Genomic DNA, 115,343 nt, shown 5'->3' with positions numbered 1-115,343 from the left:
GGGAGGTCGAACGCCAGCTGGCCGTCCGCCGTCGTAAAGGTCTTCAGGGAACCCCTCGTGGTGGTGGCCGGTGCGGGACTTGCTGTTTCGGTCGGTGACGACGTCGCTGAGGGGGTCGGGGAGGCGGACGCGGCCGTGGTGGTGGGCGACGCCGCCGGCGGTCCTGCCTGCGGGCCGCAGCCGGCCACCGCCGCACCAACGAGGATCACCGCGGGAACCAGCCCGGCGGACCTTCTCATCACACCCTCCCGGGGCTTGGAAAACTGGTCCTTCCATTGTGGAACCGGGGCTGGATTCGGGATCCGGGAGCGGACTGATTGCCGCCCAACCGTTGCGGGGCATAACAAAAGGACCCGGCGCCCCACGCACGACGGCGGGTCGGCACCTTCCGGGGCCGGCCCGCCGTTACGCGGGTCCCTGCTACAGCGTGGCGGTGTCGATCACGAAGCGGTAGCGGACGTCCGAGGCAAGGACACGTTCGTATGCGTCATTGATCTTCCCTGCCGGGATGACCTCGATGTCCGCGCCGATGCCGTGCTCGGCGCAGAAGTTGAGCATCTCCTGGGTTTCGGGGATGCCTCCGATCATCGATCCGGCGAAGGACCGGCGGCCGCCGATCAGCGCGAAGGCGTTGACAGGGAGCGGTTCCGCGGGGGCACCCACGTTGACCAGGGCGCCGTCGAGCGTCAGCAGCTGCAGGTAGGCGCTGATGTCGATGGAGGCGCTGACGGTGTTGATGATCAGGTCGAAGCTACCGGCCAGCTGCTCGAACGTGCCGGGTCGCTGGTGGCGAAGTAGCTGGTTGCGCCCAGGCGCAGGCCGTCCTCCTGCTTCTTGAGCGACTGGGACAGGACGGTGACCTCGGCGCCCATGGCGGCGGCGAGCTTGACGGCCATGTGGCCCAGTCCGCCAAGGCCCACCACGGCCACCTTCTTGCCGGGGCCGGCGCCCCAGCGGTGCAGCGGCGAGTAGGTGGTGATTCCTGCGCACAGCAGCGGGGCTGCGACGTCCAGCTCCAAGCCGTCCGGAATGCTCACCACGAAGTGCTCGGTGACCACAACGTGGTGGAGTAGCCGCCCTGGGTGATGGTGCCGTCGCGGTCCTCCGCGCCGTAGGTGCCCACCATGCCCTTGAGGCAGTACTGCTCGTCGCCGTTCAGGCAGTTGGCGCATTCACGGCACGAGTTAACCATGCAGCCGACGCCCACGCGGTCGCCCACCTTGTGCTTGGTCACGGCGGAGCCCACTTCGGTGACGACGCCGGCAATCTCGTGGCCGGGGACCAGCGGGTACTGCTGCGGGCCCCAGTCGCCGCGGACGGTGTGGATGTCCGAGTGGCAGATGCCGGCGAACTTGATCTCGATCAGGACATCGTGCGGGCCAACGGCGCGGCGTTCGATGGTGGTGGGGATGAGGTCCTCGGAGGAGGACGGTGAGGCATAGGCCTTGACGGTAGTCATGGGTCTCCTGTGATGTCTTTGGGGGTTATCGAAATGCTACAGGGCTACATGGACATCAAACCGGCAGTTGGGATCCGTAAGGAGGGCCCTGCTGTAACTGGTTCTGGCAGACCCACCCTTGGCTTTCCGGATCCGTCGTAACGTGTCCCCTATGGATAACCGAGCCGAAGTCCGGCAGTTCCTTTCCACCCGCCGTGGACGCATCACGCCCGAGCAGGCGGGACTCGAGCCCTACGGGGGCCGCCGGCGCGTGCCCGGGCTGCGGCGTGAGGAAGTGGCCCGGCTGGCCGGGGTCAGCGTGGACTACTACACCCGGCTGGAGCGCGGGAACCTTTCGGGTGTGTCCGACAGTGTGCTGGATGCGATTGCGCGGGCCCTGGAACTGGACCGGGCAGAGCACGACCACCTCTACGATCTTGCCCGGGCGGCCAACACCTCGGGCCGGAAACGCGTTGCGGCTCCCGTCCCGTCCGGGGTGCGGCCGGAGCTGCAGTACCTCCTGGACGCCATCACCGAAGCGCCCGCCTTCATAGGCAACGACCGGCTGGACATCGTGGCGGCCAACACGCTGGGCTACGCGCTCTACTCCGATATGTACCGCAGCACCGCGAGGCCGGGAAACCATTCCCGCTTCATCTTCCTGGATTCGCGGTCCCGCGATTTCTACGTCGATTGGGACCGGGCAGCCAACACCAACGTTGCCATCCTGCGCCGCGAGGCGGGCCGGAACCCGCACGACAAGGGCATCGCCGAACTGGTTGGCGAGCTGTCCATGCGCAGCGAGGAATTCCGGACGCTGTGGGCTGCGCACAATGTCCGCCGCCATTACGCCGGGACCAAATTCTTCCGGCATCCGGCGGTGGGACTGCTGGAACTGAATTACCAGGTGTTGGGACTGGAGGAGGACCCGGGCACTCCCTCACCGTTTATCCGGCCACCCCCGGCAGCCCCTCCGACGAGGCGCTCAAGCTCCTCGCTTCCTGGGCCGCCACCGAGAAGATCGTGGAACTGGCGCAGGCCGGCGCGCGGAGCTGACGGAGCTCCGGCTCACCCCTCCGCCAGGTCGACGGCGAGGATCCGGTCATCCCCGGGTTGCGGGCGGCCGCGGCCGTCGGTGTTGTTGGTCAGGAACCACAGCCGGCCGTCCGGCGCCACTGTCACGTCCCGGATCCTGCCGAACTCGCGGCTGAAATGCTCCGCGGAGGTGCCGGGATCCGAGACGGGACAGACCGCAGGACCTGGCCGCGCAGGTTGGCCACGAACAAGGTACCGCCCGCATGGGCCATGCCGCTGGGGCTCGCCGCGCCGGGCCGCCACTGCTGGACCGGGTCCACGAAGCCATCCCGGCCCGCGATCCCTTCAACGGTGGGCCAGCCGTAGTTGGCGCCGGGGGTGATGATGTTCAGTTCATCCCAGGTGTTCTGGCCGAACTCGGTGGCGAACATGGTTCCGTCCTCCGCCCAGGCCATGCCCTGCGGGTTCCGGTGGCCGTAGCTGTAGACCAGCGAACCGGGGAAGGGGTTGTCTGCGGGAGCGTCGCCGTCGGGGGTCATCCGCAGGATCTTGCCGGCCAGTGAGCCGCGGTCCTGGGCGCTGTCGCGCCGGCTCGCGTCACCTGCCGTCACGTAGAGCATGCCGTCGGGGCCAAAAGCGATCCGGCCGCCGTCGTGGATGTTTGCCGACGGGATGCGGTCAAGGAGCGTGTCCGGGCGCCCCAGCGAGAGGGACCCGGGTTCACCGCTGACGGGGAAGCGCTGGACCCGGTTGCCGTCCTCCGCCGTCGAATAGACGTAAAGGTCGCCCTGGCTGCCCACGGCGAGGCCCAGCAAGCCGGACTCGCCGCGGGCCGCCACCCCCTCCACGGTTCCGATGGACCGGGAGGAGCCGTCAGGAGCGAGTTCAAGGATCTGCCCGCTGTTGCGTTCGCTCACCAGCGGCGTCCCATCCCGGAAGACCACCGACCAGGGAGCGTCAAGGTCCGCCGCCACCTGCTGCGGCGCGCCGGCGATGGTGGCAGCTGCGGCGGGAGCCCCGGGCGCGGGTGTGGTGGGAGCCGGGGCGGACGGCGGCGCGGCGGATGTCGCGGGGGCAGCGGATGTGGTGGCCGGCGCGGGAGCAGGGGCGGCAGTGCAGCCGGCCACTAGAAGGCTTGCCCCGAAAACGGCCACAGCAGCCAGGACCCGGTGACGCATGCGCTTCTCCCCTCGACCCATGTCCCTACCCTTTCCAGCCACATTAACCCGCGTTGCGGATCATGGCGCCGCGTTGCCTGTTTTGACCCCGGAATGGCGCAATAAGTAGTGCCGTTTCCTCCCGTTGAGCTTCCGTTTCACGGTGCTGGCCAAGGCCGCAGCGGCCGTGTTTAGGTGTTTCAACACCCCGGCGCGTCGGGCACAATCGTCCGACGCCGGCACTCCCCTGCATCCCTTTTCCGCGCCTTCCCGCGCCGTCCTTCCTGGCCGGCGTCCGGCGTCGTACCCGCCACCTCTTCCCACACTCGAAGGAGTACCCGCATGGCTTCCCAGACCCCGTCCCCGCAGCGCCAGCTGCACCTCAACGCCTTCCTCATGAGCACCGGACACCACGAGGCCTCGTGGCGGCTGCCGGAAAGCGACCCCCACGCCGGCAGCCGCGTGGAGCATTACCAGCAGCTGGCCCGCACCGCCGAACGGGGCAAGCTGGACTCCATCTTCTTCGCCGACTCCCCCGTCCTGTTCGGCGAAGTGGGACGCCGTCCGGCCGGCAAGCTGGAACCCACCGTCCTGCTGACCGCCATCGCCGGCGCCACCAAGCGGATCGGGCTCATCGCCACCGCCTCCACCACCTACAACGAGCCGTTCAACCTGGCCCGCCGGTTCGCCTCCGTGGACTGGGTCAGCGGTGGCCGGGCCGGCTGGAACGTGGTGACCACGGCCGGGCCCGACGCCGCCCGGAACTTCGGCGTCGACGACCAGCCCGCCCACGCCGTACGGTACGAGCGGGCGGCCGAGTTCATCGAGGTGGCCCGGAAACTCTGGGACAGCTGGCAGGACGACGCCATCCTCGCGGATAAGGCCGACGGCGTCTGGGGCGACGCCGAAAAGATCCGCACCATTGACCATGAGGGCAGGCACTTCAGGGTCCGCGGTCCGCTCAACGTCCCCCGCTCCCCGCAGGGGCACCCGCTGATCGTCCAGGCTGGCTCGTCCGAGAACGGCAAGGAGCTGGCCGCCCGGTACGCGGATGCCGTGTTCACCGCGCACCAGACCCTGGCCGACGCGCAGGAGTTTTACCGCGACCTGAAAGCCCGCACCGCCGCCGCCGGCCGCAACCCGGAGAGCATCAAGATCCTGCCCGGCATCGTGCCCGTGATCGGCGCGACGGAAAAGCAAGCCCTGGAACTCGAACGCGAACTGGACCGGCTGATCAAGCCCGAGTACGCCCGGATCCAGCTGGCCAAGACCCTCCGCGTCAATCCCGAAGACCTCCCGCTGGACCGCCAGCTGCCCGCCGACCTGCCCAGCGAGGATGAGATCGAGGGCGCCAAGAGCCGCTACACCCTGATCGTGCAGCTGGCCCGCCGCGAGCAGCTCACCGTGCGGCAGCTGATCGGCCGGCTGGGCGGCGGCCGCGGGCACCGGACCTTCACCGGCACCCCGGTGCAGGTGGCGGACGCCATCCAGGAATGGTTCGACGGCGGGGCGGCCGACGGCTTCAACATCATGCCGCCGGTGCTGCCCTCCGGGCTGGACGCCTTCGTGGACCGGGTGGTGCCCATCCTGCAGGAACGCGGACTGTTCCGCACCGACTACACCGGCCGTACCCTTCGGGACCACTACGGCCTGGCACGGCCCGGGAACCAGTACGCGGACGCCGGGGCGGCACAGCTGGCCTCGATCGGCGCGGCGTTCTGACATGCGCCGCCGGCGGGGAGCACTAGGCCCGGTACTCCTCGTCGGTCACGTGCTCCAGCCAGGTGACCACCTGCCCGTTACCGTCAGCTTCGTGCATGGCAACATGCGCCATGAACCGGTCCGGAGCAGCCCCGTGCCAATGCTCCTCGCCAGGCTCGATGTACACGACGTCGCCGGGCCGGATCTCCTGGACCTCCCCGCCGCGCCGTGCCACCAGTCCGATGCCGTCCGTGACGTACAGGGTCTGCCCCTTGGGGTGGTGGTGCCGGCGGTCCGTGCGCCGGGGGCGAACCGGACGTGGGCACAGCCGATGGCTGACTGCTCATCCGGGTTGCGGATGCTGTCGATGTGCACTGATCCGGTGAACCACTCCTCCGGCCCGGCTGCCGTCTGGCCGCCGCTTGGGGTGTACTTCATGTCGTCCTCCTAAGGTTTCGGCTTAAAGGGAAGTCTTTCCAAATGGTCATGCTGCCTGCCTGGCGGCACGTGCGGCCTGGAATGCCAGGACGGCCGCGGCCAACAGGACGCCCGCGCTCACCAGGAACGTACCGCGGTGGCCGGTGGAGTCGAACAGCACTCCACCCAGTGTCGACCCGATGGCTATCGACGTCTGGACAACGGCGACCATGAGGCCGCCGCCCGCCTCAGCATTGTTTGGCATGGCCTTCGCCAGCCAGCTCCACCAACCCACGGGCGCGGCCGTGGACATCAGGCCCCACAGGCCCAGGAGGACCACGACGGCGGCGAGCCAGCCGCCGGCGGGAACGAGCGCCGCGGCCAGGACCGCCATGAGCACCGGAAGAATGACCAGCGTCCGGTACAGGCCTTTCCCGAGGAAGCGGCCGATCAGCATGGTGCCCGCAAAGCCGGCGACACCGATCACCAGCAGGACCAGGGAGACTGTGGCCACGTCCGCCCGCGTCACGGTTTCCAGGAACGGGCGGATGTAGGTGAAGAGGATGAACTGTCCCATGAAGAACGACCCGCAGGCGGCCATTCCCCAGGCGACGGGCCGGCTTTTCAGTCCTGAGAAGACTCCGAACGGGTTCTTCGCCGCGGACGCGCCTGCCGTGATTTTCATCGAAGGGAGGCTGAACCACTGCCACACCAGGGCGAGCACGGCCACCGGCACCAGGCACAAGAACGCGCCCCGCCAGCCCACAATGGAGCCGAGGTAGCTGCCCAGCGGCGCGGCGACAACCGTTGCCAGCGCGTTGCCGCCATTGAAGATCGCCAGTGCCTGGGGCACCTTGTGCGCGGGGACCAGGCGCATGGCGGTGGCTGCCGAGATGGACCAGAACCCGCCGATGACCACGCCGATCAGCGCGCGGCCGATCATAAAGGGCAGGTACCCCGGCGCCAGGGCAACCACCGCTCCCGAGACAGCCATAACCGCGGTCAGGCCCAGCAGGAGGGTCTTGCGGTCCATGGTTCCGGCCAGGCTGGACACCGACAGGCTGGCCAGGACGGCGAAGAGGCCGGAGATTGCTATGCCCTGCCCCACCATGCCCTCGGAGACCTGGAGGTCGGATGCCATGGGTGTGAGGAGGCTGACCGGCATGAATTCGGAGGCGATCAGGGCGAAGACGCACAGCGACATTGCGAAGACGCCTCCCCAGTGCGCCCGGTGGTGTTCGCGGACGTCCGGTGCCGGGGCCTTCTTGCTGCTGGTGACGGCGGTAGTGGAGTCCATAGCCTTCATCAAACCCCGGGGCCAAAGTTCCAGCGAGGGCCCTGCTGGAACGGGTTATGGCAGTACCCCTTACTGCCGCACCGCGGACGACGCCGGGACTTCCCGCCGTCGTCCGTTTTCGCCTTCCGGCGGCTGGGGTTTGTAGACCCACGCCACCAGCACCACGGAGATGATCATCAGCAGGAACCACGCCACGAGCTTTTCCAGCCCCACGGGATGCCAGCCGGCCACCTGGCTCGGGTACAGCCAGGCGCCGGACCAGGTGGCGATGTTTTCGGCAATCCAGATGAACAGCGCCACCAGCAGGAATGCGGCCACCAGCGGCATGCGGAACTGCCTGCGGAACACCCGGAAGTGCATCACGCACCGCCCGTAGATGATGACGACGGCGGCCAGCAGCACCCAGCGCAGGTCCCAGATGTAGTGATGCGTGAAGAAATTCGCGTAGATGGCCGCGCCCAGGAGCGCCGTGATCCAGCGCCGCGGGTAGGCAGCGAAACGGAGGTCGAAAAGCCGGTAGACCCGCACCATGTAGGAACCCACTGCTGCGTACATGAAGCCGCTGAACAGGGGCACCGCGCCGATGCGCAGGAAGCCCTCGGCCTCGTAGGACCAGGAGCCGGCGTCGGTCTTGAACAGCTCCATCACGGTGCCCACGATGTGGAACAGGATGATCACCCGCAGTTCGCGGAGCGTCTCCAGCTTGAACAGCACCATGAGGACCTGGATGGCGACGGCGGCGATGGTCAGGAAATCGTTCCGGGCCAGGGCAGCGGTGTCCGGGTACCAGAGCCGCGCGGCCATCAGGACGGCGAGGAGCGTGGCACCGAAGATGCACGCCCAGCCCTGTTTGAGGCCGAACACCACGAACTCGGTGACTTTTGCTTTGTAGCCGCCGGCCGGGGCGGTGGCCAGGAAGCGGCGGGCCCGTTCATCGATCCGCTGCTCAACTGAAGTGGAACTACGCACTGGCTCCCTGACGCTGTATGGGCTGGCGGTTCTTGCGAAGGTCTTTATCGAGTTCGGCCAGGCAGTAGTCCTTGAACCAGTGCCGGATCCGCCGCGGAAGCCGGGGGTACACCACGGCCAGGACCGCCATGGTGCGGTCGAAGCGGCGCTGCCGGCGGTGGTTCCACGGCAGGCCGAAGTCCTCCCGCAGCTGCGGCGGCAGGAGCCCGGCGGTGAGGAACCTTGCGGGCGGGATGATGGCGCGGTACCAGAGTGCGGTGTGCTTGGGGTAAAGCAGGCCTCGGCCCACCCGCACGCCGCCCGCTTCCGCGCGCAGCGTGGAGATGCGTCCGTCCCAGTAGCGGCGGAAGGCGGCACGGTCTGCCGGCCACAGCTCCCGGGGCAGCTGCAGGGCCGTCCCGATCCGTGCGTAGTCCTGGTACATGGCGTCGGCTGACTCGTCGTCGAGCGGGCCGTAGATCTTTTCGATGATGGTCACCGCGGTGTCATAGAGCGTGGCAACCACCCAGAGCTGGAGTTCCGGATCGTAGGCGTTGTAGCCCGGCGAAGCCTCGGTGCCGGCTTTCCGCACGGGAACGTGGGCGCGGTTCACCCTGCGCCGGACCTCTTTCACCTGCTCGTCCGTGCCATAGACGATGGCGTAGACGTAGGTCAGGGTGCCTTTGAGCCTGTTGACCGGGCGGCCGACAAAGGAGCTGTGCTCGTCCACGCCGCGCCCGACGGCTGGGTCTGCGAGCTGCAGCAGCAGAGCCCGTCCCGCTCCCACGAGCAGGATGGTTTCTGCACCGTAGTCGGCCATTCCTCGCACCATTTCAACAGGCTACCGGAGGGCGCATGAACCGACGACGCCGGGCGGCCGGCATGTGGAAACCCGCCGCGGTGATGGGGGCTGCTGACTCTGCGGTGCCGGTTGCAGCCCGGACATCTTCCGGAACCCACTGGCCGCGGTTTTCCACATAGGCGCTGGTCGTGGCGGGAATTGTCAGACCGTGCTGGAAGACTTTGTTTATGGAAGTGGTTGGGGCGGCGGCAGAGCCAGGGGACGGAACGGTTGCGGGGCTTTATGGTGTCCCGACTGTTTCGGACGTGCTTGCCCTGCTCGCCCGCGTGCCTGTTGCCTCCGCTGGTGCGGGGATGATTGACCAGTTGCGGCAGCTGGAGGATGTGAAGTCCCTGGCCGGTGCCCGGCAGGCCGACATCACTGTCGCCTTTGATGGGTTCCAGCGGCGGGTCCAGGCCGCGGCCGGCGTCCCGGCCGACGAGCAGGGCGCCGGCGTGGCTGCCCAAATTGCCCTGGCGCGGCGGGAATCCCCCGCCAAGGGCGGACGGCTTTTTGGCCTGGCGAAGGGGGTGTCAGATTGTTTGTGTAGGAGAGCTGTAGTCGCTGGATGATTGGAGAATCATTGTGGCTATGACGAAACCCCGTGAAGAGCTCGCGGAGGATCTGGCCCGTCGTGCCGCCGAGGCCGGCAGCATGGACGCGTTGAAGGCTTCTGGTGCGTTCGATGAGCTGATGGCGCAGATCGATTCAGGCCAGCTGGAGCTCGATGGCAAGGATGGCTTCATCCAACAGCTGATCAAGGTTTCTCTGGAACGCGGATTGCAGGCCGAGCTCTCCGGGCATCTGGGCTATGACAAGGGCGATCCGGTCGGCCGCTTCCTGCCCAACTCCCGTAACGGGTCATACCCGAAGACGCTTGGGACTTCCGCCGGGGATGTGGATCTGGCCGTCCCGAGGGACCGCGACGGGTCGTTCACCCCGCGACTGGTCCCGAAAGGCGCCCGCCGCACCGGAGGCCTGGATGACATGATCATCAGCCTTTACGCCGGCGGAATGACGGTGCGGGATATTGCCCATCACCTGGAATCGACGCTTGGGACCGAGCTTTCACACGAGACGATCTCCAAGATCACCGACGCGGTTCTGGATGAGGTCATGGAATGGCAGAAGCGGCCTCTGGAGCCGCTGTATCCGATCCTGTATCTGGACGCGATCGTCATCAAGGTCCGGGACGGCCACCAGGTGCAGAACCGTGCCGCGCACATCGCCGTGGGCGTGGACATGGAGGGCATCAAGCACGTCCTGGGCATCTGGGTCGAGGCGACCGAGGGTGCGAAGTTCTGGGCGGGGGTCTGCGCCGAACTGGCCAACCGCGGAGTGAAGGACGTGCTGATTGTCTGCTGTGACGGTCTCACCGGTTTCCCCGAGGCCATAGCCGTAACGTGGCCGGCCGCGACCGTCCAGACCTGCGTCGTGCACCTGATCCGGGCCTCGAGCGCTTCATCGGCTATCAGGACCGCAGGAAGGTCGCGTCCGCGCTGCGGCCGGTTTACACCGCACCGACGGCCGAGGCCGCGCAGGACGCCCTGGACGCGTTCGAGGCCTCGGACCTTGGCAGGAAATATCCTGCGACTGTCCGGACCTGGCGCAACGGCTGGGAGAAATTCATCCCTTTTCTGGCCTTTCCGCCGCCGGTGCGGCGCATCATCTACACCACGAACGCGATCGAGTCGCTGAACTACCAGCTGCGCAAGATCATCAAGAACCGAGGGCATTTTCCCAACGATCAGGCGGCCGTGAAGCTGCTCTGGCTGGCCATTTGCAACATCGAAGACAAACGCGCCAGCGACCGCGCCAAGCTCGAAGGCAAGGCCCGGGAGAACCGTTCCAAGACGGTCAACAAACTCATCGAAGGAACCGCCACGCAAGGATGGAGCGAGGCCCTTGGCGTCCTCGTCCTGAACTACCCCGACAGACTCGGACCCTACCTCAACCGATAAGACTCAACCTCACTTACACAAACAACTTGACAGGCTCCTGGCGAAAGCGCTGACGGGGATGCCGCGGACGTTCGCCGCGTTCCGGTCAGGGCAGCTGAACGAGTGGCGCACCACCCTGGTCGTGAAAGAGACAGCCTGCCTGACCGTGGAGGACCGCATGGCGGTGGACGAGGAACTCGCCGCGGACACCGGCGCCCTGGACGGGGCCGGGACCGCGCCATCATCAACGCCGTCCGCGCGGCAGCGTACCGGCGTGACCCCCGGTCCGTCGCGCGACGGGCGGCGCATGCCGTGACGGAGCGGACGGTGTCGTTGCGGCCGGCGCCGGATGCGATGACGTACCTGACCGCGCTGCTGCCCGTCGCCCAGGGAGTGGCCGCCTACGCCGCGCTGGTCCGGGAGGCCGATGGCGCCCGGGCGGGAGGGGACGAACGGACCAGGGGCAGGTCATGGCCGACACCCTGGTCGAACGCGTCACCGGCACCCGGGCCGGGATCACCGGCATCGACCTCCAGGTCGTGATGACCGACCGGGCCCTGTTCCAGGGCGACAGCGAACCGGCCAGGATCCCCGGCTACGGCATCATCCCCGCCGAAACCGCCCGCACCCTCCTCTTCAACACCGAACGCATCGGTACCGAAGTCCAAGACAGGCAGGACCTGGCCCTCTGGATCCGCCGGCTCTACACCACACCCGAAACGGGCGAGCTGGTCGCGATGGACTCCCGGGCGCGGCTCTTCCCCGCCGGGCTCAAACGGTTCCTCCAGGTCCGGGACGACACCTGCCGGACGCCGTACTGCGACGCGCCAATCCGCCACCACGACCACATTCTCGGCTGGGCCCACGGAGGCACCACTACCGCAGGCAACGGCCAAGGGCTTTGCGAAGCCTGCAACCACACCAAGGAAACCCCCGGCTGGTCGGCAAAACCACTCAGGCTTCCCGGCCTCGGGCACACCGTACAGACCCGCACCCCCACCGGCCACACCTACCACTCAACCGCACCCCCGCTGCCCGGGGCGCTACGGCGGACTGCGGCTGCAACGTCCAGGCGGCAACGAAAACAGACGCCCGCGGCCCAACCAGGCCCGGCCCTGGCCTGACCTTCGGGCCGCAGGCCATACCTCTGTGATCCGTTGCCTGGTGGCCGTCCTCTAGTAAGGTCGGGCACGGGACGAACGCCAGCCAACACAACGAGCGAGCAAAAGAGGCAACTGTATGAGTGGAGTAGTAGTTGTAGGCGTGGACGCCAGCGCGTCGGCGCGGAAAGCGGCGGAAGTGGCGCTGGACCTGGCTGAATCGCTGGGTGCATCGCTCCACGTCGTGACCGGGTTTGAATCCGAGAATGCCGAGACCTTCGGTGCGGGGTCGGACCGGGTGACCGTCTACAGCGGAGACAGCGCCCAGCACGTCGCCGAGTCGCTGGCCGCGTCCAGGCCGAACGTCCAGGTCACCCACTTCGCGGCGCGCGGCAAGCCTGCCGACTCGCTGATCAAGGAAGCCATCCGGCTGGACGCCAGGTTGATCGTGGTGGGCAACCGGAGGATGCGCGGCATCGGCCGGCTCCTGGGCAGCGTGGCCAACAGCGTGGCGCACAACGCCCCGTGCGACGTCTATATCGCCAACACCTACGACGACTAGGCACGGTGCCCCGCATTTGGGGCCAGAGCCTTAGCTACACGTAAAAGGCGGACGGCCGCGGAAATCTTCCGCCGCCGTCCGCCTTTGCTTTGGGGAAATCCGTCAGCCCCTAGCTTGCGGCTTCCGCTTCCACCACCCTGATCATGCGGATTTCCTCAGCTACGGCATGGGAGGGCCAATGATCGGCGGCCAGTTCCCTGGCCCGGCTGCGATCGGCGTCCGGGAACAGCCTGTCCAGGAGCCCGGTCACTGATGCCAGTGCAGTCAGGGCGTTGGTGCGGGCATCGGCCCCGCCGCCGTGCAGGGCCTCGCTGATGTTTTTGAGCAAAGCCGCCTCCGGGGCGTGGTCCTTCTCCGGGTACCGGGTGGTGCGGAACAGGCCAAGGTGCTTTTCGCCCACGTGGTCCACGATGCCGCGCACGGCCATACCCTCATAGATCCGGTGCACCTCGGCACGGCTCTCCAGGATGGACACCCAGCGCTTGGGCGTGTGCGGCCGTGCCTTGTGGCGGATGAGTTCCAACTGCTCCCGGTAGTCGGAGTCCACGTCCACGCCGGTGGTCCAGACGTGCTTGCCCCGCAGTTCGATGGCGCCGAGCAGTTCGAGCTCGGCCAGGATCGCCCCGGCCACGCCGGCCTGGAGGACGGGCTGCGGCACCTCGGGCTCACCGTCGGTGTCGTTGGTAGCCAAGAGAAGGAACGCCTGGGGAAGGCTCAGGTCCCAGGCCTTTGGAGTTTGAGCATCCATACGTCCATGGTCCCGCTGCCGGACGCTTCCCACAACGAAGTTTTACAACGCCGAAACCAATACCACTAGCCGCAATAAGAATTGCAGAGTACATTTAATGCAATTCAGCTTGCAGAGTGATCTGCGTTACAAGAAACAGGTTCTGTCCTTGAACTCGAATGCCGCAGCAGTGGAAGCCGCCGAAGCCGACGCAGGAACTTCCGGTTCCGGCGACAGCTCCCAGGCCTGGCTTGGCGACGCGCTTCCGGACGTTCCGCTGACCAAATCCCAAAGCCGGGTGGTGGAGGTGATCGCCCGCAATCCCCAGCTCTCCTCGTACGCTGACATCGCCGAGATCGCGAAGCGCGCGGACGTCAACAGCTCCACCGTGGTCCGGGCCGCCCAGCACCTGGGCTACCGCGGCTGGCCGGACTTGCAGCGGGAGCTGCGTTCCCGGTACCTGGTGATGATCTCCACCGAGGACACGCTCACCGAACACGGCGAGCACCGCAGCCCGCTCCATGATGCCCTGAACCACGACATCGAAAACCTCCGCCTGACGCTCGACTCCAATACCGCGGGCGACGCCGAGGCCGCCATTGCGGCGATGGCCGCCGCCCGGTCCATCACCGTCGTCGGAATTGGCTCGTTTGCCGGCCCCGCCAGCGTGATGGCCCACCTCGGCGCCACCATGGGCTACCCCATCTCCCTCGAAAACCGCGGCGGCGTGCACCTGGCGTCCAGCACCAACACGCTGGGCAAGGGCGACGTGCTGGTGGTCATCAACATGTGGCGCTCCGTCAAGCAGATCATCCTGGCCGCCGAAGCCGCCAAGCAGGCCGGTGCCACGGTCATCGCCATCAGCGACATGCGCCGCGGCCGGCTGGCGGCGGCGGCGGACCACCTCCTGGTGGTCGCTTCCGAAGGGATCTCCTTCTTCCAGTCCGTCACCGCCGCGAACTCCCTGGTCTACGGCCTGCTCGCCGGGATGGAGGCGGCGCATCCGGAGCGGAGCCGCGCAGCCATCCGGCGCACCCAGCAGCTGTGGAAAGACCTTGACATCTACCTCGACTGACACCGCTACCAAGACTTCCAGGAGTACCTTCATGAACCACTCGAACACCCGGCGGATCGCCGTCATCGGCCTCGGCGCCATGGGCGGAGCGATGGCCTCGACCCTGCACAAGGCAGGCTGGGAGGTCACCGGGTTCGATCCCTTCGACGCCGCCCGCGCCGCAGCGGAAGCAGCCGGCATCGCCACCACCGCCAACCTCGGTGACGTGGCCGGAACCCCCTACGCGGTGCTCTCCCTCCCCGCTGCCAGCATGGTGGAAACCACCGTTCCGCAGCTCCTGGCGGCACCCGGAACCATGGCCATCGTGGACACCACCACCTCCGAACCCGGCACCAGCAAGAAGATGGCAGAACTCGCCGAGGCACAGGGGGCGGCCTTCGTTGACGCCCCCGTGTCGGGCGGCCGGGACGGCGCGGCCACCGGATCCCTGAGCGCCTTCGTCGGGGCCACCGACGCTGCGCTCACCGCCGCGGAACCGGTCCTGCTCGCCCTCACCGGCGGCAAGTACAGCCACATCGGCGGCCCTGGCAGCGGCAACGTGGTCAAACTCCTTAACAACGTCCTGGCGGCGGCCAACCTGGTCTCCGTGGGTGAGGCCCTGGGCGTGGCCAAGGCCTACGGCATCGATCCGGTCAAAGCCGCGGCCAGCATCAGCGAAGCCTCCGGCGGCAGCAAGGTCTCCGCCGCCATGTACCCCAACTGGGTCCTCACCGGCACCCATGATTCCGGCTTCTCGATGGGCCTGATGGCCCGGGACGCGGCCCTCGCGGTGGACGTCGCCGCGCAGATCGGCGAAACACCGTCGCTGCTGGCCGCCGTCGCCAACCAATGGCAGGAAGCCCTGGCCATCCTCGGCCCGCGCGCCGACTTCACCGAAATCGCCCGCACCGTTGCCCCTGCCGTCACGCCCGCGGGGGCCCCGGACACCACCCCCCGCCGCCTGACCTAGGCGCACACCACCTAAGGAACCCCCATCTTGACCATCACCACAGCACCCACGTCGTCCTCGGCAGCCACCGCCAAGGCGGTCCTGGACGCCGCGTTCCCCGCCGGCCTCGGTTCATTCGTCGACGGCCGGGTCCTGGCTGGCAGCGGCGACAACATCACCCTCACCGCCGCAGCTACCGGCGAAGCCTTCGCCACCTTCGCGGATGCCGGCGCCGAGGGCGCCGAAGCCATCCTGGAAAGCGCGACGGCGGGCGCCGCCACCTGGGGCGCGATGAGCGGCTTCGAGCGGGCGGCCATCCTGCGCAATGTCAGCCGCGCCGTCGAGGACCACGCGGAGGAACTGGCCATCCTGGAATCGGCCACCACCGGCAAACCCATCCGCGACGCCCGCGTGGAAGCAGCGAAGGTCGCCGAAATGTTCGGCTACTACTCGGGCTGGGCGGACAAGCTCACCGGCCAGACCATCCCCGTCCCCGGCAACTGGCACACCTACACGGAGCGGGTGCCGTGGGGCGTCGTCGTTGCCATCACACCGTGGAACGCCCCGATGTTCACGGCCGGGTGGAACTCCGCCGCGCCGCTGGCCGCCGGCAACGCGGTCATCATCAAGCCCAGCGAATTCACCCCTGCCTCCTCTGTCCGGCTCGCCCAGATCGCGCACGGCGCCGGTCTGCCCGCCGGTGTATTCAACGTTGCGGCCGGGCTTGGCCATACGGTGGGCGCAACCCTGACCACGGACCGGCGTGTGGGCAAGGTCAGCTTCATCGGCTCCGTTCCCACAGGACGCCGCGTGGCGGTCGCCGCCGCACAGGCAGGGATCCCCGCACTGCTGGAACTCGGCGGCAAGAGCGCCAACATCGTCTTCGCAGACGCGGACCTGGACCGGGCGGCCGACGGTGCCATCTCGGCCATCTTCTCCGGGGCGGGGCAGTCCTGCGTGGCGGGGTCGCGCCTGCTGGTGGAGCGGAGCGTGCACGCCCAGTTCGTCGACATGGTGGCCGCCAAGGCAGCCCGGCTGCGCGTGGGCGACCCGCTCCACGCCGACACCGAGGTGGGACCCATCATCACCGCCCAGCAGTTCGCCACCGTCACCTCGCTCATCCAGGCAGGAATGACGGACGGCGGCCGCCGGGTCACCGGGGCGACGCTGCCGAAGGAGCTGGCCGGGTCCGGTCTGGCCGGCGGGCACTGGGTGATGCCCACGCTGCTGGACGGCGTGACGCCCGCGAACCGGCTCGAAACCACTGAGGTGTTCGGTCCCGTGGTGGGGGCGGACGCCTTCGACACCGAAGCCGAGGCGATCGCCCGGGCCAACAACACCAATTTCGGCCTTGCCGGCGCGGTATGGACCTCAGACGTTTCCCGCGCCCACCACGTGGCCCGCGAGGTAAAGGCCGGCACGTTCTGGATCAACTCGTACAAGACCATCCACGTGGCGGTCCCGTTCGGCGGCTTCGGCGATTCCGGCCACGGCCGCTCCTCCGGGCCCGGCGTGCTGGATGAATACACCCAGACCAAGGCCATCTGGGTGCCCACCCGCGCGGCAGGTTCCCCGTTCCCGTCGCTGTCCTACTAGAGCCCCCGAACAGAACAGGCAGGCGCTTTTATGGAACTGACTGACACAACCCCCGCACTGGGCGCCCTGCGGACCGCCCTGGCGGACGGCGTCGAACGCTGGAAACCGCGGGTGCAGGCGGTGGCGAGGGAAATCCACGCGCTGAAGGAAATCTCGTTCGAGGAGGTCCGCTCCTCCGCTGCCATCGCCTCCCTCCTGGAAGAGGGCGGCTTCGAGGTGGAACGCGGCACCGGCGGGCTGCCCACGGCCTTCACGGCGAGCGCCGGGACCGGCGGCCTCATCGTGGCGCTGTGCGTGGAGTACGACGCACTGCCGAACATCGGGCATGCCTGCGGGCACAACCTGATTGCCGGCGCGTCGGTGGGCGCAGCCCTTGCGCTGCGGCCGTTCGTGGATGAACTCGGCATCACGCTGAAGGCCATCGGCACGCCCGCCGAGGAACACGGCGGCGGCAAAGCGCTGATGCTGGAACGCGGGGTGTTCGACGGCGTCGGGCTGGCTTTGATGGTCCACCCCGTCCAGGACGGGGTCACCTACAACCCGGCCGGCACCAGCGCGCAGGCGGTTGGCCGGTACAAGGCGACGTTCACCGGCAAGGCTGCCCATGCCGCGGCGGCCCCGCACCTGGGTGTGAACGCCGCGGATGCCGCCGTGCTGAGCCAGGTGGCCATCGGCCTGCTCCGCCAGCAGATCCCCGGTGACCACCGGATTGCCTGCTACGTTGCCGAAGCCGGGCACGTCACCAACATCATCCCCGAACGGGCCGTGGTGGAGTTTGAGTGCCGGGCTTTCACCCTGCCGGAGTTCCGGGCCCTGCTGGAGCGCGTCCGCCGCTGCTTCGAGGGCGCCGCGCTGGCCACCGGCACCACGCTGGTCTTCGAGGATACCGAGCCGCTCTACGAGCCGCTGCTGCAGGACGACGACTTGGCGGCGCACTGGACCGGCGCAATGGCCTCGTTTGGCAAAGACACCTCGCCGTCGGCTGGACTGGGCGGCGGATCCACGGACATGGGCAACATCTCCCAGGTCATCCCCTCCTTGCACCCCTGGCTGAGCATTCCCGGTGCGGACGTGCCCATCCATTCGCATGCGTTTGCCGCGCTTGCAGACACCCCCGAGGCATACGGCGTGATGTTCGAGGCAGCCACCGCGCTGGCCTGGACGGTCGCCGGAGCCGCCTCAACCCCCACCCAACGTGAACGCTTCACCCAAGCGGCGTACCGCCGTCGTTCTTTCACCCAGGAAGGCACATCATGAGCACCACCAAAGCGGCCAGGATTGACAAGGCCGGTACCAAGCTGACGGTCCCGATTGCCGCCCTGGCGTTCGTGATCGCCCTCGCCGTCCAGTTCATCGGCCAGGCAAAGATCGACGTGGGCATCGGCGCCATCATCATTTTCCCATGGTGTGGGGCCTCATCCTGGGTCTGCTGGTCTCGGTGCAGAAGTTCAAGCCGCTGGGCCTTGACCTGCAGCGCGTCGCGGCTGCCCTGGTGGGCGTCGCCGTGCTGCTGCTGGTGGCGCGGCTCGCGTTCAATATCGGTCCGAGCCTGCCCACCCTGCTGAAGGCGGGCCCTGCCCTGCTGCTCCAGGAGGTGGGCCACCTGCTGGGCACCATCGCGCTGGCCCTTCCCCTGGCCGTGCTGCTGCGGATGGGCAAGGCGACGGTTGGCGCCACCTTCTCGCTGGACCGTGAGCCGTCCTTCGCCATGGTGTCGGAGAAGTACGGGCCGGACTCCGACCAGTATCGCGGCGTGCTGGCGATGTACGTGTTCGGCACGCTCTTCGGGGCCGTGTTCATCACGCTGCTGACGTCCCTCGTGGCCAACTGGAAGATCTTCGATCCGCTGGCCCTGGCAATGGGCGCCGGCGTGGGCTCCGGTTCCATGATGGCGGCGTCCGCGGCGAGCATCGTGGCCGCCTACCCGGCGGACCAGGAGGCCATCCTGGGCATGGCCGCGGTGTCCAACCTGATCACCACCGTGCTGGGCGTGTACGTGGGCATCTACATCGCCCTGCCGCTGGCCGACAAGTTCTACAAGGCGCTGACCCGCAAGCAGGAAGCACGCCAGGCTGCTGCCGTGACCGCCGGCGCACCGGCGGAACGCACCGCCGCGGACCTGGACCGCGAGGCCGCGCAGGCGGAGGAGAACCGGCGCTTCCGCGAGCGCGTCGCCGAATCCTCCGCCGCGATCCGGCTGCCGCTGTGGCTGTCCCTGTCCGTGCTGGCGGTCCTCGGAATCGGCACAGCTTCGGTGGCTGCCAAGGGCTTCAGCCTGGATATCGTGGCCGGATACGCCGTCATGCTGGCCTGGTGCTGCTCAGCATCGCGCTGGCCAAGGCCACCCGGAAAATCTCGGCCATCGTGTTCATCACCACCATCGGCGCGTACATCTCCAGCCCGTGGTTCTTCGCGGCCGGGCCGCTTAACGCCGCGGTCAAGACCGTTGATTTCCTGTCCATCGCCACGGTGATGCTGACGCTCGCGGGCCTGTCCCTCGGCAAGGACATCCCGCTGCTGAAGAACATCGGCTGGAAGATCATCCCCGTGGGCCTGGTGGCCATCACGGCATCGTTCCTGCTCTCCACGGTGATCGCCGAGTTTGCGCTGGGGCTCTGGCAGTAGGGCACAGCGCGCAGTAGGGCATGGCGCGCCGCTTCGGCGGCGGCAAAGCATGCGGACGGCGGCGGGAAATCCCGCCACCGTCCGCATCGGTTTAAAGGGCGGGGGTGCGGGCCACCTGGACCACCGGTATGACTCCTCGCGGAGCCATGCGCCCAACACGGCCAGCGCACTAGCCCAGGTTGTTCCCTGCCGTTTCGTGCCCGCCCTTAAAGTGCCAGGAGGGCGTACTCAGGTTGAGGCATCCCGTTCGATGTCCTCGGCCAGCTCGTCCACGTCCTCGGGACGCATGTCGATGCCTTCCTCCTCCAGACGCTCCTCCAGCACGTGGCTGACGTCGTCCTGGACGTGGCCCAGGCGGATTTCGTCGCGAATCTCCTCCGCGATGGTTTCCGGGGTTTCGGCATGCGTGCTTTCAGGCTGGTCGTTCACTGAGGATCCCCTTCCGGCCGGTCCTGGTGCCGATGGTCCTTATGGCGCGCCTCTTCGAGGTGCTGTTCCAGCTTCTCCTCCGCCTCCCGGCGGCGCTGGCCCACAGTGCGTACCTGGTCCGTGGTGGGCGCCGTGTGCGCATGCAGGTGCGGTCCGGCGTCGTTCGGGCTGTCAATCCGTTTCTCTTGCATAGGGACATCGTCCCACCGGGCAGGGGCGGCGGGAAGGTGCAGGAAGGCGGACGACGCCGGGACATACCCGCCGTCGTCCGCCCACCTTCCTGCGGTCCTACTTGAGTACGCCCTCCCGCACTGTCGCGGGTTCCAGCCGGGCGCCGGCGCCCGGGTAGGTGGGCACCTCGATCCGGCCGTGTGTGTGGATCGCGTCAATGGTTGCCTTCGTGTGAAGCGCAATGTCCTCCATGGTGGTCACCCACATGCCCTCCATGCCCTTGACCCGCTCGATCAGCTGCTCCAGCGCAACGGCCTTGGACGGCCGGCCGGAGATGAACGGGTGGTTGGTCAGGACGAAGCAGCTGCCCTGGGAATGGTGCGCCTCGGCCTCAAGCGTCCACATCTCCAGCACCTTGGCCGGGCTTTCAATCACGCCGCTGCCGGTCACCCCGGGGTAGAAGGCGTACTGCTCCCAGTCGTCCAGGGCCCAGTCCACCGGGATCTCCACGATGTCCCGGGGATCATCCGCGGCGACGGCCATGCGGTAGGGGGCATCGCCGTCGAGCAGGCTCGAATCGTAAAGGAAGCCGCGGTCCGCCAGCAGCCCCGGTGAGTGCCAGTTCAGTTCCCACCACGGCGCCCGATATCCCACCGGACGGATTCCCGCCACCTTGGCGAGCGCCTCCAGGCCCCGGTCAAGGTACCTGGCCTCGGTAGCGGCGTCGATCCCCTGCATCGGCTCGTGCAGGTATCCGTGGTGCGCCACCTCGTGCCCGCCGTCCACGATCGCGCGGACCACATCCGGGTAGGACTCGGCGGTGAAGCCGGGGATGAAGAACGTGGCCCGGATGTCCTGCCGCTCCAGGATCTGCAGGAGCCGCGGCACCGCCACCTTGGGCCCGTAGGACTGGTGGGTCATCAGCGACATCCGCCGGGTGCTGGTGGGGTCGTGGGCGATGGTGCAGGACTCGGCATCGACGTCGAAGGTGAAGGATGCGGCAGCCTTGAAACCTTCAGGCCAGGTGACGGGATGCAGGAGGTCCGCGATGGCGGGCTGGTTCACGATGGATCCTTTCGGCGGGCGCGGCAGCCGCGCCCGCCCGGAAGTAGCGGAGGAAGTTAGGGGACGGGAAGGACGGCGGTGGTGCCGCTGCCCTCGGACTTGGAAGCGGCCGGGCTCTTGAGGCCGATGTAGCGGACGTGTGCCCGGGGGCCGAGGACCGCGTAGACGGCGGCGCTGGTCAGGCCGCCTGCCAGCCAGGACAGGTCCCAGCCGCCCAGGGCAACGGCGATGGGGCCCTGCATGACGGGGATGAGCCCGTACATGAACAGCCAGGTGGCGAAGATGCCGGCCAGGAGGGAGGTGACGCCCGCCCAGTTGACGCCGGGGAGCCGGTGGGTGCCCACGCCGTCGAACAGCCGCTCGGGATCGCCCGGCCAGCGCTTGTCCAGCCAGAAGTAGTGCACCAGCATGACCCCGCCCCAGGCGGCCACCCAGGCCACCAGGCCGATCAGCCAGGCGTCCAGGACCGCTGCGAAGTCCTCCTGGAAGATGAAGAAGATGACGGCGATGAGCGAGAAGACGCCGACGAACAGGTTCAGCTTGCGCCGGCTGATGGAGATGTCCAGCGCCTGCGTGGCCACGGAGAACGTGTAGATGTTCAGGATGTTCGTGGCAATGGGGCCGTGGAGCACCATCAGCAGCACCGGCAGTGCCAAAACGCCGAAGTTCTGCACAATGAGCTTGCCGGGGTCAACCTCGCCGCTGTTCGTTGCCAGGCTGGCGCCCAGGATGCCGAGCCAGACCACCGGGATGAACTGCCCAGGACCGAGGCCAGGTAGACCTTCTTCTTGGGTACTTCGGTGCTGACGAAGCGGGAGTAGTCGGCGGCGTAGGTGAACCAGGTGATGCCCCAGCCGATGCCGATGGCCGTCATCACGGCGCTCATGGCTGCGATGCGCTCGGAGCCCTCGAGGATGGCACCGGCGGGTCCGGCGTAGCCCCAGTTGATCTCCATGCCGAACCAGGCAACGGCGGACATGACGGCCAGGATGATGATGGTGGGCGGCACGGTCCACTTTTCGAACGCGGCGATGGCCTTGTAGCCGAACCAGGCGATGGCCACCTGGGCCGCCATGATGCCGGTGGCAACCGCGATCTTCCAGGCGTAGTTCTGTGCCTCCGGGTCCACCCATCCGAGCGTTCCGAAGAGGGCCATCACCAGGTCCAGGATGATCCAGGTGTTGACGGCGCACCATCCGATGACCAGCAGGGCCTGGATGGCGGCGGGGAGGTAGTTCCCCCTCCGGCCGAAGGCTGCGCGGGCCAGGACCATGCCGGTGGCGCCGGTCTTCTGGCCGAGGAGGACGAAGCAGCCGAACAGGAGCATGCCGATCAGGTTGCCGAGCACCAGGACCGTCACGGTGTCCGCGAAGCCGAGTCCCAGGTGGATTCCGAGGGCGCCGAGCACCCAGTTGATGGGTGCCAGGTTGGCGCCCGCCCAGATCCAGAACTGGCCGGAGACCTTGTGGGTGCGGGCGGACTCGGGGATGGGCTGGAGCCAGGCTTCGTGGTCTTCGGCGGAGTGGCTTTGCGTGCTCTGGGTTTCTGCGGCAGCAGTGCGCCTTTGCGCTGCTGAAGAAAGCTTGTCTTGCATGGGAGCCTCCATGAGGTGATTGAGTACTTCAAGGCTATGTGGCCCCCATCACAAGCAACAAGATACGATGTGTCTAACAGATGCTTCTAGTACCGTACGGAATGTCATGTCAGTCTCCCTTGGCGATATCCTCGCCCACCCTGTCCTTGCCGCCGCCGACCCGGTGGTGCACGCCGCCGGCCTTTCGGAGGACCTGCCCGTCCGCTGGGTCCACTCCAGCGAGGTGCTGGACATCGCTCCCCTGCTGCGCGGCGGCGAACTGCTCCTGTGCGGCGGCATCACGCTGGCGTCCGCAACGCCGGAGAAGCAGGCCGCCTACGTGCGCGACCTGGCCCAGCGCGGCATCGCCGCGCTGGCGGTGGAGACCGGCGGCGTCCTGCCGGAGATCCCGCCGGCCATGCTGGAGGCGGCGCAGGAGCACGGCCTGGCCGTGGTGGAGCTGCGGAAAGTGGTGCCGTTCGTCGGCGTCATGCAGGCCATCAACTCCATCCTGGTGAGCGAGTCCGCGGGCCACCTGCAGCAGGCCGACGCCGCCACCCGCGCCATGGCTGCCGAACTGGCCCATGGTGCGTCGCTGGACCAGATCCTGGGCGTGCTGGCGGGCATCATCGGTTCGTCCGTCAGCCTCGTCTCGCCGTGGGGCGTCGCGCTGGGCAGCGCCGTCCCCGCCGGCTGGCAGAAACAGGACGACGACGGCGGCGGCAGCCCGGGCGGGCAGGACCCCGTGACGGACACGGCCGCAAGGACGAAGATCAACGTGGACATCCCCGTGCGCGGCGTGCTGATGGGCCGGCTCGAGATCGAGATCCCGGCCGGTGTGGATGCCGGGCTGGCCCGGGTGGCCGGTGACCGCGCCGTGGACATCCTGGGCCTGGCACTGCTGCAGCACACCCCTCCCGGGCTCCACGCCCAGGCCGGGGCGGAACTCATGCGGGCCGTCCTGACCGCAGCGCCGGCCTGGCGGCTGGAGCAGCTGGCTCCGGGGGCCGGGTTCCCGCCGGATTCCCCTGCCGTGGTGGCCGCCATCCACGCGGCGGCGCCGCAGAAGCTCCGCCGCGCCATCGAATCGTTCCTGAGCTCCAGCCGGATTCCCAGTGCCGCCTACCAGGATGACGCGGAGCTGGTGGTGATGATGGCCCTGCCCGGAACCGATACCGCGGGCGAACGGCGGAAGCTCCTGGAGTCCCTGCAGGGGCTGGACGGCGACCACGATGCCACGATTGCCGTGGGCCCGCCGGCGGCCGGGGTGGCCGAAGCTGCCTGGTCGCTGGCAGAAGCCCGCCGCGCCCTGGATGTCCGCCAGATCCGGCGCCGGAACGCCTCAGCACGCAGGCGCCACCCGTCCCACGGCCTGGTGGTGCTGGATGCCGAGGACACCGCCGTGGAGAGCCTCGCGTTGAAGGGGATCAACGCATCCGCGCGGGACGCGTTCGTGAACCGGCAGCTGCGCGCCATCCTGGACCATGATGCACAGCGCCAGTCGCAGCTGCTGGAGACCCTGCAGGTGTGGCTGGACTCCGGCTGCAACACTGCGCAGTCCGCACGCGAGCTGCACCTGGAACGGCAGTCGATGCACCACCGGCTGCAGCGGATCTTCGAGCTGTGCGGCGGCGATCCGCGCGGCACGGGCAGGCTGGCGGCACTCCACCTGGCGGTGCGGATGGCCGGCCTGCCCTAGTCAAACCCTCCCTTAGCGAACCAGAACACCCGAGATTTCACCGAGTCCAAGTCCACCCTCAGCTTGACCGACATCGACTCCGTGTCCTGCCAGGCCTACGTAATCCCCTGTGCCGCCCTTCAGGCTGATGGGTCCGGAGCTCGTGGACGAGTCTTCGCCGGTGAAGGTAATAATGACGTGCTTCAGGGCATCGAACGAGCCGCTTCCGTCGTCGCAGATGTATTCCGTCCTGATCAGAAGCACAAGCCTGCCCGAGTTACCCTTATCGGCGGCAAAAGTTTTTACCTCGTCTTCAAAGGTTCCCGACGGGCACAGGCTTCCCGTCGCGATGAACGAAAACTCCTCCGCCTCGAAGTCAATCGTCTCCGTTATTGTGAAGGGTTCCGGAACATCGGCCCCCGCGGGTCCGGCGCCGAGGGCGAGAGCCCCGATGGTTAGTACTGGAACGGCCAAATTCTTGAGGGCGGCCATTGCTCCACGACCTTTCAGACCTTGGGCGGGCCCTTGCGCGGCTCACGATCCAACTGCCGGAGCCCGTCGTGTGATTGCTTAATGGAAGAAATCCATGTGATGCATCTGCCCGGATGTCGGGACAGAAGCCGGGTCCCATATAGGGGAACAGTCGCGTCAAACGTCAGGGCCTGGGCCCTTGGGCACAGTATCCGCCTGCACAGGTGCACTGTCCAGAGAGCACGGGTGGCTCCTCAGCTGGCGGGAACTGCGCGCCCGCCCAGGCGGCTGGTCACCTGCGCAGCGGCCGCAACGCATGACTCGGCCAGGCCCTCCAGCCGCTCGCGGGAGACGCGGAAGCGCGGCGCGGGGATCAGGACGACAGCCACCACGTCGCCGCGGTGGTCGAAGACGGGAGCGGCAACGCCCACCTCGTCCATGGAGGATTCGCCGTAGTTTTCGGCCCATCCGCGGCCGGCGACTTCCTGGAGCCGGGCCTCGTAGGCGGCCAGGCCGGCGTCGTCCATTCCGGGGAAGGTGATGGTGCCGCTGCGGAGCAGTTCGCGGACGCGTTCGGCGGGCAGGGTGGAGAGGAAGACCTGCACGGAGGCGCTCATCGCGTCCCGGTAGCGTGCGCCCAGGGGCGTGGTGTGCTTGATCTGGTGGTGGCTGGCGATTTGTTCCACGCAGATGGCTTCGTCGCCGTTCCAGAGCATGAGCGCGCTGGTTTCGCCGGTCTGCTCGGTGAGCCGGCGGAGGACCGGGTAGGCCACGCGGCGTTCCTCCATCTCCGCCAGCAGCGGCCCGGCCACCGCGATCAGCCCAAGGCCCAGGCGGAAGCGCCGGGTTTCCGGGTCGCGTTCCACCAGGTTTTCCTGTTCAAGGGTGGCCAGGATCCGGGAGACAGAACTCTTGTGCATGCCCACGCGGTTGGCGATTTCGGTGACGCCCAGCAGCGGCTCGTCCGCGGTGAAGGTGCGCAGCACGGCGATGGCATTGACGACGACGGACGCGCCTTTGGTGTCCGCACTACCGTTGGTGCCGTTGACGTCGGTTTCTTTGGCTGCTGCTGGAGTCATGGTAGGCATCATCTTTCCTTATCTTCGCCGGGACGCCGAAAGCGGCGCCGCGATGACCGCGGCGCCGCCTGGGTGCTGGGCGCCTATGCGCCGATGATGTTGTGCTCGGGGCCGAACGGGAACTTGGTGATGTTCTCCACGCTGTCCTCGCCCACCACCAGGATGTCGTGCTCGCGGTAGCCGCCGGCGCCGGGCTGGCCGTCCAGGACCGTGATCATCGGTTCCATGGAAACCACCATGCCGGGCTCCAGGACAGTATCGATATCCTCGCGGAGCTCGAGTCCTGCTTCGCGGCCGTAGTAGTGGCTGAGGACGCCGAAGGAGTGGCCGTAGCCGAAGGTGCGGTTGGCCAGCAGGCCGTGGCTGATGTAGATCTCGTTCAGTTCGGCGGCGATGTCCTTGCACACGGCGCCGGGCTTGATGAGTTCCAGGCCGCGCTTGTGGACCTCGACGTTGATGTTCCACAGCTCCAGTGAGCGCTCGTCCGGCTGGCCGAGGAAGAGCGTGCGCTCCAGGGCCGTGTAGTAGCCGGAGGTCATCGGGAAGCAGTTCAGGGAGAGGATGTCGCCCTGCTGCAGCTTCCGGGTGGTGGCCCAGTTGTGGGCACCGTCGGTGTTGATGCCGGACTGGAACCAGACCCAGGTGTCGCGGACTTCCCGGTCCGGGAAGGTCCTGGCGATCTCGTGCACCATGGCCTCGGTGCCGATGAGGGCCACCTCGTACTCGGTGACGCCCTCGCGGATCGCGGCGCGGATGGCCTCGCCGCCGAGGTCGCCGATGCGGGCGCCGTGCTTGATGACCTCGATCTCCTCGGCGGACTTGAACATGCGCTGGCGCATGGCGTCCTGGGAGACGTCCAGGAGTTCGGCGCCCGGGAAGGCGGCGGCGATCTTCTCGCGGGTCAGGCCCGGCAGGAAGTCGTCCTCGACGCCGAGCCGGTTTGCCTTGACGCCGCGCTGGCGCAGCGCCTCCTGCAGGCCGAAGTAGAAGTTGTCGCGGCGCCAGTCGGTGTACACGATGTTCTCGCCGTACGAGGTGCGCCACGGCATGCCGGCGTCGATGTTGGCCGTGACCGTCACCGAGTCGTTGGCGGTGACCACCAGGGCGTAGTTGCGGCCGAACGTGGTGTAGAGGAAGTCGGAGTAGTACTTGATGCCGTGGTAGCTGGTGAGGATGACCGCGTCCAGGTCCTTGGCGGCCATGATCTGGCGGAGGCCGCCCAGGCGGCGTTCGAACTCTGCATCAGAGAACGTGAGCTTGCCCTTGGTGCCGTTGTGGAGGACCTTGAGCCGCTCGAGTTCGGCGATGGAGGAGGCGTTGTCGGTGGTGATGGTCATGGGGTGTTGCCTTTCTATCGTGCGTTTGGTGCGTGTTGGTTTGGAGGAAAGCTATTCGTGCCGCAGGGGCTCTTTGCCGGTTTCCCTGGAGAGGGCCACGGCCACCAGGGAGACGACGGCGGCTGCAACGAGATACCAGGCGGGAGCCAGGTCGCTGGCGGTGGCCGCAATGAGCAGCGTTGCCATGAAGGGTGCAGTGCCGCCGAAGAGGGCGTTGGACAGGTTGAAGCTCACGGCGAAGCCGCTGTAGCGGACGCGGGTGGGAACATTTCCGCCAGGAAGCTGGGCAGGGTGCCGTCGTTCAGGGTGAGCATGGCGCCGAGGAGGACCTGGACCAGGACGATGACCAGGAAGTTTCCGGTGCCCAGCAGCGCGAAGGCGGGGACGGTGAGGACGATGAAGGTGATTGATGCGCTGATGAGCACCTTCTTGCGTCCGTACCGGTCCGAGAGCATGCCCGTGAGGAAGATGAAGCCGATGTAGGTGACCAGCGCGATGGTTGTTGCCAGGAAGGATTCGGTTTCACCCAGGCCCAGCTCCGAGGACAGGTACGTGGGCATGTAGCTGAGGATCACGTAGAAGCCGACCGCGTTGAGCAGCACCGCGCCGACGGCCTGCAGCAGCTGCCGCCAGTGGTTGCGGAAGAGGCTGGAGACGGGCGTCTTGTCGGCATGGTCCTCGGCGGCCAGCTCGCGGAATGCGGGGGTGTCCTCAAGCTTGGTCCGGATGTACCGGCCGATGAGGCCCATCGGGGCTGCCAGCAGGAACGGCAGCCGCCAGCCCCAGCTCTGCAGTGCTTCGGCGGACAGCAGGGTTGTGAGCAGCCCGGCGATCAGTGACCCGAGGAGCAAGCCGGCGGCGGTGCTGCCCGGTACTACCGCAGCGTAGAGGCCGCGTTTGCCTGCCGGCGCGTACTCCACCAGGAAGGCTGATGCTCCGGCGTATTCACCGGACGCGGAGAAGCCTTGGACAACCCTGATGATCAGGAGCAGGACGGGCGCCCAGATGCCGATTGTGTCGTAGCCGGGGATCAGGGCAATGCAGAACGTCGCTCCGGACATGATCAGGATGGACAGTGAGAGGGCTGTCCGCCGCCCCACCTTGTCGCCAATATGCCCCCAGACAAACCCGCCCAGCGGGCGGACCAGGGAATGAAATCGCGAACAGTGCGAAGGTCAGCAGGAGGCCGGTCTGCGGATCAGACTCAGGGAAGAAGACCGTCGCGATGGTCACTGCGAGATAGCCATAGACGGCGTAGTCGAACCACTCGACGAAATTGCCGATGAAGCTGGCTGTGATGACCCGGCGGCGCGTGTCCCTGCTCACCGGGGAATCCAGGTTGCGGGAAGGGTCCTTGGCGTCAGCGGCAAGGATCCCCGACCCGGTTGGGGTTGATTCGTTACTCATGGAACCACCAGGAAGAGTTGGAGTTGCATTCATTGCAACTTGGTTGTTTCAACATAGATGGTGACGTGAAGCACAGTCAAGAGGTAGCAACAGCTTTTAATTTCTCGATTTCCGTGTCACCAGCGGCGAGGAGGGGGCCTATGCGCCTCTCGCGAGCCTGGGACTGGGCGTTGCAGCAAAAGCAACAAGGTTGCCGTCACAGCCCCTTCGACGGTGGAGTTCGGGAAAGGGGCCGAAAGGCACAAGCCAGGCCGGCCCGGGCGGGCCCACACTTGCCGCATGGGCGCAACAGCACGAAAACCCGCAACAGCACGAAAACCGAAGCGCCTCCCGCTGGTGCTGGCCGCCGTCGCGGGCGCAATGGTCCTGGCAGGATGCTCGGCCGGAGGCCCGGCTCCCGGGGCCAGCCCCTCGAACACCCCGCTGCCTGCGTCCTCATCGCCCCCGCCTGCAGGCACGGGCGGGTGGCCGTCTCAGCCGTTCACCGATGCCGAACTGGCGGCCATCATCATCGGTGTTGCCCAGGCCCGCAACCTGCCGATGGCCGCAGCCCAAGATCCCACCCGCCTGCGCAGCGGCGCTGCGAGCGGTTCGTTTCCGTCGGTCAGCACGGAGACCACCCCCGGGGAATGCCTGGCGTTCGTCCCCGAAAACCCGTTTGTCCGCTGGGCGGACAAGGCAGTAAGTTTCGCAGAAGGGGGCATCCCTGTGGCCGGCGGGCAGCAGGGACCGGCAAGCACCATCATGATCACGCTTCGAAGCGCAGAAGGCATCGCGAAGGCAGACTTCGGCTATCCGGAAGACCTTGTTTCCCGGTGCAGCCACTTTGGCCTGGTTACGACCGAGTCCGGACGGCCCTCGGCCTACGCCGTACAACTGCTGGCCGCTCCCCCGGTGGCGGAACGGCAGTACGGCTACAGGCAGTCCCCCGAGCCGAAAGGACCAGGCGACTACGGCTCCGTGGGGCTGCGGGCACTGGCCGGAACGCTCTCCATCACACTGACCCTCGCCGTCGCCGGGCTCGACTCCGACGCCGACGCCCAGCCGGCACTGCACTCCATGGCAGCGCTGGCGAAGGACCTCATCACAGAGGCGGGCAAGGGCGCGCCGTCTGTTGTACCGGTCCCGGCGAATTCCTTGACGGCCGAACAGTTGGTGGAGTTGTTCAAGGGCATCACGGGCCCGAACGGCGAGACCGCCACCCTGGGCGGGGCCTCCGTCCTCGGGCCGCCCCCGGGTATTACTCCCGGCACTTCATCCAGGGAGCCCGAGGCCCCGTGCACCTTCAGCGACGAGGCGTACTTCGGGTCCCTGTCCGGCGCGGTGATGGGGCAGGGGCAGATCCAGGGTCCCGGCAAGATTGACTACAGCGATTTCGCCGTCGTCAGCATGCCCGGGGCGGCGTCCCGGCCCTACCCCTTCGACGCCCGGGCTGAAGGGGTTCGCAGCTGTGCCGGCATCCAGGAAGAGGTACCCGGGGGCGCCAGCCGGCAGTGGTCCCCGGTCATCCAACTGAGCCCGGGCCCTGCCGCGGACTCCAGCTACGCCCTCGCCTACCAACTGCCGGACGGCACCGGCGAATGGCACGTCCGCAGCGGCGCACGCAGGGGAACGCTGTCCGTCGAGGCGGAGAGCAGGACCCTCAGCCAGGCGGAGACGCAGGCCAAAGCCGACGGCCTTGCCGCTTTCTTCGGGAACGTCTTCTCCCGCGCCGGGGTCTAAGACCTGCTGCCCCAAAGCGTCTCCGACGGGGTCAGAAGGTGACCAAATTGGGGCCTTAAGCCACCATCCAATGCGCATTCCATGACCCATACTTGCGGCATGGATGGTGCAGCGGGAAAACCTGACCGGATCCTCTTGGTTCTGCTCGGTGTCATCGGCGTGCTGGTGGCCGTTGCGCTGGCTGTGGTGTTCCTGCGGGGTGATCCGAAGCCTCTGGACGAGAACAGTCCCGCCGGCGTGGTCCAGCGGTACAGCGCGGCAGTGATCGACGGTGACACCGCAGCTGCCGGCACCTACCTGACAGACGAAGCCCGGGACCAGTGCATCGAGAAGTTCATCGGCATGCCCCGTCCCGAGAGGGTGGTCCTGGTGGACACCAACGAAAGGCAGGAATCGGCCACCGTCACGGTCTCGATCGTCCAGTCTTCCGACGGCGGACCGTTCGGCCCGTCCGAATACGAATCGGAGGATTCCTTCGCTCTGGTGAAATCCGGCGGAGCGTGGAAGATCGCTGCGGCCCCGTACACCCTGCTTGCCTGCACTGGAACGCCGGTAAGGCCATGAACCTCCAGGTGCAGCCGGGAACCTCGTCACTGTCCCACGCCCAGGTGACATTGCGCCGGCTGATCCAATATGCCCTCCTGTTTGCCCTGGTGGTGATCGCGGCCTCCGGCGCCAGCGGGCTGCTGGAACGCCTGTTCGAGTCCGGGTCCGTTCTGGCCGCCACCGATGCGCAGGGCCTCGCCAGCGGGCTTGCGTTCACCCTGATCGGCGGACCGCTGGCCCTGCTCCTGTGGTGGTTTCTGTGGCGCAGGCTGGACGAGGCGGAGCGCACGGCAACCGGCTGGGGCCTGTACCTGGCCGGAATGTATGCAGTCTCGCTGATCATCGCCACCACGTCGCTGCTGGAATTTGCGGCCTCCTGGATCGGTTCCGCACGGGCCCAGTGGGCGCCCCCGCTGGCCAATGGCCTGGTCTGGACCGCCGTCTGGGTGTGGCACCGCTGGATGTGGCGGCATCCGGCCAAAGGGGCCCCGCACCTGACCGACATCCGCACCACCATCGGAACCTTTTTTGGCCTGGTGGTGGGCGCCATTGCAGCGATCACCGCGCTGGGCGGCCTGTTCGATGCCCCCATCCGCGGCAGCTTTTCGCTCACCGGGACAGCTCTGTGGTGGCATGCGGTGCTCCGGTCTGTTGTGTGGGCAGCGGGCGGAGGCGCGGTCTGGTGGTGGCACTGGATTCACGAGGACGGACGCAGGATGCGGACCGGCCTGGTTGACGTCAGCACCATCGTCGTCGGAATCTTCGCGGCCGGAATCACCGCGCTGGGTGGAAGCGCTGTTGTGCTGTTTGTCCTCCTGAGGCTGGCGTTTGACCCCACAGATTCGACCGGCGAAATCCTGGAGCCCCTGGCAACAGCCCTGGCTTCGGCCCTGATCGGGGCCGTGGTGTGGCGCTACCACCGGGCGGTGGCCGTGCAGCGGTCCGCTGAAAACCGGCGCGCGAGCCTCCTGGTCACCTCGGCTGTGGCCCTGGCCGCGGCAGCCTCAGGGGTTGGCGTGATCATCAACGCGCTCCTGGCCGCAGCAGTATCGCCGCTGGCCGGCGGCACGGAGCGGACCCTGCTCCTGGGCGGCATCAGTTCACTGGCAGTGGGTGGCCCGGTGTGGTGGCTGGCGTGGAAACCGGACAAACAACCGCGGAGCGCTGATGCGATTCCGCCAGGAAGGCGGATCTACCTCATTGCGTTCTTCGGCGTGAGCGCCGTGGTGGCACTGATCGCCCTCCTGGTGATCGCCTACCGGGTCTTCGAGTTCCTGTTGGGCGGGGTGTCCGGCGGCAGCGTGGTTGACCGGATCCGCGGACCGCTCGGGCTCCTGGTGGCCGCCGGGCTGGTGGCCGGGTACCACTTCGCACTGTGGCGGCACGACCGGGCCCTTCTCGCCGCAGCCGGTTCCGTCCGCAAGCGGGTAATCGACCAGGTCACCCTGGTGGCTGGTTCCGGTTCCGAGGCGGTCGAAAAGGCTCTCACTGAGCTCACCGGAGGTGCGAGGGTCACGGTGTGGCGGCGGGCCGACGACGGCGGGGCGGCCCCGCCGGGCCAGGGCACCTTTGCTGCCACCGGAGAGGGCATGGGCCGGCTTGAACAGGCCCTGAAGGGCGTCACGGCGCGGCACGTCCTGGTGATCCTCGGTGCCGATGCCCGCGTGGACGTGATTCCGCTGGAGGGCAGGGGCGGCTGAGGGTTACAGGTTTGCGGCTTCTTCCTCCGCGAGCCTGATCATGCGCAGCTCGTCCTCCACAGCGCGGGCCGGCCAGTAGTCCTTGGCCAGTTCGTCGGCCCATACCCGGTCCGCCGCCGGGAAGAGCTTGGGAAGCAGCCCGGCCGCCTCAAGCAGCGCGATCAGGGCCAGGGTCCTGGCTTCGTGTGCCTTGGCTGCAGGCTTCGCAGCGGCAGCGGCAGCGCCAGCGTCAGGAACGCCGGCATCAGAGGACGCGCCGACAGCTTCCGGGGACTCCGGCACCTGGGGAGGCGCCGACGTATCGCTGAGCGCGGCTTCCAGCTTTTTCACGAGTGCCGCTTCAGGAGCGTGGTCCTTCTCCGGGTACCGCACGGTCTGGAAGACGCCAAGGTGCTTCTCCCCCACGTGCTCCACGATGCCCCGGGACACCATTCCCTCGTAGACCCGCTGCACTTCCGCCCGGCCCTCCAGCATGGACACCCAGGCCTTGGGCGTGTGCGGCCGTGACTTGTGGCGGATGAGGTCCAGCTCGTGCTGGAAATCGGTGGCGGGGGTGGCGCCGGTGGCACGGACATGCTTTCCCTGCAGCCGGATGGCGCCGACCATGTCCAGCTCGGCGAGGATGGCCCCGGCCAGGGTGGTCCGGAGCGCGAACACCGGCACTTCGAGTTTGCCGTCTTGATCGTTCGTGGCCAGCAGGAGGAAGGCCTGGGCAGGTTCAGCTCTACGGTTCCGGGTGTTTGGGCGTCCATATGACCATGGTGCTCCCGGCCGGCGGCTCCCACAATGGCCGCAGACAGGTTCTGTCCGGCGGGTTTAGGCTGGGCAGATGTTGACCATCGGCACCCTTGTCCTCGGCGTCAATGACGTCGCCCGCGCCACGGATTTCTGGCACGCTGCCCTCGGCTATGTCCCCCGCGAACCCGGTGACGACACGTGGGTGACCCTTGCCCCGGCGTCGGGCCCTGGAGCCCAGCTCTCGCTGATGCGCAGCGAGACGCCGGTCCAGGAGCACCCGCGCGTCCACCTGGACCTCTACGCGGATGACCAAACTGCGGAGGTGGAGCGGCTGGTCTCGCTCGGAGCCCGGCGGGTGGACTGGGACCTGTACCCGGAGGACCCGGACTTCCTTGTCCTGGAGGACCCCGACGGGAACCGCTTCTGCGTGATCGACAAGAGCGCGGGGTAATCGCCCGGGCGGCTGCCGGTACATTGGAGGCGATGATTTCGATTGACCGGGACGATCCCGCACGCCCTGATGTCCACCGGCTCCTGAGCGAGCACCTGGCGGACATGTTCGCCACCTCCCCGGCTGAGAGCGTCCACGCACTGGACCACTCCGCGCTGTCCGACCCGTCCATCACGTTCTGGACAGCGCGCGAGGACGGCACCCTGCTGGGGTGCGGTGCCCTCAAGCTCCTGGGAGCCGCACCCGGCGCGGTCCGGCACGGCGAGATCAAGTCCATGCGCACCGCCGCGGGCGCACGCGGACGGGGCGTGGCCACCCTGATGCTCCGGCACATCCTCGAGGACGCCCGGAACCGGAACCTTGGACGCGTCTGCCTCGAGACCGGAACCGAGGACTACTTCGCTCCCGCGCGGCGCCTGTATGAGCGGCACGGCTTCACGGAATGCCCGCCTTTTGCGGACTACTCGCTGGATCCCAACAGCGTGTTCATGGAGCTCCGGCTCTAGCGGAGCCCACTGATGGCCGGGGACCGGTCAGGAGATGCGGTCCGTATCGGGCTCGATGGCCCAGGCAAGGCGGTGGAGTGCACTGGCGGCGTGACCGCGGGTGGCCTCCCAGCGTGACAATTCAGGCTTGGGCGTCCGGCGCTGCCGTGGGGCGTGCGGCAGGGCGCTCTGGGCCGTGCCGTCCTTTCCGGCGAGGAAGAGTGCGATGAAACCTGAACTGTCCATAGGGCGGTGTCCTGCGTTGTGAGGTGGGGGTAGGGAAGCCGGCAGACGGACCGGCACTGCCCCGATTATGGAGCACCGCCCGGAGAATCCGGACATCGATCTTCCCATTTCGTCACAAGAAGGTAAGTTGACCATTGCCGAGAAAGCGGTTTCTCGATAGGGTCCTTGTCAGCGCTAACAAGCACCGGCGTCATAGCAGCCGCCGGCAGGGGCGCGAAGTTCATTCCAATGACGGAAGAGAGAACATGCAAAAACGCACCACCTTATCCATGTCCGCAGCCGTGGCAGTGGCCGGAGCGCTGCTGGTGTCAGCGCCGGCAGGCGCTTCGCCCAACCCCCTGGCGGATCCTGCAGCCCAGACGGCCCAGACGCCGCTGGAGCGCCAGGTTCTTGCCGCGGGAAACGGCTGGGCCTCGGCCGGGGCGGGCACCACCGGAGGTTCCGCGGCAACGGACGCCCACGTCTACGACGTTTCCACCAAGGCTGAGCTGCTGGCGGCCTTCGCGGCGGCCGGAACCGCGCCGAAGATTGTGCGGATCCATGGAACCATCGATGCCAACACCGCTGCGGATGGTTCAGCGGTGACGTGCGAAAACTACGCCGAAGGCACCGGCTACAGCCTGCAGCAGTACCTCCAGGACTACGACCCGGCAACCTACGGCCGCAGCCAGGAACCCGAAGGGACGCAGGAGAGTGCCAGGCGGGCAGCCGCCGGCAAGCAAGCCTTGAACATCCGGGTGGACATTCCCAGCAACACCACGATCGTGGGTGCCACGCCGGACAGCACCATCACCGGCGCCGCCCTCCGCATCAACGGTGCCAGCAACGTGATCGTCCGCAACCTCACGGTGCGGGATGCGCACGACTGCTTCCCGGCCTGGGATCCAACCGACGGGGCGGACGGCAACTGGAACAGCGAGTACGACATGCTCCAGGTCATCAACCGGGCCACCAACGTCTGGATCGACCACTCCGAATTCACCGATGCCCCCAACCTGGACAGTTCCCAGCCGCTCTACTTCGGCCGCCCTTACCAGGTGCACGACGGCGCCGTGGACGTCACCAACGGCTCGGACCTGGTGACCATGTCCTTCAACCGCTTCGCGGACCATGACAAGCTGCTCCTGATCGGCTCCACCGATTCACCGGGCCGCGGGGACCCGGGCAAGCTGCGCGTCACCATCCACCACAACGTCTTCGAGAACGTGGGCCAGCGCGCCCCGCGGGTCCGGTTCGGCCAGGTGGACGTGTACAACAACCACTTCAAGGTGAACGCGGACAGCACCGTGACCTACGGCTACACGCTGGGCGCAGGCTTCGATTCGCACCTCCACGCCGAGGCGAACGCCTTCACGCTGCCGGCCGGGATCGACGCCGCGGACATCATCACCCGCTTCAAGGGCACGGCGATCACCACTATCGGGAACGCCGTCAACGGGAAGATCACCGACCTTCGCGCCGCCTACAACGCCGCTGCGGCACCCGTGGACCAACTGGCCGAGGACACGTCCTGGACCCGACGCTGCGCACCCAGGTCCACCCGGCGCAGGCCGTGCCGGCCCTGCTCCAAGACTCCACCGGACCGGTCTTCACGGCAGGAGGCGGACACTGATGGCCGCCATTGTGCCCACCCGCCGCACCATCCTCACATCCCTGGCACTGACAGCGGGGGCCATGGCCCTCTCCGGCACTGGCATAGCCAACGCGATCCCCCGCACCAGCCCCGACCCTGCCAGGCCGCGGACACAGCCGGTGATCTTCGTCGTCGGGGACTCGACGTCGTCGGCGTACCAGCAGTCCGAGCGCCCCCGCGCGGGCTGGGGACAGGCGCTGCCGCTTCTGCTGGGGCCGCAGGCCACCGTCTTCGACTATGCCTGGTCCGGCGCCTCCTCAAAGAGCTTTGCCGACGCCGGCCTGCTGGACCGGGTGCTGGCGCTGATGCAGCCGGGCGACTACCTGCTGATTTCCTTCGGCCACAACGACGAGAAGGTGGCGGACCCGGCCCGGGGCACGCTCCCGGACAGCACCTACAAGGAGTACCTGACCCGGTATGTCGACGGCGCCAGGGCGCGCGGAGGCAAGCCCGTGCTGGTCACCAGCGTGGAACGCCGCCGGTTCGATTCCTTCGGGACCGCCCAGGATTCGCACGGCGCCTACCCGCAGGCGGTGCGGGACCTTGCGGCCTCCACCGGCACCCCGCTGGTGGACCTGACGGCGTCGTCCAAGCAGCTGTGGCAGCGGCTGGGACCGGAGGGCACCAAGGAACACTTCCTCTTCCTGGCGCCGGGCGAGCACCCGCAGTATCCGCAGGGTTCGGAGGACAACACGCACTTCCAGGCCGCCGGTGCCCTGGCCGTGGCCAAGCTGGTGGCCCGCGAACTCCAGGCGAAGGAGATCGTCCCGCCGGGCTACTTCCTGAACATCGACGCCGGCACCGATCCTCTGCTGGGCATGTACTGGCCCGCCGAACGCCCGGTTGACCTCCCGGTGATGCTCGACGTCGGGCGGGGCCGGACGTTCGCGACCGTACAGGCCGCCGTCGACTCCGTTCCGTCCAACAGCACCCAGCGGACGGTGATCCGGATCCAGCCGGGCAACTACCGGGAGATGGTCCGGGTGCCCAGCAGCAAGCCGCGGATTTCGTTCATCGGCCAGGGCGGCAGGCCGGAGGACGTGGTGCTGGTCTTCAACAACGCCTCCGGCACCCCCAAGCCGGACGGCACCGGAAACTACGGCACCTCCGGCAGTGCCTCAGTCCGGATCGACGGCCCCGACTTCGAGGCCAGGAACCTGACCATCAGCAACGACTTCGACGAGGCCGCCAACATGGGGATGAAGGACCGGCAGGCGGTGGCGCTGCACATCACGGCCGACCGGTCGGTGCTGTCCAACGTCAGGATGCTGGGCAACCAGGACACCCTGCTGGTCAACTCGCCGGGCACGGGCGTCCCGGCGCGCTTCTACTTCGACAAGTGCTACGTGGAAGGGGACGTGGACTTCATCTTCGGACGCGGCACAGGCGTTTTCAGCGGTTGCGAGATCAAGTCCCTGGACCGCGGCTCGGCGACGAACAACGGGTATGTCACGGCCGGAAGCCAGGACCTGTCCATCAAGTACGGCTACCTCTTTGACCAGTGCCGGCTCGTCTCGGATGCCGCCGCCAGCAGCGTCCACCTGGGCAGGCCGTGGCACCCGGGCGGCGACCCCCGGGCGGTTGCGCAGGTCCTGATCAGGGACTCCTGGCTGGGGGCCCATGTCTCGGGGACGCCGTGGACGGACATGAGCGGCTTCTCCTGGCGGGAGGCCCGGTTCCACGAACTCACCAACCGTGGCCCCGGCGCGCAGGTGACAGCGGACCGCCCGCAGCTCCCCGCGGCGGAGGCGGACAACTACACGGTCCGGGCCTACCTGCAGGGCACGGACGGCTGGGCACCGCAGCTCGCCGGCACCGCGGCGGACACCACAACAGCGCCGACCGGGGTGCCGTCCGGGGCACCCGCCTAAGCCGGGGCGGACGACGGCGGGACCTCCCGCCGTCGTCCGTTCCCCCGTGAGCCTGGCCGGCTGAAAAGGTGCGCCCTACGGTGATCCGAGGTAGATGCTGACGGTGGTCCCGCCGCCGGGGCCGGGTGCAACCTCCAGCCTTCCCCCGTGCGCGGCGGCGATCCGGGCGCAGGTGGCCAAGCCAAGCCCCGTGCCGGCGGGATCGCCGTCGCGGTGCAGGCGGACCAGCGGTTCAACCACCTTGCGCCGGTCGCCGGCGTCGATGCCCTTGCCGTTGTCCTGCACCCGGACGACGGCGCCCGCTCCGGCACCCTGTCCGGAGACGGTGATGACCGGGGGCACCGCTGGACGGCGGTAGGCGACGGCGTTCTAGATCAGGTTCTGCAGGGCCACGCGCAACTGGTTTTCGTCAGCGTGGAAAACGAAGTCCTCACAGTGCACCACTGCGCCGGCGTCCTCCAGGCCCAGCCGCAGGTCCTGCGTGACCTTCTGCACGAGGTTTGCCAATGAAAGCCGTTCCCTGGACAGCGAACCGCCGATGGACGCGTATCCCAGCAGCTCCTCCACCATGGACAGCATCCGCCGCGCGCTGCCGCCCACGATTTCCAGGTACTCGGCTGCTTCCTCCGGGTGGCCCGATTCCGCGTCCGTGGCACCCAGCTCCACGTAGCCCAGGATGGATGTGAGCGGATTCCGGAGGTCGTGGCTGACCCGCCCGGTGAATTCGGCGAGCCGTTCGTTGCTTCCCCTGGCCGCGTCCAGGGCGTCGGCCAGGGCGTGGTGGACTGCCGTGACACGCCGGGCGGCCAGCAGGCGCGTGTGGAGGACAAAGGGGTCCAGCGGCTTGCTGATGTAGTCGTCCGCTCCGGCCCGCATGCCTTCCAGCACGTCTTCCTGGGCGCCATGGGAGGTCAGCAGCACCACGTACGTGTAGGAACTTGCTTCCGAGGCCCGGATGGCGCGGCACAGGTCAAACCCGTTGAGCCCCGGCATCACCAGGTCGCTGACTACCACCTGGGGGCGCCGCTCCTGGAACAGCTGCCACGCCGTCTCGCCATCCGCGGCCACGATGCACTGGTGCCCGTATTTCTCGACGGCGGCCTTCGCCACCAGCAGCGATCCTGCGTCGTCGTCGGCCACCAGCACCGTCATGGCGTCCCGGGAATCGTCCGGCACGCCGGGATTCTTCCCGGCTGCCGCGTCGGGCGACAGACGTCCCGTCGCACTCCAGCTCGAATTAACCGCCATGATGCCCCCGGCCATACATCGTCATGACGGGCCACCCGGCGGCCCGCTGGACCTATAGTCCCACGGGAAAGGCTTACCCGGACGGGCAAAGACGGGCAAAGACGGGCAGGTTTCCACGGATCCGGCGGTCACGGATTGCTTGCCAAGGGTGGCCCTGCCAAAACAGGTTTCAACAGACACTCCCTAACCCGCGCCGGAACCCGTTGACTGGTAGAAGGCCGGGCAGGCCTGTGCCGGCACGGACAGCCATCAGCAAGGGAGAAGTCATGCATACACGGACACTGGGGCAAGGACTGCAGGTTTCCGCTATTGGTTTGGGCTGCATGGGGATGTCCCAGAGCTACGGCCCGAACCCCGCAGACCGGCAGGCCATGATCGGCGTACTCCGCGACGCCGTCACGATGGGCATCAACTTCTTTGACACAGCCGAGGTGTACGGGCCCTTCGTCAATGAGGAACTGGTGGGCGAAGCGCTCGCCCCGGTCCGCGACGAGGTGGTCATTGCCACCAAGTTCGGGTGGCGGATCGAGGACGGGAAATCCGTGGGGCTGGACAGTTCGCCCGAGCGGATCAGGCGGGTGGCGGACGAGTCACTCCGCCGGCTTCGGGTGGACACCCTGGATCTCTTCTACCAGCACCGGGTGGACCCCAACGTGCCCATTGAGGAAGTGGCCGGCACGGTGGGAGAACTCGTCCAGGCCGGCAAGGTCCGCCACTTCGGGCTGTCCGAGGCATCGGCCGCGACCATCCGGGCGGCCCACGCCGTCTTCCCGGTGACCGCCGTGCAGAGCGAGTACTCGCTGTGGACGCGGGATCCGGAGCCGGAAGTGCTGCCCACCCTGGCCGAACTCGGGATCGGGTTCGTTCCGTTCAGCCCCCTTGGCAAGGGCTTCCTCACCGGAACCGTGGACACGTCCACACCGTTTGCCGACGGCGACATCCGCAGCACCATCCCCCGCTTCACCGCTGAAAACCGCGCCGCCAACCTGGCACTGGTTGAGCATGTCGCGGGCCTCGCGGCGGCCAAGAACGCCACGCCGGGACAGATCGCGCTGGCGTGGCTCCTGGCCCAGCAGCCCTGGATTGTGCCGATCCCCGGTACGCGCCGCCGCGAACGCGTCGAGGAGAACGCAGCGGCCACCGCCGTTGCGCTGTCCGCCGATGAAGTGGCAGATCTCGATGCCGTCGCCAGCCGGATCGGTGTGCAGGGCAACCGCTACAACGACCTGCACATGGGGCTCGTCGGACGGTGACGCTCCAGGAAGCGGACGACGGCGGGTGGGCACCCGCCGTCGTCCGCTTCCTTTGGGTTGATTGCCGGCTTCTAGGGCTGCCCCATGGGCCCGGTGTCCTTGACTTCGCCGCGCCAGCCGCCGGTTTCGGTGCCGCGCGATTCAATGAAGGCCTTGAACTTGCGCATGTCGGCCTTTACCTGCATCTCGTCGATCTTCAGCGCCGCGCCTGCTTTTTCAGTGACCGTCTCCGGCGCCCATTCGAAGTGGACCCTGACTTTCGTGTGGTTGGCGTCCACCGGCGTGAACCTGATGATGCCGGCATGGGACTTGCCGTCCGTGCTGCGCCAGGCGATGCGGTCGTCAGGTTCCTGGTCGACGATTTCGGTATCGAATTCCCGCTTGACACCACCCACCTTGGTCACCCAGTGGTTCGTCCTGTCGGTCAGCTGGGTTACGGATTCCACCCCGGACATGAACTGCGGAAAGGATTCGAACTGGGTCCACTGGTTGTACGCGGTCCGCACCGGGACATCGACTTCCACTGTCTCTTCGACGTGTTCCATCTGCTTCCTCCTTTTGACGGGCGGCAGCAACAGCGGACTGGCAGCATGTGCCTTCCTGCCAGTCAGGCAGCCGCCACATTTGCACCATAAATCCGGCCGCCGCCAGTGTCCAGACCCCAGACGACGGCGGGTGGGCACCCGCCGTCGTACCCTACCTAGGTGCCAGGCCTCACGAGCTGAAGGGGATCTTTTCCCAGCTCAGGACCCCGGAACCGGCCGCGCTGTTGCCGGCGACGCTGAACCGGACGTAGTTGGTGGCGTTGGCGGAGCCGTCCACGGTGACCCGCTGCAGGTCATCCGCGACGGGCTGGCCATACACCTCCAGCCAGGGCGAGCCCCCGGCCAGCGGCTGGTTCTCAGCGAAGACGTGGCTGTCGCCGTTGATCAGGTAGACCGGGGCGTCGAAGTTGTTGGTCTCCTCCACGATGGCGGCCACGATGTCGCGGAAGCCGGACATGATTTCCGGGCTGGCGGTGGCCGCGGCGAGCAGCGACGGATCGAACATGTCCGCCTGGGTCATCAGGACCACGGCGCGGTCATTGCGGCGCTCGGCGTCGGCGAACGTTTCGCGGATCTGGACCAGGACGGCATCGGTCCGGTGCTCCACCTCGGCCAGCTGCTCGGGCGTGGCAGCGGTTTCGCCCAGGCCGGTCCAGGGCTGCAGGGAGTTGTTGCTGCCCTGGATGTTGAGCACCGAGAAGGCCACGCGGTTCTGGGTAAACCGGACGTTCTCGGGGAGCCCGAGGTCCTCCTGGGTCTTGACCGGCATGGTGGCGCCGAGGGTCTTTCCGGGCTCGTCGAAGAAGACTTCCCGCAGCTTGTCCAGCCGCTCCAGCGGGTTGTAGGCGCCGTTGTTGGTGCGGTGGCAGTCCACCCATTCGTTGTCGCCGGGGGTGAAGACCAGCGGGTGCTCAAACGTGTCGAACTGGGCGCGGATGTAGGAGAAGTACCCGTCCGAGCAGACGGATGAGCCGTTCTTGATATCGCCCACGTGTGCTACGAACCCCAGGTCGCGGTCGGCGTTGATGTCCTGGATACGGGAGGGGAATTTGGCGATCTCGGCGTCGCCGTAGGGGATGTCGCCGATGACGCCGAAGGTGAAGGCGTCCTTGCTGTTGTCAGTGGGGGTGTCGTCCGCGGCAGTGGCCGGCTGGGCGGCAAGGAGGCCGAACGCCAGGGCGAGTGCCGCCGTCGTGGTTTTTATGGTCTTTGAAGGCATGGGGATGGTCCTGGTTCTGGGGTGGGGTTAGGCGGCGCGGGCGGTGAGGAACTGCTGGAGCCCTGCGAGGTCATCGGTGTTGATGTGGTCCACGCCGGCGTCGGCGAGCTCGCTCCAGAGCGCTTCGCGGGCAGTGCCAGGCTGGTCCGGGGTGGCCCAGAAGCGGACGCGGTAACCGTTGGCGTGCGCCTCGGCCACGTAGGCGTGCAGCCTGGCGCGCTCAACCTCGGGCATCGGTCCGACGCCCTGCCAGGTGAAGAGCCGGGTCCAGTTGTCGCTGACGAGCGGCATCAGATCCGCGGGCTTGCCGGACGTGAGGTCCGCGGAGCGGCCGTCGTAGAAGCTGAAGCGCTTGTCCTGCGCCTGCATGGTGGCCAGCGGGCGGTTGCCGCTGATGACCGCGGTGACCGGGCCGGTCTTGGTGGTGCCGTTCGTGTAGCGGCTCATGATGTCGCGGTGCTCGGCGAGCTCTTCCTCGATGGCGGCGTAGGTGGCCTCGCCCTCGCTCTTGATGTCGATCAGGAGCTGCAGGCTGCCGTCCCAGTGCCGGTACACGCTGTGCCCGGGCTGGCTGCGGACCAGGTCCTGGAGCGGTTCCAGGTAGAGGCTCTCGAGCGTGACGCCGGGCTTCACGTCCTCCAGGTCGTGGGCCACCAGCAGTTCGCCGTCCACCAGCCACACGTCCGCCTCGACACTGGTGAAGCCATGCTCCAGAGCGTCCATCAGCGGGCGGTCATGCTCATAGTCATTGTGGGCGTGCGCCTGGGCCAGGGGCTGGCCGACGACGACGGGAGCGGGCTTGGTTGCCTCGGCTTGGGCGGGTGCCACGGCGGTTCCCGCCAGGGAGGCAAGGAAGGCGACGGCGGCGAGGGTGCTTTTCACGAACACGGGGTACTCCTGGTGGCAGCGTGGATTGTCCGCAGCCCGGCAAGGGGATGGCGCCGGGGTGCCTTATGAGAATTCCGCTGGTGAAAGAACAGGCAGGGTCGCAAGGGTTTCGCCGCCGTGAACACCAAGCGTCCTTATCTGTGCCCATGGCAGCCTGGCCCAGAAGAATCGCCCGGCCCCGGTGACATTGATCCGCACCGTCGTAGGCTACTAATGAGGGCGGACAACGGGGGCGCCTCGGGCCCCGGAGGGAGCATCGGGTGGACAGTACAGCCGGTTACTGGTTCTTGAGTGGCGCTGAGCGGGAGCATTCGGCCACCGGTGTGCATGCCGGCCCTGCCGAGACACCGGCGTGGTCAGAGGGCAACCTGGTGCGGCCCCTGATTCACGGGGCCACCTACTTCGCCCGGCTGTACGAGGAGCTGTCCGCGCTCCAGGCGGGCGACCGTGTCTGGTTTACCGACTGGCGCGGGGACGGCGACGAGCGGCTCAAGGCGGACGGGCCCGCCATCGGTGAGCTGCTGACCCGGCTGGCCCGGATCGGAGTGGAAGTGCGCGGCCTGGTGTGGCGGTCCCATGGGGAACGTATCCAGGCCCCGATGAGCAACCGGTCCAACGAGCTCCTCAGCCGCCAGATCAACGACGCCGGCGGCGAGGTCCTGCTGGACCAGCGGGTCCGCGTCTTCGGCTGCCACCACCAGAAACTGTTCGTGATCCGCAGCCGGACGGACCCTTCACGCGACGTGGCGTTCGTGGGCGGCATCGACCTGTCCCACAGCCGCCGGGACGACGCCGACCACATGGGCGATCCGCAGGCGGTGGACATGGACCCCCGGTACGGGAAGCAACCGCCCTGGCACGACGCCGCCGTCGAACTCCGCGGCCCGGTGGTGGCTGATGTGCTGGAACTGTTCGCGGAACGGTGGAACGACCCCCATCCCCTGGACCGGCGCACGCCGTACCGGATGCTGCTGCAGCGCCTGGCCGACATGCCCCGGCACCCGCAGCCGCTGCCGGACACCGCGCCGCCGCCGCCACCGGCCGGCCCGCATGCCGTGCAGCTGCTGCGCACCTACGGGGTGAAGCATCCGCCGTTCCCGTTCGCCCCGGGCGGCGAGCGCAGCGTGGCCCAGGCCTACACGAAGGCATTTTCCCTGGCCCGTTCGCTGATCTATATCGAGGACCAGTACCTGTGGTCGGCGGAGGTCGCGGCGGGAATCGCAGGCGCCCTCAAGCAGAACCCCGGGCTCAACGTGATCGCCGTGGTGCCGCGCTACCCGGACTCCGACGGCCCGCTGGGAGGTCCGCCCAAGCGGCTGGGGCAGCTGCATGCCATCGAAACCATCCGTCGCGCGGCCCCCGACAGGTTCGGCGTCTTCAACCTCGAAAACAGGGCCGGGACACCCATTTACGTCCATGCCAAGATCTGCATCATCGACGACACCTGGTTCACCTGCGGCTCGGACAACTTCAACCGCCGGTCCTGGACCACAGACAGCGAGCTGACCTGCGCGGTCATCGACACCAGCGCCGGCCGGCAGGAAACGCCGGACGCATCCGCTTCGCTGGCCCACAGGGTAAGGCGCCAGCTCTGGGCCGAGCACCTGGGCCTCGACGAGGATGACCCCCGGTTCCAGGACCCGGCGGACGGACTCGCCCTGTGGAAGGCCGCCGCCGATGCCCTGGACGGCTGGCACCAGGCCGGCAGCCGGACGCCGCGGCCCGCCGGACATGCGCGGCACCACACCACAGATCCCGTGTCAAGCCTGCAGCGCCTCTGGGCAGCTCCTGCCAACCGCTTCCTGGTGGATCCGGACGGCCGGCCCCGGAAACTGCGCGGCACCACCAAGTTCTAGGGTCCGTCGGCGTTCGCTCGTCCGCGGCGAGGAAAGATGAACGACGGCGGGCCTCCCGCCGTCGTTCATCTTCCATCTGTCATGGTTCAACGATCAGGGACCTGACGGCGCCCTCCCAAGACGCGCCAGCTCCTCGCCCATGGCAGACACAAAAACGTCGCCCGGCACGTTAGATGCGTCGAAGTGGATTCCACAACAGAGATTGCCGCCGTAGGAGACCGCCGCGACGCCGAGCCGCACGTTGCCAGCGAGGACCGCAACCGGCCAGAGCGCTGCGACCGGAGCGCCAGCGAGCCGGAAAGTGCCTTCCGGACCTGGCACGTTGGTGACGAACCCGCCCACCAGATGCTGCCGCCGCGCGAGGCGGTCCATGATGCGAGCGCCCACCGGACCGCGCATGAACTCCAGGGTGCCTTGGTCCCTTGCCCGCGGCTTCTCCTCGCGGGTCTGCGCTGAGATGAGTCGCAAGCGTTCGTCCGGGTCGGGCTCGCCGAGCGGCAGCCGCACAAGCATGATTCCCACTTGGTTCCCGGCAGTCCCGCGGCGGCGCAGCGCCACCGGCTCTGACACCGGCAGCCACGCGGGAATCGGCTCTTCGGCAGCCATCAAGAGCGCTCGGAAGCCGGAAGCGGACGCTGAGAGCAGTGCGTCGTTTATCGTGGCACCCCGTGGACGCACTGCCGTCTCCAGAGCTTCGATGTCTGCCTGCAGAAAAGCGACGCCGTGGTGCGCGCTGCGCTCACCGAGCAGCACCGTGCGGCCCACGCCGTTGCCCCACAAGGTCTTGCGGATTCGGCGCAGACCCGTCCTCAGCCGACGCAGTGCACGGCGTGGATCCCGCAGCAGAGGGTCCCGCGGTATCTCCGCTGGCCCGCTGTTATGCTGCTCATTCCCTGCTCTCTCCCGCGGTTCGCCGGGATCGAAGAGCCGCTGCACGATGACCGCCGCCGTCATCCCGTCAGCCACGGCGTGATGGATTCGCAGCACGACGCCGAGTCCCCTCTCAGCAGCTCCGGGCACCACCAGGATCTCCCACATCGGACGGTCCGCTGCGAGCGGCTGGCCCATGAGCTCGGCGCATCTGTCCTGAAGCCCTGCAAGACCGTCCACGGGCTCCACAAGGCGGACGTGATGCTCGACGTCGGGTGTGCAATCGACCCAGTGGTGCCGGCGGCCCACCTTGGCTACTTTCTTGCTGAGCGCCGGCAACTCTGCGATCCGTTCACGAAGGACCGCCCTGAGCCCCGCCAAATCCAGCGTCCCGTCCGGAGCCAGAACCCGCCCGGCGCAAGCAGGCCGGCGACGAGGAACACGTTGACCTGGCCGGCGTGGTCGAGCACCAGGTTCGCCTCATCAGCAGGAGCCAGTCTTTGCGTCGCTGAATGCATGCCTCGACGCTAACGTTGGAGTACCCGGCCTGTCAGGTGGTTTCCGCGAAAACCTGGCGTCACACAAAGAGACGGCCTCCGGATCCTGTGGGGCAACGGCCTACCCTTGACAGGTGACTTTGACTAATATCCGCACCGCCGCCGCGAGCTCCCTCGCCGCCGCAGGTCTCCTGTTTTCCCTCGCCGCCTGTTCCGCGCCGGCCGCCGAGCAGCCCGCCGCCTCCGCACCGGCCACCACGGCCGCAGCGTCGTCCGCCGCAGCCTCTGAGAACTGCGACGGCGTGCAGGTCATCGTTGATTCCGGCGCCCTGAAGCAGGATGCCGCCAACACCTCCACCTGCGTGGACGTCACCGAGCCCACCGTCGCTTCCGAGATTCTCGACGAGGCCGACATCAAGACCGAGGGCACCGCTAAGTACCCCACGAGCTTCGCGTGCCGTGTCAACGGTGTGCCTGCTGAGGACTTCGACATCAAGCACAAGGGTGGCACTCTCCGCGAAGCGTGCGATGACAAAAACACTGTCTCTTATTGGGCCCTCTGGGTGAAGCCCGCCGCCGGCACGTGGGGTTACGCGCAAGAAGGCCTGGACAGCCTCAAGCTCAACCCGGGCGAGAGCCTGGAACTGCTCTACACGGTGGACGGCGAACCGGCCGCACCCAAGGCATGACCTTCCGACCCGCGCCGCTACGTGCTGGGGTGGCCTTGGCCGCCATCTTCATCGCGGCGCGGGTCATCTACCGCGTCCTCTTCAACGGCGCCAGCAGGGGCACTCCGGTCCTGCTCGACCTGCCGCCGGTGCGGCTGCCCGCGCCGTACGCGCATGTGGTGCTCTTCGGCCCGGTCACCGGATCCGGCCTGTGGGAGGCGGTCCTCTCCGCCCTGCCGATCGCCGGCATCATCCTGGGCTTCGGCATCCTCAACTCCTTCGTGGACGTGGCCCGCGGCTTCGTCCACCTGGCCCGCGGCGGCCCGATGCAGGGCATCGCCCGGATGCTAGTGGTGGCCTGGGCTGCGCTCCCCGCCCTCGCCGACGCCGTGCACTCCGTCCGCCTGGCCTTCCGGTTGCGGGGCGAACGCTTCGGGCCCCGCGCCCTCGTCCCCATCCTTGAACGCACCCTCGAGCACGCCGGCCGGGTCGCCGCCGCCCTGGAGCTGCGCGGCTTCGGCAGCCGGGCGTCCCACCAGCCCGCACGCGGCACCGCAGAACCCGTCCTGATCCGGGACGCGCATTTCCGCATCGGTGACGCGCAGGTGGACGTGGCCGGGTTCGCGCCAGCGCCCGGGTCCATCAATGTCATCACCGGGCCGACGGGCTCCGGCAAGTCGACCATCCTCCGCGGCATCGCCGGTCTCCTTTCCCATGCCGACGGCGGCGCTGTCGCCGGCACCGTGCGCGTGGCCGGGGCCGACCGCGCCGCCACTCCCCCGCGCGATACCGCACGCCTGGTCGGCGTCGTCCTGCAAAACCCGCGCGCCGCGTTCGCCAGCACCCGGGTCCGGGACGAGATCTCCCTCGCCCTTGAACTGCGCGGCGTGCCCTCCGACGCGTCCAAGGCGCGGGTGCGGGAGGTCGCGGAGAGCGTCGGGGTGACCGCGCTGCTGGACCGGAACCTCAGCACCCTCTCGGCGGGTGAGGCGACGCTCGTGGCCATTGCCGCCGCCGTCGTCGAACATCCCGCCCTGCTCCTGGCGGACGAGCCACTGGCCGACCTGGACACGACAGCCCGCGCATGCGTCACCGCCGTGCTCCACGCCCTCGCCCGTGACGCCGGCGTCTGCGTCATCGTCGCGGAGCACCGTGCGGAGCCGCTCCTCCCCGTCGCCGACTCGTGGTGGACCATCGACGACGGCGCATTGGTTCCAACTGCAGGGGTCCCCGGCGCCGCGCCGTCCGCTTCGCCGCGGGCGGCTGATGTCCGCCCGTCCCGGCCGAGCCGGCGCAGGACGCACCCGTGCTGACGGCGGCGGACCTCGCGGTGCACCGCAAGGGCCAGCCGCTGGTGCGCGACGCATTCCTCACCCTGCACCGCGGCGAAGTGGTGGCCCTGGTGGGGCCGAACGGTGCCGGAAAGTCGTCCCTGCTGGTGGCGCTTGCCCTGCGTTATAACAAGGCGCGCGACGGCAAGGCAGGTGACGGGATCAGCGGGAACATCACGTCCGACGGCGGCCGGGTGGCCCTGGTGCCGGACGCCTCGGACGACCTTTTCACCCGGGACACCGTCGCCGGCGAGCTCCGCGCTGCTGAGCGCCGCCTTGCGCGCCGGAAGAACGGCGGCAAGCCCGCGCCTGGCTTTGCGGCGTCCCGCCTGGCCCGGCTGCGGGGCGACGTGACCATCCCCATCGGGCACGAGCACCCCCGGGACCTTTCCGCCGGTGAACGCCGGATCCTCGCCATCACGCTGCAGACAATGGACGATCCGCAGGTGCTCCTGATCGACGAACCCACCCGCGGGCTGGACCCTGCGGCGCGCACGGCGGTCGCCGCAGCACTGCGGGCTGCAGCCGACGCGGGTGCAGCCGTCCTGATTGCCACCCACGACCACGATTTCGCGCAGCGTCTCGGCGCCCGGATCCTGCCAATGCGCGACGGCGTCGTACCCGCCGCCGAAGCGGCCCCGGCCGTTGCAGCCAGCGCCGCCCCGGCACCGATCGCGGCACCACAGTTCACAGACCGGCGGACCGATCTCCCCGGCGCCGTGAAACCGCGCCGCATCCGGCTGCCGCGCGCCGTCGAGCTTCCGGTCCTCGCTGCGGCCAACCTGCTGGCGCTCGGCGCCTTCTGCTGGCCGCTGCTTGCCACGGCCCTTCCGCAGGATGCCGCCGCGGCCGTCCCGTACGCGGCGCTGGCGATCGCACCCCTGGCCGCCGTCGCCGTCGTCGTTTCCCTGGACGGCTCGGTGCGGTCGGCACACATGGTTGCGCTGCTCGGCGTCCTGGCTGCCGTCGGCTCGGCGGTGCGCGTGGCGAGCACCGGTGTCGGGGGCGTGGAGGCGGTCTTTATCCTGCTGATCCTGGCCGGGCGCGCGTTCGGTGCCCGGTTCGGCCTGCTGCTGGGCGCCGCGACCATCGCCGTCTCAAGCGTGCTGTGGGGCGGGATCGGGCCGTGGACGCCGTTCCAGATCTTCGCGTGCGCGTGGGTGGGTGCCGGGGCCGGCCTGCTCCCCCGCCGGGTGCGCGGGAAGGCGGAGTTGTGGATGCTGTGCGGTTACGGGGCAGTGGCGTCCTACCTGTTCGGTCTGCTGACCAACCTGTGGTTCTGGCCGTTCGCCGTCGGTGCCGGAACCGGCATCTCCTACCAGCCCGGGGCGCCGCTCAGCACCAACCTTTCCAGCTTCCTGCTGTACTCGCTAGTGACGTCGACGGCAGGCTGGGACACCCTGCGCGCGGTCACCACGATCATCGGCATCACCGTGATCGGGCGGGCCGTGCTGGCCGCGTTCCGGCGGGTGAAGCCGGTCTCGAACTTGGGCGCACAGGCTGTGAAGGCCCAACACGTCCAGGACAGGGACCCGCTTCAACTCGGGGCGTGAAAACAGTAGCTGGGCTGTGTATGCAAGAACAGTCCCTGGTGAACGTCATAGTGTGCTGTTCCCTAGGACTCGCTATTTCCCGTGGATAGTCTTGGACAGGATGCCACCCTACGGAGGGTCAGGGAGAACGTGATCGAAGCAGCTGCTGCCGTCATCGGCCGGAACAATGTCACCATAACGGGCCGGGATGACGGACCCGTGATGATGTTTGCCCACGGTTTTGGCTGCGACCAGGCAATGTGGCGGAAGCTGCTGCCTTACTTCGCTGATAATTACCGGCTGGTGCTTTTTGACCATGTTGGTGCGGGACACTCCGATATCAGCGCGTATGACTGGGAGAAGTACGGGTCCCTGAATGGTTACGCCTCAGACCTGCTGGAGATTTGCGCCGCCCTTGAACTTGAGGACGTCATCCTGGTGGGCCACAGCGTCAGCACGATGATCGGCGTGATCGCCGCGGTGCGGGACCCCAACCGTTTCTCCCAGCTGGTCCTGCTCGCTCCTTCACCCCGCCATACGGATGACCCGTACGACGGCTACGTGGGCGGGTTTTCGCGGGAAGACATCGAAGGCCTGCTCGCATCCCTGGACAGCAACTATTTCGCCTGGGCCGCGGCCTTGGCGCCCATGGTTATGGGCAACCCCCAGGAGCCGGAATTGGCAGAGGATCTGCGTGCCAGTTTCTGCCGGACAAATCCGGCCATCGCACGGCACTTCGCCGGGGTAACGTTCTTTTCCGACACCCGCCCTGAACTGAAAAAGGTGCGGACCAGCTGCCTGATTCTGCAGTGTTCCGACGATCGGCTTGCCCCGCCGGAAGTGGGCGCCTACCTGCACAAGAATCTGGAACACAGCACCCTGGTGCAGCTTCAGGCCACCGGCCACTGCCCCCACGTCAGCGCCCCGGAGGAGACGGCCCGGGCCATTCTGCACTACCTTGATACCCGCTCGTGACGGGCGCCAGCATCGTTCAGGCGACTTTGGTTACCTGGTAGGTGTGGCCGGCCGCACGGAGTCGCTCTATGAGCACGTTGCCCAGTGCAGTGGCCGGTGTCAGTGACCCTTTGGCGGTCGGCAGCCGGTCACCGTCGAGGGCAAGAGCGAGTGCAGTCTCCCCTGCCATCACGGCGGTGGCGGCATAGCCGGGATCACCGGGGCCGGCAGCAATCGCCTGGTAACGCTGGCCGTCCTCGGTGCAGGCGGTTACCTGGGAGTGGAACCAGCCCGCGCGCTGCGTGCTGATGCTCGGACCCGTACCCGGTGCCGGAAGACAGCGGTCGAGCACCCTCCGGGTTGGCGGGAATGCCATCGCGGCCGTGAATGCCCGGAGCCCGGCTGCCATTGCCCTGGCGGCGACCGCTCCTGCCGCTCCGGGGGCCACCCCCAACACCTCGCCGTACTGAAGGGAGCGGCCGTAAGCCCAGCCCTGCAAGGCGTTGCTGCGGCGCACTATCCGGGTGTTGAACTGCGCCATGATGAAAGGCGCGGTCCAGGTGCCGTCAGCGGAACGGCGCACAGGACCGGCGTCAGGAGGCTGTGGCGTTGTCGGCTCCCGCGTGCGGTCGGGGCTTAGGGCATAGGGGTCCGCGGTTAAGGACCTCAGGGCAGTGCTCGACCGCATCGCATCGAGCTGTCCGCGCATCGATTCGAGCGTGCCTCCGCTGATGCCGCCCTTGGCCCTGGCAACGAGTTGGACCTCGGCCAAACCGCCGGCGCCATCGGCCTCTGCAGCCTGATGAAGCAGCAGTACGGCAAGGTCGGACGGGACGGAGTCATAGCCGCAGGAGTGCACGATCCTGGCCCCGCTCGTCCTGGCCAGAACGTCGTAGCGGTCGATCGCCTCCCGGATGAATGACACCTCACCGGCGAGGTCGGCGTAGTGGGTACCCGCCCGTGCGCAGGCCTCGACGACGGGCAGTCCGTGTTTCGCGTACGGGCCGACGGTGGAGAAGAGCACGCGTGTGCCCGCAGCCAGGGCGGCGATTGAGTCCGCGTCCTCCGAGTCGGCCTCGATGAGGGCCCATCCGCGCGCCGCGGCCGGCAACTCCGACCGAACCGCCTCGAGCCTGGACGTGGACCGGCCCGCGAGTCCAACCCGCAGCCCGGCCGGTGCATGCTCCGCAACGTAGCCGGCGATCAGTCGGCCAACGAAACCGGTTGCTCCGTAGAGAACGAGGTCATGTTCCCGAGATGTGGTGTCCATGACTGCAGCCTTTCACAGCGGCATGGCACTCACACCTTGAAGTACTTCGCCTCCGGGTGGTGGAACACGAACGCGTCGGTGGACTGCTCGGGGTGCAGCATCAGTTCGTCGCTGAGGATGACGCCCATCCGCTCCGGCTTCAGGAGCTCGGTGACCTTGCGGCGGTCCTCCATGTCCGGGCACGCGGGGTAGCCGAGCGAGAACCGGGCACCGCGGTAGTCGAGCTTGAAGTACCCTGCCGTGTCCTTGGGTTCCTCGGCGGCGAAGCCCAGTTCCTTGCGGATACGCGCATGCCAGAACTCGGCCAGCGCCTCGGTGAGCTGCATGACCAGGCCGTTGAGCTCGTAGTAGTCGCGGTACTGGTTGGCCTCGAACATCTTGGCCGTGAACTCGTCGATCTTCGAACCGGCGGTGACCAGCTGCACCGGCAGCACGTCGATCTGGCCGGACTCGCGGGACTTCACGAAGTCTGCGAGGCACAGGTGCCGGTCGCGGCGCTGGCGCGGGAAGTCGAAGCGGAGCCGGTCGGTGCCGATCGGGCCGCCTGAACCGCCGTCGGGTGCGAGCAGGCCCGCGGTGCCGAGGACGCCGTCGCGGTCCTCACCGTGGTGGAGGACCACCACCTGCTCCCCTTCGGAGACGACGGGGAAGTAGCCGTAGGCGACGGACGCGTCGAGCATGCCTTCGGCGAGGATGCGGTCCAGCCAGTAGCGCAGGCGCGGCCGGCCCTCGCGTTCCACCAGTTCCTCGTAGGAGGCGCCGTCCTCGCCGCGGCCGGGCTTGAGGCCCCACTGGCCCATGAAGGTGGCGCGCTCGTCAAGGAACGCGGCGAAATCGTGGAGGGCGACGCCGCGCACAATGCGGGTGCCCCAGAACGGCGGGGCGGGCACGGGGTTGTCGGCGGCGACGTCGGACCGGCCGGGCATTGCCTCCGGCTCGGTGACGGTGAACTTGGCGCCGCCCTTGTGGATGCGCTTCTTCAGCGGCGGCAGGCCGACGTCGTCCGGGGATTCGCCGCGGGCCACGCGCACCAGCGGCTCCATGAGGGCCAGGCCCTCGAAGGCGTCCTTGGCGTACCGGACCACGCCGTCGAACTGCTCCGCCAGGTCCTGCTCCACGTAGGCGCGGGTCAGGGCGGCGCCGCCGAGGATCACCGGCCACTTCTTGGCCATGCCGCGGGACTGCAGCTCGGCGAGGTTCTCCTTCATCACCACGGTGGACTTCACCAGCAGCCCGGACATGCCGATCACGTCCGCGTTGTGTTCCTCGGCCGCGGCGATGATCTCGGCGATGCCCTGCTTGATGCCGATGTTGACTACCTTGTAGCCGTTGTTGGTGAGGATGATGTCCACCAGGTTCTTGCCGATATCGTGCACGTCGCCGCGGACGGTGGCGATCACCATGGTGCCCTTGCCGGAGGAGTCGGACTTCTCCATGTGCGGCTCGAGCAGGGCGACGGCGTTCTTCATCACCTCGGCGGACTGCAGCACGAACGGCAGCTGCATCTCACCGGCGCCGAAGCGTTCGCCCACCACCTTCATGCCCTCGAGCAGGTGGTCGTTGATGATGCCGAGCGGGGTCAGCCCCTCGCTGCGGGCCAGGTCCAGGTCCTCCTCGAGGCCCTTGCCTTCGCCGTCGATGATGCGCCGCTCCAGCCGCGCGCCCGTGGGCAGCGCGGCGAGTTCGGCGGCGCGCTGGTCCTTGAGGGCTGCGGTGTCGACGCCGGCGAACATGTCGAGCATGATGGCCAGCGGATCGTAAGTAGTGTTGCCGTCGGCGTCGTATTCGCGGCGGTCCCAGACCAGGTCCAGGGCCACCTTGCGCTGGTCTTCCGGGATCGAGGCGAGCGGGACGATCTTGGCGGCGTCGATGATGCCGCTGGTCAGGCCCGCTTCGGTAGCCTCGTGGAGGAAGACGGAGTTCAGGACGATGCGCGCGGCCGGGTTCAGGCCGAAGGAGACGTTGGAGACACCAAGGGTGGTGTTGATACCGGGGTATTTGGCGGTGATCTGCCGGATGGCCTCAATGGTTTCGATGCCGTCCCGGCGGGTCTCCTCCTGGCCGGTGGCGACGGGGAAGGTCAGGGCGTCAACGATGATGTCCTCGACGCGCATGCCCCATTCGCCCACCAGGGCGTCGACGAGGCGGGAGGCGATGGCCACCTTGCCGTCGGTGGTGCGGGCCTGGCCCTGCTCGTCGATGGTCAGGGCGATGACGGCGGTGCCGTGTTCCTTGACCAGCGGCATGATGCGGGCGAAGCGGCTGTTGGGGCCGTCGCCGTCCTCGTAGTTGACGGAGTTGACCACCGGGCGGCCGCCGATGAGTTCCAGGCCGGCCTGCAGGACGGGCGGCTCAGTGGAGTCGATGACGAGCGGGAGGGTGGAGGCCGACGCGAAACGGGAGACGATCTCCTTGACGTCCGCGACGCCGTCGCGCCCCACGTAGTCCACGCAGACGTCCAGCAGGTGCGCGCCGACGCGGATCTGTTCGCGGGCGATGTCCACGCAGTCGTCCCAGCGCTCTTCGAGCATGGCCTGGCGGAAGGCCTTGGAGCCGTTGGCGTTGGTGCGCTCACCGATGGCCAGGTAGGCGGACTCCTGGTCGAAGTTCACGTGCTGGTAGAGGGAGGCGATGCCGGCTTCGCGCTCGGTGGGGACGCGGGCGGGCTGGGTCTTGTCGGCCTTCGTCGCCTGGGCGCGGAAGGGGGCAAGGCGTTCGACGACGGCGGCCATGTGCTCCGGCGTCGTACCGCAGCAGCCGCCCACCAGGCCCAGGCCGAATTCGCGGACGAACTGCTCGTGCGCGGTGGCGAGCTCGGTGGGTGAGAGCGGGTAGTGCGCGCCGTTGGCGCCGAGGACGGGCAGGCCGGCGTTGGGCATGCAGGCGATGGCGACGGAGGACTGCTTGGAGAGGTGGCGGAGGTGCTCGCTCATCTCGTCCGGGCCGGTGGCGCAGTTCAGGCCGATGGCGTCGACGCCGAGCGGCTCCAGCGCGGTGAGCGCGGCGCCGATTTCGGAGCCCATGAGCATGGTGCCGGTGGTCTCGACGGTGACCTCGACGAAGATGGGAAGGCGGACTCCCTTGGAGACGATGGCCTGCTTGCAGCCGTTGACCGCGGCTTTGGTCTGCAGGAGGTCCTGGCTGGTCTCGATGAGGAACGCGTCGGCGCCGCCGTCGATGAGGCCCTCGGCCTGCAGGGCGAAGGTCTGCTTGAGGTAGTCGTAGCTGGTGTGGCCGAGGCTGGGGAGCTTGGTGCCCGGGCCCATCGAACCGAGGACCCAGCGCATGCGGCCGTCCGTTGCTTCTGCCGCTTCGGCACGTTCGCGGGCGATCTTCGCGCCCTTCAGGGCGAGCTCGGCGATGCGGTCATCGATGCCGTAGTCGGAGAGGTTGGACCAGTTGGCGCCGAAGGTGTTGGTTTCCACGGCGTCGATGCCGGTGGCGAAGTAGGCGTCGTGGATGTCGGCGATGACGTCCGGCCGGGTGTCGTTGAGGATCTCGTTGCAGCCTTCGAGGCCTTGGAAGTCTGTTTCGAGGGTGAGGTCCCGGCCCTGCAGCATGGTGCCCATGGCGCCGTCGGCGATGACCACGCTGTGGTTCACGGCGTCAAGGAGCTCCTGCGCGCGGGCAGGGCGGGGCACGGATTCGATGTCGAGCGCAAAACGGGGCATCAAACAAGGTTACGCGGCGGGGCCAAGTACATTGCTTAGTGTTTCTGTGTACTACGGCGGGGTGGGGGGCTGTCCGAGAGGCCCTCACGGCACGAACCGAAGAGTGCATCTGGCGCACGGGTAAGCGTATGTCTGGTCAAATACCGAATCCGCCTCACGGCATCATCGCGAATCCCTCCTCACCAAACTCCTGCCCCTGTGCGCCGTATTGGGGGCAGGAGTTTGGGTTAGCGCGGAAATGTAATTGCAAACTAGCAAAGGCCCCTCTCCGAAGCCAGAAATACTCAGCAGGCCTGGAGGGGCTCCCTTACTTTCTAGCCAGCGGACTACAGGGTCTGTGAAAAGCTCAGACTGATGCCGACACCTCGGACCGCAGCGGGGGTAGAGTGGCAAGTTTTTCCTGCAGCAGGTCTGCTACTTCTTCAATGCTTCTGTGGGCGAGGTCTATATGGCCCGTCGAAGCTGGTAGACCGATGATGGCTGGTCGCGTCGGTCCGACGATGAGGGGGAGGAGATAGTCACCTGTGCGCTTGTGGGCGGCGTTCTTCCCAATTTCGAATTCAAAAGCAGGCCAGTCGCTTTCGGGATAAGCATCCGAAAGACACACCACCATAAATTGAGCATCTTCACTGTAGACGCGTCCGAGTTCGACGCGCAGATCCTTGCCCCAGAGGATCGCCTGCGAGTCGAAGTCGTAGAACACCTCCATGCCTCGTTCCTTCAAAGTGTCAACGAGCTTCTTCACCGTGGCGCGGTCACTTCCGGCGAATGAGACGGCCACGTCGTACTCATAACCAAGACGCCGGATGTTAACCTGCGAACGAACCCTCGAAAAATCAAGGTGGTCGAGGTAAAACCTGAAGACGGGGTCATCAATAGTGAGAGTGCCGTTCTCGAAAATAAGAATGTCTGAGAGCTCATGTTCTCGAATGACTTCGGGCAGTGCTTTCATCGCGCGATAAAAGCTGTTCCTGAGACCATCCTTAGCGCTAGCCTCAGCGCTGCCGACAACGTTGTGATACAGCTCGTCCTGCGAAATCTGTTGCTTGCCACTCCGTGCTACAAAGTGAACGATTTCGTAGTAGGTGTCATAAACCGAGCGGGCTTGACGTCGCCCACGAGCCAGACTGACGATCTTCGTAAGATAGCGGCCATCATACTGTTTGACCACCGCGTTCCTGATGAGTGGTAGCTCGACTCGGACATCCACCAGGGTTTCGCCTGTCCAAAAGACATCCGCTTCGACACAGGCGATTCGACATATGGCTTGAAAAATGGACGGAGAACCTTGTGCCGCCGCTATCGCGGTGCTCCTACTCTCGTCGTCCAGCCGAATATTCAAAGCTGCTTCGCCCTTCTTAAGCAGTTTCTCCATAAACTCGGTCGACTGAGACTCCAAGTGCCACGTGTCGTTCCGTATCGCCAGTTCAGGGTCAAGACCAAGAATTTCCTCGCTGGTTTTTGCAATCCCAATCATGAAGAATCGGATTCCAACCTCATGCCAAAGCTTAAGAAATTTGGCCAACTCCGTTCGCGCGCCTAAAGAAAGATGATGAACATCGTCGATCATTACCAGGTCGTAAAGTTTGAGCCAGGGCAAGATCTCTTCCGTAGTTGGAGCAACGCGGAACTCCTGTCCGAGTACCTCCAGGATGCTAGTACTTTCAGCGTAGTTACGGCCTGAAAAGGCGTGTACCTTATTCTCGTCTAGGTCAAGCGCTTTCAAAGTGCTATTGGCAACCGTGGACTTGCCGCTTCCGGAAGGGCCAACTAGGGTGACGTGCTTGCCCCTAGTAAACAAGGAGCCTTTGAGCTGCTGAGCCTCGGCGGGAGGAACGTAGGTCAGAGCAGGCAACCCCGCTTCGTTGAATACTTCGTCGAGTTTGTGTTTCAAAGCTTCCCCCCATGGAAAATTTCTTCTAGTCATCTGTTTCGGCACCCAACTTCATCGCCGAAGCGCATGTGGATTTACATTACAGGTCTCAGGGGAGGAATTATGTGATCATCCGGAGCCCACCCTGCTTTCTACGTCGAGCGTCTGCTAACTCGCGCCCCGGAACTTCTCGTGCGTTCAATAGAAATCCGTGAACTGTTTCATCCCTCTCCAGCACCCAAAATGCCCCTAGAGGTCCTCCGCCACAGGAGCCGCGCACTGGGCCTCGTACAGCCGCGCGTAAGCCCCGCCCGCGGCCAGCAGTGTGGCGTGCGTGCCCTGCTCCACGATCTGGCCGGCCTCCATCACCAGGATGAGGTCGGCGTCGCGAATGGTCGACAGGCGGTGCGCGATCACAAAAGACGTCCGGTCAGACCGCAGCGCACTCATCGCCTTCTGCACCAGCACTTCAGTCCGGGTATCCACCGAAGACGTCGCCTCATCCAGGATCAGCACCGACGGCCGGGCCATGAACGCCCGCGCGATCGTCAGCAGCTGCTTCTCCCCCGCAGACACATTCGCGCCCTCGTCATCCAGCACCGTGTCATAGCCGTCCGGCAGGGACCGCACGAACCGGTCCACGTACGTCGCCCGGGCGGCCTCGAGGATCTCGGATTCGGTGACGCCGGGCCGGCCGTACGCGATGTTGTCCCGGATGGTCCCGCCGAACAGCCACGTATCCTGCAGCACCATCCCCATCCGCGAGCGCAGCTCGCGCCGCGGCACCGAGGTGACGTCCACGCCGTCGAGCGTTATCCGCCCCGCATCCAGCTCGTAGAACCGCATCATCAGGTTCACCAGCGTGGTCTTCCCCGCTCCGGTGCGCCCCACGATCGCGAGCGACCGTCGGCCCCGGCTCCGCCACGAAAAAACGGCTACTGAGTGACGGCGCCTGCAGTAACAGGTGCGCCGTCCCTCAGCAGCCGTTGATTATCGCGAAGCCGGCTTTAGAGACCGAGCTGCTTGTTCAGCTCGTCCAGGGACTTCACCAAGGTGATGTTGTAGCCCTCAGCGAAGGGTTCGGCGGCCCGGTCCAGCATGACGAGGTCCCGGAAGCCGATGTTGTACATCGGGATGTGGTCGTACAGCGGGTGCGAGGAGACATGCAGGAAGTCCTCCGGGGCCGCGTTGAGCTGGTCCAGCATGTACTCGAACGCCTGGAGGCGCGGCTTGTAGGCGCCCGCCTGCTCAGCGGTGAACACGGCGTGCCACTCCGCGCCGAGCTTGGGAATGCTGATGTCCAGGAAGCTGTCGTCCGCGTTGGACAGGGCCACCAGCTTGTAGTTGTCGCCCTGGAGCTTCAGCGCCGCCGGCACGTCCTCGTGGGCGACGGCACTGCTGACAGCCTCGGCGAGCTCTGCGCCCGCGCCGGGGGTCGGGCCGATGCCGAACCGTTTGCAGGCGCGGTCAAAGGCATCCTGAAGGATCTGCTCGTAAGGTTTGTAGTCGCCATTGACCTCATCGAACCGGTAGGCGCGGAAAACCTTCTTGAAGGCCAGCCACTGCTCATCCGGGATGCGGCCGGCCAGCAGTCGCTGGGTGGTGGGGTATATCGTGAAGTTGATCAGCGTGCCGTAGACATCGTAGGAGATGTACTTCGGCCGGAAGCTGGTGTTTGCCATGATTGATCCGTTCCTGATTTGTCTTGTGTTTTTGGTGCTGCAGATGAGGGAGTTCTTAGCTCAAAGCCAGTGAGGTGAGCCGTGCGTCGGGTCCGAGGAACCTCGCGGGATTCATGAAGCTGACGTCGGTCCCCGTCGTGCCGTCCAGCACGAGCTCTGCGGCAATAGCCCCCAGCCCGGAGGCCATCTTGAAACCGTGGCCGGAGAAGCCAGCCGCCACGACAACCCCGTCCATGCCCGGCACTTCCCCGAACAGTGCGGTGGCATCAGGCAAATGGCCGTCGGCGCACACCGCCACGCGCAAGGGTTCCGGCACCAGGCCGGGAAGGAACTCCCGCACCCAGGCCCGGATGGTATCCAGGTGCTGGGGGTCCCAGGAGGGAGGCTTCTCCATGGACTCCACCTCATCGAGGTATACGCTCGCAACGGCCTTCACCGTCCAGCCGTCAGCTGTCGGGAATCCATAGAACTGCGCCCTGTCCGGCCTGCCGTCCTCCTCCGCCCTCCGCAGGAAGACCGGCATATCCTTCCGGCAGAACACAGCCGGATCCTTCGCCGGGAACCAGGTCAGGATCTGCGGCCGCACGGACAGATGGACACCCAGTTCCTTGCACACCGCTCCCGCACCGTTGCCCTGCGCAATGACCACCTTGGAAGCAATGATTTCTTCCTGGTCGGTACGGACGATGTACCCGTCCCCGTGCTGCTCCACGCTCTGCGCTTTGCGGTTCCCCAGGAACCGGGCACCCAGGCGGGTTGCCTCCGCCAAGGCGGCGGTCACGGCCTTCTCCGACCAGAGATAGCCACCCTCAGGGTCAAGGATGGTGACATCCGTGTCCCTGATGACATGCTCGGGATACTTCACCCTGGCTTCCTCGCCCCGAAGAAACTCAAAGTCCAGGCCGTTGTCCTTCCCGGCTGCGAGAAGTGGTCCCAGCCGCGGATTGTGCTCGTCGTAGATCGTGACAGCGCCCGTGGTCTTGAGCAGCTCGGTGCCGCTGACCTTTTCCAGCTCGCGCCAGAGGTCCTGCGACCGCTGCAGCAGAGGCGTGTAATGCCCGCCCTCCGCGTACACCTTGCGGAAAATCCGCGACTCCCCGGCATAGGCGGAAAAGGGGCCCGGTATCGAGAACCGGTCCACTCCAATGACCCGCACACCTCGTGCGGCGAGCTGCCAGCTCGCCATACTTCCCACCGAGCCCACACCGACGACGACGACGTCCGTTTCGAGTGCCATGGTTCCATCCTGCTTTCCTTGGTGCACGCCATTTCCAGATTCCGGAGCCTGCCTCTGCAGGGCTTCTCCGCGGGGCCGTGCTTTCCGTCAAATCAGCGTACGACACAAGAAACCACTGAATAAGGACCCATGAGACAATGCATTGTTGCCAAGAAGGAAAGAAGCAGCCATGGATCTCAGCTCGATCGATGATTTGGATTTCTTCGAACAAATTTCCCGCTCGCAGAGCCTGACGGAAGCGGCCAGGAACTGGGGAAAGTCCGTGTCAGCGGTCAGCAAACGCCTGACCGCCCTAGAGTCACGGCTGGGGGTACCGCTCGTCCGGCGCAGCACGCGCAGGCTCACACTCACCGAGGAGGGGCAACTTTATGCGGCAGGCGCCCTGGCCATCCTGCAGCAGAAATCCGATCTCGAAGAGGCCTTGTCCGTGCAGCAGGTGGAGCTCAGGGGACGCATCGCCGTTCGCTCCAGCCCGGGCATCGGCCGCACGCACATCGCGCCGCTGCTGGCCGACTTCGCCCGGCAGCACCCGCTGATCCAGGTGGACCTGGAACTTTCACCACTGCCCTTGAACATCTCCGGCACGAGCTTCGACATCGCCATCCGGGTGGGAGGACTGTCAGACTCCAGGCTCAAGGCGAAACTGCTGGCGCGGAACCGAAGGATCGTGTGCGCAGCGCCCAGCTACCTGGAAAGCGCCCCGCCGCTGACCACCATCAGGGACCTGGAGCGGCACAACTGCATTGTCCTGCGCGAAAACAACGCCGACTACTCCCTGTGGCGGTTCGGCGAAAAGGAGCAGGAGTACGTTGACGTCAAGGGCAGCATGATCAGCGACGACGGCGATGTGGTCACCGACTGGTGCGTCCGGGGCCTTGGGCTGGTCATGCGGTCTACCTGGCACGTCGATCCGCTGATCCGGCAGGGAGTCCTGCAGCAGGTCCTCCCCGATATCCCGACTCCGAGCGCCGATATTTTCGCCCTCTATCCCGCCACGGTCAGGACACCCCGACGGATCACCGCGGCGCTGGAGCATCTGCAGCAAGGCTTGACGGCGAGGATCGGTTCGTAGCAACCAGGCACTATCGGGGCACAAGAAGGAGGGCCCGGGGCAGCTGTCGCTGCTCCAGGCCCCCCTTCCCCAGCCTCAGTGCTTACTGCTCCGCATCTGCGGGGACGTTCTTGACAACCCACATCTTGCGGACAGTCTCGCGGATGGTCCAGTGCCCCTCCCAGCCGGCGGGAGTCACGAAAAGGGTGCCGGGGCCGATCTCAAAGCTGCTGCCGTCCGGTTCGGTGATGGTTCCGCTTCCGCTGAGGATCTGGCAGATCTCGTCGTAGCCGGGACGGGTGCTCTTAAATTCGCCCGGGGTAACCTCCCAGATGCCCGTCCTGAGATCCTCCCTTGCCCAGAGCCGGTAGGACACTTCGGTCTGGCCGGGCGTAGTTGACGTTTCCTTGGGCTGGTGCTCGCCCGGGTCTGCTGTTGTTGCGTCGTTCATTACGGTCGCCTTGACCATAGCTGCTCCTTCTTGGGCTGTGCCCGTAGTACCGCTGCACCTCCCCCTCGTTGGAAAGGCACGCAGCCCAGAGTAGCAATTGTCAACAATTGACGATAGGGCTATGAGGAGATTTCTTATCTATCGCGTTCAGCAACAGGCCCACTTCTTTCCCTTGTCGAAAAAATGAGTTATCAGTGACACCGATAGTCCAACACTTCTTGTCCCATACGCTGGTCTGACGCCGAGCGCAGTCCAGGTTGTTGCCCTTGAGAGGCGAAACCCGAAAGCGGGGCAACGGCGTTCAACAAGGGAGAAACCACATGAATCACACTCCGGTGCTTGCCATGCTGCACACTGTTCCCGGCCTGGTGACGGAAATGGAACCCCTCGCCGCGGACGTAGTACCAGGACTGAATGTGCTGCACTACGTGGACGAGTCCCTGCTCCGGGACACCATTGGCAGGGGAACAACGCCCGGACATGTCCGACGGCGGCTGGTCGACTACGCGCGCTACGCCGAGGAATCGGGCGCACAGGCATTGCTGGTGAGCTGCTCATCAATTGGCGAAGCGGCCACAGCCGCCCGCGACTTCGTCTCGATCCCCGTGCTCCGGATTGACGCTCCGATGGCCGATCTCGCCGTCGCGTCCGGACACAGGATCGGCGTGCTCGCAACCCTTTCGGCGACCCTCGGGCCAACCACCCGCCTCGTCCAGGAAGCAGCCCAACGGCAGGACAAACGGCCCCTCATCAGCGCAAGGAAAGCCGAGGGCGCTTTCGACGCCCTCCGGGCAGGCGACCGCGCACTGCACGACAAGCTGGTGCTCGAGGCTTTCGGAGAATTGGCCGGGGCGTCCGACGTCGTCGTTCTTGCCCAGGCGTCCATGGCCCGCGTTATCGAACAAACCCAGGGCGAGCCCGGCGGACCCGCCGTCCTAACTTCCCCGGCTTCAGGGATGACCCAGCTCAGCACTGTTCTCCGCCGCAAAGACTCCTGACTACCGCCCACCCGGAAAGGAACCAGCCATGCCCAACACCCCAACGAAAGCCCTTGCCCCCTGGCTGGGAGTTATCGCAGACGACTACACGGGCGCCTCCGACGTGGCCGGCACCCTTGTGAATGCCGGGATGCGCGTGGTCCAGACCTTCGGCGTCCCCGATCCAGCCATGCAGCTGCACGATGTTGATTGCATCGTCGTCTCGCTGAAGACCCGCAGCCTGCCCGCCGCGGAAGCTGTGGATCAGTCCCGTGCCGCGGCACACGCCCTCTCATCACGGGGCGTCCGGCAGCTTTACTTCAAATACTGCTCGACGTTCGACTCGACCTCGGAGGGCAATATCGGCCCCGTGGCGGACGCCCTGCGAAGCGAGTTCGTCCCGGACGGCCAGATCACGGTGGTCGCCCCCGGGACCCCCGCGCTGGGGCGGACCGTGTACAACGGTGTGCTGTTCGCGGGAACGGATCTCCTGCAGGAATCATCCATGCGCCACCACCCGCTCACGCCGATGACAGATTCCAATGTGCTCCGGCTGCTGCAGGCCCAGACGGCAACCCCCGTGGGCAGCGTCGGCTACAGCTCCATAGAGGCGGGCGTGGCAGCCGTTCGATCACGGTTCCAGAACCTGAGCGCGAAAGCGGGATACGCCGTCGTCGATACTCTCAACGACGGCCACCTGGCCGTACTGGGCGCCGCCGTACTTGACCACCCGCTTGTCACGGGTGGATCAGGGCTCGTCGGAGGCCTGGCTGCTGCCCGGGGGATCAGCGGCCAACCGGAACCGGCTCCTGCCTCCCGGCCAACGGGACCGGCAGCGGTCATTGCCGGCAGCTGCTCTGAGATGACCAACGTCCAGATCGACACCTTCCGGCGGCTGCGCCCCTGCTTCGTCGTGGACCCCGCCATCATCGCAGCAGGGCAAAATGTGGTGGCCGAGGCGCTGCAATTCGCGCGGGAGAACATTCCGGACGGCCCCATCCTGATCCATTCCACGGCCACCCCGGAGGAGGTAGCGCGGACGCAGAAACAGCTGGGTAAGGCCCGGGCTGCCGAGATTACCGAAAGCAGCCTGTCCACGATCGCGGAAGGACTTGTCGCCTCTGGTTGCCGGCAGCTGATTGTGGCCGGCGGGGAGACGTCCGGCGCCGTTGTGCGCAGACTTGGCATCACCACCGCCCGCGTGGGCAGGGAAGTCTCCCCGGGCGTGCCTTGGCTGGCAACGGAGACCAGCCCCGGGCTGTCCATCCTGCTCAAATCGGGGAACCTTGGAACCCCGGAACTCTTCCTCGACGCATGGGACCACAACCGATGAACCACTCGGAGAGCCGCAACGAACTCGTCCGGCTGGCCAGGTCCCTGCATCAAAGAGGCTTGACCCGGGGCACATCCGGAAACCTCAGTGCACGCGTGGAAGGCGGCATACTGGTCACCCCCACCAACGCTTCCCTGGGGGAACTTCGAACAGACGACCTGGCACTGGTCTCCGACGCCGGCGAGCACCTGTCCGGAGCACGGCCGTCCAAGGAGGCTTTCCTGCACCTGGCCATGTATCGGGTGCGCCCGCAGGACCACGCCGCCGTCCATCTGCACTCGACCTACGCCACCGCCCTTTCATGTCTGGACGGCCTGGACGACGATGACGTCCTGCCACCCCTCACGGCCTACTTCGTTATGAGTGTGGGACGGCTGGTCCGGCTGCCGTACTTCGCACCCGGAGACCAGGGGTTGGCCGGGGCGGCCCAGGAAGCTGCAGCATCCAGCCGCGCCCTGCTGCTGGCAAACCACGGACCCATCGTCTCCGCGCCGACCCTGGCACAGGCAGTGAACGCTGTTGAGGAAGTGGAGGAAACGGCACGCCTGTTCTTTCTCCTGAATGGCCACGCCACCCGCCCCCCTTCAGCCCGCCCAGGTGGCCGCCCTTTGTGCCACTCGCTTCTAGCAGCAGAAACAATCGTGCCCTCGACCCCCAAAGCTCAACTGTTCTACTGTTGACAATTGTGGTGAAGCGGAGTTTTATTAGTGACTGGAACGAGAGCTGAATCACATCCCGCGCGAAGCAGGGATTGCCACCCTCGTGATGCCGCTCGATGTTGCGAGCGGCAGGCATAGATAGAAACTTCACCTTCAGCCGGCACTTGCCGCTGAACCCATTGAAGGGAAGCACATAATGGCCAAAAACAAGATCCAGACGGTGGCCGCCGGGCTCGCAGTCCTGCTAACCCTGAGCGCTTGTGGCGGCGCGGCCACGGGCACCGAGGCAACAGACATTCCCAAGACGCAAAACACCCGTGACATCTCAGAAAATGTCCAACCGGATGCGGAGGCGGTTGCCCTGCTGCCTGAGTCCTACAAGGCCAAGGGCGAACTTACGGTCGCGATGGATCTGAGTTCCCCGCCCATGACCTTCCTAGCAGAAGACAACTCAACACCCATTGGAGTGAATCCGGATCTGGCCCGCCTGGTGGCAAAAAAGCTGGGGCTGAAGCTGAAGTTCGAAAACACGGCGTTCGACACGATCGTCCCCGGCATCGACGGCGGCCGTTTCGACTTCACTGCCACCACCATGTCCGCCACGGAGGAGCGCCTGAAGGTCATGGACATGATCAACTACCTCAAGGGCGGCTCGGCCGTGGCGGTACCGAAAGGCAATCCCCTCAACCTGACCAACGACACCCTTTGCGGCAGGAACATCGGCGTGACCAAGGGCTCCACGCAGCAGCTCAAGCACCTGCCCAACGTTTCCAAGTGGACGTGCGAGGAAAAGGGGCAGCCGGCCATCAACGCCATCACCCTGCCCAACGTCCAGGAAGCTCTGACACAGCTTGACTCGAAACGGATCGACGGCGTCTTCTACGACGCGAGCGGCCTGGCGTGGGCCGACGCCCAGCAGCCCGACCACTTCGCCATCCTGCAGCCCAGGATGGATACCCGGACGAATACCAACGTTGCCATGGGGCTGAAGAAGGGATCACCCTTGACGCCGGCCCTGCAGGCAGCCATCCAGTCGGTCCTTGAGAGCCCGGAGTACAAGGAATCCCTTGAGTACTGGGGATTGGGCGAATCCGCGATTTCTGAAGCCGCTATCCGCTAAGGGGGCTAGCAGCCGCCCCAAGCGGGACGGGTCCGGAGTTGAAGCCACGGCTTTGGCTCCGGACCCGTTGGCGTGTTCGGAGCAGGCTCCTCGACGGGCAACGACTCTGAAATTACTCCGAGATGATCCACTGCCCTACAGTTGACCACACCTGTACGATGAGACGCATGGTTGAGCAGATCAAGATAGTGCACTCGTCCACCGTGCAGCAGGTTGCGGACGGGCTCACAGCCATGATCCTCAGCGGTGGACTCAAGCCCGGTGAACGCCTGCGGGAGAGCCTTCTCGCCGAGAACCTCGGCCTCTCCAGGAATACGGTCCGCGAGGCGGTCCGTATCGTCCAGGCAGGCGGCCTTATCCGCCACCGGGCAAACCAGGAGCCATCGTCTGGGACCCCACGGACGCGGAAATCATGGACGTCTACAACGCCCGCTACCATCTGGAAACCACGGCCGCGCGGAGCATCTCCGAGAGCACGTCCCTCGATGAGGTGCACGCCGCCATGGAGGAGTTCCGGGCAGTGCTGAAAAGTGGAGACCCTTTCAAAATTGTCGAAAAGGACCTTGCAGTCCACAGCGCCATCGTGGGAATCCTCGGAAGCCAGAAGTTGAGGACGTTCTACCAGCAACTGGTGACCGAACTGCGGTACTTCATGTTTGTGCTTTCGATTGAGCACCACGAATACGAGGACCCGGACTCACTCGAAGCAGAGCACCAGAACATCGTGGACGCGCTTGACTCCCGCGACCCCGCCCTGGCGGAAAAGGTCATCTCGGACACGATCATCCAGTACCGCGAATCGATCCGCGACGTTATCGCGAAGAGGCATTCAACAACATAAAAAAGACCGCGGCCTTGGGGCCGCGGTCTTTACTCTTGTGTTCTGGTCGGCTGGAACTAGAGGCCGAGATGCCGGTTGATCTCATCCAGGGACTTGACCGACTTGTAGTCATAGCCGCCGGTGATGGGGTCATACCCACGGTCCAGCACCCAGAGGTTGCGGAAGCCCATGTCGTGCATCGGATGCATGTCGTAGCGGGTGTGTGAGGCAATGTGCAGGAAGTCCTCCGGCTTGGCGTTCAAGGTGTCCAGCATGTATTCGAACGCCTGGTAGCGCGGTTTGTACGCCTGCGCCTGCTCAGCAGTCAGCACGGCATGGAAGTTCGCACCCAGCTTGGGGATGCTGATGTCCAGGAAGCTGTCGTCCGCGTTGGACAGGGCCACCAGCTTGTAGTTGTCGCCCATAAGCTTCAGCGGGGCCGGCACGTCATCGTGGGCAGCGAAGCCGCGGACGGTCTCAGCGAACTCCGCGCCGGCGCCGGGAGTGGGGCCAATGCCAAAGAACCTGCAAACGCGGTCAAAGGAATTCTGGAGGATCTCCTCGTAGGGCTTGTAATCGCCGAGGACCTCGTCGAACCGGTACCCGCGGAAGACCTTCTTGAACGCCGGCCACTGCTCCTCTGGCAGCCGGCCCGCGAGCAGGCGGCGGGTCGTCGAATCCGTGTCCCAGTTGATCAGCGTGCCGTAGATATCGAAGGAGATGTACTTCGGCCGGGAGTTGTTGTCAGCCATGCTTTGTCCGTTCGTTGAGATGGAGGCGGCCCTGCACAGGGCGGATGAATGATATTCAATGCGGTCCTCCAAGGGGAGCCCGCTCATAGAACGACTTTAAAACTCAGCACGCAAAATTGTCAACAGTTCAACAGTAGTTCTGCTGGACATTCCGTTGCGGAGACTCAACAAGCATGCCATACTGCTTTGCAGAACTGTTGAACAGTAGAGCATTTACTTCGACATCCCCTTCCAACCGACAGGAGCCCAGAGCCATGGACGTCCGCACCGACTCCGAGTTTTTCGATGCCGTGGTTGCAGAAAGCGGACTCCTGGCGGAGCAGTCGCAGCTCACTGACTCGACCGTGAAGCGACTCCTCGAGAGCTCTTATGGGCTGCAGGGGAAACTCGTGCGGATTCCCACTGAAAAGGACGAGACGTTCCGCCTCCAAGGCCGAGACGAAACCTTTCTGGTGAAGGTTTCCTCACCTGAGGAGGACCCGGGGATTGTCCAACTGCAGACAGCGTGCATGGTCCACCTTGAGCGGACCGCCCCTGACCTGCCGGTCCAACGCCTTGTCAGGAGCCTTGGCGGAGCCGCGGAAGTCCTCATCCCGGCGCCTACCGGGCCCTTCGACAGGGTGCTTCGGGTGATGCGCTTCATGCCGGGAGAGTTACTGGCCAAACACGATGCGTCTGCCGGCCAGTTCCAGCTGGTGGGCTCAAGCCTCGCCCGCGTGGGCCTTGCCCTGCAGGACTTTGACCATCCGCGGGCAGACCGATTGCTCCTCTGGGACCTTAAGCACTTCCATAGGATGCGGCCGCTTCTTGGCTATCTGGATGACAGGGAAAAGCGCTCCCTGGCCGAGGACGTTTTTGACCAGTTCGACGCCACAGTAGTTCCACACCTGGACACCCTTCCCTCGCAGGTTGTCCACGGGGACTTCAGCCCGTTCAATGTCCTCGTCGACCCCAACAGTCCGGCCTACGTGACGGGCATTATCGATTTCGGCGACGTGGTGCGAACCCCGGTGATCTTCGACGTCAGCGTGACCATGGCCAACCTGTTGGGGGCAGATCCCCGAAACCCCTGGGAGCGCGCACTCTCCGTCCTGGACGGATACCAAAGCGTCAGCCCGCTGCCGGGACAGGAGTTTGAAGCCCTGGTGGTCTCGGCCCAGGCCCGCCTCCTGCTGCGGGCACTGATTACGCAGTGGCGGGCAAGCCATCTGCCCCAAAGGCGCGACTATCTCCTCTCCCACTCGAAACCGGACTGGGACCGGCTCGCCTCCACCGGCGCAGCCCCTGCACCGAACTGCCCTTTCACACCCTGATCAGACCCGCCAGCCGTCAAGGAGAAATGATGAGCAATACAATCCAGAGCATCCGCAAGCCTTCCAAGGCCATGGTCAACGGCTTTGACCCCACCCGCATCGATGAGCTCCCGGACGAGATCCAGAAGAACATTCGACGCCGGGACCAGAGCCTCGGGCCCGGGTACCGGCTCTTCTACGACACACCCCTGGAAGTTCTCCGGGGCGAGGGCGTCAAACTATTCGACCGGGACGGAAATGAGTACCTGGACGTCTACAACAACGTCCCCTCGGTGGGCCACTGCCACCCTAAGGTCATCGCCGCTGTCCACGAACAGATGCAGACGCTGAACACGAACACCCGTTACGTCCAGGAATCCATCCTTGATTACTCCGAGGACCTCCTGTCCACGTTTCCCGCCGAGCTTGGCCATGTCATGTTCACCTGCACCGGGTCCGAGGCCAACGACCTCGCCATGCGCGTGGCAAAGTACGCCACCGGAAACCAGGGCATCATCGTCACCTCCGGCGCGTACCACGGCCTGACGGCGGAGGTCGCCTCCTTCTCGCCGTCCCTGGGTATCGGCGTGCCCCTTGGCGCGAACGTGCGCGTCATCGACGCCCCGGACGCCCTGCGCTACTCGTCGGATCAACGTTCCCTCGAGGACCACCTCCGGAACCAGGTCCGTGCAGCCATCGCTGACCTCCACCGGCACGGCATCGGGCTGGCGGCCTTCATCGCCGACAGCATCTTCTCCTCCGACGGCGTCTTCGCCGGCCCGGCGGGCTTCCTCCGGCCGATCATCGAAGAGGTTCACGCCGCCGGCGGCCTGTACATCGCCGATGAAGTGCAGCCAGGCTTCGGCCGGACCGGCCAGGAATGGTGGGGCTTCCAGCGCCACGGAATCGTCCCGGACATCGTCACCATCGGCAAACCCATGGGTAACGGCATCCCCGTTGCTGCAGCCATCTTCAAACCGGAACTGCTCGTGGAGTTCGGCAGGAACATCCGCTACTTCAACACATTCGGCGGCAACTCGGTGGCCGTCGCAGCCGCCCAGGCCGTCCTGGACGTGATCCGCGAGGAATCCCTGATCGACAACGCCTTGAAGGTGGGCGAGCAGATCATCACCGGACTGGAGGACCTCGCCCAGGACTTGGACCAGGTCGCGGAAGTCCGCGGCAGCGGCTTCTTCATCGGCGTTGACCTCGTCACCGACCGGTCCTCGCTCACACCCGACGGCGACGCCGCCGCCGGCATCGTGAACGCCCTCCGCGAAGACCGGATCCTCATCTCCGCCTGCGGAGCCCAAGGAAACGTCCTGAAACTCCGGCCGCCAATGCCCTTCTCCAGCAACGACGCCGACCGCCTCCTGGACGGAATCGGCCGCGCCTTCAAGAGGCTGCGCTAGACGCCGGTTCCGGAAAGCGCATGACATCCTGGCGTCGATGCCACCGCGGGGGTGCCGCCCACCGGGCGGTACCCCCGCCGGTCAAACCTCCGCCACAGGAGCCGCGAACTGTGCCTCGTACAGCCGGGCATACGCCCCGCCCGCAGCGAGCAGTGTGGCGTGCGTGCCCTGCTCCACGATTTGGCCGGCCTCCATCACCAGAATGAGGTCGGCGTCGCGGATCGTGGACAGGCGGTGGGCGATCACAAAAGAAGTCCGGTCGGACCGCAGGGCACTCATCGCCTTTTGCACCAGCACCTCCGTCCGGGTATCCACCGAAGACGTCGCCTCATCCAGGATCAGCACTGAAGGCCGGGCCAGGAACGCCCGCGCAATGGTCAGGAGCTGCTTCTCCCCCGCGGACACGTTGCCGCCCTCGTCCTCCAGCACCGTGTCGTACCCCTCGGGCAGTGACCGCACAAACCGGTCCACGTACGTCGCCCGGGCCGCTTCGAGAATCTCGTCCTCGGTAGCCGAAGGCCGCCCGTACGCGATGTTGTCCCGGATGGTCCCGCCGAACAGCCACGTATCCTGCAGCACCATCCCCATCCGCGAGCGCAGCTCGCGCCGCGGCACCGAGGTGACGTCCACGCCGTCGAGCGTTATCCGCCCCGCATCCAGCTCGTAGAACCGCATCATCAGGTTCACCAGCGTGGTCTTGCCGGCCCCGGTGGGCCCCACAATCGCCACGGTCTGCCCCGGCTCCGCAACCAGAGAAAGAGAAGAAATCAGCGGCTTGTCCGTCGAATACGAGAAGGACACGTCCTCGAAAACCAGCCGCCCCCGCCCGAACACCGGCCCAACAGAAGCAGCAGGCTCCGCAGATTCCTCCTCTTCATCCAGCAGCTCGAACACCCGCTCCGCCGAGGCCACCACGGACTGCAGCACGTTCGCCATGGACCCCAGCTGCGCCAGCGGCATGGTGAACTGCCGGGAGTACTGGATGAACGCCTGCACGTCGCCCAGCTGCATCGCCCCGGACGCCACCTGCAGGCCGCCCACCACGGCGATCCCCACGTACACCAGGTTCCCGATGAACGTCATGGCCGGCATGATCAGCCCGGAAATGAACTGCGCCCCGAAACTGGCGTCATACAGCTCCGCATTCTTCTGCCGGAACCGCTCCCCCACCTCCTGCTGCCGGCCGAACACCTTCACCAGAGCATGCCCGGTGTACGTCTCCTCGATCTGCCCGTTCAGCTCCCCCGTGTGCTTCCACTGCGCCACGAACAGTTTCTGCGAGCGCTTGGCGATCAGCGCCGTAATCCCCAGCGTCAGCGGAATGGTCACCAGCGCAATCAGCGCCAGCGTGGGCGAAAGGATCACCATCATCACCAGCACGCCCAGCACCGTCAGCACGGACGTGACCGCCTGGCTGATGGTCTGCTGCAGGCTCTGCGAAATGTTGTCCACGTCGTTCGTGACCCGGCTGAGCAGCTCGCCGCGCTGGATCGAGTCGAAGTACCGCAGCGGCAGCCGGTGGATCTTCGCCTCGATCTCCCCGCGCAGCCCGAACACCGTCCGCTGCACCACCCCGTTCAGCACATACGCCTGAACCCACATGAACGCCGACGACAGCACATACAGCACCAGCGCCCAGGTCAGCACGCTCCCCAGCGCAGCGAAGTCGATCCCCTGCCCCGGCACCAGGTTCATGGCGCTGAGCATGTCCGCGCGCTGCCCCTCCCCGGAGGCGCGCAGCTGCGCGATCACCTGCTCCTTGCTCGCCCCGGCCGGCAGCTCGCGGGAAACGACGCCGGCGAAGATCAGGTTGGTGCCCTCCCCCAGCAGCCGCGGCCCGATCACGGACAGCGCCACCCCGGCCACCGCCGTCACGAACACCATCAGCAGCCACGCCCGCTCCGGCCGCAGCTTCCCCAGCAGCCGCTTGGCGGACGGCCAGAAGTTCATCGCCTTCTCCGCCGGGACGTTCATCCCCGCGAACGGTCCGCCGCGCCCCGGGCCGCCTGCCGGACGCGGGATGCGTACGACGGCGGTGCCTCCTGGTGCGGAGGCGGGCGCGGCTTTGGTGCCGGGTCCGGGAGAGGTCTGGCGGCTCATACCGTCTCCTCCGCCGCCAGCTGGGAGGACACGATCTCGCGGTAGGTTTCGGACGTCTCCAGCAGCTCACTGTGCGTTCCGCGCCCCACGATCCTGCCGTCGTCGAGCACTAAAATCTGGTCCGCGTCCACGATGCTGGACACGCGCTGCGCGATGATCACCAGCGTGGCGCCGGCGGTGCTGCGCTTGAGGGCCTGCCGGAGCCGGGCATCGGTGCCGGTGTCCAGCGACGAGAAGGAATCGTCGAAGATGTACAGCTCGGGCCGCTTCACCAGGGCCCGGGCAATGGCCAGCCGCTGCCGCTGCCCGCCGGAGACATTGGTGCCGCCCTGGCTGATGGGCGCGTCCAGCCCCTCGTCCATCCGCTCCACAAACTCCTTGGCCTGGGCGATTTCCAGGGCGGTCCAGAGCTCGTCCTCGGTGGCGTCCGGTTTGCCGTAGAGCAGGTTGCTGCGGACGGTGCCGCTGAACAGGTAGGGCCGCTGCGGGACCAGGCCGATGTGCCCCCAGAGCAGGTCCGGGTGCAGCTCGCGGACGTCCACGCCGTCGATCCGCACCGAGCCGGTGGTGGCGTCGAACAGCCGGGGCATGAGGTTCACCAGGGTGGTCTTGCCGGAGCCGGTGCTGCCGATGATCGCGGTCGTCTGCCCTGCCTTGGCGGTGAAGCTGATGCCGGTGAGGACCGGCTGGTCGGCACCCGGGTAGGCGAATCCGACGTCGCGCATTTCCAGCTCGCCGTTGCGGACTCTTGTGGTGACGGGGCGCTGCGGCGGGCGGACGCTGGATTCGGTCCGCAGCACCTCGCCGATCCGGTCGCCGGAGACGGCCGCGCGCGGGATCATCACGGCCATGAACGTGGCCATCATGACGGACATCAGGATCTGCAGCAGGTAGCTGAGGAAGGCGATCAGCGTGCCCACCTGCATGGAGCCGTCCTGGATGCGGAACGCGCCGAACCAGATCACGGCCACGCTGGAGACGTTCAGGACCAGCATCACCACGGGGAATGCGAGCGCCATGAGCCGGCCGGCGCGCAGGGCGGTGTCCGTGACGTCCTCGTTGGCGGAGGCGAAGCGCGCGGTCTCGATGTCCTCGCGGACGAAGGCGCGGACCACGCGGATGCCGGTGAGCTGCTCGCGGAGGACCCGGTTCACGGTGTCGATCCGCTTCTGCATCTTGCGGAACAGCGGCACCATCCGGGCGGTGATCAGGCCGACGGCGATGAGCAGCACCGGGACGGCGACGGCGATCAGCCAAGACAGCTGCACGTCCTGCCGGATGGCCATGATCACGCCGCCGATGCTGAGCATGGGGGCGGTGACCAGCATGGTGGCGGACATCAGGACCAGCTGCTGGACCTGCTGAACGTCGTTGGTGGACCGTGTGATGAGGCTGGGCGCGCCAAACCTGGTGACCTCCTGCTCGGAGAACTCCCCCACCCTGGTGAAGATGGCGTTCCGGAGGTCCCGGCCCACGCCCATGGCGGCCTTCGCGGCGAAGTAGACGGCGATGATGGCGCAGGCGATCTGCAGCAGCGTGATGCCGAGCATCAGTGCACCGAGCCGGAGGATGACGCCGGTGTCCCCGGTGGCCACGCCGTCGTCGATGATGTCCGCGTTCAGGGTGGGCAGGTACAGCGACGCGATGGACTGCGCCAGCTGGAAAACCACGACGGCGGCCAGCAGCTTGCGGTGCGGCCGCAGGTATTCAATAAGCAGTTTCCAGAGCATGGGCGGCTCCCGGCTGACGGACTGTCCACAAACGTGGTGCGAGGGTCAGTTTACGACTGCTGGCTGGGCGTGAAGCCGTGCCCGGGGCGGGAAGTTGGGACGGTTCACGCAGGGCGTATTTGGATGCCCAAGCCTCCTTCACCAATTCCAGGACATGAATTGGCCGGGGTGCGCGAAGAGCGCACCCCGGCCAATCACCCCATCTAGGCCTTGTAGCCCGACGGAGGTGTCAGTACTCCGCGCTCGATGAGTTTCTCGATGTTGGCAGCACGGGTTGAGTCTTCCCGGGCCAGCCAGTCCTCACCGGGAGGGGCATCGAGGTACTGGTTCTTCGGGTAGATCGGGGTGTCGTAGATAACCCGATACTGCTCTGTACGCACGTCCTTGAACTGGTTGTACAGGCCGTTCGAGACACGGGCCCGGCGCAGCGCCTCGATGTCGATCGTGGTGCAGACGAACGAGTCACCCGACGTCCAGCCCTGCTGCTTTGTCAGGATCTGGCCCCGCGGACCGACGATCATGGACTGACCGCCAAACAGGTCCTGCATGCTCCCGTCCTCACGGACTTCCGGCCCAGGTTCGGCGCGACAACATACGCCGAGTTGAACATGGCGTGCGCCCGGTTCTGCAGTTCCCACATGCCGTTCTGCACGGCCGGCTCGATCAGGGTGCCCCGGATAATGATTTCGGCGCCGTTCATCGCCAGCCCACGCGGCACCTCGGGGTAGACACCCTCGTGGCAGATGGCGTACCCGATGTTGCCGATCTCGGTCTTCGCGACAGGGAAAATGGCGTCCATTGCATTGCCATTGCCCTTCTTTTCAATCCACTCGTCCCACACGTCGTGCGGGTTCATGTTGCCAAGCATGCCGCCCTCGTAGGCATCACTGGTGGCCTTGTAACGCTTGTAGATAATTTCGCCCTGCGGATCGATGATAAAGGCGACATTGAAGTGGCGGTCCGGGAAATCCTCATCCTTCACCATGTACAGCTCAGCAGCGATGTAGGTATTGAGCTCCACGGCCTTCTTCGCCAGCTCGTCCGTCTCAGGACCAGGGATCGTCACGGCAAAGTGGCGCTCCTTTTCGCGGTTACCAGGCGTGTTGGCGATCATGCCCTGGATTGCCATTTCCGGCAGGACAACCAGCTTGACCGGAGAACCCTCCCAGCGGCCGACCATGACAGCCGTGTCGATGAATTCGTTGATGCGCTTGACGTTGGCTACGCCGTCACCGGGATTCTTCACATTGATTGTCCGCGGCGAGACCGCAACGACGACAAATGGATCGACCATTGTTTTTCTCTCTTTCTCTTCTTTGAGTACCTGAGTTAGCGCTAACTCACGGTATTCCGGTTAGGTAGGGAATTGCAAGACCTGAAGGTCATTGATTTTCAGAAACGGGCCAGGAGCCCTTGGGTGCCGGGGCCGGGAGTTGAGCCCCTGGTATGGGTGGGCAGGCGCGCCCGGTATCAGCGCCGGCTACGCGGCGACGCTGTGGTATCGCGGAGTATCAGATGCGGTTCAAGCAGGGGGATGTCCCCCTCCGCTTCCTCTTTGATCATGGCGAGGATGCGGCCAACGGCGATGTGGCCGATGGCTTCGAAATCAAGCTTTACGGTCGTCAGTGCCGGCCGAAAGAAAGGTGCTTCCTTGACGTCGTCGAACCCCACCACGCTGACGTCCCCCGGTACGTTGCGTCCGGCGTCGTCCATGGCCTTGATTACTCCGAGCGCGAAGGGGTCGTTGGCGGCAAAGACCGCCGTGACGTCCTTCCTGGCGGCGAGTTCACGTCCCGCGCGGTATCCCTCCGCGGCGGACCAATCGGTCGTTGCGAGCGGCGCTGGAACGAAGCGTCCAGCCGCCCCCAGTTCCGCCGCCCATCCCTGGACCCGGGCGGATGTTGCCATCCATCCGGGCGGGCCTTGGACGTGCCACACTGTTTCGTGCCCGAGGTCCAGCAAGTGGCGCACCACCATCCGGGCGCCCCGCACTTCGTCAACGGAAACGCTTGTGGGGCTTGGGTGCGATCCTTGCTGGAAGGTCACCACGGGGACACCGATGTCGAGGTCCTCGAGCACCGTGATCGCATCCAACAGGGGCGCGAGCACGATGATGCCGTCTACCGTGTCCGAATTGATGGACTCGAAGGCAGCCCGGATATCCCGCCGTTCGAGACTGGCCAGCGTGACTAAACGCGTCGCGTAGCCATGTTGCCGGGCTTCCTCCGAAATACCGTACAGGGCCACCGTTGGGCCCAGGACCGACAGTTCGAAGCTGACAACACCGATCGTCATGGTCCGGTTGCTGGCGAGCGCGGCGGCTGCGGGATTCCGGCGGTACCGGAGTTGCGCTATTGCGTGCTCGACGCGTTGGCGTATGTCCGGATCCACATTGGTCGCTCCCCTGACAACCCGTGACACCGTCTGCTGGGACACCCCGGCGAGCCGCGCAACGTCGGACATCCGGGGAGCCTTTGACCTGGAGGCCAGCCGCTCCCCGCGCCCATTGGTGTTGCGGGCTTCTGAAGGCGCGGGAGACGTGGACACCACTCCATTATCCCCGGCTACCCTCGAGGAGCCCCGGAACGCGCCGTCAGTCGGCGCGCCAGCTGTCACGGACGCCGGTACCGCAGGACTTCGGGATGCTGGTCGTACGGCCATTCGGCCCCCTCCACCATGTACTTGCGGGTGGTGTAGCTGCCGTCCATGGTTGAAGCCAGCGACGGGGGCCCGTCGAAGCCGATGACACCCCAACCGACGCGGTTCTCGTTCCCGCCGTACACCGGGTCGCCGTAAAACCCCTGCCGGGTGTTGAGCACCAGCAGCGGGAAGAACTCCAGGAAGTCCTCGTTGACCGGCTGGTTTCCTGCCGGCGCACCCCCAAGGCCAACCTCGGAGTGCTCCAGCGAGAAAGCATGTGGCTTCGCCGCACCCGACAGCGTCTCAAGCACTGCGTCCTGGTCTTCTTCCGTCAGTTCGAGGAACTCGACGTCGGCACGCTCTTTCGCCAACCGGTCCAACTCCACGACGCCCTCGCGGTAAAACTCCCGGCGCTGCTTGATGCGCTCCTGCCATGCGGCCTCGTCGCGGCCCTCCATCCGGAGGAACCCGTTGCCGTCCGCAGCCGGGAAGATGAACTGCGTTCCCGCAAGCATCCGGTCAATGAAGCGCACCACTCTGGCCTCACGTGCACCCGGGTGGTGGTCGGTGGGGATAATCCGGGCCGACGCCGCTTCGATGGTGTTCCACTCGTGCTCGGTGAAGAAGACCGGCCCGTCGACGTCGCGCGTTGAGATGGGTACCGTAGCCCATTCAGCCTGTCCCATATGACATCTGTCCTTTCGTGTCCTGTGTGAAGTGCGAATCAGTTTTCGGACCAGCCATGGCGGTCCACTTGGAGGATGCGGTCAGAGCACCGCCAGGCATTCGCCATGATCGTCAGGGCCGGGTTGATACCGGTCGCCGTGGGGAAGAAGCTCGCGTCGAAAACGTACAGGTTGGGTACTTCGTGCGAGCGGCACCAGCGGTCGACGACGGACGTCGCCGCATCATTGCCCATCCGGGCGGTGCCCAGTTCATGCGAGGTGTTGCCGGTGATCCGTTCCATGTTGACCGGAATGACCTTCTTCGCCCCGGCAGCCTCGAGGATCTCCCCGTTCTTGGCAACCTGCCAGCGTTCCTGGGCAAAGTCGTTGGAGTGGGGAGTGTGCGTAATCCGGGCTACCGGCAGGCCCCATGCGTCTTTGACATTCGGGTCAAGGTCCACGCGGTTGTCCTCCACCGGCAGGTCGTGCAGGAGGACACCGATCTTCATGCTGTGGTTGAAAAACTCGCGGTCGGCGTCCTTGGCTGCCTGGCCCAGGTAGGCCGGCCGGGGAAGCTCCAGTTCACCGGGTGGCCGATCATGGACGGGAAGATCAGTGACCCCAGGATGTGGCCGCGGCTCTCGTCCGTCTCGTAGAAGTCGAACGAACACAGGCTCATGTAATGGCCCGCCCACCCATACAACGGGTCGCTGACCTCACGGTCGAACAAACCCACCGAGAATGAGTACTGATGGAAGGTCGCGTTCTTGCCCACCATGCCGCTGCCGTTGCCGAGGCCGTCCGGGAAGAGCCCTGACTTCGACATGAGCAGCAGGCGCGGGGTTTCGATGCCGCCGCCACAGACGATCACCGCTTTCGCGTGCTGGACGAATTCGTCGCCGTCCTCGTCCTGGTAGCGGACACCGGTGGCGCGGCCGTCCTTGCCGACGAGAATCTCGCTGACATAGCAGTCGGAGCGGAGGTCGTAGCGCCCGGTCGCAATGGCGTCCGGGATGAAACTGATCAGCGTGGATGACTTGCCGCTTCCCGGGTCCGGGTACTGCTGCCAGAAGCCGTTCTCACTGAACGGCTGGCGCCCCCGGTAGGGTTCGGTGACCATGCCCTGCGGCATGGGGAACGTGCCATGACCCAGCTTGGACATCGCGGTGGCGAAGGTCCGTCCAATCTGGCTCAGCGGTGATGGTTTGGTGGGGTAGCCGCGGCTGCGCCACGCTTCCCACTTGTTCGCTCCGGCAAGACCGGACGTGCCGAACTCCCATTCAACGCGTGTGTAGTACGGCTCCAGTTCGTCATAGGAGATGGGCCAGTCGACCAGGCTTGCGCCCGGAACATCGCCGTGCAGGCTGCGCAGCTTGAAATCGCTCTCGGCCATGCGCGGAACCATGCCACCCCAGTGGGTGGTGCCTCCGCCGACGACCTGCGGCGTGGCGGAAAAGTTGGTGATTTCCGCCTCTACCTTGTCGTTCGGGCGGTAGGTCCGCGGTTTGGTCTTCGGGTCCTGCCAGATGAAGTTCCGGTTGAGGAACTCGAGTTCGTCGCCCGAGGCGTGCTCGGGCTTCAGCCAGGGCCCACGCTCGAGGCCCACTACCTTCAGGCCGGCCTCCGACAGCACCTTTGCCGCGGTGGCTCCGCCGGCGCCTGCACCAACGATGACGACATCTACCGGCTCAGGCTGCTTCTTCCTGGTCATTGCTTCGTTTCCTTTCGTAATTCCTGCGACTCGCCCCGGCAGTCAGACAGTCACGGCTTCAATGCCGTTCCGGCCCTCGCGTGCAAGAGGCAGGAGCTGGTCCCACAGTTCCTCGGGGATGTCATGGTTGAGCAGTCGGACGGTTTCCTCGACCCGGCTCGGCTGGGACATCCCAACGATGGTGGACGCCACCCGGTCATCACGGACCGAGAATTGCAGGGCAGCTGCGGCGAGCGGGACGCCGTGCTGGCCGCACAGTTCTTCCATGCGCAGGACCCGGTCGATTGTCGCCTGGTCCACCGGCGCGTAGCAGTACCGCGGGACGGCCCTCGGCCCCTTGACGAGCATCCCGCCGCCGAACGGGGCGGCGTTGACGAAGGCGACTCCGCGGCGGGCCGCGTCCTCCAGGAGCGGCTCGGCGGTCTGTTCGACGAGGGTGTAGCGGTTGTGGCTGATGACGGCGTCGAACGCATCCGTCGCGAGGTACTGCAGCTCCAGATCGATCGGGCCCCCGGCGACGCCCAAGTGCTGGATGACACCCTGGTCCCGGAGATCGATGAGGGCTTCCAGCGGGCCTCCCTTGGCCACCCCCTCTTCGAAGGAGATCTTCTCGGGGTCATGCAGGTAGACGAGCTGGAGTTTATCGAGCCCGAGGCGCTCGAGGCTCTCCTCGACGGACCGGCGCACGCGGTCCCCGGAGAAGTCGGTGCTGCCGGGAAGCGGATCGACCTTCGTGGCGACGACGTATCCCTCGGGGATGCCACCACGCTCGGCGATGGCCCGGCCAATCCGCTCTTCACTTGCACCGCCGCCGTACTCATTCGACGTGTCAATGAACGTGAAGGGCCCGTCGAAGACGCGGTGGATCGTGGCGACGGCGGTGTCTTCATCGACCTCGTAACCATACTGGGCGGGAAAGCTGCCGAGCGCACTGGTGCCGACACAGATATCGGAGACGGTCAGGCCGGTGCGTCCGAAGGGGCGAGTGGACATGATTCCTGCTTTCTGAAGCTGAATGGGTTGACGATGAGTCAGTGGTTATGCGGGCTGGGTGCGCCGGAAATGTTTGGCGAAGAAGCCGGAGATCCTCTGGACGCCGCCCGCGCTGGAGAGGAAGACGGCGAGGATGATCACGGCGCCCTTGATGACCAGCTGCGGCTCGGAGGAGATCCCGACGAGGTTCATGATGTTGATGATGGTGGTCAGGATGAACACCCCGATCACAGCGTTCAGCGGATCGCCCTTGCCGCCCATGAGGGAGGCACCGCCCACGACGACGGCTGCGATGGCGTCGAGTTCGTAACCTACGCCGATGAGTGAGCTTCCCTGCCGCAGCTGGGCGGCGGCGACCAGGCCTGCCAGGCCGGCGAGCACGCCGGAGATTGTGTAGGTGATGATCAGGTTCCGCGCCACAGGCAGGCCCGAAAGCCGCGAGGCTTCAGGATTGCCGCCAATCGCGTAAAGCGAGCGGCCGAATGTGCTGTACTTGGCCACGAGCGCCGCGATCACGGCCACAATGATGAAGATCAGGACGGGGTTGCGAATACCGAGGAAGCTTCCGCGGGAGAAGGCCTCAATGATCCACTGGTCCTTGATCTCGATCAGGCTTGTTGACTGGATGATGTAGCTGAAGCCCTTGACGGCGCTCATCATGGCGAGCGTCGCAATGAACGGAGGGATGTTCAACCAAACGACGAGGATGCCGTTGATCAGTCCGGCGGCAGCGCAGCAGGCAAGCACGAACACGACGGACGCGCCGGCGGGCATCCCGGACTGCAGGGTCAGTGCCGTAAGTACCGTGGACATCGCCAGGATCGAGCCTACGGAGAGGTCGATGCCGCCGGTCAGGATGACGAAGTATTGGCCGATCGCCAGCACGACGACGATCGAGGCGGCAGTGATCACGTTTTCAGCATTGCGGAACGTCAGGAAGTCGTCGGAGACGTAGTAGCCCACCGCGATGATCGCGAGGAGCACAAGGATCAGGTAGCTCTTTGGCAGGGCGCGGAGGGCGCTGCCCCGCAGGCGGGAGCCGATGCCGGCTGATGGCGATGGGGACGGGAAGGGGTGCCACTCGTTGGTGGCAGGGACGACAAGGTCCGGGACATGGTAGTTCTCCTGAATAGAAACTGTTTGACGGGGCCGTCAGGCGAAGCGCTCAAGGATGGCGTTGCCGGACGGGTCGATCTCGTCATGGTCGAGTTCGGCGACGACCTGGCCGCGCGCCATCACGAGGACGCGGTCGCACATCATCGCCTCCGTGATCTCTGAGCTCGCGACGACGACGGTTCCTCCGGCCTGCGCGAACTCGCGGATGAGCTCGTACATGTCTTCCTTCGCCCCAACGTCCACGCCACGGGTTGGTTCGTCGCACACGAGGATGCGTGACTGGCGGACAAGCCAACGGGCCAGGATGGCTTTCTGCTGGGTTCCCCCGCTCAGTGTCTTGAGGGGCTGATGCACTCCGGATACCTTCATGCCGAGCCGGGCCACCATATCCCCGGCCACAGCACGTTCCCGCCGTGACTGGATCACGCTCAGCCGGCTGAATTGGGGCAGGCTGGCCAGCGTGATGTTGCCGGCGACGCCCATGTCCGGGATGAAGCCCGCTGCCTTGCGGTCCTGCGGCAGCAGTCCGATCCCGCGGTGGATCGCGTCACGGGGGGCGCGGAAGTCCACCGCTTTTCCATCGACGCGGATTTCACCGGAAGTCCGCCTCCGCGCACCCGCGATCAGGCCAGCCAGCTCTGACTGGCCGCTGCCGATGAGCCCCGAGATGCCGAGTACCTCGCCTTCACGCAGCTCGAACGACACCTTGTCCACGTACCCCTGCTCGGAGAGGTCGCGGGCGGAGAGGATGATGCTCTCCTTTGCTCCGGCGCCGAGGCTGGGCGAGCGTTCCCCACGGAGGGCAGCTTCAGCAATGGACCCTTCAAGGCTCTTCCCGACCATTGCCGTGACGACGTCGGCGGGCCTGGAGTTTGCTGTCTTCAGATCCGCGGCGTTTACGCCATCGCGCAGCACTGTCACGGCGTCGCAGAGCGAAAACAGCTCGTCCATGCGGTGCGAAATGTATAACAGCGTCACGCCTTGTTCGGACAGAGAGCGGAGGACGGTGAACAGCCGCTCAACATCGGGCAGGGGCAACGTGGAGGTGGGTTCATCCAGGAGCAGGACCCGTGCGTCCTTGTGCAGGGCCTTGGCCAACTCCACGGCTTGTTGTTCCGCTGTGGAGTAGCTTGCTACGGGGCGGCGGACATCGAGATCGAACCCTACCCGGTCGAGCGCGGTCCGGGCTTCGGCCTGCATACGCTGCCAGTCGACCGAGGCCCCCGCTCTCCTGGGCAACTGGCCGAGGAAGATGTTCTCGGCTACCGAGAGGGACGGCACGAGCGAGAGTTCCTGGTAGATGGTGTGGATCCCGGCGCGCTGTGCGTCCATGGGGTCACGGAAACGCTGAAGCTCGCCGCCGAGGCGGATGGTCCCGCCGTCCGGGGATCCGCTCCGGAGAGGATTTTTACGAGCGTCGACTTGCCGGCGCCGTTCTGCCCGGCAAGTGCGTGAATGGATCCGCGGGAGACGCTGAAGCTGACTCCCTTAAGCGCCTGGACGCCAGGATAGGACTTGGTGACGCTGTCGAGCTGCAGCTCCGGAGCGCCGTCGTGGTTGTCTCGCACTGCCTCCGCCGCTGCGGAGGAAGGCGAGACCGGGTTATGGGCGAGCATCATGCTCCTTATATAGGGCTCTGGGTGGAACGGCCGGCCACGGGCAGGGCCGGCCAGGGAGCTCAGTTTTTTTGCGCGGACGTAGGTGTCCGTTGGGACGTAGTACTCCGGCGCCTCGGCGGGCGTGATCACCGTCGTCTCGATGTAGTTCGTCTTGTCCGGGCACTGGGCCTGATCGCCGTTGTAGGCGGCAAGTGCCATCCGCACTGCGGCGGCTCCCTGGTCCCACGGCTGGTTGGACGCATCAGCCTGCAGCGGACCCTTCGGGTCGTCCACCATTTCCTTGATTGCCCCCATGCCGCCGTCGTAGCTGGCCATGATGATCCCGTCACCCCAGAGTCCGGCCTGCTGCAGGCCCTGGACAATGCCGCCATGCATGACGTCGCTCATGCTGTAGATAACCTTGAGGTCCGGGTTGGCGGTGGCCACATCCCGGATCGGGGCGAGCGCCTTATCGGGCTTCCATTCCCCGTACTTCGTATCGAGCTTTACGGTGGTGACTCCCGGGTGTTTGTCCATAACGCGGTTCCACCCCGCCATGAAACCGTTGAAGCGGAGGTCACTCAGAACGTCTCCCGGGAAGCCGCCGATTCCGACGAGCTTGATCTCGCCCTGGACACCAAACTTCTCGAGCGCCTTCTGCGCTGCGGTTTCGCCGGCGAGTGAGCCGGTGTGCTCCTGGTCCTCAGCGACGTAGCAGAACATGTCCGGGACCAATGACTTGTCCAGGCTTGAGTTGACGGTGACGACGGGAATGCCCGCATCCTTCAGCGCCTGGACCGAGGGCCCGACGCCAAGTGGGTCGTTCGGGTTCATGACCACGACGTCCACGCCCTTTGTGATGAGAGTCTGCACATCCGCGTTCTGCCGGACGGTATCACCATTGGCGTCGAGCAACTCGAGGCGCGCCCCGATCTTGCCCGCTTCGGCCTGACCGCCCTCAACGAGGGTCTTCCACCAGTCGCTGCCGCTGATGCCGCGCTGGCTCCAGCCGATGACAAGCCCTTTTCCGCTTGCCTTCTCCTCCGCGTTGTCAGCGGCGGCGCCGCCCTTGCATCCAGCCAGCCCAAACATGGCGACCGTCAGCACGGACGCGCACAGAGTTGCTTTGCCAAGTCTGTTGTTTCGGCGGATTCCAGTTGTAGTTCTCTGCATGAACAACACTTCCTTGTGTTCGAGGTCGCCCCACCTCCGGGGCCATGTGAGCTACCTTACAGGCTGAGTTAGCGCACTATCAAGGGGTTTGCGAAAGTTGCCCGAGAGCCCCAGGTAGCGGACCAGCCCGTATAAAAACAAGGAAAATAAAGCAATAGCCGGGCTCCTCATGACCAGCAGCGGTGGCGTGCAGAACTGATTTATCGCTAACTCATCGAGAGCTTTTCGCGCAACCGGCGGCCTGGGATGGACCAAGTGCGGTGGAGAATGGACGCGATCGGACCTTGACGAGGACCTGCCCATAAAGCCTTTAGCTGCGCCAAGTGTGGCTGCCTTTGCCATGTTGGCCCAGTTTTAGTGCACCCTCGCCCGCGAGTTGGGCCGCAGGTCAAGCCCCGGCCGCAAAAGCTGGACCAGTGTGGTGCACGTCCCGCATTGACGTAACCACCGTCACCTCCTAAACTGGATGAAACGATTCAAGGGAAAGGGCTTTCCCGAGCCTCTGCAGGACGACCAAGGTCATAGACCGTGCGGAACCGAGGTTCCGGCTCCTTGCCAATGACGACGAAGGATCACCACATGAGCACCACCCCCGGGGCAGTGTCCCCAGCCCCTGAAGCCAGCGCCGGCAAGAGGGACCCCAAGAAAGCCGCGATGAGCGGCTGGATCGGCAGCGCGCTTGAGTACTACGACTTTGCGCTGTACTCGCTGGCCGCGACGCTCATCTTCCCCACCATCTTCTTCCCGGCCGAGAACAAGACTGTCGGCATCATCGCCTCCCTGGCCACGTACGCCGTCGGCTATGTCTCCCGTCCCGTCGGCGCAGTGGTCCTGGGCGCCTACGGTGACCGGCACGGCCGCAAGCAGGTACTTGTCTTTGCAATGCTCCTCATGGGCTTCGCAACCTTCGCCGTCGGCCTCCTGCCCACCTACGGACAGGTGGGCCTCCTGGCCCCGGTTCTCCTGGTGCTCCTCCGCCTCATCCAGGGCTTCGCCGTCGCGGGCGAGCTGGGCGGCGCCAGCGCCATGGTCGTTGAGCACTCCCCCGACGCCAGGCGCGGCTTCTTCGCCAGCTTCACTCTCCAGGGCACCCAGGTGGGCTCCATCCTGGCCACTGCCGTCCTGCTGCCGCTCGCGGCGCTGCTCCCGGCCGACCAGTTCAGCGCCTGGGGCTGGCGCGTCCCGTTCCTGCTCAGCGCCGTCGTGATCCTGGCCGGCTACATCATCCGCCGCCGTGTGCAGGAGCCCCCCGCCTACGCGGCCAAGGGAACCACCGAGGCCAAGCAGCGTTTCCCGCTCGTTGAGCTCCTCCGCACCCGCCCGGGCGCGGTGGTCCGGTGCATCCTCATGACCTTCACCAACGTCATCGGCATGGCCACCCTGGTCTTCGGCGTCTCCTACGCGACGCAGGAGGGCTACGGCAACGGCTTTTCCAGCAGCGAGTTTCTCTGGGTGACCCTCGTTGCCAACATTGCGGCTGTCGCCACCATCCCGCTGTTTGGTGCATTGTCCGACAGGATCGGCCGGCGCACGCTCATGGCAACGGGCGGCATCGTCGGCGGCCTGCTGGTACCCGGATACCTGTGGGCGATCGAGCAGGGCAGCCTGCCGCTGGTGTTCGCCTGCGTCGTGATCGTGCAGGGCATCTTCTTCCAGATGTGGAACGCCACCTTCGCCACGTTCTTCCAGGAGCAGTTCCCCATGCGGATCCGCGTCACCGGATTCGCCGTATCCCAGAACATCGGGCTGATGCTCGCGTCCTTCTTCCCGAGCATCTTCACCGCGATCGCCCCTCCCGGCTCCGCCAACATCCCGCTCACCATCGGCCTCACCACGCTGGGCATCTGCCTCGTCTCCACGGCGGCCACGCTTCTGTCCCCCGACACCCGCGGCAAGTCGCTGGATGACCTCGAAGCCCGCAAAGCCGAGAAGCCGGTCCGGCAGGACGAACTGGCGGGCGCGGCACGCTGATTAGAAGAAAAAACAGGGCGGCCGGCTGGTGAAAACCAGCCGGCCGTCCTGCTTTTTGTGGGAGCTTCTGTCAGGAAGCCGCGACGAACCCCAACTGCTTGTCCACCACGTTCTGCAGCGGTTCGCCCTGGCAGTACCGCCTCAGGTTCTCCACGAACAGCGCCCCGAGATCATCGAGGTAATCCTCCGTGTCCCCGCTCATGTGGGGCGTGATGATCACGTTCTCCAGGGCCCAGAGCGGGTGCCCCGCAGGCAGGGGTTCGGGATGGACAACATCCAGCGCGGCGCCGGCAATTGATCCTGCCGCCAGCGCATCCACCAGCGCATCCGTCTCCACCAGTTCGCCCCGGCCCACATTGATCAGGTGGGCGCTGGGCTTCATGGCCGCCAGGGCTTCCGCACCGACGAGTCCCTTGGCTCTGCCCGGTCAGCGGTGCGGCAAGGACAACGTAGTCAAAAATAGGGACAATTCGGGCCAGCTCCTGCGAAGAGTGGATCTCGTCGAAATCCGTGTCGCCGGGCCGGCTGCTGCGGCCCGCACCGCTGACCTGCATGCCGACGGCGCGGAACAGCGAGGCGATTTCGCGCCCGATGGACCCGTCCCCACCACCAGGGCACGCTGGCCCTGGATCTTCCGGCTGGTCCGGTGCTCCCACCGCTGCTCCTGCTGCCGCCGGAAGGACCCCTGCGAATCCTTGGCCAGGTCCAGCACAAATCCAAGCGCAAACTCCGCGATCGCCCGGCTCAGCACGCCGCGGGAGTTGGTGTACTGGATCCTGCTGCGCACCAGTTCGTCGAACATCAGCTGGCTCACCCCCGCGGCGGACACATGGACCCACCGCAGCGTTGACGCGGCACCCCAGTTCTCCCGCAGCGCCGGGGAAAACGAGTGCCACTGGTACAGCACATCGGCGCCGTCCATCGCCCCGGCCAGGGCGTCGGCCTTGGCCAGGCGGACCTCGGCCAGCGCCTCGATCTCAGCCAGCCGCGGCGGCAGGGCTTCCCGATACAGCACTGCTACAACGGGCTTTGCGCCCCCGGCCGCCACGGTCATGAGGACGACGCCGGTGCTGCCGCCGGCCCGTCCGTTACCCGTGCATCGATCGCGTCCAGTGCGTGGTAGACGTCGATGGCGGCAAGGACGGCGGCCGTGAACTCCGCGGTGGAGGACGGGCCTCCCACGTCCCGGGTGCCCAGTCCCTCGCGGAGCGCCGACTCGAAGGCCAGCTGGAGGTGTTCGGCAGCCTCCGGATGGCCCAGATGCTGGAGCATCATGGCACCGGACCAGATCTGGCCCACGGGGTTCGCCAGTCCCTTGCCCGCGATGTCCGGCGCCGAGCCGTGGACCGGTTCGAAGAGGGACGGGAAGTCGCCATCCGGATTCAGGTTGGCGCTCGGGGCCAGGCCGATGGACCCGGTGACCGAGCTGCCCAGGTCCGAGAGGATGTCGCCCAGCAGGTTGGAGGCAACGATGACGTCCAGGGTCCACGGTTTAAGCACCAGGTGGGCGGCCAGCGCATCCACCAGCTCGCTGACCAGGGTCACGTCGGGGTAGAGGCGGACAGTTACCTCCACCACTTCGTCCCAGAACGGCATGGTGTGGATGATGCCGTTGCTCTTGGTTGCCGAAGTCAGCAGGCCGCGGCGGGAGGAGGCGAGCGCCGCCGCGAAATGGGCTGCCCGGGACACGCCCTGGCGGGTAAAGATCGTTTCCTGCACCGCGGTCTCGTGCGGCTGGCCGCGGTAGGCGCGGCCGCCCACCTCGGAATACTCGCCCTCGTTGTTTTCCCGGACGATGAGGATGTCGATAGGTTCCTTGGACGCCAGCGGCGACCTGACGCCGTCGAGCGTTTAACCGGGCGGAGGTTGATGTACTGCTGGAACTCCCGGCGGATGGGGATCAGCAACCCCCACAGCGACTCGGTGTCCGGCACCTCCGGGGAGCCGACGGCACCCAGGAAGATCGCGTCATGCCGGGCCAACTGTTCCAGGCCGTCAACCGGCATCATCCGGCCGTGCCGGAGATAATAGTCGGATCCCCAGTCGAAGTACGTGAACTCCAGGTCCAGGGAATGCAGTTCCGCGATCCGTTCCAGGCACTCGATGGCAGCCGGGACAACCTCCTTGCCGATGCCGTCGCCGGCGATCACCGCAATGCTGTGTGCTGTCATGATGAAGCGCTCCATTCCGGGGTGGCCGCCGGGCGCTGCCGCTGCATGGGTGCCCCCGCGATGTTGATAATGGTGTTCTTGGGTTCGGTCATTTCCCGCACGGCGTGCCGGACGCCTTCCCGGCCCACACCGGATTTCTTGAAGCCGCCGAACGGCATAGAATCGATCCGCACGTCACTCGTTTCATTAATGACTACCGAGCCCACGTGCAGTTTCTCTGCTATCTGCAGGGCCAGATCGATCGACCGGGTGAAGACGCCGGCCTGCAGCCCGTACTCGGTGGCGTTCGCGGCAAAGACCGCGTCCTGCACCTCGATAAACGGCAGGATGGACACCACCGGACCGAACACTTCGTCCCGGATCACCCGGCACGCGGACGGCACGTCGGCGAGCACCGTCGGTTGGTAGTAGGCGCCGCGCCGCTGCCCGCCTGCATGGACAGTGGCGCCGGCCGCCTTGGCTTCCTCCACCCATTCCTCGACCCGCCGTGCCTCTGCCTCGGAAATGAGGGGCCCCACGTCCGTGCCGCGGTCCAGCTTGGGACCGGTCTTCAGTTCCCTGGTGCGCGCGGTGACAAGCTCCAGCACGGAATCGAACAGCGACGTGTGCACGTACACCCGCTGCACTGACAGGCAGTTCTGGCCCGCCACCCCGAAGGCACCGGCCACAATCGCCTCGGCCGCAGCCTCAGCGTCCGCGTCCGCGCATACGATCGTGGCATTGTTTCCGCCCAGCTCCGAGAGGATCTTCTTCCCGCCCGCTGCCGCGGCGATCCGCTCCGCCGTCGCGGGGCCGCCGGTAAAGGAAATCAGGTCCACACGGGGATCGGTCACCAGCGCCTCGGAGACGCCGGGACCGGACACGATGGCCGCGATCCGCCCTGACGGGACACCCGCCTCCAGCAGCAGCTTCACCAGGGCAAGGCCAGTGAGCGGTGTCCGCCGCGATGGTTTAAGGACGACGCCGTTGCCCCCGATCAGGGCAGGGCCCAGCTTGTGTGCCACCAGGTTCAGCGGATCGTTGAAGGGCGTGATGGCCGCGACAATGCCCACGGGTTTCCGGCTGTACCAGCCGATCTTGCCCGCACCGGCCATGCTGTCCTCGAACCCCAGGGTCTCCCCCAGCAGCTCCCCGGAGGCGGCGGCGGAGAGCCGCAGGGTTTCGGCGCAGCGGCGCACCTCACGCTCGGCTTCGCCGATGGTCTTGCTGCTCTCCGCCGCGATGATGTTGGCGAACCGCTCCGCCTGCTCCCCCAGAAGCACCACAGCCTTCTCCAGCGCCTCCCGCCGGTCGCGCAGGGGCCAGTCCTCCCACTGGAGCTGGCGGTGGATATGGGCGATGGCGCGCTCCACGTCCTGCGACGTGGAGCTGCACACCCGCCCCAGCAGGACGCCGTCCTCGGGATCCCGGACCTCCAGGGTCATGTCGGCGCTGTGCCACTTTCCCTCGAAAAAAAGCACCACCCGGAAGGTTGGCAAACTGGGTGCGCTTGAAGGCAGTTTCCTCGGTGTTTTTTGGGCGCGCTTCAGCGACCGGTGTTGTTGGCATGGGAACCCTTTAGGTTGGCGGGCTGGGAGGTTTGGTTTATTTGACCCGGTCGATGACCTTGGCGGCGGCGCCGATGAACGGCAGGAACCACGGCGGGCCGAAGTGGCCCGGCACGGGCGGGTTCTTCAGGTCCGCCCAGACGTTGGCGGACTTGTCTCCGCCCATGTAGTGCGCCATCCGCTTGCCCATGTGCGCGGCCATCTGAACCCCGTGGCCGCTGTAGTTGAGCGAGTAGAAGAGCCCGTCGTGCTCGCCGGCGTGGACCATCTGGTCCATGGACAGGTCCACCAGGCCGCCCCAGATGTAGTCCACCTTGGCGTTGGAGAGGTAGGGGAACAGGTCAAGCATGGCCTTGCGCAGGATCTCCGCGCTCTTAACGTCCGAGTCGGGGCTGGAGAGGGCAAAGCGGGCGCGGCCGCCGAACAGGAGCCGGTTGTCCGGAGTGATGCGGAAGTAGTACGTGAGCATCTTGCTGTCCGAGGCCATCCGCCGGTTCGGCAGGATGCGGTTGACCACGTCTTCGGCCAGCGGCTCCGTGCAGATGATGAAGCTGCCCACCGGGATGACGCGGCGCTGCATCCACGGGGTGATGTTGCCCGTGTATCCGCTGGTGGCCACCAGGACCTGCTTGGCCCGGGTGATCCCGCGGGTGGTGTGCACGTCGTGCACCGTGCCGTTGATGCGCTTGAGCTCGGTCACGCCCGCGTCCTCGCAGACCACCGCGCCGGTACCGACGGCCGCCCCGGCCAGACCGTGGGAGAACTTGCCCACGTGCAGGCCCGCACCGAGCGGGTCCATCATGGCGCCCTTGTAGAAATCGGTGCCGATCTCGGAGTGGATCTCGGACTTCGGAATCACCTCGACGTGGTGGTCCACGAGCTTGGCTAGGAGCTCCTGGGACTTCCGGAAACCGTCGTTGTGCGACTCGTGAAAGGCCAGGGAGAGCTTACCGAACCGCTGGAAGTCGCAGTCGATCGCGTGGTCGTGGACGGTCTTCTCGATGGTCTCGATGGCGTCGTTGTACTCGCGGAAGTACTCGACCGCGCGTGCCTCGCCGTAGCGTTTGACCGCGGTGCTGAAACCGATGGCAAGGCCCGTAGTGGCCATTCCCCCGTTACGGCCGGAGGCGCCCCACCCCACGGTGTGGCGTTCGAAGACGGCAACGCTCGCGCCCTGCTTGGCGAATTCCAGGGCAGCGGACAGGCCGGTGAAGCCGGCTCCGATGATGGCGACATCAACGTCTTCGGGAACCGGTGTACGCCGGTAGTCTCCGGAAGCTTCGGCGGTGTCCAGCCAGTAAGGAATGAGTTTCACGGAAGTGGCCTTTCGTCTCGTCGTCGGCTTAGAGACCGAGGTGCTTGTTCAGTTCGTCCAGGGACTTGACGGTGAAGACGTCATAGCCCGTGGTGACGGGGTCGTAGCCGCGGTCCAGCACCACGAGGTTGCGGAAGCCCAGGTCGTGCATCGGGTGGATGTCGTACCGGGTGTGCGAGGAGACGTGCAGGAAGTCCTCCGGCTTGGCGTTCAGGGTGTCCAGCATGTACTCGAAGGCCTGGTAGCGCGGCTTGTAGGCCTGGGCCTGCTCGGCGGTGTAGACGGCGTGGAAATCGGCGCCGAGCTTCGGGATGCTGATGTCCAGGAAGCTGGTGTCGGCGTTGGACAGGGCCACCAGCTTGTAGTTGTCGCCCATGAGCTTCAGCGGAGCCGGCACGTCCTCGTGCGCAACCCAGCCGCGTACAGCCTCGGCGAACTCCGCTCCGGCACCGGGGGTTGGTCCGATGCCCCAGCGCTTGCACACCCGGTCAAAGGAATCCTGCAGGATCTGCTCGTAGGGCTTGTAGTTTCCAAGGACCTCATCGAACCGGTACCCGCGGAACTGCTTCTTGAAGGTGGGCCACTGCTCTTCGGAGATGCGGCCGTCGAGCAGGCGGCGGGTGGTGGGATCGATGTCGAAGTTGATAAGCGTGCCATAGACATCAAACGAGATGTACTTCGGCCGGAAGTTGGTCTCTGCCATGTTCTGTTCCGTTCTTGATCAGGAGGTTGGGGCGGGCATCCCTTGGGAGCAGTGAAGTTGGGGACGTTCATGCGGCAGGGAAGTACTGGCGCAAGCCGGAAGATCTCCTGCCCGATACGTCGACTGTAGGCCGCCAAATTGTAAATTGTCAACAACTTTTCGCGTCTGCAGACTCGCCGCCCAAACTCGCCCGTTCCCAAAAATTTGTTGCTGTGAATTGTTGACAATCTACTCTTGAAGCGGTTGCATTGCTTTAGAGGCCGAAGAGACACGGATCACAAACACGGCCTGACCCGAACTGAAGACGCCGCTCCACGCGTTCCCTTTGCTCCCTTGCACAAGGCGCCAATTCACATTCCACATCCCGTGGCGACACCGCAGTCCCCCGGCTCGAATCCTCAAAGGAAGACATCCCATGAAGACCATTAACAAACTGCAGACCGCGGCCGTAGGGCTCGCCGCTGTACTGGCCCTGAGCGCCTGTGGTGGTGCGGCCGGAGTCAGTTCCACAAGCGAAGAGACGAAGTCGCTGACCAACAACACCACCGACATCTCGGAAGGCGTCCAGCCTGATGCGGACGCCGTCGCCTTGCTGCCGCAGTCCTACAAGGACAAGGGTGAGCTTACGGTGGCGATGGACCTGCACTACCCGCCCACCACCTTCCTCGCCGAGGACAACCAGACCCCTATCGGGCTGAACCCGGACGTGGCCCGGCTTGTTGCGAAGAAGCTGGATTTGGACCTGAAGTTCGTGGACACGAAGTTCGACACGATCGTCCCGGGCCTGGACGGCGGCCGTTTTGACTTCACTGCCACCACGATGTCCAAGACAGAGGAACGGCTGAAGGTCCTGGACATGATTGATTACTTCAAGGCCGGCAACTCGGTGGCCGTAGCGGCCGGGAACCCGCTGAACCTCACGATGGAGACCCTGTGCGGGAAGAACATCGCCGTGACCCAGGGGTCCACGGGCCAGCTTAAGCGCCTGCCGGCCCTGAGCGAGCAGACCTGCACGTCCAAGGGACAGCCGGAGATCAACGCCGTGACGCTGCCCAACGTCCAGGAGGCCCTGACCCAGCTGCACTCCAAGCGGATCGACGGCGTCCTGTATGACACCACGTCCCTGGGATGGGCGCAGAAGCAGCAGCCGGACTCCTTCACCCTCCTGGGCAGGGTCAACGTTGGCTCGAGCGACGTGACCGCGATTGGCGTAAAGAAGGGCTCACCGTTGACCCCGGCGCTGCAGAAGGCCATCCAGTCAGTTTTGGAGACCCCGGAGTACAAGGAGTCCCTCGAAACCTGGGGACTGGAGTCCGGCGCCATCACCGACGCCAAGTTGAACTAGCGGGGCGCCCCATGGCCACAGTTATCACAAAAGGAAGTGAAACAACGATGGGCAGCATCGATGCAGCGCTGAAGCCCCGGCTTCGGCTTCGGACCCGGGCCGAGTACGCCGGATGGATCTTCAGCATCCTCGCCGGTATCGGAATCCTCACCTCCGTCCTGACCAACCCCAACTTCAAGTGGCACGTCGTCGGCAAGTACTTCTTCGCCGAGTCGATCCTCCGCGGGCTCATGCTGACGATCTTCCTCACGGTTGCGAGCATGGCCCTGGGCACGCTCCTCGGGTTGGCCCTGGCGGTCATGCGTTCCTCGCATGTGAAGCCGGTTTCCATCGCTGCCGGGCTCTACATCACGCTGTTCCGGGGCACCCCGGTCCTGGTGCAACTGATTTTCTGGTTCAACATTTCCGCCCTGTATCCGGACCTGAGGATCGGCATCCCGTTCACGGACATCGGGATGGCCGTCGACACGAACGCGATCATGGGCCCGATCACCGCGGCCCTCGTGGGCCTGACGCTCAACGAGGCCGCCTACATGGCCGAGATCATCCGCGGCGGGTTCTCCTCTGTCGGGAAAGGACAGATCGAAGCCGCGGACTCCCTCGGCATGAGCGCCGGCACCAGGATGCGCAAGGTCATCATCCCGCAGGCCATGCCCTCCATCATCCCGGCCACCGGCAACCAGGTCATCGGCATGTTCAAGGGAACGTCCCTCGTCAGCGTGCTGGGTGTCGCCGAACTGCTCCAAAGCGCGCAGCTCATCTACGCCCGCACCTACGAAACCATCCCGCTGCTGATCGTCGCCAGCCTCTGGTACCTGGTCATGACCCTGCTACTGAGCTACCCGCAGTCCAAGCTCGAACAGAAATATTCGCGCGCGACCTCCAGGCTTCCCCGCAAAGCCAAACCGGTCGTGCTCACTGATCCGGAAGGTGCGGCCCGATGAGCCACGACGGCACGATCGTTGCCCAGAAAATCCGTAAGTCCTTTGGACCCAAAACAGTCCTCAAGGACATCAACCTCGAGATCGCCAGCGGTGAAATCTGCTGCATTATCGGGCCTTCCGGCTCGGGCAAGTCCACCATCCTGCGCTGCATCAACGGCCTGGAAACCGTCGACTCCGGAGTCCTGAAAGTCAACGGCGAAGACTTCGGCTACTACGAAACCGCTACCGCCTACCACGCCCTGCCGCCCAAGAAACTCGCAGAGCAGCGCACCCGGGTTGGCATGGTCTTCCAGTCCTTCAACCTCTTCCCGAACATGACCGCGCACGAGAACGTCATGTCCGGCCCCGTCCTGGTCAAGCACGCCGACAAGAAGCAGTCAGCCAAACGGGCGCATGAACTCCTCGCCAGCGTCGGCCTGGCCGGCTTCGGGGACTATTACCCCGCCCAGCTCTCCGGCGGCCAGCAACAGCGCGTCGCTATCGCCCGGTCCCTGGCCATGGACCCCGAGATCATGCTCTTCGACGAACCCACCTCCGCCCTGGATCCGGAAAAGGTGGGCGAAGTCCTCGCCGTCATGAAGGACCTCGCCAAGAAGGGCATGACCATGGTGGTGGTCACCCACGAAATGGGTTTCGCCCGCGAAGTGGCGGACTCCCTGGTCTTCATGGACGACGGCTACATCATCGAACGCGGTGACGCCCGCGAAGTCCTCTCCAACCCCCAGGAACCCCGTACCCGATCCTTCCTCGAAAAGGTCCTTTAAGCCATGGACGGAAAACTCGCCGTCATCGGCCTTGGCAGCATCGGATCCATGGCCCTGTGGCAGGCCTCCCGACTGACCGACGCCGTCGTCGGATTTGAAGCACACTCACCCGCCCACGGCCGCAGCGCCGTGGGCGGGACACCCGCCTCTTCCGCATGCTCTACCGCGGCAACCCCAACTACTACCCCATCCTGGAACGGTCACGGCAGCTCTGGGCCGAACTCGAAGCAGAAACCGGCCAGGACATCCTCACCCGCTGCGGCGGGCTGTCCATCGGCACCAAGGACGGGCCCTACCTCACCGCACTGCTTGAAACCACCCGGACCAACGGGGCCGAGCACGTCATCCTCAGCCGCGAGGACATGGCCGCACGCTATCCCCAGCACAACCTCCGCCCGGACGACATCGCCGTCTACGACCCCCACGCCGGCGCCCTGCGGACCGACCGCGCCGTCACGGCCGCCATCGAAGCCGCCCAGGCCAACGGCGCAACGATCCATACCGACACCCCCATCGACAGCATCACCGAAACCACCGACGGCGTTATCATCGCCTCGGGCGAAAGACCTGGACCTACGAGAACGTCATCATCGCCTCCGGGGGCTGGTCCCGACGCCTCATGCCGGACTACCTGAAAACGGCCACGGAAACCCGACGGAACTACCTGACCTGGTTCGTTGCCCGGGACGCGGCCCAGTTCTCACCCGAGAAGTTCCCCATTTCATCCGCATCTCCGGAAACCGCTCCATGTACGGCGCACCCGCGGTGGACGGAGTCACCGTCAAAGCCACGCTGGACGGCCGCAGCTCGCCCACACCCAGGCCGACTCAGTACCCAGGGAACTCACCGCCGCGGAAATCACCGAGACCATGGAAACCGTCACGGAGTTCTTCCCCGGCCTGTTCCCCAACATCGTCCGCTCCGACGCGTTCCCCGACCTCTACACCATGGACGGACACCCCCTGCTGGGCAGGCTGGCCGACCGCAGCAGGATTTACTGCGCCACCGGATTCTCCGGCGCCGGCTTCAAGAACGCCACCGGCTTCGGCGAGATCGCCGCGCACGAAGCCCTTGGAAAACGCACCTTCGATGGCTTGGACTTCGTCCGGCCGGAACGTTTCGCCCAGTAGCGCAGCAGGAAAGAACTTGCGGCCCGACCCACCATCCGTTTATTGTTGACAATCTACAGTTATCAAGAAAGTACCAACCCATGGCAACCCTCAGCCCCATCCTGAAGCAGGCGACGCCTGTCATCGTCGACCACGCGTCCGGCAGCTGGATCCACGCCACCGACGGTAAGAAGTATCTCGACTTCACTACCGGTATCGGCGTCACCAGCACAGGCCACTGCCACCCTGATGTCGTGGCCGCGGCCCGCGAGCAGGTGGGCAAGATTGTGCACGCCCAGTACACCACCGTGATGCACCAGCCGCTGCTGGAACTCACGGAACTGCTGGGTGGCGTCCTGCCCCAGGGGCTGGACAGCGTCTTTTATGCCACGTCCGGATCCGAAGCCGTGGAAGCCTCCGTCAGGCTGGCCCGCATGGCAACCGGCCGGCCGAACATCATATCCTTCCAGGGCGGTTTCCACGGACGGACTGTTGCCGCAGCCTCCCTGACCACGGCCGGATCAAAGTTCCGGTCCGGATTCTCGCCGCTGATGAGCGGCGTGCACGTGGCGCCCTTCCCGCACTGGTACCGCTACGGCTGGGACGAGGCAACGGCGGTGGAGTTCGCCCTGAAGGAACTCGACCACCTGCTCCTCACCGCCAGCCACCCGGCCGATACCGCTGCCTTCATCATCGAGCCCGTCCTTGGCGACGGCGGCTACATCCCCACGCCCGTCGGGTTCCTCCAGGGCCTCCGCGAGCGCGCCGACCGGCACGGCATCGTGCTCATCCTCGACGAGGTCCAGGCCGGCGTCGGGCGCACCGGCAAGTTCTGGGGCCACGACTGGGCAGGCATCCTGCCGGACGTCGTCATCACGGCCAAGGGCCTCGCGAGCGGATTCCCCATCTCGGCAATTGCCGCCTCCGCGGAACTGATGGGCAAGGCATGGCCCGGTTCCCAAGGCGGGACGTACGGCGGGAATGCCGTGGCAGCCGCGGCCGGCGTCGCCACCCTCGGCGTCATCCGGCGCGAGAACCTGGTGGAAAATGCGCTGCTTCGCGGGGACGAACTGCGCGCCGGGCTCGACAAGCTGCAGTCCGAGTTCTCCGGCATCGGCAACGTCCGCGGCCGTGGCCTGATGCAGGGCGTCGAGTTCACCGCCGACGGCAACACCCCGGACCCCGCCACCGCGCTGGCCGTCCAGCAGGCGGCCATCAAGGAAGAACTCCTCCTCCTGACCTGCGGCCCGCACGGCAACGTCATCCGCCTCATCCCGGCCCTCAATGTCACCAGCGACGAAATCCAGGCCGGCCTGGCCAGGTTCACCCAGGCCCTCAAGACAGCCACCTCCTAGTCCGCCTTGATCACTGAAAGATCATCATGAACACATCCTTTGATCCCAACAGCCTTCACACCAACCTGTTCATCGACGGCACCTGGCAGCAGGCCGCGGACGGCGACACCTTCGCGGTGGAAAACCCCGCCACCAACGAAGTCATTGCCCAGGTGGCCGACGGCGGGCCCGATGACGCCGCGCGGGCCATCGAGGCAGCCGGCCGTGCCCAGGCGGCCTGGGGCAGGTCAACCCCGCGCCAGCGTGCGGACATCCTCCGCCGCGCCTTCGAAATGGTCATCGCCAACACCGAACGGCTCGCCGCCATCATGACCGCGGAAATGGGGAAGCCGCTGGCCGAAGCCCGGGGCGAGGTGGCCTACGGGGCCGAAATGCTCCGCTGGTTCTCGGAAGAAGCTGTGCGCATCGGCGGCGACAGCACCGTGTCAGTGGACGGAACCACACGCATCCAGATCACCAAGGAGCCGGTGGGCCCCTCGGTGCTGGTCACCCCGTGGAACTTCCCCCTGGCCATGGGCGCCCGGAAGATAGCACCGGCCATCGCGGCAGGCTGCACCATGGTCTTCAAGCCGGCCGAGCTGACGCCGCTCACATCGCTGGCCCTGGTGGCCATCTTCAAAGAGGCCGGACTTCCCGACGGCGTCCTCAACGTGGTCACCACGTCCTCGGCTTCCAGTGTGGTGCGGACCTGGACGGACAGTGGCATTGCCCGGAAGATCAGCTTCACCGGCTCCACCGAGGTGGGCAAGGTCCTCCTCCGGCAGGCCGCCGACAATGTCATGCGGTCCTCCATGGAACTGGGCGGCAACGCACCCTTCATCGTCCTGGCCGACGCTGATATCGAAAAGGCCGTGGATGGTGCCATGAAGGCGAAGATGCGGAACATGGGCGAAGCCTGCACCGCCGCCAACCGCTTCTACGTCCACCGGTCCGTCGTGGAGGAGTTCGGCGAGAAGTTCGCCAAGAAGATGTCAGAATTGCAGGTGGGCAACGGTGCCGTGGCGGGCACCGACGTCGGACCATTGATCGAACAGAAGGGGCTCGACAAGGTTGAAAGCCTCGTCGCCGATGCAACAGCAAAGGGGGCCCGGCTGCTGACCGGCGGAACCCGGCCGGAGGGTCCCGGATACTTCTTCACACCGACGGTCCTGACGGACGTCCCCCGGGACGCGGCCCTGATGAGCACGGAGATCTTCGGGCCGGTCGCAGCCATCACTCCCTTTGACAGCGAGGACGAGGTCCTCCGACTGGCCAATGACACGGAATGGGGCCTGGTGGGCTACGTCTTTACCGAGAGCCTGGAAAAGGCCACGCGCTTCTCAACCGAACTCGAGGTCGGAATGGTGGGAATCAACACCGGCATCGTCTCCAACCCCACCGCACCCTTCGGTGGCATCAAGCAATCAGGCTTGGGCCGCGAGGGCGGGAAAGTGGGAATCGATGAATTCCTCGAGTACAAGTACACAGCAATAGCGTTCTAATAAACTGCAATCTGCCGATTCATGGAATGAGGGGATGTCAATGGCGGCACCGGAGGCAACATTCGTACTGGAGGGTCGCCCCACGGCGCAACTGATCGCCGACCAGTTGCGGGAGCTCATCGTCCAGGGGCGTTCAGGCCCGGGCAGCAGGTCAACGAATCTGCTTTGGCCAGCCAGCTCAACACCTCCCGGGGCCCGCTGCGCGAAGCACTGCAGCGGCTCTGCCAGGAGGGCATCCTGGTCAGCAAGCGCAACCGCGGGGTTTTCGTGCTGGAACTGACGGCGGCTGACGTAAAGGAAATCTATGCCGTCCGCGAGGCGGTGGAACTTGCTGCCGCCCACACCCTCCTCGACTCAGGCCCGGAGCAGATTGCAACCACCGTCCGGGAACTCAAGGCCATTATCAAGAACATGGCCAAGCAGGTGAAGGCCTCCGACTGGCAGGCCCTCGCCCGGCTCGACATGCAGTTCCACACCACGTTCGTGTCCGGCACCGGCAACACCCGCCTGATCCGGATTTATGAGACGCTCGCGGCCGAATCCCGCATGTGTATCCTCGGGCTGGAAGTGGCGTATCCGCGCATCGACGTCCTGGTGCAGGAACACCAGAAGATCCTCGACCACCTGGAAGCAGGTGACCGGCAGGGACTCCAGCGTGCCATTCAACGCCACATGGAGAAGGCGGTGGAGGACCTCACCTCCGATCCTGAAGCAGCCGGGATCAGCGCCTAGCAGCACCGCTCACAGTAAGGGCCCAGTTCCAGCGGAACTGGGCCCTGACTCAACCACACCCATTTCCACGACCGCCTGCTGGCACTGGCGCCAGCTGCCGGTCAGCAAGGAGCACGTGCACATGAAAGACAACCGGGCCATTCCTGCCTTCGAAACCCGGGCTGCCCGCAGCGTCCGCGAAGCAACGTGGTCATCCCTGGAGCCTGGGGACTTGGTAACCCTGGGCCGGCAGGGCTATGAGCACTACAGCGGGAGGGTGGACGAACGGACCGCCGACGGCCGGACCATCTGGGTCATAGACCGTATTGGGGACCGGCGGCTCTTCCACATCGAGGACGAGTACGACCTCTCCATGGGCATGACGTCCGACGCCGGCACGCGGCTCTGGCCTGCAAGGGGCGGCGGGAGTAGCCTCGGGCTTACCACGTAGAGGACGGCCAGCCAGCGCCCCCAACCCGGAGCGGTTGCCCGTCAGGCAGTTCCCCGAGGAGGCCGGGCAATGGCTGGATGGAACGCGGACACGGCGGCAGGCCCGCTTGGGGCCGGCACGGTCACACTGGTGGAAGGCACGTCCTTCTGCATTTCACTGCCGAACGGGGACATCCACCCGGAACACCCGCATGGATTCTTTTTCCAGGACACCCGCATCCTGTCCAGGTGGAACCTGGCCGTCAACGGGCAGCCCCTGGAACCGCTGGCAGCCCAGACGAAAGAGCCATACAGGGCGATTTTCGCCGGCAGGGTTACCCGGTCGGACGGTTACGCGGACAGCCCACTCATCGTGGAACGGAGGCGGGAACTGGGGATCGGCATCGTGGAACACGTCACCGTGCACAACCACTCCACAAAGCCCGCGGAATGCACGGTCACGATTACCATCAGCTCGGATTTCGCGGATGTCTTTGAAGTCAAGGAAGCCCGAACCCCCCCGGGTATGGGACGAGACCCGCGAGTTCGACGGAAAGACCCTGAGCATCAGCGGCCGCTGGCAGGAAGTCCGGAAGTCCGTCGTCGTAACGTCCGCTACCCCCTGGTCAGCGGCCGGCGAGGAACTGACATGCGTGGCCACTATCCCGCCGCGCGGCGAATGGAACACCGTCCTAACCGTGGTGCCCGGCTCCGAAGCCCCCGCGGCACCGGTTGTCCGGCCGGCTGAAGGCGAACTGTCGCGCAGCGACCGCCGCCGGCAGGAATGGGTGGCAAAAATACCCAAGCTGCACATGGGCAACAGGTCCATCGAACGGACCCTCCGCCGCAGTTATGACGATCTTGGCGCCCTCCGCATTGAGGATCCCGCCCACCCCGACAGGATTGTGGTGGCGGCCGGCGCGCCGTGGTTCATGACGCTGTTCGGGCGGGACTCCCTGTGGGCCTCGGAGATGGCCATGCCCGTGGACCCTTCCCTTGCCCTGGGCACGCTGCAGACACTGGCCGACCGGCAAGGCAGGGTGGTGGATCCCGTCAGCGAGGAGGAACCAGGGAAGATCCTGCACGAGGTGCGGCTCGACGTCTCCAGTTCTCTGGCCCTGGGAGGCAAATCCGTTTACTACGGCAGCGTGGACGCCACTCCCCCTGTTCGTGGTGATCCTGGGCTCGGTCAGCCGCTGGGGGTTCGCCAGGGACACCATTGCCGCACTGCTCCCGCACGCCGACCGCGCCCTGGAATGGATCCGGGACTACGGCGACAGGGACGGCGACGGCTTTGTGGAGTACCAGCGCCTCAATGACCAAGGTCTCGTCAACCAGGGCTGGAAGGATTCCTGGACGGCGTCAACTTTGCCGACGGCACCCTCGCGGAGCCGCCCATCGCGCTCTGCGAGGTCCAGGCCTACGTCTATGACGCCTACATGGCCCGCGCCTGGATCGCCCACGACACCGGGGACACAGGGCTGGCGGCCGAACTCGCGGACCGTGCGGCCGAGCTGAAGGCGCGGTTCAACGAGAAGTTCTGGATGCCGGACAAGGGGTACTACGCCATCGCGCTGGACGGGAGGAAACAGCAGGTGGACGCGTGCGCTTCCAACATGGGGCATTGCCTCTGGGTGGGCATCGTGGATGAGGACAAGGCTCCCTTGGTTGCCGAACGGCTGATGTCCCCTGAAATGTTCAGCGGCTGGGGCGTCCGTACCCTCGCCACGGACATGGGCGCCTACAACCCTGCCAGCTACCACAACGGCTCTGTGTGGCCGCACGACAATGCCGTGATCGCGGCAGGCCTGATGCGCTACGGATTCGTTGCAGAGGCACAGCGCATCTCCACCGCCCTCTTCGAAGCAGCCGAACACTCCGGAGGGCGCCTGCCCGAGTTGTTCTGCGGGTTCAACCGGGAACAGTACAGCGAGCCCGTGCCCTATCCAACCGCCTGCTCGCCCAGGCCTGGGCCGCAACGTCGCCCATCCAGCTGGTCACGAGCCTGATGAGGTACGACGCCCACGTGTCCCGCGGAGGGTTCTGGATGGACCCCGAACTGCCGGAATCCTACGGCGATTTGCACATCAGCAACGCACCCATGGCAGGAGGGCGCGTCACCATCGACATCGCCAATTGCGTGCCCACGGTGCATGGACTCCCGGAGGGGATGGCGTTCCATCGTGGCCACCGGCCATGGCTGACCGAACTCCTGGCCGAGGCCGGGCTGCGCAAGGAAAAGTGACGAAGCTGTGCCTAGTGGCTCGGAGCAAGGACAGCAACAGAGGGCAGGCTGCGGCTGCCGGCAGTCTTCCCCAGCATCCACAGCACAGGCTCGCCGCATGAGGCAGGCATCACTTCCCCCTTCGTGATGAAGCGTGCCGCTGACGGATCTCCCGCGGCGGCCCACCAACCGGTCTTAGGGCAGTGGTGGCCCGTGCGGGACGTTTCATCCAGCTCGAAAGCAGGAGTATCAAAGCGGCGTTTCTTCATTCCATGCTCCTTGGGGAAGTCCACGCCTAGGGGGCGGGACAAGCTTCCTGACAGGGAAAAGACTACCAATTGTCAACAATCTACGATAGAGCTCAATCGGAATTAATGCCGAATCCAAGCAAGAATCGTTGACAATCCACAATCAAAGCGAGTATCGTCGACAATCGACAGAGGTCGTCGACAATCGACGTTGCCGTAACCAGTCACAGGAGGACCCCGTGGTATTCACAACCAAACCAAAGTTCGTGACCTTCGACATGAACGGAACGCTGATCAAATTCGCTATCAACGACGCGCTGCGTGACGTCTTGGGAGACCGTCTGCCAGCCGAAGTCGCCGAGGATTACCTGCAGGCCTGCAAGGCCTACCGGATTGACGAGTGCATGGGCGACTACAAGCCGTTCCGCCAGATCGTTGCGAACTCCATGGAACGCGCCTCGCGCAGGGTGGGCATCGAGTACCGTGAAGCCGATGCCCGGGCTGTCTACGAGACTGTCCCCACGTGGGGCCCTTACCCGGGTGTCACCGAGGCACTCAACCGCCTGGCTGCAGAAGTCCCGTTGGTCATCATCACGAACAGCGACACCGCGGATGCGGCTCGGCTCGCCGCGAACCTGAAGGCCCCCTTCGACACCATCATCAGCGCCGAACAGATGGGTATGTACAAGCCGCGGCTCGGTGCATTTGAGTACATGTTCGACAAGCTTGGCGTGACGCCGGACGAGATCGTGCACGTCTCCGCGAGCCCGATGTACGACCACCGGCCTGCAGCCATCATGGGCATCAAGAACAAGGTGTACATGGACCGCGGCTTCGAGCACGACGAGCACTGGCTCGGCTACGAGCGGATCACCGACATCGCCGACCTCCCCGTCCTCTTTGGCCTGCCGCGCCCGGCCGCCTCGTAAAGGGACCGTGGGTACGGATGAGCCTGCCACTACCTCAAACCGTCGAGGGCACCTCGGCTATGGACCGGCTCGAAGCCCTCGGCCTGGAGCTTCCGGTCCTCGCTGGTAACGCCTACTACATGGATCACCGGGCGGTGGACTCCAGCATCCATATCTCCGGCCAACTGCCCTACAGGGACGGGGTCCTGCTGGGGCAGGGCGTTGTCGGCCGGGAGGTCGGGCTGGAGACGGCGCAGGAGCTTGCGCGTCATTGCGCGCTGAACTGCCTCGCCGCTGCCGTGCAGGCGATGGGAGATCTGGACCGGGTCCGGATCGTGCAAATGCTGGTCTTCGTGGCCAGCACACCGGACTTCGGTCTGCAATCAAAGGTGGCCAACGCCGCCAGTGAATTGCTGATCGAGGTGCTGGGGAAAACGGACGGCACGCCCGGACCGCGATTGGCGTGGCCGGGTTGCCGCTGAACACCCCCGTGGAAATCCAGATGGTCTGTACCGCCTTGTAAGGAGCACACGTGAACCGCATTCAACGAGCAGTCGACGCCCTGGCCGGCCGCATTGATACCCCGGCCCCGATCGTGCTGGCCGACGTGATGCAGGACAACATCGACCGCATGCAGCGGTTCGCAACCCAGCAGAACCTTGCAGTCAGACCGCACGTCAAGACCCACAAATGCGTGGAAATCGGCCGGCGCCAGGTGAAAGCAGGGGCAGTGGGAATCACCGCAGGCAACGTAGGTGAGGCCGAGGTCTTCGCCGCTGCCGGCTTCGACGACATCTTCATCGCCTACCCGCTCTGGCCTTCGGGAACGAAGGGGAAGCGGATCCGCAGCCTGGCCGCAGGCACCAGGCTGCGGATCGGCGTCGACAATGTCGCCGCGATCAACGCCCTCGCCGACGCGATGGGCACAGAACCTGAGCAGTTGCAGGTGGTGATAGAGGTCGACTGCGGCGCTCGCCGGTCCGGGGCTCCTCCGGAGGCCGCGGGCGACCTCGCCCTCGCTGCCCGCAAGCGCGGACTGGTTCCGGCAGGCGTCTTCACCTATCCGGGCCACGGCAGCGCCGGTCCGGAAGCCCGCAAGCGTGCCGCGGAAGACCAGGAAGCCGCGCTCACCACCGCGGTGCGCAGCCTGGGCTCGCACGGGATCAGGCCGGAAGTGGTCAGCGCCGGCTCCACGCCCACGGTGGAATTCGCCACCAGCAGCGTGATCACCGAAATCCGGCCCGGAGAGTACGTGTTCAACGACCTGAACAACGCGCGCCTGGGCGCCTGCACGGAGGACCAGATCGCGTTGTTCGTCGCCGGGACGGTGGTCAGCGACTGGGTTCCCGGCCAGGTCATCCTCGATATTGGCACCAAAGCCTTGGGCCGGGAAGGCAGCCCCGAGATCGGCTACGGCCGGATTGCCGGCACCGCTGCCGCCCTGTCCAAACTCAATGAATACCACGGGTTCCTCCCCCTTCCGGGGGGCGGGTTCCGCCCTGCGGTTGGCGCCGTGCTGCCCGTCATCCCCAACCATGTATGCCCGGTGGTGGTCAATTTTGAGGAGTACGTCGTCACCGACAGTTCGGGTGCGTCCCTGGAACGCTGGGCAGTAGACGCCCGCGGGCACCTCAACTGACCCCATCTACAGCAGCTCCCCACCACCACCAGCATTTTTATCCACGATGGAGTGTCCGACATGAGACTTGATAAGACCACCGCCCTGGTCACCGGTGCCAGCAGCGGAATCGGAGAGGCCATTGCCTCCCACTTCCGGCGGGAAGGCGCACGGCTGCTGCTCACCGGCCGCAGGGAGCACCTCGACAGCGCCCAGCCCGATGACCTGTATGTTGCCGGGGACCTCAACGACGAGGCGTTTGTGGAAAGCCTCGCCAGTCAGGCCGCCGAGTCCTTCGGCACGGTCGACGTCGTCGTCCTCAACCACGGCCTGCAGGTCAGCGGTCCTCTCACCGGGATGGCGTACGAGGATGCCAGGAACGTGCTCCACAGCAACCTCCTCAGCACCTTCCTGGTGATGAAACACTTCGCCCAGCTCATGCCTGCATCCGGGGGTTCATTCGTCCTGGTCAGTTCCCGGCTGGGCATGGTCGGCAAACCCGATGAAGTTCTGTACTCCGCCGCCAAGGGAGGCGTCATCATGCTTGCCAAGGGCGCCGCGATCGAATGGGCCGAACGCAATATCCGGGTCAACGTCGTCGCACCGGGCCTCACCGTGACACCCGTGATCGAGGCATCGTTCCAGCGGCGACCCGACCCGGAGGCCTACCGCCGGGAGCGGGAGGGCCAGATCCCCCTCAAACGCCTCGCGACTCCCGAAGAAATCGCCGACGCCGTTCTTTTCCTTGCGTCCAAGGAATCTTCCTACATCACGGGAGCAACGCTCCCTGTCGACGGCGGATACACCGCCTTTTAGAGAGGGACAACCAATGCAAACCCTGGCGGCAACACCAAAAAATGGCGACCTTGGCTTTTGGTTGGCCGGGCTCGCCGATGAGAAGCCAGCGTACCCGCGTTTTTCGGGACAGCTTTCAGTAGACCTGGCTATCATCGGCGGCGGATACACGGGCCTGTGGGCTGCGTATTTCGCCAAGAAGCTCGAGCCGTCCCTCTCCGTCGCGGTTTTCGAGGCAGAACAAGTGGGCTACGGCGCGTCCGGGCGGAACGGCGGCTGGCTGTCGGCAATGATCCCCGGAAACCGCGCCACTTTTGCCCGTGCTTCCGGCGGCGGGATGGACGCCAGCCGGGCGTTGCAGCAGGAGTTCATCACCGGCGTCGATGCCGTCCTGGAAATACTCAAGGCTGAAGGCATCAACGCCGACCAGCACAAGGGCGGCGCGCTCGTGGCGGCCCACACCAAAGCGGGGCTCGGCCGGCTGCGCAGCAGACGCGACACGGACCTGAAATACGGGCTGACCGAAGACGAGGTCCAGTTCCTCAACCGGAACGAGTTCCAGGACAACATCAACATTTCCACCGTCCACGGCGGCCTCTTCTACAAGCAATGCGCACGAATCCAGCCGGCAAAGCTTGTTTATGGTCTCGCTGACAGGCTCACGGCGATGGGTGTGGACATCTACGAACACAGCCGCGTGGAGAGGGTGGACGCCGGAGTGCTCGTCCTGGCCAACGGCCGGGTGACTTCCGGCAAGGCGTTCATCTGCACCGAAGGCTACTCGGGCCCGCTGCTTGGCCACCGGACCCTGATCCCCATCAACTCCTCAATGATCGTGACCAAGCCCCTGTCCGCGGAGGCGTGGCGGCAGATCGGCTGGAACGGACTGCAGTGCCTGAACGACTCGGCCCACACCTTCATCTACTCCCAACGCACCGCCGACGGCCGGATCGCCATCGGCGGACGCGGCCGTCCCTACCGCTATGCGTCCGGCACCGGTGGCCGCGGGGCAACAGCCCAGTCCACGATCAACCTGATTTCCGAAAAGCTCGCCACGTTCTTCCCCGGAATCCACTTCGAAGTCGACCATGCCTGGTCAGGGGTCCTGGGGGTCACCCGTGACTGGAACGGCGGCGTGCACTGGGACCCGGCCACTGGAATAGGATCTTCCACCGGCTACGCGGGTCACGGCGTCACAGCCGCCTACGTGGGTGGCAGGACCCTCGCCGAGCTGGCATTCGAACAGGACACCCAACGGACCACGCTCCCGTGGGTAGGCTACCGCTCCCGGAAATGGGAACCGGAGCCACTCCGCTGGCTGGGTGTCCACGGCATGTACCGGCTGTTCGGACTCGCCGACCAGTGGGAAGAACGTATGGACTCGAGCAACACTTCCCTCCTGGCCAGGTTCGGCAGCCGGCTGGCCGGACTTCACGAATAGTGCACAACGTCCAATTTTCCCGCCGTCATGCCGTATCCGGCAAAGAAAGGAAGGCACTGAACATGGATGGAAAGCTTGCGGTCATTGGCCTCGGCAGCATCGGCAGCATGGCCCTCTGGCAGGCTTCACGCATCTCCGGTTCCGTCGTCGGTTTCGAAACCGCCTCCCCTGGCCACGGACGCAGTGCCGTGGGCGGTGACACCCGCCTGTTCCGCATGATTTTCCGCGGCGACCCGGGCCTCTACCCCATCATGAAGCGCTCACGCGCATTGTGGGCAGAGCTCGAGGCCGAAACCGGCCAGGACATCCTCACCCGCTGCGGAGGCCTGTCGATCGGCGCCGCCGATGGCCCTTACATCACCTCGGTCCTGGAAACCACCCGGGTTACGGGGGCAGAACACAGCGTCCTTACCCGCCAGAACATGGCCGAACGCTACCCCCAGCACAACCTCCACCATGATGACGTCGCCATCTTTGATCCCAACGCAGGCGTGTTGCGCACCGACCGTGCGGTGACGGCGGCTGTCTCCGCCGCACAGGACAACGGCGCAACGGTCCACACCAATACGCCCATTGAAGGTATCGAGGAAACGCCGGAGGGTGTACTCATCACCTCGGCCGGCAGATCCTGGACGTTCGAGAATGTGATCATCACTTCGGGCGGCTGGTCCCGGCACTTCATGCCTGATTACCTCAAGGCCCAGACACAGACCAAACGGCTTATCCTGACCTGGTTCGTTGCTAAGGACAGTGCCCGCTTTTCGCCCGCCCGGTTCCCTGTCTTCAGCCGCGTCCACCAGGACCGCGCCATGTACGGGGCGCCGGCCGTGGACGGCGTTACGGTGAAAGCGACCCTGGACGGCGGCGGCAGGCCCACCCCTGACCCGGACGCCGTGCCCAGGGATCTGACGGCCGCGGAAATCCAAGAGACCACGGAAACTGTGACCGGATTCCTTCCCGGCCTTAACCCCAGCATCATCCGGGCTGACGCCTTTCCCGAACTCTTCACCGCTGACGGACACCCACTCCTCGGCCCACTCAACGAGGGCAGCAGGATCTATATCGCCACCGGTTTCTCCGGCGGCGGCTTCAAGAATGCCACCGGCTTCGGCCACATTGCAGCCCATGAAGCACTCGGCAAACAGCACTTCAGCGGGCTGGACTTCCTGCGCCCGGAACGCTTCAAAACCACCTGACCACCCATACTGCAACTGAAAGCGTGAGATGACCGCCTCCTTTGACCCCACTGCCCTCCACACCGAGCTCTTCATCAATGGCGCCTGGCGGGCGGCCAGCCGTGGAGCCACCTTCCCGGTCGAGAATCCGGCCACCAATGAAGTCATCGCCCACGTGGCTGACGGCGGCCCGGATGATGCTGCTCAGGCCATCGAGGCCGCCGGCCGAGCCCAAGCAGAGTGGGCGGAATCAACTCCCCGCATCCGGGCCGACATCCTCTACCGCGCCTACGAGCTGGTTGTGGCCAACACGGACCGGCTCGCCGCAATTATGACCGCTGAAATGGGCAAGCCCCTCGCAGAGGCTCGAGGCGAGGTGGCATATGGCGCTGGGATGCTTCGCTGGTTCTCCGAGGAAGCCGTCCGGGTCGGCGGCGATGACGCCGTATCAGACTATGGCAGCACCCGCGTCATCGTGACCAGGGAACCGATCGGCCCGTGCGTACTCGTCACACCGTGGAACTTCCCGCTGGCCATGGGCACCCGCAAGATCGCGCCGGCTGTCGCGGCAGGCTGCACCATGGTTTTCAAACCGGCCGCGCTCACGCCGCTGACGTCCCTCGCCCTGGTGGACATCTTCCGGGAGGCGGGGCTTCCCGACGGCGTCCTGAACGTTGTCACCACCTCACGCGCTTCCAGTGTGGTCGATACCTGGATGTCCAGTGGCATCGCCCGGAAGGTCAGCTTCACCGGGTCGACCGAAGTTGGCAAGGCCCTGCTGCGCCAGGCTGCCGACAACGTGATGCGGTCGTCGATGGAACTGGGCGGCTACGCCCCCTTCATCGTGCTGGCCGACGCGGACATCGAAAAGGCCGTCGACGGCGCCATGACGGCCAAGATGCGAAACATGGGAGAGGCGTGCACTGCGGCAAACCGCTTCTTCGTTCACCGATCTGTGGCAGGGGAATTCAGTGAGAAGTTCGCGAAGAGGATGTCTGAACTCCAAGTGGGCAACGGCTCGCACCCCGGCACTGAGGTTGGCCCCTGGTTGAACAAAAAAGCCTCGACAAAGTACACGCTCTGGTTAGCGATGCCGTAACCAAGGGCGCCAGCATCCTGACCGGCGGCACGCTCCCAGACGGGCCCGGCTACTTCTATCCGCCTACTGTCCTGGTCGATGTGCCCATCGGCGCGAAGCTGATGCATGAGGAAATCTTCGGACCTGTCGCAGCGGTGACTGTCTTTGACAGCGAAGACGAAGTTCTCCGCCTGGCCAACGACACCGAGTGGGGCCTCGCCGGATACGTCTACACCCAGGCTTTGAAGACCGCACAGCGGTTCTCCGAGGAGCTGGAAGTGGGCATGGTCGGCATCAATACCGGACTCGTTTCCAACCCTGCAGCCCCCTTTGGCGGAATCAAGCAGTCCGGTCTGGGACGCGAAGGCGGCAAGGTGGGTATCGAAGAATTCCTGGAGATCAAGTACACGGCTATCGCGGTGTAGGAAACACCATATCGGCCAGCTCTCCGGTCCACCGGAAGCTGGCCGATATAATCGACAATCGACAAGAAAGGCGGCGCCATGGACGTCAAATTCGCGTGGCAGGAGCAGCGAACCACCACGCCGGAGGGTGTCTACCGCGTCCTGCGCACCGCCATCCTTGACGGAACAGTCCCCCCGGGCGGACAGCTGCGCGAGACCCGCATCGCCGCGGACCTGGGGATCAGCCGGTCGCCGCTCCGGGAAGCGCTGACCCGGCTGGAGGAGGAAGGACTGGTCGTCAAGATTCCTTTCCGTGGCTCCTTTGTGGTGGAAGTGAGTGACCGCGAGGTCGCCGAAATCGCCTCGATCCGTGTCCTAGTGGAGCCCTACGCCGCCGAACTCTCGGTCGAAACGTTGCGTGGCAGCGAGCGGCACCGGCTGACGCAAACTATTGAGGAACTACACCGGGCCACGGAAACGAACGATATCCCTGCGAGCATTGACGCGCACCTTCGCTTCCACCGGCTGTTTTACGACTTCTCCGGAAACGGGGCACTGCAGAGTATGTGGAACGGGTGGGAAACCAAGCTGCGCCTCTACCTGGCCGTTGACCACCGCACCTACAGCGACCTGCATGACATCGCCGTGGAGCATGAAAAATTGGCTGACATGGCCTTGAACGGCGATATGGACGGTTTCCGCCAGGAGCTGGTCAGCCAGTTCCACAACGCTCTGCGGGCCGGAATGTAAGTGGGGTCGATCCAGCCGGCGGCCGTCAGGTCACAGCCGTGGCGTTGGCCGGCGATCCCGTACCCCCGGTGATGTTCAGCGGCTTGATGCTGATGAAGGCATCCCAGATGCCGCTGGACCTCATGTGCCGTGCCAGCGGGCCGAGTTTCCAGAGTTCGCCGAGAGGCATGCCCAGTTTGGCCAGGAGATCCTGGTGCATCATGCCGTGGTCGTTCGGGGCGGTGTTCCGGAACGGGCTGCGCGCGAGGGCGGGAAGGCATTCGAAGGCGAAGTTGTCAGCGGCGACGACGGCGAACCGGCTGTTCCACGCCCACGCGAGGAATTCCCGGGACTGGGCGACTCCCGTTGCCTTCCGGCTGTCCCGGATCCGCAGTTTCTCCCCTGGAGCCAGGTCCAGGAACCATTCGCACCAGCCGGTGTGCAGCATCAGGATGTCCCCCGGCCCGGGGGTGAGGGACTGGGCTGCCAGGGCTTCCTGAATCAGCTCCAGGCCGAGGGGTTCGCCATTCGCGTGGTTGATGGGCTCGCCGACGCTCTCCCGGTAGCCGGCCAGGTCCACCAGGATCCCCCGGCCGGCGATCGGATGTTCCGCCCACTCCTGGACCCCCAGCTCGGGACTGCCCTCGGTGATCACATGATCGGGCGTGCCGTTGTAGAAGCCGACGTCGTCCGCCCTGCGGTGCCGGAGCCCGTCGATCTGGCTTGACCCCTGGAGGTAGTACCTGTCCAGGTAGTCGTCCCGGTGGGCAGGGTGTGAGGAGTAGATAGTGTGCCTGGGAGCACCGCGCTTCAGGGACATGCCGGGATCGAAGGCATCTGCCGGGTAGTCCAGGCCGAACACGGTTCCGGTCCGGATGGAGTCCCTGGCGCGCAGGACCGTATCCGGCCCGATGAAGGACGGGGTTCCGCGGCCGGGTTGGGGAAACAGCCCCCACGAGGTCCCCGCAAGCTCTCCGGCCCGTTCCAGGAGTTCGGCGTAACTGGGGTAGGCCGGGCCTTCCGACATGTCCGTCATCGCGATGCTGCCGCTTCCCCGGCCGTCACTGCCTGTTCCTTGCCGTGTTTGTAGCTGAGCAGGAACCCGGTAACCGCGCAGACCGATGCCGCGATGCACATCGGGTCCTTGATGGCTGTATTGAAGAACTCGAGCCACTCCCCCTGTCCCGACGCAAGCGCCACGGCCTGGCCGGCGACGAAGAACACTCCACCCAGGAGCAGGAGCGCCAGCGTGAGGACAAAGACGGCCTGGACGGCACGCCGGATCTTGTGCATGGTGTGTCCCCTTAGATCGGCAGGACGCCGAGGATGATCAGGACGCCGATGCCGAGCAGCGGCAGCGCGTAGTGGGTGAGGAGCCGGGCAAAGGTTTTGATCGGATTGACGTCGGCGATGCCGCAGGCCACGTACAGCGGTGCGCCGCCCGGCGGGACCGACGCCTCGCACGAGGAGAAGACCAGCACGGCGACGGCGGCAGTGGTGGCCGGCACCCCGGCAGCCACCAGTGCCGCGACGCCAACGGTTCCGACGGCGGCCATGGTGGCGGTGGCGGACAGCGGCGCGGCGACGGCAATGACGATCAAGCCGATCAATATGGCCAACAGCCACAGCGGCAGGTTCATGCCGTTCAGAAGGGCTGTCATCTGCTGGGCAGGCCGGTGCCGGCCAAAGCGTTGGCCCCGGCGAAAGCGAACACCACCGTGACGCCCACGATGCCAAAGCGCGGGGCGGAATCCTGCAACAGGTCCCGCCAGGCCCGCCGGTTCCTGGGAAGGTTCTTCCGGCCCAGGAGCGCACCGGTGATGATCAGGACTACCGGGATCCAGACGATGACGCCGACCGCCTTGGTGATGTCCGTGCCGGTCCAGCCGGTGAGCGCCTGCGCGACGGCACCGGAGGTAATGACCAGCGGGATGGCGACGACGACGAACAGCAGCAGCGTCGCCCAGCCCCTGCCGAACGCGGCCCGGACGGGCAGCCGGTGCGCGGCGTCCAGCGGGGCCATGCCGCTCTTGCGGACCAGGAGCCAGGTGACGATCAGCCGGTGCAGGAAGCACCACAGTCCGCCGAACAGCAGCGGCAGGACGAGGGCGTTGATATCCAGCAGCGGCCCCACGGTAGCGGATCCGGCCAGGACGAACATTGAGGCGCTGAACGGGAACGTGATGCCCATGCCCGCGTTGCCCGCCACCAGGGTGGCGGCGGAGGGCTTGTCCAGCCGGGACTTTTCCATCCAGGGGATGGTCACGGATCCTACGGTCGCGGCGATGGCGGCCTGGTTGTGGACCACTCCACCCAGGCCCGCCGACGCCACTGTTGAGACCCATGCCGGTCCGCCTTTGACCCCGCCGATGAGGGAGTTCAACAGGTCGATCAGCCGGTCCAGCACCCCTGCCTTGTCCAGCAGGTATCCCATGAAAACGAACGCCATGGTGGCGTAGACGATTTCGTCCGTGATGGCCGCGTACAGCGCCTCCCACCCCACCTGGGCGGCGGCGGAACCAGTGAACGGGAGCACCACCAGGAACCCGAGGATCATGGCTTCCCCAACGCTGCGCTTGATCACGGTGGTCCAGAGCAGAATGACGGCCAGATAGGCCCCCAGTGCCCAGATTCCGATCACGATCCTGCCCCTGACGTTGTGCTGCTGAATGTCACGCGGTTTACTTTCCTGCTATTGATTCTGTCGTGCCCCGGGGTCAGCGCAAGACCGGCACCGTAGCCTGCGCAATACGAGTCAGTGCGGCGGCGGAGGCGTTGGTCATCTCAGCGGGCACACCGAGGTCCGAGAGGTAGCTGGCCGTGTCCTGCATCTCCTTGGAGCGGCGGACCGCGTGCTTGACGGTCCCGGTGAGGAACCTGTCGATCACTGCCTGGCCGTCCCGGCGAGCTGCTTGGCGATCTGCCCACGGATCCACTCCTCGAGCCCTGCCGCCTTCCCGGCGGTGACGGCTTCGACCACCACTGAAGCCAGGCCCTTCATCAGGACACTGCGCAGCAGCTTGTGGGCCATGGCCGCGCCCGGTTCCCCTTCAGTGATTTCGACGTCGACGCCAAGCGGACGCAGCAGGTCGGCCACGGCCTGGGCCCCGGGTCCGCTGACCATCAGGGGGTCTTCTCCCCCAGCGCGGAAACCGGTCCAAGGATGGCGACGTCCGCGAAGTCCGCCTTGCCGGGCAGCTGGCCCAGCTCCTGCATGACGCCCGGTGAGGAGGAAGTGAAGTCCGCATAGCAGCTGCCGGCCGCCATGACCGGCAGGCATTCCAGGGCTACGGCCCGGGCTGCCGCCGCCCCTGTCATCACCAGGACGATGTCCGCGTCCCGGCATGCTTCGGCGGCGGTGGCGGCGCGGGTGACGCCCGCCGGGGTGGTGGGGGCAACGGGGTCATAGCCGGTGACTGTGTGGCCGGCAGCGGTGAGGGCTGCAGCATAGGTTGCGCCGGCCTCGCCGAGGCCGATGACGGTGCACGCTGTCATGGGTTCTTCTCTTTCTGGTTAGGAGCGGGCTGCAACGATTGCTTGCCGGCGGTTGGTTTCGTCTGCGAACACGGCTTCCGCGGCGTCCGCGACGGCGGCTGCCTGTTCCCGGGGAATGACCACCACGCCGTCGGAGTCGCCGATGATGACGTCGCCCGGCAGGACGGGGACGCCGCCGAAGGCGATGGCCGTTCCCAGCCGGAAGGGGCCGTTCTTGTAGGGACCCGCGGGTGAAGTAGCCCGTGCGAAGACGGGCATGCCGATCTCACCCAGCGCCTCGGCGTCGCGCGCTGCTCCGTCCAGGGCGAATCCGGCGATGCCGAGGTTGATGGCCCGTTCCCCAATCAGTTCACCTAAGAGGGCGCGGGACTCATCGGCCCCGCCGGCCACGACGATGACATCCCCCGGCTGTGCCAGTCCCAGGGCCTGGTGGATTCCCTGGTTGTCGCCGGGCCGGGTCCAGACGGTGAAGGCCGGCCCGGCGATTTTCGCTCCCGGCCAGATGGCCTGGATTGCCGAGTGGGCGACGCCAAGGCGGTCCACGGCATCGCCGATGTTGGCAGCCGGCAGTTTGGCGAGCCGTTCAATGACGTCCCTGTCGGGGCGGGGGAAGTCGGCGTCGATGGTGTCAGTGGCGGGCGTTGTCATGGTGCGTTCTTTCGTGGGAGGCGCGGAAAGGGGTTAGTCGGTCTTCTGGACCAGCGGGAGGACCTTCTTGAAGTCCTCTTCCTGGGCGGCCCAGAACTGCTGGTAGTCGTCGCCGTTGAGGTAGCTGGTCTGCAGGCCGAGGTCGTTCATCTTCTGCACCACGGCCGGATCCTCGATGGCCTTCTGGAGTGCAGCTTCCAGCTTTTCGGCCACCTCGTCCGGCAGGCCGGCCGGGGCGGAGTAGCCGCGGACGGTGCCTGCCACCAGGTCGTAGCCGGATTCCTTGAAGGTCGGCACGTCCTGCAGTGAAGGCGCACGCTCCTCGGACATGACGCCCAGGACCCGGGCCTTGCCCTGCTTGGTCAGGTCGGTGACGTCGCTGACGTTGGCCACCAGGATGTCCACGTGCTTGCCCAGGAATGCAGTGGTGGCCTGGGAAGCACCCTCGGAGAAGTGGACCGGGGCGAATTCGGAGCCTGTGGTTTCCTGGATCTGGGCCATGGCAAAGTGTTCGCCGGTCTGCAGCCCCGTGGTGCTGGCAGTCATGGACTTCGGACTG

General features: G+C 65.9%; 87 protein-coding genes and 21 pseudogenes (2 of these 108 only partly in view). 52 read left to right on the top strand and 56 right to left on the bottom strand.

Annotated elements, in window-relative coordinates; all coding sequences use genetic code 11:
* Positions 1–239: the start of a hypothetical protein gene (locus ACPEE0_RS01890; protein ID WP_424573801.1), read on the bottom strand. Its footprint begins 472 nt before the window's first position; 239 of the gene's 711 nt are visible here — the first part of the coding sequence; its start codon is at positions 237–239; the stop codon falls past the left edge of the window.
* A gap of 181 nt (positions 240–420) precedes the next feature.
* Positions 421–1,459 (bottom strand): annotated as a pseudogene (locus tag ACPEE0_RS01885) (NAD(P)-dependent alcohol dehydrogenase).
* 151 nt (positions 1,460–1,610) lie between these two features.
* On the opposite strand from ACPEE0_RS01885, the pseudogene ACPEE0_RS01880 reads away from it, so the two are divergent.
* Positions 1,611–2,494 (top strand): annotated as a pseudogene (locus tag ACPEE0_RS01880) (helix-turn-helix transcriptional regulator).
* Positions 2,495–2,616: 122 nt separating this feature from the next.
* On the opposite strand, the gene ACPEE0_RS01875 reads toward ACPEE0_RS01880, so the two are convergent.
* The gene (locus ACPEE0_RS01875; RefSeq protein ID WP_424573800.1) at positions 2,617–3,651 is read right to left on the bottom strand and encodes a PQQ-dependent sugar dehydrogenase; all 1,035 of its coding nucleotides are present in this window, start codon (positions 3,649–3,651) and stop codon (positions 2,617–2,619) included.
* Between the two features lie 321 nt (positions 3,652–3,972).
* Between ACPEE0_RS01875 and ACPEE0_RS01870 the strand changes: the two genes are divergently transcribed.
* Positions 3,973–5,352, top strand: coding sequence for an LLM class flavin-dependent oxidoreductase (locus ACPEE0_RS01870; protein ID WP_354177031.1), 1,380 nt, complete (start codon positions 3,973–3,975; stop codon positions 5,350–5,352).
* A 22-nt stretch (positions 5,353–5,374) separates the two neighbouring features.
* On the opposite strand, the pseudogene ACPEE0_RS01865 reads toward ACPEE0_RS01870, so the two are convergent.
* The 4 genes and pseudogenes from ACPEE0_RS01865 to ACPEE0_RS01850 form a co-directional block, all read right to left on the bottom strand.
* A pseudogene (locus ACPEE0_RS01865) lies at positions 5,375–5,769 on the bottom strand ((R)-mandelonitrile lyase).
* Positions 5,770–5,815: 46 nt separating this feature from the next.
* Positions 5,816–7,045, bottom strand: a complete 1,230-nt coding sequence (locus ACPEE0_RS01860; RefSeq protein WP_009358371.1) for an MFS transporter — start codon at positions 7,043–7,045, stop codon at positions 5,816–5,818.
* Between the two features lie 69 nt (positions 7,046–7,114).
* Entirely contained in the window at positions 7,115–8,014 is a 900-nt protein-coding gene (locus ACPEE0_RS01855) for a DUF817 domain-containing protein (protein WP_009358372.1), read from the bottom strand.
* On the bottom strand, positions 8,007–8,813 hold the full coding sequence (locus ACPEE0_RS01850) for an oxygenase MpaB family protein (protein ID WP_009358373.1): 807 nt from the start codon (positions 8,811–8,813) through the stop codon (positions 8,007–8,009). The genes ACPEE0_RS01855 and ACPEE0_RS01850 overlap by 8 nt, the downstream gene beginning before the upstream one ends.
* 209 nt (positions 8,814–9,022) lie before the next feature.
* Between ACPEE0_RS01850 and ACPEE0_RS01845 the strand changes: the two genes are divergently transcribed.
* The 4 genes and pseudogenes from ACPEE0_RS01845 (at position 9,023) to ACPEE0_RS01830 (ending at position 12,436) form a co-directional block, all read left to right on the top strand.
* Complete coding sequence (locus tag ACPEE0_RS01845; protein ID WP_407710094.1) at positions 9,023–9,406, top strand: hypothetical protein; 384 nt, start codon at positions 9,023–9,025, stop codon at positions 9,404–9,406.
* A gap of 82 nt (positions 9,407–9,488) precedes the next feature.
* Positions 9,489–10,795 (top strand): annotated as a pseudogene (locus tag ACPEE0_RS01840) (IS256 family transposase).
* Positions 10,796–10,832: 37 nt separating this feature from the next.
* A pseudogene (locus ACPEE0_RS01835) lies at positions 10,833–11,898 on the top strand (HNH endonuclease); the annotation flags it as partial.
* 115 nt (positions 11,899–12,013) lie between these two features.
* Positions 12,014–12,436: a universal stress protein gene (locus tag ACPEE0_RS01830; protein WP_009356806.1), complete on the top strand. Its 423-nt coding sequence runs from the start codon at positions 12,014–12,016 to the stop codon at positions 12,434–12,436.
* Between the two features lie 109 nt (positions 12,437–12,545).
* Here ACPEE0_RS01830 and ACPEE0_RS01825 read toward each other — a convergent pair whose 3' ends face one another.
* Complete coding sequence (locus tag ACPEE0_RS01825; RefSeq protein ID WP_009356805.1) at positions 12,546–13,184, bottom strand: GOLPH3/VPS74 family protein; 639 nt, start codon at positions 13,182–13,184, stop codon at positions 12,546–12,548.
* Positions 13,185–13,332: 148 nt separating this feature from the next.
* On the opposite strand from ACPEE0_RS01825, the gene ACPEE0_RS01820 reads away from it, so the two are divergent.
* From ACPEE0_RS01820 to ACPEE0_RS01800, 5 genes and pseudogenes are all read left to right on the top strand, one after another.
* Positions 13,333–14,238: a MurR/RpiR family transcriptional regulator gene (locus tag ACPEE0_RS01820; protein WP_009356804.1), complete on the top strand. Its 906-nt coding sequence runs from the start codon at positions 13,333–13,335 to the stop codon at positions 14,236–14,238.
* Positions 14,239–14,269: 31 nt separating this feature from the next.
* Complete coding sequence (locus ACPEE0_RS01815) at positions 14,270–15,187, top strand: NAD(P)-dependent oxidoreductase (protein WP_354175604.1); 918 nt, start codon at positions 14,270–14,272, stop codon at positions 15,185–15,187.
* 27 nt (positions 15,188–15,214) lie between these two features.
* Positions 15,215–16,762: an aldehyde dehydrogenase family protein gene (locus ACPEE0_RS01810; protein ID WP_009356802.1), complete on the top strand. Its 1,548-nt coding sequence runs from the start codon at positions 15,215–15,217 to the stop codon at positions 16,760–16,762.
* A 30-nt stretch (positions 16,763–16,792) separates the two neighbouring features.
* Positions 16,793–18,019 carry a M20 family metallopeptidase gene (locus tag ACPEE0_RS01805; RefSeq protein ID WP_009356801.1) on the top strand — a complete coding sequence of 409 codons (1,227 nt, stop codon included), beginning with the start codon at positions 16,793–16,795 and terminating at the stop codon, positions 18,017–18,019.
* Positions 18,016–19,387, top strand: a pseudogene (locus tag ACPEE0_RS01800) (DUF3100 domain-containing protein). Before ACPEE0_RS01805 ends, ACPEE0_RS01800 begins: the two are co-directional and overlap by 4 nt.
* 228 nt (positions 19,388–19,615) lie before the next feature.
* Here ACPEE0_RS01800 and ACPEE0_RS01795 read toward each other — a convergent pair.
* The 4 genes and pseudogenes from ACPEE0_RS01795 to ACPEE0_RS01780 form a co-directional block, all read right to left on the bottom strand.
* On the bottom strand, positions 19,616–19,816 hold the full coding sequence (locus ACPEE0_RS01795; RefSeq protein ID WP_009356799.1) for a hypothetical protein: 201 nt from the start codon (positions 19,814–19,816) through the stop codon (positions 19,616–19,618).
* Complete coding sequence (locus tag ACPEE0_RS01790; protein ID WP_009356798.1) at positions 19,813–20,007, bottom strand: hypothetical protein; 195 nt, start codon at positions 20,005–20,007, stop codon at positions 19,813–19,815. The genes ACPEE0_RS01795 and ACPEE0_RS01790 overlap by 4 nt, the downstream gene beginning before the upstream one ends.
* A gap of 97 nt (positions 20,008–20,104) precedes the next feature.
* Positions 20,105–21,052 (bottom strand): polysaccharide deacetylase family protein, encoded by a 948-nt coding sequence (locus ACPEE0_RS01785; RefSeq protein WP_009356797.1) that lies wholly within the window; start codon positions 21,050–21,052, stop codon positions 20,105–20,107.
* A 56-nt stretch (positions 21,053–21,108) separates the two neighbouring features.
* Positions 21,109–22,646: pseudogene (locus ACPEE0_RS01780) on the bottom strand (purine-cytosine permease family protein).
* Between the two features lie 106 nt (positions 22,647–22,752).
* Between ACPEE0_RS01780 and ACPEE0_RS01775 the strand changes: the two are divergent.
* Entirely contained in the window at positions 22,753–24,324 is a 1,572-nt protein-coding gene (locus ACPEE0_RS01775) for a PucR family transcriptional regulator (RefSeq protein WP_009356795.1), read from the top strand.
* Between the two features lie 12 nt (positions 24,325–24,336).
* On the opposite strand, the gene ACPEE0_RS01770 is transcribed toward ACPEE0_RS01775, so the two are convergent.
* The 4 genes and pseudogenes from ACPEE0_RS01770 to ACPEE0_RS01755 form a co-directional block, all read right to left on the bottom strand.
* Complete coding sequence (locus ACPEE0_RS01770) at positions 24,337–24,795, bottom strand: hypothetical protein (protein WP_009356794.1); 459 nt, start codon at positions 24,793–24,795, stop codon at positions 24,337–24,339.
* A gap of 233 nt (positions 24,796–25,028) precedes the next feature.
* Complete coding sequence (locus ACPEE0_RS01765) at positions 25,029–25,853, bottom strand: IclR family transcriptional regulator (RefSeq protein WP_009356793.1); 825 nt, start codon at positions 25,851–25,853, stop codon at positions 25,029–25,031.
* Positions 25,854–25,936: 83 nt separating this feature from the next.
* Entirely contained in the window at positions 25,937–27,190 is a 1,254-nt protein-coding gene (locus ACPEE0_RS01760; RefSeq protein ID WP_009356792.1) for a M24 family metallopeptidase, read from the bottom strand.
* 51 nt (positions 27,191–27,241) lie between these two features.
* Positions 27,242–28,597: pseudogene (locus ACPEE0_RS01755) on the bottom strand (MFS transporter).
* A gap of 279 nt (positions 28,598–28,876) precedes the next feature.
* Between ACPEE0_RS01755 and ACPEE0_RS01750 the strand changes: the two are divergent.
* The 3 genes from ACPEE0_RS01750 to ACPEE0_RS01740 all read left to right on the top strand — a co-directional run bounded on the left by ACPEE0_RS01750 (position 28,877) and on the right by ACPEE0_RS01740 (position 32,565).
* Positions 28,877–30,319, top strand: coding sequence for a hypothetical protein (locus tag ACPEE0_RS01750; RefSeq protein ID WP_424573799.1), 1,443 nt, complete (start codon positions 28,877–28,879; stop codon positions 30,317–30,319).
* 81 nt (positions 30,320–30,400) lie between these two features.
* A complete protein-coding gene (locus ACPEE0_RS01745; protein ID WP_424573798.1) occupies positions 30,401–30,883 on the top strand; it encodes a hypothetical protein in 483 nt (160 codons plus the stop codon).
* The gene (locus ACPEE0_RS01740) at positions 30,880–32,565 is read left to right on the top strand and encodes a DUF5671 domain-containing protein (protein ID WP_354175612.1); all 1,686 of its coding nucleotides are present in this window, start codon (positions 30,880–30,882) and stop codon (positions 32,563–32,565) included. Before ACPEE0_RS01745 ends, ACPEE0_RS01740 begins: the two co-directional genes overlap by 4 nt.
* Before the next feature lie 3 nt (positions 32,566–32,568).
* On the opposite strand, the pseudogene ACPEE0_RS01735 reads toward ACPEE0_RS01740, so the two are convergent.
* Positions 32,569–33,317 (bottom strand): annotated as a pseudogene (locus tag ACPEE0_RS01735) (GOLPH3/VPS74 family protein).
* 77 nt (positions 33,318–33,394) lie between these two features.
* Between ACPEE0_RS01735 and ACPEE0_RS01730 the strand changes: the two are divergent.
* Positions 33,395–33,754 carry a VOC family protein gene (locus ACPEE0_RS01730; protein WP_009356787.1) on the top strand — a complete coding sequence of 120 codons (360 nt, stop codon included), beginning with the start codon at positions 33,395–33,397 and terminating at the stop codon, positions 33,752–33,754.
* Positions 33,755–33,786: 32 nt separating this feature from the next.
* Positions 33,787–34,260 carry a GNAT family N-acetyltransferase gene (locus tag ACPEE0_RS01725; protein WP_009356786.1) on the top strand — a complete coding sequence of 158 codons (474 nt, stop codon included), beginning with the start codon at positions 33,787–33,789 and terminating at the stop codon, positions 34,258–34,260.
* A gap of 27 nt (positions 34,261–34,287) precedes the next feature.
* Here ACPEE0_RS01725 and ACPEE0_RS01720 read toward each other — a convergent pair whose 3' ends face one another.
* Positions 34,288–34,485: a hypothetical protein gene (locus ACPEE0_RS01720; RefSeq protein ID WP_009356785.1), complete on the bottom strand. Its 198-nt coding sequence runs from the start codon at positions 34,483–34,485 to the stop codon at positions 34,288–34,290.
* A gap of 245 nt (positions 34,486–34,730) precedes the next feature.
* On the opposite strand from ACPEE0_RS01720, the pseudogene ACPEE0_RS01715 reads away from it, so the two are divergent.
* Positions 34,731–35,777 (top strand): annotated as a pseudogene (locus ACPEE0_RS01715) (pectate lyase family protein); the annotation flags it as partial.
* Between the two features lie 319 nt (positions 35,778–36,096).
* Positions 36,097–37,989, top strand: a complete 1,893-nt coding sequence (locus ACPEE0_RS01710; protein ID WP_009356783.1) for a pectinesterase family protein — start codon at positions 36,097–36,099, stop codon at positions 37,987–37,989.
* Between the two features lie 75 nt (positions 37,990–38,064).
* Here the strand turns inward: ACPEE0_RS01710 and ACPEE0_RS01705 are convergent.
* Together ACPEE0_RS01705 and ACPEE0_RS01700 are read right to left on the bottom strand one after the other, a co-directional pair.
* Positions 38,065–38,346, bottom strand: a pseudogene (locus ACPEE0_RS01705) (ATP-binding protein); the annotation flags it as partial.
* A gap of 12 nt (positions 38,347–38,358) precedes the next feature.
* Complete coding sequence (locus tag ACPEE0_RS01700) at positions 38,359–39,165, bottom strand: response regulator (protein ID WP_354175615.1); 807 nt, start codon at positions 39,163–39,165, stop codon at positions 38,359–38,361.
* 338 nt (positions 39,166–39,503) lie between these two features.
* Here ACPEE0_RS01700 and ACPEE0_RS01695 point away from each other — a divergent pair, with 338 nt between their 5' ends.
* Complete coding sequence (locus ACPEE0_RS01695) at positions 39,504–40,490, top strand: aldo/keto reductase (RefSeq protein ID WP_035751966.1); 987 nt, start codon at positions 39,504–39,506, stop codon at positions 40,488–40,490.
* A gap of 71 nt (positions 40,491–40,561) precedes the next feature.
* Here the strand turns inward: ACPEE0_RS01695 and ACPEE0_RS01690 are convergent, their stop codons facing one another.
* From ACPEE0_RS01690 to ACPEE0_RS01680, 3 genes are all read right to left on the bottom strand, one after another.
* Complete coding sequence (locus tag ACPEE0_RS01690; RefSeq protein WP_009356780.1) at positions 40,562–41,035, bottom strand: SRPBCC family protein; 474 nt, start codon at positions 41,033–41,035, stop codon at positions 40,562–40,564.
* 169 nt (positions 41,036–41,204) lie between these two features.
* The gene (locus ACPEE0_RS01685) at positions 41,205–42,254 is read right to left on the bottom strand and encodes a hypothetical protein (RefSeq protein WP_009356779.1); all 1,050 of its coding nucleotides are present in this window, start codon (positions 42,252–42,254) and stop codon (positions 41,205–41,207) included.
* Between the two features lie 27 nt (positions 42,255–42,281).
* Positions 42,282–43,142, bottom strand: coding sequence for a phosphatidylinositol-specific phospholipase C/glycerophosphodiester phosphodiesterase family protein (locus ACPEE0_RS01680; protein ID WP_009356778.1), 861 nt, complete (start codon positions 43,140–43,142; stop codon positions 42,282–42,284).
* A 260-nt stretch (positions 43,143–43,402) separates the two neighbouring features.
* Here ACPEE0_RS01680 and ACPEE0_RS01675 point away from each other — a divergent pair, with 260 nt between their 5' ends.
* Positions 43,403–44,998 carry a phospholipase D family protein gene (locus tag ACPEE0_RS01675; protein ID WP_009356777.1) on the top strand — a complete coding sequence of 532 codons (1,596 nt, stop codon included), beginning with the start codon at positions 43,403–43,405 and terminating at the stop codon, positions 44,996–44,998.
* A gap of 93 nt (positions 44,999–45,091) precedes the next feature.
* Here ACPEE0_RS01675 and ACPEE0_RS01670 read toward each other — a convergent pair whose 3' ends face one another.
* A complete protein-coding gene (locus tag ACPEE0_RS01670) occupies positions 45,092–46,207 on the bottom strand; it encodes a wax ester/triacylglycerol synthase domain-containing protein (protein WP_424573797.1) in 1,116 nt (371 codons plus the stop codon).
* A gap of 298 nt (positions 46,208–46,505) precedes the next feature.
* Here ACPEE0_RS01670 and ACPEE0_RS01665 point away from each other — a divergent pair, with 298 nt between their 5' ends.
* The 3 genes and pseudogenes from ACPEE0_RS01665 to ACPEE0_RS01655 all read left to right on the top strand — a co-directional run bounded on the left by ACPEE0_RS01665 (position 46,506) and on the right by ACPEE0_RS01655 (position 50,871).
* Positions 46,506–47,054 carry a hypothetical protein gene (locus tag ACPEE0_RS01665; protein ID WP_009356775.1) on the top strand — a complete coding sequence of 183 codons (549 nt, stop codon included), beginning with the start codon at positions 46,506–46,508 and terminating at the stop codon, positions 47,052–47,054.
* A pseudogene (locus ACPEE0_RS01660) lies at positions 47,051–49,917 on the top strand (ATP-binding cassette domain-containing protein). Before ACPEE0_RS01665 ends, ACPEE0_RS01660 begins: the two are co-directional and overlap by 4 nt.
* Before the next feature lie 129 nt (positions 49,918–50,046).
* Positions 50,047–50,871 (top strand): alpha/beta fold hydrolase, encoded by an 825-nt coding sequence (locus ACPEE0_RS01655; protein WP_354175621.1) that lies wholly within the window; start codon positions 50,047–50,049, stop codon positions 50,869–50,871.
* A 16-nt stretch (positions 50,872–50,887) separates the two neighbouring features.
* Here ACPEE0_RS01655 and ACPEE0_RS01650 read toward each other — a convergent pair whose 3' ends face one another.
* The 6 genes and pseudogenes from ACPEE0_RS01650 to solA all read right to left on the bottom strand — a co-directional run bounded on the left by ACPEE0_RS01650 (position 50,888) and on the right by solA (position 60,583).
* Entirely contained in the window at positions 50,888–52,120 is a 1,233-nt protein-coding gene (locus ACPEE0_RS01650) for a saccharopine dehydrogenase family protein (protein WP_009356774.1), read from the bottom strand.
* A gap of 29 nt (positions 52,121–52,149) precedes the next feature.
* Positions 52,150–55,791, bottom strand: a complete 3,642-nt coding sequence (gene metH / locus ACPEE0_RS01645) for a methionine synthase (RefSeq protein ID WP_424573796.1) — start codon at positions 55,789–55,791, stop codon at positions 52,150–52,152.
* Between the two features lie 346 nt (positions 55,792–56,137).
* On the bottom strand, positions 56,138–57,685 hold the full coding sequence (locus ACPEE0_RS01640) for a TIR domain-containing protein (protein WP_009356772.1): 1,548 nt from the start codon (positions 57,683–57,685) through the stop codon (positions 56,138–56,140).
* Between the two features lie 228 nt (positions 57,686–57,913).
* A pseudogene (locus tag ACPEE0_RS01635) lies at positions 57,914–58,595 on the bottom strand (ABC transporter ATP-binding protein); the annotation flags it as partial.
* Positions 58,596–58,671: 76 nt separating this feature from the next.
* Positions 58,672–59,346, bottom strand: coding sequence for a haloacid dehalogenase type II (locus ACPEE0_RS01630; protein WP_009356770.1), 675 nt, complete (start codon positions 59,344–59,346; stop codon positions 58,672–58,674).
* Between the two features lie 55 nt (positions 59,347–59,401).
* Complete coding sequence (gene solA / locus ACPEE0_RS01625) at positions 59,402–60,583, bottom strand: N-methyl-L-tryptophan oxidase (protein ID WP_009356769.1); 1,182 nt, start codon at positions 60,581–60,583, stop codon at positions 59,402–59,404.
* Between the two features lie 169 nt (positions 60,584–60,752).
* On the opposite strand from solA, the gene ACPEE0_RS01620 reads away from it, so the two are divergent.
* The gene (locus tag ACPEE0_RS01620; protein ID WP_009356768.1) at positions 60,753–61,655 is read left to right on the top strand and encodes a LysR substrate-binding domain-containing protein; all 903 of its coding nucleotides are present in this window, start codon (positions 60,753–60,755) and stop codon (positions 61,653–61,655) included.
* A gap of 82 nt (positions 61,656–61,737) precedes the next feature.
* Here ACPEE0_RS01620 and ACPEE0_RS01615 read toward each other — a convergent pair whose 3' ends face one another.
* Entirely contained in the window at positions 61,738–62,103 is a 366-nt protein-coding gene (locus ACPEE0_RS01615) for a cupin domain-containing protein (RefSeq protein WP_133347947.1), read from the bottom strand.
* Positions 62,104–62,405: 302 nt separating this feature from the next.
* On the opposite strand from ACPEE0_RS01615, the gene ACPEE0_RS01610 reads away from it, so the two are divergent.
* From ACPEE0_RS01610 to ACPEE0_RS01585, 6 genes are all read left to right on the top strand, one after another.
* Complete coding sequence (locus ACPEE0_RS01610) at positions 62,406–63,083, top strand: aspartate/glutamate racemase family protein (RefSeq protein WP_009356766.1); 678 nt, start codon at positions 62,406–62,408, stop codon at positions 63,081–63,083.
* A gap of 28 nt (positions 63,084–63,111) precedes the next feature.
* Positions 63,112–64,395 carry a 3-oxo-tetronate kinase gene (otnK, locus tag ACPEE0_RS01605; RefSeq protein WP_354175626.1) on the top strand — a complete coding sequence of 428 codons (1,284 nt, stop codon included), beginning with the start codon at positions 63,112–63,114 and terminating at the stop codon, positions 64,393–64,395.
* Positions 64,377–65,075, top strand: a complete 699-nt coding sequence (otnC, locus tag ACPEE0_RS01600; RefSeq protein ID WP_424573795.1) for a 3-oxo-tetronate 4-phosphate decarboxylase — start codon at positions 64,377–64,379, stop codon at positions 65,073–65,075. Before otnK ends, otnC begins: the two co-directional genes overlap by 19 nt.
* Positions 65,076–65,250: 175 nt before the next feature.
* The gene (locus ACPEE0_RS01595; RefSeq protein WP_009356762.1) at positions 65,251–66,174 is read left to right on the top strand and encodes an ABC transporter substrate-binding protein; all 924 of its coding nucleotides are present in this window, start codon (positions 65,251–65,253) and stop codon (positions 66,172–66,174) included.
* Between the two features lie 122 nt (positions 66,175–66,296).
* Positions 66,297–66,701 (top strand): GntR family transcriptional regulator, encoded by a 405-nt coding sequence (locus tag ACPEE0_RS01590; RefSeq protein WP_424573794.1) that lies wholly within the window; start codon positions 66,297–66,299, stop codon positions 66,699–66,701.
* Complete coding sequence (locus ACPEE0_RS01585) at positions 66,587–67,015, top strand: FCD domain-containing protein (RefSeq protein ID WP_424573793.1); 429 nt, start codon at positions 66,587–66,589, stop codon at positions 67,013–67,015. The genes ACPEE0_RS01590 and ACPEE0_RS01585 overlap by 115 nt, the downstream gene beginning before the upstream one ends.
* A gap of 56 nt (positions 67,016–67,071) precedes the next feature.
* Here the strand turns inward: ACPEE0_RS01585 and ACPEE0_RS01580 are convergent, their stop codons facing one another.
* Positions 67,072–67,746: a haloacid dehalogenase type II gene (locus tag ACPEE0_RS01580; RefSeq protein ID WP_407710097.1), complete on the bottom strand. Its 675-nt coding sequence runs from the start codon at positions 67,744–67,746 to the stop codon at positions 67,072–67,074.
* Positions 67,747–68,000: 254 nt separating this feature from the next.
* Here ACPEE0_RS01580 and ACPEE0_RS01575 point away from each other — a divergent pair, with 254 nt between their 5' ends.
* Together ACPEE0_RS01575 and ACPEE0_RS01570 are read left to right on the top strand one after the other, a co-directional pair.
* Positions 68,001–69,059: a phosphotransferase gene (locus ACPEE0_RS01575; RefSeq protein WP_009356759.1), complete on the top strand. Its 1,059-nt coding sequence runs from the start codon at positions 68,001–68,003 to the stop codon at positions 69,057–69,059.
* Positions 69,060–69,085: 26 nt separating this feature from the next.
* Complete coding sequence (locus ACPEE0_RS01570) at positions 69,086–70,450, top strand: aspartate aminotransferase family protein (protein WP_035751931.1); 1,365 nt, start codon at positions 69,086–69,088, stop codon at positions 70,448–70,450.
* Positions 70,451–70,531: 81 nt separating this feature from the next.
* Here ACPEE0_RS01570 and ACPEE0_RS01565 read toward each other — a convergent pair whose 3' ends face one another.
* From ACPEE0_RS01565 to ACPEE0_RS01510, 12 genes and pseudogenes are all read right to left on the bottom strand, one after another.
* Positions 70,532–72,550: an ABC transporter ATP-binding protein gene (locus tag ACPEE0_RS01565; protein ID WP_009356757.1), complete on the bottom strand. Its 2,019-nt coding sequence runs from the start codon at positions 72,548–72,550 to the stop codon at positions 70,532–70,534.
* Positions 72,547–74,280, bottom strand: a complete 1,734-nt coding sequence (locus ACPEE0_RS01560; RefSeq protein WP_009356756.1) for an ABC transporter ATP-binding protein — start codon at positions 74,278–74,280, stop codon at positions 72,547–72,549. The genes ACPEE0_RS01565 and ACPEE0_RS01560 overlap by 4 nt, the downstream gene beginning before the upstream one ends.
* A gap of 203 nt (positions 74,281–74,483) precedes the next feature.
* Positions 74,484–74,828, bottom strand: coding sequence for a hypothetical protein (locus ACPEE0_RS01555; RefSeq protein WP_424573792.1), 345 nt, complete (start codon positions 74,826–74,828; stop codon positions 74,484–74,486).
* The gene (locus ACPEE0_RS01550; protein ID WP_424573791.1) at positions 74,798–75,574 is read right to left on the bottom strand and encodes a nitrilase-related carbon-nitrogen hydrolase; all 777 of its coding nucleotides are present in this window, start codon (positions 75,572–75,574) and stop codon (positions 74,798–74,800) included. Before ACPEE0_RS01550 ends, ACPEE0_RS01555 begins: the two co-directional genes overlap by 31 nt.
* 176 nt (positions 75,575–75,750) lie before the next feature.
* Positions 75,751–76,743 (bottom strand): LacI family DNA-binding transcriptional regulator, encoded by a 993-nt coding sequence (locus ACPEE0_RS01545; protein WP_009356754.1) that lies wholly within the window; start codon positions 76,741–76,743, stop codon positions 75,751–75,753.
* Between the two features lie 149 nt (positions 76,744–76,892).
* Positions 76,893–77,606: a gluconate 2-dehydrogenase subunit 3 family protein gene (locus ACPEE0_RS01540; protein WP_009356753.1), complete on the bottom strand. Its 714-nt coding sequence runs from the start codon at positions 77,604–77,606 to the stop codon at positions 76,893–76,895.
* A gap of 38 nt (positions 77,607–77,644) precedes the next feature.
* Positions 77,645–78,094 (bottom strand): GMC oxidoreductase, encoded by a 450-nt coding sequence (locus tag ACPEE0_RS01535; RefSeq protein WP_424573790.1) that lies wholly within the window; start codon positions 78,092–78,094, stop codon positions 77,645–77,647.
* Positions 78,091–79,296, bottom strand: coding sequence for a GMC family oxidoreductase N-terminal domain-containing protein (locus tag ACPEE0_RS01530; protein ID WP_424573789.1), 1,206 nt, complete (start codon positions 79,294–79,296; stop codon positions 78,091–78,093). The genes ACPEE0_RS01535 and ACPEE0_RS01530 overlap by 4 nt, the downstream gene beginning before the upstream one ends.
* A 42-nt stretch (positions 79,297–79,338) precedes the next feature.
* Positions 79,339–80,289, bottom strand: a complete 951-nt coding sequence (locus tag ACPEE0_RS01525) for an aldo/keto reductase (RefSeq protein ID WP_009356751.1) — start codon at positions 80,287–80,289, stop codon at positions 79,339–79,341.
* 45 nt (positions 80,290–80,334) lie between these two features.
* On the bottom strand, positions 80,335–81,273 hold the full coding sequence (locus ACPEE0_RS01520; protein WP_009356750.1) for an ABC transporter permease: 939 nt from the start codon (positions 81,271–81,273) through the stop codon (positions 80,335–80,337).
* 168 nt (positions 81,274–81,441) lie between these two features.
* A complete protein-coding gene (locus ACPEE0_RS01515; protein WP_424575218.1) occupies positions 81,442–82,248 on the bottom strand; it encodes an ATP-binding cassette domain-containing protein in 807 nt (268 codons plus the stop codon).
* A 258-nt stretch (positions 82,249–82,506) separates the two neighbouring features.
* A pseudogene (locus ACPEE0_RS01510) lies at positions 82,507–84,095 on the bottom strand (substrate-binding domain-containing protein); the annotation flags it as partial.
* A 660-nt stretch (positions 84,096–84,755) separates the two neighbouring features.
* On the opposite strand from ACPEE0_RS01510, the gene ACPEE0_RS01505 reads away from it, so the two are divergent.
* Complete coding sequence (locus tag ACPEE0_RS01505) at positions 84,756–86,147, top strand: MFS transporter (protein ID WP_354175636.1); 1,392 nt, start codon at positions 84,756–84,758, stop codon at positions 86,145–86,147.
* A 70-nt stretch (positions 86,148–86,217) separates the two neighbouring features.
* Here ACPEE0_RS01505 and ACPEE0_RS01500 read toward each other — a convergent pair.
* The 6 genes and pseudogenes from ACPEE0_RS01500 to ACPEE0_RS01475 form a co-directional block, all read right to left on the bottom strand.
* Positions 86,218–86,553, bottom strand: a pseudogene (locus ACPEE0_RS01500) (NAD(P)-dependent oxidoreductase); the annotation flags it as partial.
* A 73-nt stretch (positions 86,554–86,626) separates the two neighbouring features.
* Positions 86,627–86,701, bottom strand: a pseudogene (locus ACPEE0_RS01495) (hypothetical protein); the annotation flags it as partial.
* Between the two features lie 496 nt (positions 86,702–87,197).
* A pseudogene (locus ACPEE0_RS01490) lies at positions 87,198–88,318 on the bottom strand (tartrate dehydrogenase).
* The gene (locus ACPEE0_RS01485; protein WP_424573788.1) at positions 88,315–89,742 is read right to left on the bottom strand and encodes an aldehyde dehydrogenase family protein; all 1,428 of its coding nucleotides are present in this window, start codon (positions 89,740–89,742) and stop codon (positions 88,315–88,317) included. The pseudogene ACPEE0_RS01490 and the gene ACPEE0_RS01485 overlap by 4 nt, the downstream one beginning before the upstream one ends.
* Before the next feature lie 160 nt (positions 89,743–89,902).
* Entirely contained in the window at positions 89,903–91,180 is a 1,278-nt protein-coding gene (locus tag ACPEE0_RS01480) for an NAD(P)/FAD-dependent oxidoreductase (RefSeq protein ID WP_009356747.1), read from the bottom strand.
* Between the two features lie 28 nt (positions 91,181–91,208).
* Complete coding sequence (locus ACPEE0_RS01475) at positions 91,209–91,883, bottom strand: haloacid dehalogenase type II (RefSeq protein ID WP_009356746.1); 675 nt, start codon at positions 91,881–91,883, stop codon at positions 91,209–91,211.
* Between the two features lie 415 nt (positions 91,884–92,298).
* On the opposite strand from ACPEE0_RS01475, the gene ACPEE0_RS01470 reads away from it, so the two are divergent.
* From ACPEE0_RS01470 to ACPEE0_RS01385, 18 genes and pseudogenes are all read left to right on the top strand, one after another.
* The gene (locus tag ACPEE0_RS01470; protein ID WP_009356745.1) at positions 92,299–93,228 is read left to right on the top strand and encodes an ABC transporter substrate-binding protein; all 930 of its coding nucleotides are present in this window, start codon (positions 92,299–92,301) and stop codon (positions 93,226–93,228) included.
* A gap of 47 nt (positions 93,229–93,275) precedes the next feature.
* Positions 93,276–94,172, top strand: a complete 897-nt coding sequence (locus tag ACPEE0_RS01465; RefSeq protein ID WP_009356744.1) for an amino acid ABC transporter permease — start codon at positions 93,276–93,278, stop codon at positions 94,170–94,172.
* Complete coding sequence (locus tag ACPEE0_RS01460; RefSeq protein ID WP_009356743.1) at positions 94,169–94,936, top strand: amino acid ABC transporter ATP-binding protein; 768 nt, start codon at positions 94,169–94,171, stop codon at positions 94,934–94,936. Before ACPEE0_RS01465 ends, ACPEE0_RS01460 begins: the two co-directional genes overlap by 4 nt.
* A gap of 155 nt (positions 94,937–95,091) precedes the next feature.
* Positions 95,092–95,571, top strand: a complete 480-nt coding sequence (locus ACPEE0_RS01455; RefSeq protein ID WP_424573787.1) for an FAD-dependent oxidoreductase — start codon at positions 95,092–95,094, stop codon at positions 95,569–95,571.
* 42 nt (positions 95,572–95,613) lie between these two features.
* On the top strand, positions 95,614–96,066 hold the full coding sequence (locus ACPEE0_RS01450) for an FAD-dependent oxidoreductase (protein WP_424573786.1): 453 nt from the start codon (positions 95,614–95,616) through the stop codon (positions 96,064–96,066).
* 80 nt (positions 96,067–96,146) lie between these two features.
* Positions 96,147–97,400 carry an aspartate aminotransferase family protein gene (locus tag ACPEE0_RS01445; protein ID WP_009356741.1) on the top strand — a complete coding sequence of 418 codons (1,254 nt, stop codon included), beginning with the start codon at positions 96,147–96,149 and terminating at the stop codon, positions 97,398–97,400.
* A gap of 26 nt (positions 97,401–97,426) precedes the next feature.
* The gene (locus ACPEE0_RS01440) at positions 97,427–98,881 is read left to right on the top strand and encodes an NAD-dependent succinate-semialdehyde dehydrogenase (RefSeq protein WP_354175643.1); all 1,455 of its coding nucleotides are present in this window, start codon (positions 97,427–97,429) and stop codon (positions 98,879–98,881) included.
* A gap of 165 nt (positions 98,882–99,046) precedes the next feature.
* Positions 99,047–99,613 carry a GntR family transcriptional regulator gene (locus tag ACPEE0_RS01435; protein WP_424573785.1) on the top strand — a complete coding sequence of 189 codons (567 nt, stop codon included), beginning with the start codon at positions 99,047–99,049 and terminating at the stop codon, positions 99,611–99,613.
* Between the two features lie 121 nt (positions 99,614–99,734).
* Entirely contained in the window at positions 99,735–100,043 is a 309-nt protein-coding gene (locus ACPEE0_RS01430) for a hypothetical protein (protein ID WP_009356739.1), read from the top strand.
* Between the two features lie 69 nt (positions 100,044–100,112).
* Positions 100,113–102,266 (top strand): annotated as a pseudogene (locus ACPEE0_RS01425) (glycogen debranching N-terminal domain-containing protein).
* 466 nt (positions 102,267–102,732) lie between these two features.
* Positions 102,733–103,422 (top strand): haloacid dehalogenase type II, encoded by a 690-nt coding sequence (locus tag ACPEE0_RS01420; RefSeq protein ID WP_009356736.1) that lies wholly within the window; start codon positions 102,733–102,735, stop codon positions 103,420–103,422.
* 59 nt (positions 103,423–103,481) lie between these two features.
* Positions 103,482–103,883 (top strand): RidA family protein, encoded by a 402-nt coding sequence (locus ACPEE0_RS01415; RefSeq protein WP_424573784.1) that lies wholly within the window; start codon positions 103,482–103,484, stop codon positions 103,881–103,883.
* Between the two features lie 50 nt (positions 103,884–103,933).
* Complete coding sequence (locus ACPEE0_RS01410; RefSeq protein WP_009356734.1) at positions 103,934–105,040, top strand: alanine racemase; 1,107 nt, start codon at positions 103,934–103,936, stop codon at positions 105,038–105,040.
* A 60-nt stretch (positions 105,041–105,100) separates the two neighbouring features.
* Positions 105,101–105,835 carry an SDR family NAD(P)-dependent oxidoreductase gene (locus ACPEE0_RS01405; protein ID WP_407710100.1) on the top strand — a complete coding sequence of 245 codons (735 nt, stop codon included), beginning with the start codon at positions 105,101–105,103 and terminating at the stop codon, positions 105,833–105,835.
* Between the two features lie 13 nt (positions 105,836–105,848).
* Positions 105,849–107,255: an NAD(P)/FAD-dependent oxidoreductase gene (locus ACPEE0_RS01400; protein WP_407710101.1), complete on the top strand. Its 1,407-nt coding sequence runs from the start codon at positions 105,849–105,851 to the stop codon at positions 107,253–107,255.
* 62 nt (positions 107,256–107,317) lie between these two features.
* Positions 107,318–108,451: an FAD-dependent oxidoreductase gene (locus tag ACPEE0_RS01395; protein ID WP_009356731.1), complete on the top strand. Its 1,134-nt coding sequence runs from the start codon at positions 107,318–107,320 to the stop codon at positions 108,449–108,451.
* 28 nt (positions 108,452–108,479) lie between these two features.
* Positions 108,480–109,933: pseudogene (locus ACPEE0_RS01390) on the top strand (NAD-dependent succinate-semialdehyde dehydrogenase).
* Between the two features lie 78 nt (positions 109,934–110,011).
* Positions 110,012–110,662, top strand: coding sequence for a GntR family transcriptional regulator (locus ACPEE0_RS01385; RefSeq protein WP_009356729.1), 651 nt, complete (start codon positions 110,012–110,014; stop codon positions 110,660–110,662).
* Positions 110,663–110,687: 25 nt separating this feature from the next.
* On the opposite strand, the gene ACPEE0_RS01380 is transcribed toward ACPEE0_RS01385, so the two are convergent.
* From ACPEE0_RS01380 to ACPEE0_RS01355, 6 genes and pseudogenes are all read right to left on the bottom strand, one after another.
* Complete coding sequence (locus ACPEE0_RS01380) at positions 110,688–111,677, bottom strand: cyclase family protein (RefSeq protein ID WP_009356728.1); 990 nt, start codon at positions 111,675–111,677, stop codon at positions 110,688–110,690.
* Positions 111,674–111,934, bottom strand: coding sequence for a hypothetical protein (locus ACPEE0_RS01375; RefSeq protein ID WP_009356727.1), 261 nt, complete (start codon positions 111,932–111,934; stop codon positions 111,674–111,676). Before ACPEE0_RS01375 ends, ACPEE0_RS01380 begins: the two co-directional genes overlap by 4 nt.
* 11 nt (positions 111,935–111,945) lie before the next feature.
* Positions 111,946–113,282: pseudogene (locus ACPEE0_RS01370) on the bottom strand (TRAP transporter large permease subunit).
* A 76-nt stretch (positions 113,283–113,358) separates the two neighbouring features.
* Positions 113,359–114,136, bottom strand: a pseudogene (locus tag ACPEE0_RS01365) (DUF1932 domain-containing protein).
* 18 nt (positions 114,137–114,154) lie between these two features.
* Entirely contained in the window at positions 114,155–114,784 is a 630-nt protein-coding gene (locus tag ACPEE0_RS01360; protein ID WP_354175654.1) for a methyltransferase, read from the bottom strand.
* A gap of 33 nt (positions 114,785–114,817) precedes the next feature.
* On the bottom strand, positions 114,818–115,343 hold the 3' portion of the coding sequence (locus tag ACPEE0_RS01355) for a tripartite tricarboxylate transporter substrate binding protein (protein ID WP_009356722.1). It continues 473 nt past the right edge of the window; the window shows 526 of its 999 coding nt (coding positions 474–999); its start codon lies off the right edge, out of view; the stop codon is at positions 114,818–114,820.

The organism is Arthrobacter sp. SD76 (assembly GCF_049726125.1).
In the GTDB taxonomy this organism is placed as follows: domain Bacteria; phylum Actinomycetota; class Actinomycetes; order Actinomycetales; family Micrococcaceae; genus Arthrobacter; species Arthrobacter nitrophenolicus.
The sequence above is the reverse complement of the archived record's forward strand: the minus strand, read 5'-3'. Positions and strand labels throughout refer to the sequence as shown.

Bases quoted from the DNA above. Each gene is read 5' to 3' on its own strand.
- ACPEE0_RS01875 (WP_424573800.1), bottom strand. From the start codon at position 3,651: ATGCGTCACCGGGTCCTGGCTGCTGTGGCCGTTTTCGGGGCAAGCCTT.
- ACPEE0_RS01870 (WP_354177031.1), top strand. From the start codon at position 3,973: ATGGCTTCCCAGACCCCGTCCCCGCAGCGCCAGCTGCACCTCAACGCC.
- ACPEE0_RS01860 (WP_009358371.1), bottom strand. From the start codon at position 7,045: ATGGACTCCACTACCGCCGTCACCAGCAGCAAGAAGGCCCCGGCACCG.
- ACPEE0_RS01850 (WP_009358373.1), bottom strand. From the start codon at position 8,813: ATGGCCGACTACGGTGCAGAAACCATCCTGCTCGTGGGAGCGGGACGG.
- ACPEE0_RS01845 (WP_407710094.1), top strand. From the start codon at position 9,023: ATGGAAGTGGTTGGGGCGGCGGCAGAGCCAGGGGACGGAACGGTTGCG.
- ACPEE0_RS01830 (WP_009356806.1), top strand. From the start codon at position 12,014: ATGAGTGGAGTAGTAGTTGTAGGCGTGGACGCCAGCGCGTCGGCGCGG.
- ACPEE0_RS01825 (WP_009356805.1), bottom strand. From the start codon at position 13,184: ATGGATGCTCAAACTCCAAAGGCCTGGGACCTGAGCCTTCCCCAGGCG.
- ACPEE0_RS01815 (WP_354175604.1), top strand. From the start codon at position 14,270: ATGAACCACTCGAACACCCGGCGGATCGCCGTCATCGGCCTCGGCGCC.
- ACPEE0_RS01805 (WP_009356801.1), top strand. From the start codon at position 16,793: ATGGAACTGACTGACACAACCCCCGCACTGGGCGCCCTGCGGACCGCC.
- ACPEE0_RS01790 (WP_009356798.1), bottom strand. From the start codon at position 20,007: ATGCAAGAGAAACGGATTGACAGCCCGAACGACGCCGGACCGCACCTG.
- ACPEE0_RS01775 (WP_009356795.1), top strand. From the start codon at position 22,753: ATGTCAGTCTCCCTTGGCGATATCCTCGCCCACCCTGTCCTTGCCGCC.
- ACPEE0_RS01770 (WP_009356794.1), bottom strand. From the start codon at position 24,795: ATGGCCGCCCTCAAGAATTTGGCCGTTCCAGTACTAACCATCGGGGCT.
- ACPEE0_RS01765 (WP_009356793.1), bottom strand. From the start codon at position 25,853: ATGACTCCAGCAGCAGCCAAAGAAACCGACGTCAACGGCACCAACGGT.
- ACPEE0_RS01760 (WP_009356792.1), bottom strand. From the start codon at position 27,190: ATGACCATCACCACCGACAACGCCTCCTCCATCGCCGAACTCGAGCGG.
- ACPEE0_RS01750 (WP_424573799.1), top strand. From the start codon at position 28,877: ATGGGCGCAACAGCACGAAAACCCGCAACAGCACGAAAACCGAAGCGC.
- ACPEE0_RS01745 (WP_424573798.1), top strand. From the start codon at position 30,401: ATGACCCATACTTGCGGCATGGATGGTGCAGCGGGAAAACCTGACCGG.
- ACPEE0_RS01740 (WP_354175612.1), top strand. From the start codon at position 30,880: ATGAACCTCCAGGTGCAGCCGGGAACCTCGTCACTGTCCCACGCCCAG.
- ACPEE0_RS01730 (WP_009356787.1), top strand. From the start codon at position 33,395: ATGTTGACCATCGGCACCCTTGTCCTCGGCGTCAATGACGTCGCCCGC.
- ACPEE0_RS01725 (WP_009356786.1), top strand. From the start codon at position 33,787: ATGATTTCGATTGACCGGGACGATCCCGCACGCCCTGATGTCCACCGG.
- ACPEE0_RS01720 (WP_009356785.1), bottom strand. From the start codon at position 34,485: ATGGACAGTTCAGGTTTCATCGCACTCTTCCTCGCCGGAAAGGACGGC.
- ACPEE0_RS01710 (WP_009356783.1), top strand. From the start codon at position 36,097: ATGGCCGCCATTGTGCCCACCCGCCGCACCATCCTCACATCCCTGGCA.
- ACPEE0_RS01695 (WP_035751966.1), top strand. From the start codon at position 39,504: ATGCATACACGGACACTGGGGCAAGGACTGCAGGTTTCCGCTATTGGT.
- ACPEE0_RS01690 (WP_009356780.1), bottom strand. From the start codon at position 41,035: ATGGAACACGTCGAAGAGACAGTGGAAGTCGATGTCCCGGTGCGGACC.
- ACPEE0_RS01685 (WP_009356779.1), bottom strand. From the start codon at position 42,254: ATGCCTTCAAAGACCATAAAAACCACGACGGCGGCACTCGCCCTGGCG.
- ACPEE0_RS01650 (WP_009356774.1), bottom strand. From the start codon at position 52,120: ATGGACACCACATCTCGGGAACATGACCTCGTTCTCTACGGAGCAACC.
- metH (WP_424573796.1), bottom strand. From the start codon at position 55,791: ATGCCCCGTTTTGCGCTCGACATCGAATCCGTGCCCCGCCCTGCCCGC.
- ACPEE0_RS01630 (WP_009356770.1), bottom strand. From the start codon at position 59,346: ATGGCAAACACCAGCTTCCGGCCGAAGTACATCTCCTACGATGTCTAC.
- solA (WP_009356769.1), bottom strand. From the start codon at position 60,583: ATGGCACTCGAAACGGACGTCGTCGTCGTCGGTGTGGGCTCGGTGGGA.
- ACPEE0_RS01620 (WP_009356768.1), top strand. From the start codon at position 60,753: ATGGATCTCAGCTCGATCGATGATTTGGATTTCTTCGAACAAATTTCC.
- ACPEE0_RS01615 (WP_133347947.1), bottom strand. From the start codon at position 62,103: ATGGTCAAGGCGACCGTAATGAACGACGCAACAACAGCAGACCCGGGC.
- ACPEE0_RS01610 (WP_009356766.1), top strand. From the start codon at position 62,406: ATGAATCACACTCCGGTGCTTGCCATGCTGCACACTGTTCCCGGCCTG.
- otnK (WP_354175626.1), top strand. From the start codon at position 63,112: ATGCCCAACACCCCAACGAAAGCCCTTGCCCCCTGGCTGGGAGTTATC.
- otnC (WP_424573795.1), top strand. From the start codon at position 64,377: ATGGGACCACAACCGATGAACCACTCGGAGAGCCGCAACGAACTCGTC.
- ACPEE0_RS01595 (WP_009356762.1), top strand. From the start codon at position 65,251: ATGGCCAAAAACAAGATCCAGACGGTGGCCGCCGGGCTCGCAGTCCTG.
- ACPEE0_RS01590 (WP_424573794.1), top strand. From the start codon at position 66,297: ATGATCCACTGCCCTACAGTTGACCACACCTGTACGATGAGACGCATG.
- ACPEE0_RS01585 (WP_424573793.1), top strand. From the start codon at position 66,587: ATGGACGTCTACAACGCCCGCTACCATCTGGAAACCACGGCCGCGCGG.
- ACPEE0_RS01580 (WP_407710097.1), bottom strand. From the start codon at position 67,746: ATGGCTGACAACAACTCCCGGCCGAAGTACATCTCCTTCGATATCTAC.
- ACPEE0_RS01575 (WP_009356759.1), top strand. From the start codon at position 68,001: ATGGACGTCCGCACCGACTCCGAGTTTTTCGATGCCGTGGTTGCAGAA.
- ACPEE0_RS01570 (WP_035751931.1), top strand. From the start codon at position 69,086: ATGATGAGCAATACAATCCAGAGCATCCGCAAGCCTTCCAAGGCCATG.
- ACPEE0_RS01565 (WP_009356757.1), bottom strand. From the start codon at position 72,550: ATGAGCCGCCAGACCTCTCCCGGACCCGGCACCAAAGCCGCGCCCGCC.
- ACPEE0_RS01560 (WP_009356756.1), bottom strand. From the start codon at position 74,280: ATGCTCTGGAAACTGCTTATTGAATACCTGCGGCCGCACCGCAAGCTG.
- ACPEE0_RS01555 (WP_424573792.1), bottom strand. From the start codon at position 74,828: ATGCAGGACCTGTTTGGCGGTCAGTCCATGATCGTCGGTCCGCGGGGC.
- ACPEE0_RS01550 (WP_424573791.1), bottom strand. From the start codon at position 75,574: ATGGTCGATCCATTTGTCGTCGTTGCGGTCTCGCCGCGGACAATCAAT.
- ACPEE0_RS01545 (WP_009356754.1), bottom strand. From the start codon at position 76,743: ATGTCCGACGTTGCGCGGCTCGCCGGGGTGTCCCAGCAGACGGTGTCA.
- ACPEE0_RS01540 (WP_009356753.1), bottom strand. From the start codon at position 77,606: ATGGGACAGGCTGAATGGGCTACGGTACCCATCTCAACGCGCGACGTC.
- ACPEE0_RS01535 (WP_424573790.1), bottom strand. From the start codon at position 78,094: ATGAAGATCGGTGTCCTCCTGCACGACCTGCCGGTGGAGGACAACCGC.
- ACPEE0_RS01530 (WP_424573789.1), bottom strand. From the start codon at position 79,296: ATGACCAGGAAGAAGCAGCCTGAGCCGGTAGATGTCGTCATCGTTGGT.
- ACPEE0_RS01525 (WP_009356751.1), bottom strand. From the start codon at position 80,289: ATGTCCACTCGCCCCTTCGGACGCACCGGCCTGACCGTCTCCGATATC.
- ACPEE0_RS01515 (WP_424575218.1), bottom strand. From the start codon at position 82,248: ATGGTCGGGAAGAGCCTTGAAGGGTCCATTGCTGAAGCTGCCCTCCGT.
- ACPEE0_RS01505 (WP_354175636.1), top strand. From the start codon at position 84,756: ATGAGCACCACCCCCGGGGCAGTGTCCCCAGCCCCTGAAGCCAGCGCC.
- ACPEE0_RS01485 (WP_424573788.1), bottom strand. From the start codon at position 89,742: ATGACCCTGGAGGTCCGGGATCCCGAGGACGGCGTCCTGCTGGGGCGG.
- ACPEE0_RS01475 (WP_009356746.1), bottom strand. From the start codon at position 91,883: ATGGCAGAGACCAACTTCCGGCCGAAGTACATCTCGTTTGATGTCTAT.
- ACPEE0_RS01470 (WP_009356745.1), top strand. From the start codon at position 92,299: ATGAAGACCATTAACAAACTGCAGACCGCGGCCGTAGGGCTCGCCGCT.
- ACPEE0_RS01465 (WP_009356744.1), top strand. From the start codon at position 93,276: ATGGGCAGCATCGATGCAGCGCTGAAGCCCCGGCTTCGGCTTCGGACC.
- ACPEE0_RS01460 (WP_009356743.1), top strand. From the start codon at position 94,169: ATGAGCCACGACGGCACGATCGTTGCCCAGAAAATCCGTAAGTCCTTT.
- ACPEE0_RS01455 (WP_424573787.1), top strand. From the start codon at position 95,092: ATGCTCTACCGCGGCAACCCCAACTACTACCCCATCCTGGAACGGTCA.
- ACPEE0_RS01445 (WP_009356741.1), top strand. From the start codon at position 96,147: ATGGCAACCCTCAGCCCCATCCTGAAGCAGGCGACGCCTGTCATCGTC.
- ACPEE0_RS01440 (WP_354175643.1), top strand. From the start codon at position 97,427: ATGAACACATCCTTTGATCCCAACAGCCTTCACACCAACCTGTTCATC.
- ACPEE0_RS01430 (WP_009356739.1), top strand. From the start codon at position 99,735: ATGAAAGACAACCGGGCCATTCCTGCCTTCGAAACCCGGGCTGCCCGC.
- ACPEE0_RS01415 (WP_424573784.1), top strand. From the start codon at position 103,482: ATGGACCGGCTCGAAGCCCTCGGCCTGGAGCTTCCGGTCCTCGCTGGT.
- ACPEE0_RS01405 (WP_407710100.1), top strand. From the start codon at position 105,101: ATGAGACTTGATAAGACCACCGCCCTGGTCACCGGTGCCAGCAGCGGA.
- ACPEE0_RS01400 (WP_407710101.1), top strand. From the start codon at position 105,849: ATGCAAACCCTGGCGGCAACACCAAAAAATGGCGACCTTGGCTTTTGG.
- ACPEE0_RS01395 (WP_009356731.1), top strand. From the start codon at position 107,318: ATGGATGGAAAGCTTGCGGTCATTGGCCTCGGCAGCATCGGCAGCATG.
- ACPEE0_RS01385 (WP_009356729.1), top strand. From the start codon at position 110,012: ATGGACGTCAAATTCGCGTGGCAGGAGCAGCGAACCACCACGCCGGAG.
- ACPEE0_RS01380 (WP_009356728.1), bottom strand. From the start codon at position 111,677: ATGACGGACATGTCGGAAGGCCCGGCCTACCCCAGTTACGCCGAACTC.
- ACPEE0_RS01375 (WP_009356727.1), bottom strand. From the start codon at position 111,934: ATGCACAAGATCCGGCGTGCCGTCCAGGCCGTCTTTGTCCTCACGCTG.
- ACPEE0_RS01360 (WP_354175654.1), bottom strand. From the start codon at position 114,784: ATGACAACGCCCGCCACTGACACCATCGACGCCGACTTCCCCCGCCCC.